Here is a 113,484-nt window from a genome sequence, read left to right on the forward strand (position 1 = left end):
ACCGAGCAGGGCGGGGTCGAGGTCCGCAACCAGCGCGGGCAGATCGAGAAGGCGGCCACCGAACGCGCACAGCGCCTCCAGCAGACGAACCGTCCCGCCGGCGATGCGGCTCCCGCGACGAAGGCGGCCCCGGCCGCGAAGGCGTCGCGCGGGGCCTTCGGTCAGCAGTCAGAAGCCCCTGCGGCTGCTCCGAGCAACCGTTCGGACCGTCGCAAGCAGGGCAAGAAGAAGTAGGCCCACGCCGGCACGAAACGGGAGCCCTCCGGACCATGGTGACATCGGTCCGGAGGGCTCTCGTCTGTCGGGTGCTGCGCGGATGCAGCGGCGGTCAGAGCACGCTCACCGAGGTCGCCCTCCAGCGGCCGTCCAAGCCCTCCAGTCGGATGGCCACGGCTCGGGACCGGGCTCGTCCGTGGACGATGACCACGGACTCCACGACGCCGTCGCGTGGCTCGGAGACGGTCACGGTGCCGATCGAGACGACCGGGACGGTGCCCGGGACGCCGCGGACGCGTCGTGCCCGTTCGGCGAGGATCACGCGCTTCAGGAGGACGGTGTGCACGTCGGCGGTGATCCAGCGCGCGAGCTGCGTGAGATCGCGGGCTCCGGCGATCACCTCGATCACGCTCCGAGTCAGGTTCTCGAGCAGTGGTCGCGGATCGGGGAGCTCGGCTCGGGGCGCCGGTTGGGGCGCGAAGTAGTCGTCCGCACCGGGGCGGGCGGCCGCCCGTACCTCTCGCGTGCGTCGCTCGGGGAGCGGAGGCGCGGGCCGGAGGCGAGCCGTGCGTGCTTCGGGCTCGTCGTCGTCGTGCCGGGCAGCGGTGCTCATGGGGCCTCCGAGGGGTGCGCGGGCGCCACGAGTCGGGCGACCGGAATCTGAAATGTCACACTCATCATGTCAGGTACCCCGCGTCCAGGACCAGGGGTCTGTGGAGAACGCCGGACGAGGCCGCTCTCGGCGCACTACCGTCGGCGTATGCGTTGGGACAGCCTGTTCGACGATCTCGCCGGTCAGCTCGACGACGAGCTCGCTGTCGACGACGACGCCGTCCGCATCGAGGCCGAGCGGCTCCGGCGTGGGCGTCTCACCCTCCGTGAGCGGCTGGTCGCCCTCTGCGGCGATGCCGGCGCACCGGGACCGCTCGTCGTCGAACTCGTCGACGGGACGACCTGGCGGCTGCGGGTCCGGAGCATCGGGAAGGACTGGTTGCAGGCCGATTCCGGCACCCCGGGCGGCCGGGAGGTCGTCGTCCCGTTCGATGCGATCGCGGCAGTCGCCATGACGCAGACCCAGGTCGATTGGAGTCTCGACGACGTCGCGGTCCGCGAACCGCGGCTGCTCGACCGCCTGACCGTCTCCTTCCTGCTCCGTGATCTGTGCCGGCGCCGTGCTGCGGTGGTCGTGCGGACCCGGACGGGCAGCTGGACGGGCACGATCGACCGGGTGGGCCGCGATCATCTCGATCTGGCCGTCCACGAGCCGGGGTCGCCGCGCCGGAGCCGGAGCGTCGAACAGATCCGCGTCGTCGTGCTCTCGGAGGTCGTCATCGTCGAGCGAGCTGCCTGAGGCGTTTCGGCGGACGCCCGCCGGGGCCGGGGCTCAGCCGAGGGGAGGCACGGGCCGGAGCATCGGTGCGCCGGAGAACTCGGCGAGTTCGGTGAGTTGCGCCTGATGCCAGAGGCCTGCACGACGTGCCTCCTCGTACTGACCGCTGATGAAGGCTTCGAGCGCCGGGAACTCGATGCGCCACGGTCCGCTGCGCCCGATCCGGATGGCGGGCAGCTCACCGCTCGAGATGAGCTCGGCCACGTGCTGGGCCGAGACGTTCAAGACCTCGGCCGTGTCGGCGACGGTGAGGAAGCGACCGAGCGGGGCCGCATCGCGCTGCGATTCCATTCCTCGATTATCCTCTCGCGCGAGCATCGTCCGCCGGGCTGTGGATAACTTCGGCGCGATGTCCGGAGCCCGGGCAGCATGGGACCGGAAGCGGCGCGCGGGGTGCCCATGAAGGAGGAGACGGTGCGGGGAAGCGAGCGGGGACACGGATCGGAATCCGGAGGGGCGCGAAGCGACGGCGACGAGCGGATGAGCGACCGTCTCGCCGGACTGCGTCATGGTGTCGGCGGACGGCCGGTGTCCCGGTCGCGCATCTGGGTGGACCCACGCTTCCTCGTGGGCCTCATGCTGGTGGTCGCGTCGATCCTGGGGGTGTGGTGGCTCGTCACGACCTCGAGTCGGACGACCCCGGTGTATGCGGCCTCCGAGACGCTGACGCCCGGAACGCGGCTCGACCGCTCCTCACTACAAGTGATCGACGCACGTCTGGGATCGGTCGAAAGCGGGTATCTCGGAGCCGGAGCGGCGCCGCCGGCGGGAATCGTCGTCACGCGGACGATCGCGGCGGGGGAGCTCGTACCGCTCGACGCGCTCGGCGAGGCGAGCGCCGTCGGCGTGACCACGCTCGTCGTCGAACCGGCCGGCCGGCTCGGCGCCGACGTCGTGCCGGGGACCGTCGTCGACCTCTGGGCGGCCGCACCGGACGGCGACGGGTACGGAGTGCCGGAGGTGCTGGTCTCGGCTGCGACGGTCGTCCGGGTCGGGGAGGACGAAGGGCTCCTGTCCGGCCGCGGCTCGGTCGCGCTCGAGCTCGCGGTCCCACGCTCGGCCGTCGCGACGGTCCTCTCGGCGACGGCTGCAGCGCACCTGCTGTCCGTGGTCCCCACCGAGCCCGGCGAACGCTGATGCTGCGTGTCGGACTCGCCCTCGATCCGCGGGTCGAGGGCGAGATCCTCGCGACGATGCTCGACCTCGGACACCGCGTCGCCTGGCGCTGTCACGACGGCGCCGAACTCGACGAGCGCATCGGTGCCGGGACGCCCGTCGACGTACTGCTCGTGTCACCCGGGGTCGACCGCCTGAGCGCCGAACTCATCGACCTCGCGGACCGCGTGGGTACGAGGGTCGTGGCGCTCGCGTCCGGTGAGTCCGAGCGTCGCCATGCGGCGGGGCTGGGCCTGGTCGACATCGTCCTCCTGCCGGTCGATCCCGAGGAGCTGGATCGGACCATCGCGCCGCTCGACCTCGGCGGTGACGGCCCTCGTCCGGTCGCCCAGGCCGCCGGGCGGGTCATCGCGGTGTGGGGCGCGGCCGGGTCGCCCGGCACGACCACCGTCGCCGCGGGCATCGCCAGTGAACTCGCCGCCCGCGGACGACGGGTCGTCCTCATCGACGCGGACACCTACGGGTCATCCGTCGCGGCCATGCTCGGCCTCCTCGACGAGGCACCCGGGTTCGCCGCGGCCTGCCGGCTGGCCGGAAGTGGAGCGCTCGACATCGAGCAGCTCGAGCGGATCGCGGTCGTCCATCCGTCGCCGTCCGGGGCGTTCCGTGTCCTGACCGGCATCTCCCGTGCGGCGCGCTGGACGGAACTGTCGACGGAGCGCGTCACGACGACCATCGAACGGTGCCGGGCGTGGATGGACGACATCGTCATCGACACGGCATTCTGCCTGGAGGCGGACGAGGAGATCTCGAGCGACCTGTTCGCGCCCAGACGGAACGGGGCGGCGTTCGCCGTCCTCGGGTCCGCAGACCGGGTGGTCGAGGTCGGCGCGGCCGACCCGGTCGGGGTCACGAGGCTGCTCCGCGGGCACGCGGAACTCGTCGAACTCGTCGATCCGTCGCGCATCTCGGTGGTCGTGAACCGGCTGCGTGGCGTCGCGCTCGGTACCGGTCCGGCCGGCCAGCTGGCGTCCACGCTCTCCCGCTTCGGCGGGATCGAAGCGGCCGCGCTCCTGCCGGAGGACCAACGGGTGGTGGACGCCGCGGTGATCGCGGGGAGGAGCCTGCGTGACCAGGCCCCGCGCGGAGCGCTTCCCGTCGCGCTGCGGCGGTTCGTGTCCACCGTCCTCGACCAACCGTCGACGCCGGTGCGGGACCGCTCGCGGCGCTCGGCGGGTGGAGCACGCGGGCGTCGTGTGCGGAGTGGATCGCGCCGAGCGGAATAGTCCCGACGAAGTCACTCAATACAATTGGGTGATCAACCGAATATGCATTTGCGCGCCGATATATGCATCTGCATTCTCCTCCGATGCATCGCTATCCGTTGGGTGATGAATTACTCCGATATCGTGTCGGTATTCAGATTCGCTTGGTGGTGTTCGATATGATCGGATAACCGTCGGACTCACCACGGATATCTTCAGGAGGACCCCCATGGCTCAGAAAGTCATCACCACATACATCGACGATCTCGACGGCAGCGAACTCGCTTCCGGATCAGGAGAGACCGTCCGGTTCGCGATCGACGGAACCGAATACGAGATCGATCTCGGTGCGGACAACGCGAAGAACCTCCGCGAGTCGCTGAAGCCGTACATCGGAGCCGGACGCCCGGTCAAGCGTGGGCGCCGCACCTCGAGCACCAGCACCCGCAACAGCGCCGAGAACCTCGCCGCGATCCGCGAGTGGGCCGCGAAGAACGGGCACGCCGTGTCGTCGCGCGGACGCATCCCCCAGGCGGTCCAGGACGCCTACCGCGCGGCCAACTGACGCGTCACGTCCGATCGACGGCGCTCAGCGGCCCCAGGCGGGCCGCTGAGCGCCGTCGTCGTTCCGTGCCTGCCCGATCAGCGGTCGTCAGGGGACGCCCGGCGCACTCGGTGCCGGTCGGCCGAGCCTAGACTGGCATCGTGTCGACGCTCAGTGATCTCGTTCTCGCCCAGGGCCGCTCCAGTGCGGCCGACGTGGAGTGGCTGCACATGCTGCTCGCTGACAGCCAACTCCTCGCGGATCTGGCGTTCGCCGATATCGTCATCTGGGTACCGACCGATTCCGGCAGTTTCATCGCGGTCGCGCATTCGCGTCCGTCGAGTGCCGCGACACTCTTCTATCGCGACTTCGTCGGACAATCCATCAAGCAGGAATGGCGCAAGCAGGTCACCGACTGTTTCGAGAGTGGACGGATCATCGAGTCCTCCGCACCGGACTGGTACGAGGAGACCCCGACCAGGGTTCGTGCCGTACCCGTCGCCCGGCGGATATCTCCGACCGAGACGACCAATGCCGACGGACCGATCGCGGTCATCACCCGCCACACCAATCTCGGTGAGGCTCGCACGCCCAGCCGCCAGGAACTCACCTTCAACGACTGCGCGAGCGACCTGTTCGAGATGATCGCGGTCGGCGACTTCCCGGATCTCGGTGCGCCGACCGGACCACGCCGTGGCGCACCGCGCGCGAGCGACGGCCTGATCCGGCTCGATGTCGACGGCACCGTCACCTTCGCCAGCCCCAACGCGCTCTCGGCCTTCAACCGGATCGGCTTCGCCGAGGAACTCGAGGGCGAGTCGCTCGCGGACGTCACGACCCATCTGCTCTCCGGGACGGGGACCGTCACCGTCGACGAGTCGCTGCCACTCGTCGTCACCGGTCGGGCGCCGTGGCGGACCGACATCGAGGACAAGGGTGTGACGGTCTCCCTCCGGGCGATCCCGTTGCGGAGCCGCGGCGAGCGGGTCGGCGCGATCGTGCTCTGCCGCGACGTCAGCGAACTGCGTCACCAGGAGCAGGAACTCATCACCAAGGACGCGACGATCCGCGAGATCCACCACCGGGTGAAGAACAACCTCCAGACGGTCGCGTCGCTCCTGCGGATCCAGGCCAGGCGGACGCATTCGGAGGACGCCCACGACGCCCTCACGCAGGCCATGCGGCGCGTGGCCGCCATCGCGGTCGTGCACGACACGCTGTCCGAGGGGCTCAACCAGAACGTCGACTTCGACGAGGTCTTCGAGCGCGTGCTCCTGCTCATCGCCGAGGTGGCGAGCTCCCACAACACCACGGTCCGCCCGAAGTCCTCCGGCTCGTTCGGCGTGCTCCCGAGCGAGTACGCGACGCCACTCGCTCTCGCGCTCACCGAACTCGTCACCAACGCGGTGGAGCACGGCTTGAACGGCCGCGACGGCGACGTGGAGATCACGGCCGACCGCACGGACGAGCTGCTGAGCGTGCAGGTCCGCGACAACGGCGTAGGGCTCCCGGAGGGGAAGGTCGGGTCCGGTCTCGGCACGCAGATCGTGCGGACGCTCATCCAGGGGGAACTGGGCGGGACGATCGACTGGCACACGCTCATGGGGAGCGGCACCGAGGTCACGATCGCGATCCCGATGCGCTGGGTCGCCAAGAGCTGAGGTCCTGGTGCCTCGTGAACGGCCGCGGGCATGCGAGAACCCCGGGGCCGTTCGGCACCCGGGGTTCTCGTCTGGGGTTAGGAGGCGCGGCGGGCGCGGGCCGCGCGACGCTTGAGAGCGCGACGCTCGTCCTCGCTGAGGCCGCCCCACACACCGGAGTCCTGGCCGGTCTCGAGCGCGTACTGGAGGCACAGCTCCGTGACACTGCAGGTGGCGCACACGGCCTTCGCCTTGTCGATCTGATCGACCGCCGGACCGGTGTTCCCGACCGGGAAGAACAATTCCGGGTCGACGGTCAGGCAGGCAGCTTTATCGCGCCAATCCATAGGGGAGCTCCTTTTATTGCATGGTGAGATTTCTTCAACCGAGTGAGGGGTATCGGGAAGCGAAAGCCGAAATGCGAGGGGGATGATCGTCCGGGATTCGGGATCTGTCCACACCCTCGTGGACCTCATGTCGGCCTCAAACATGGTTTCATATCGGTAAGAGCAAATCAATAGCCAAGTTTGGGTGAACCCTGTGAGTACCGATCGAAACGCCACCTCCGCTCCGAACCCGGAGGACCGTCGTCATCCGGCGGTGCTGGCCTTCATCGTCCTGCTCGTCGCCGAGGCGTTGCTCATGATCGGGCTCTCAGCCTGGTTCCTCTTCGAGCTGGTCGCGGCGACGCCGGCCTCGTTCACGAGCGCACTGGCGATCTTCGTGATCCTGCTCATCGCCACGGCGTTCGTCACGGCGCTCGCCCTCGGCGCGATCCGCGGACGGAGCTGGATCCGCGGGGGAGCGGTCACCTGGCAGCTCGTGCAGATCGCGGTCGCCGTCGGCGCGTTCCAGGGGGTCTTCGCGCAACCCGCGATCGGGTGGTTCCTGCTGTTGCCGTCGCTGGCCGTCCTCGGGCTCCTGTTCACGCCGGCGGTCGCCGCCGTGACCCGACGCGAGATCTGAGCGCGACTCGTCGGTCGTGATGGTCCAGCAGCGACGCGTCAGGCGTCGAGGCCGAGGGCCTTGCGGAGGCTCTTCACGTGGCCGGTGGCCTTGACGTTGTACCGGGCGAGGGTGAGGGTGCCCGTCTCGTCGATGACGAACGTCGAGCGGAGGACTCCCGTGACGATGCGTCCGTAGGAGTTCTTCTCGCCGTAGGCTCCGTACGCCTGGTGGACCGTCAACTCCGGGTCGCTGAGGAGCGGGAACGTGAGCCCGTCCTCCTCCTGGAAGGCCTTGAGCTTCTCGACGGAGTCCTTCGAGACGCCGAGCACCACGTACCCGGCACCGCTGAGCGATGCGAGGTTGTCGCGGAAGTCGCACGCCTGGGTGGTGCAGCCGGGTGTCATCGCGGCGGGGTAGAAGTAGAGGATCACCCGTCGTCCGGCGAAGTCCGACAGGGACACGCTGGTGCCGTCCTGGTCGGTGAGGGTGAACGCGGGGGCCGGGTCGCCGGCGGAGAGACGGAGGGGTTCAGGCATACCCCAAGCCTAGTCAGGAGTACTGGTCGGCTTTGATCGTGGCGAAGGTCCCCAGCAGCCGCTGGAGCGAGTCGAGGCGTGCCGGGCCGTTCTCCCCGAGCCGCCCCTCTGCGACGGCCTCGATGATCGCGCAGTCGGGGGCGTCGGGCAGATGGGTGCAGCCGCGTGGGCACTCGAGCGCGATCTCCGCGAGGTCGGTGAACGACTTCAGGATGTTGGCGGTGTCGACGTGTCCGAGACCGAACGAGCGGACGCCCGGGGTGTCGATGACCCACCCGGATCCTCCGGGCGCCTCGATGCGCAACGAGACGGTCGACGAGGAGGTGTGGCGGCCACGACCGGTGACGACGTTTACATGCCCCGTGGCGCGCTCAGCGGTCGGGACGAGGGCGTTGACGAGTGTGGACTTGCCGACGCCCGAGTGGCCGACGAAGACCGTGTCGTGACCGATGAGGGCTTGGGTGATCTCTGCGAGAGGGACGTCGTCCTCCCGGCTGCGGAACACCCGCAGGCCGAGCCCGGCGAAGTTCGCGAGGAACTCGTCGGGGTCCTGGAGGTCCGTCTTCGTGATGCAGAGGATCGGGGTGATCCCCGCGTCGTAGGCGGCGACGAGGTAGCGGTCGACGAGGCGGGCCCGTGGTTCGGGGTTCGCGGCGGCGACGACGATGAGCATCTGGTCGGCGTTGGCGACGACGACGCGCTCCATGGCGTCGGTGTCGTCGCCGCTGCGGCGGAGCAGCGTCGTGCGCGGCACGATCCGTACGATGCGCGACAGCGTGCCCTCGGCGCCCGAGGTGTCGCCGACGACGTCAACCCGGTCGCCGGTCACGATGGCCTGCTTGCGGAGTTCACGAGCGCGAGTCGACGTCAGGACGCGCTCCTCGGGCGTGCCTTCGTCGAGGAGCACGGTGTAGCGACCGCGGTCGACCGCGAGGACGCGGGCGGTCAGTGCATCGAGGTGCTCGGGCCGCGTCTTCGTCCGTGGGCGGTTCGCCTTCGGGTTCGGCCGCATCCTGATGCTCGACTCATCGAGTTCCGGTTCGTCGTCGTCGACGCCGTCGTCCCACCAGCTCATCGGCTCAGCCCCCGACCATCGCATGCCACAGTTCGGTGAACTGCGGCAGCGTCTTCGCGGTCGTGGCGACGTTCTCGATGGTGACCCCGGGCACGACGAGACCGAGGATCGCTCCCGTGGTCGCCATGCGGTGGTCGTGGTAGCTCGACCACTCGCCGCCGTGGAGGGGGCGCGGCTCGATGCGGAGACCGTCCGGGAGCTCCGTGACGGCGCCACCCAGCTTGTTGATCTCCGTCGCGAGGGCCGCGAGCCGGTCGGTCTCGTGGTGACGGATGTGCCCGATGCCCGTGATGGTCGACGGTCCGTCGGCGAGTGCCGCGAGTGCGGTGAGGGCGGGCGCGAGCTCACCGCCGGTGGTCAGGTCGAGGTCGACCGCGGTGATCCGCTCGCCGCCGGTGACGGTGAGGCGGTCGCCGTCCAGGGTGACCGTCGCGCCGAAGCGGGGCAGGAGGTCCGCCAGGTCGGCACCGACCTGGGTGGTGGAGGTGGGCCAGCCGCGGAGCGTGACGCTTCCGCCGGTGACGAGCGCCGCGGCGAGGAACGGTGCGGCGTTGGAGAGGTCGGGCTCGAGGTCGACGTCGAGCGCGGCGATCGTGCCGGGGGCGACGACCCACTCACCGACGGAGGGCTGTTCCACGGTGACCCCGCGGGCCGCGAGGGCCGCGATGGTCATCTCGATGTGCGGCAGGCTCGGCAGACGATCGCCCTCGTGGACGAGGTGGAGGCCGTGCTCGAAGCGGGCTGCGGCCAGCAGGAGGCCGGACACGAACTGGCTCGACGACGACGCGTCGATCGTGAGCTTGCCACCCTTCACCGTGCCCGTGCCGTGCACCGTGAAGGGGAGCGCCTTCCGGCCGTCGTCGCTGATGTCGACGCCGAGCGCCTGGAGCGAGCCGATCATGGTGGACATCGGCCGGTTCCTGGCCGAGGGGTCGGCGTCGAACACGGTCGGCCCGAGGGCGAGGGCGGCCAGCGGTGGGACGAACCGCATGACGGTGCCGGCGAGCCCGCACTCGACGGTCGTGCTGCCGAACAGCTCGCCCGGCGTGACGAGCCAGTCCTTGCCGAAGGCGCCCGACGCCGGTCGCTCGACGATGGTGGTCCCGAGTGCGCGCAGCGCCTCGACCATGTTGGTGCTGTCCATCGAGTGGAGCGGGGCGCGCAGGAGGGAGGGCCCGTCGGCCAGAGCGGCCAGGACGAGCTCGCGGTTCGTGAGCGACTTCGAGCCCGGGAGCGAGACGGTCGCATCGACCGGACCGGCCGCGACGGGCGCCGGCCAGGCTGCGTCGTCGTGCTCGGGTTCGGCATCGCCGTACACGTCGAAATCTGGTGCGGAATACGGATTGGTCAACATTGGTTCCAACAGTAGTCGGGGTCGAGAGCAGAAGGAGGAGCGGATGTCCACAGCGGTACTGGAACGACCGGTGACGGAGGCCGAGCACGGCCGTCTGGCGCTGGCCGTAGACTGGCCGGTGATGACCTCCGTCGACCCAGAAGCCCTTCCGGCCGAGCCGGACCCCCGATCACTGTTCGAAGCACAGGCACTGCCGTTCATCGATCAGTTGTACGGCGCTGCCATGCGCATGACGAAGAACCCGTCGGACGCTCAGGACCTCGTCCAGGAGACGTTCGTGAAGGCCTTCGCCGCGTTCGCGCAGTTCGAACAGGGCACCAACCTCAAGGCGTGGCTCTACCGCATCCTCACGAACACGTACATCAACACGTATCGGAAGAAGCAGCGCGAGCCGTACCAGGGCACCATCGACGACCTCGAGGACTGGCAGTTGGGCGGTGCCGAATCGATCAGCGCCACCTCCAGCCGCTCCGCCGAGGCCGAAGCGATCGATCACCTGCCGGACAGCGACGTGAAGAACGCGTTGCAGGCCATCCCGGAGGACTTCCGCCTCGCGGTGTACCTCGCCGACGTGGAGGGCTTCGCCTACCAGGAGATCGCCGACATCATGAAAACGCCCATCGGGACCGTGATGAGTCGTCTGCACCGTGGCCGACGACTCCTCCGCGACCTGTTGGCCGACTACGCCTCGTCCCGGGGGTTCACCGTGACGAAGCAGGGGAGCAAGAAATGAGCGACTGCGGCTGCGACAAGGCCAAGCGAGACCTGGAGGAGTACCTCCGTCACGAGGTGTGCAAGACGGAGGCCGCCGACATCCGCGAGCACCTCGCGAACTGCCCGGAGTGTCAGAACGAGGCGCTCGTCGCCCAGACCCTCACCGAGGCCGTGCAGCGGGCGTGCAAGGAGACGGCACCCGAAGACCTGAAGAACCAGGTCCTCGCGTCGCTCCGGGCCACCCAGGCCACCCACGAGAGCGCCTGACGGCCGACCGACGGCATCAGCCGGCACCGTCGAGGCGTGACTCCTCGACGTCCAGCATCCGCTGCGCCTTCGCCAGCACCTCGGAGGAGTAGCTGCCGGTCGCCCGCGCATCGAGGAGCGCGTCGCGTTCGGCGTCGAGCACCCGGCGTCGCAGCTGACGGAACTGCTCGTGCGGACCCACGCCGGCATCGGTGCGTTCCGCCGCCGACTCGACGCGGATGAGGCTGCTCGTACGCACCCGGTCGACGACCGCGGTGTCGAACGGCTCGCCACCGTCCGTGCGCAGCTGCGGGTCGTCGAGGGCGGCCACACCGACGGTCGAGATCTCCTCGACGAGACCGGCCAGTTCCGCCATCGCGGCCTGCTCGTCCGTCCCGCCGACCCGGGACAGGCGGATGACGAGCGGGAGGGAACCGCCCTGGAGCAGCAGGGTGACGATCGCGACCGTGAACGCGATGAGGACCAGCTCCGCCCGATACGGGGTGTCGAGCGGCAACGACTGCGCGGCGGCGATCGTGACGACCCCACGCATACCCGCCCAGGCGAGCACCGCGCCGCCGCGCCACCCGAGTCCCTCGCGTTGCAGGAAGTCCAGGTCGGCGCTCCGCCGGGCGATCGACCTCGAGAAGGCGGCCTTGCGCTTGGCTGAGCGCGCGTTCTCCGTCGGATGCTCCTCGAGACGTGCTGAGACCTCCGCCAGCCTCGGGCGCCGGGCGAGAGCCTCCCGTTCGTCGCGTCGCAACGACCAGACGAGGACGCCGACGAACACGATGCGGACGACGATGAGGGTGCTGGCGGTCAGCAACCCCAGGCCGATCGACGACCAGATGCCGAGGTCGTCCTGCTCCACCTGCGAGACGATGGCCTCGAGCTCGAGGCCCATGAGCAGGAACACCCCGTTCTCGAGGAGGAACTGCGTCGTCCGCCAGTTGATGCGCTCGCTGATGCGGTCCTGGGCGGTGAAGTACTTCGCGCTCTGATGCCCGGTGTAGAGTCCGGCGACGACGACCGACAGGACGCCCGAAGCGTGGAAGTGCTCGGCGGGCAGATACGCGATGAACGGCACGGCGAAGGAGATGACCGTCGTGAGGACCGGGTCGCCGAGGCGGGACCGGATCCGGACCGTGATGAACCCGACGACGATCCCGATCGCGATCGCGAGCGCCACGGCATAGGCGAAGTCGCCCAGGACACCCCACAGCGAGACCGTGCCGGCGGTCGCGGCGATGGCGGAGCGCAGGAGGACCAGGGCCGAGGCGTCGTTCACGAGGCTCTCGCCCTCGAGGACGCTCACGAGTCGTGACGGCATGCCCAGCCGCTTACCGATGGAGGTCGCGGCGACCGCGTCGGTCGGACTGACGACGGCACCGAGGGCGATGCCGGCGGCCAGGCTCAGGTCGGGGAGGATCGTCGACAGGATCCAGCCGATGAGGACCGACGACACCACGACGAGGACGACCGAGAGTCCGGAGATCGCTTTGAGATTGCGGCGGAAGTCGACCAGGGGCACGTTGACCGCGGCGGAGTAGAGGAGCGGTGGCAGCACGCCGGCGAGGATCCACTCCGGCTTGACCTCGACGTCCGGCACGAACGGCAGATAGCTGAGGGCGAGCCCGACCAGGACGAGGATGAGCGGGGCCGCCACGCGCAGCTTGTTCGCGAAGCGGGCCACCGCGACGATGGTCACCACCGCGACGACGGCGAGGAATGCGAAGTCCATGGCGTCAGCCTATTGGCGGTGGCTCACCACCCACTCACGGATCGCTGTCGCCGTGCTGACCACCCCCGCTCAGAGGACGGGGCAGACGACGACGACCGCCCGTCGGAACGGGCGGTCGTCGGTCGTGCGGCTGGGGTCAGAGCGCCAACGCGGTGCGGAGGAGCTCCGCCTGCTCGGCGGCGTGACGCTTGGCCGAACCCGTTGCGGGGGATGCGGACGCGCTGCGGGACACGTTCCGGATCGTCCGACCCTCGAGGTGCTTGGCGGCCTCCAGGCAGATGAACGGCCACGCGCCCTGGTTCTCCGGCTCGTCCTGCACCCACACCAGTTCGGCGTTCGGGTACTGCGCGACCACGGCGTTCAGCTCGGCCACCGGGACCGGGTAGAACTGCTCGACGCGGACGAGGGCGATCTCGTCGTTCGGCTGCTTCTGCAGCTCGCTCAGGAGGTCGTAGTGGATCTTCCCGGAGTGCAGGAGCACCCGCTTGACCGCGGCCTTGTCGGTGATCCGTGCGTCGTCGATCACCGGCTCGAAGCGGCCCGAGGTGAAGTCCGCCACCGGGCTGGTCGCGCCACGCAGACGCAGCATCGCCTTCGGGGTGAAGACGACGAGCGGCCGACGCGGGCGGGCGTACGCCTGGCGACGCAGCAGGTGGAAGTACGACGCGGGGGTCGACGGCCGTGCGACGGTCATGTTGTCCTCGGCGCAGAGCTGCAGGAACCGCTCGATCCGCGCGGACGAGTGGTCGGGCCCCTGGCCCTCGTAGCCGTGGGGGAGGAGGAGCGTGACACTCGACCGCTGCGACCACTTCTGCTCGGCGGAGGAGATGAACTCGTCGATGATCGTCTGCGCGCCGTTGGTGAAGTCGCCGAACTGCGCCTCCCACAGCACGAGCGCGTCGGCGCGTTCGACCGAGTAGCCGTACTCGAAGCCCATGACCGCGTACTCGCTGAGGAGCGAGTCGTAGATCCAGAAGCGGGCCTGGTTGTCGCTGAGGTTCGCGAGCGGCAGCCACTCCTGGCCGTTGACCCGGTCGTGGAGGACGGCGTGGCGCTGCACGAAGGTGCCGCGGCGGGAGTCCTGTCCGGACATCCGTACCGGGGTGCCCTCGATGAGCACCGATCCGAGCGCGAGCAGTTCTCCGAAGCCCCAGTCGATGTTGCCGTTGCGGCTCATGTCGAGTCGCTTCTCGAGGAGCTGCTGCACCTTCGGGTGCACGGTGAACCCGGCGGGCTTGTTGTTGAACGCGTCGCCGATGAGCTGCACGACGCCCTCGGAGACGCCGGTCGTCTCCAGTTCGCCGGAGTAGCCGTCCTCGTCGAGGACCTCGGTCGGGATCGGCGTCGGCGAGGTCTGCTCGGCGTGCGTCTCCATGAAGGCGCGTTCGAGGCGGTCCTGGAAGTCGCGGTGCGCGGCCTCGTACTCCTCCTCGGTGATGTCGCCACGGCCGACGAGCGCCTCGGTGTACAGCTTGCGCACGGAGCGCTTCGCCTCGATGAGGCTGTACATGAGCGGCTGCGTCATCGACGGGTCGTCGCCCTCGTTGTGGCCGCGTCGGCGGTAGCACACGAGGTCGATGACGACGTCGCGCTTGAACTCCTGGCGGTACTCGAAGGCGAGCTCCGCGACCCGCACGACGGCCTCGGGGTCGTCGCCGTTCACGTGGAAGATCGGCGCCTGGATGGTCTTCGCGACGTCGGTGTTGTAGATGGAGGAGCGGCCCTCGCCAGGAGGCGTCGTGAACCCGACCTGGTTGTTGATGACGACGTGGACCGTGCCGCCCGTGCGGTAGCCACGGAGCTGGGACAGCTGCATCGTCTCGAGGACGACGCCCTGACCGGCCATCGCCGCGTCGCCGTGGATGAGGATCGGGAGGGTGCCGAACGCGCCGATCGGTCCGCGGTCCTGCTTCGCGCGGACGATGCCCTCGAGCACGCCGTTGACGGCCTCGAGGTGCGAGGGGTTCGCGGCCAGGTAGACCGGGATCTCGCGGCCGTCCTCGGCCTTGAACGTGCCCTCGGTGCCGAGGTGGTACTTCACGTCGCCGGAACCGTGGCTCGCCGGGTCCTGCGTGCCCTCGAACTCGCGGAAGATCTGACCGTACGTCTTACCGGCGATGTTCGTGAGGACGTTGAGGCGGCCGCGGTGGGCCATACCGATCGCGACCTCGTCGAGCTGGGCCTGCGACGCACCCTGGAGGATGGTGTCGAGGAGGGCGATGGTGGACTCGCCGCCCTCGAGGCTGAAGCGCTTCTGGCCGACGTACTTCGTCTGCAGGAAGGTCTCGAACGCCTCGGCCTCGTTGAGCTTGCCGAGGATGCGCATCTGCTCGTCGTGCGTCGGCTTCTCGTACTTGCGCTCGACCTTGCTCTGGATCCACTTGCGCTGCGCGGGGTCCTGGATGTGCATGTACTCGATGCCCGTGGTGCGGCAGTACGAGTCGCGGAGGACGCCGAGGATGTCGCGCAGCTTGGCCGTGCGGGCCGAGCCGAAGGCGCCCGTGACGAACTCGCGGTCGAGGTCCCAGAAGGTCAGGCCGTGGGTCTCGATCTCGAGGTCGGGGTGCGAGCGCTGCACGTACTCCAGCGGGTCGATGTCGGCCATGAGGTGGCCGCGGACGCGGAACGCGTTGATGAGCTCCTGGACGCGGGCGGTCTTGTCGACGGCGTCGGCGAGGTCGACGCTGATGTCGGGCGACCAGTGGATCGGGTCGTACGGGATGCGGAGCGCGGCGAAGATGTCCTGGTAGAAGCTGCGGCTGCCGATGAGCAGCTCGTGGACGACCTTGAGGAACTCGCCCGAGCCGGCACCCTGGATGACGCGGTGGTCGTAGGTGCTCGTGAGCGTGATCGTCTTGCCGATCGCCAGCTCGTTGAGCGTGCGCTCGGAGGCGCCCTGGAACTCGGCCGGGTACTCGAGGGCACCGGCGCCGATGATGCAGCCCTGGCCTTTCATGAGGCGGGGGACCGAGTGCACGGTCCCGATGCCACCGGGGTTCGTGAGCGAGATCGTGACGCCCTGGAAGTCGGCTCCGGTGAGCTTGCCCTTGCGGGCGCGGGTCACGAGGTCCTCGTACGCCGAGAGGTACTCGTTGAACGTGAGGGTGTCGGCGCGCTTGATGCCCGGCACCATGAGGGCGCGGGAGCCGTCGGGCTTCGGGAGGTCGATGGCGATGCCGAGGTTGATGTGCGCCGGGGCGACGACCGTGGGCTTGCCGTCGGTCTCCTCGTAGTAGACGTTCTGGCTCGGGAAGTCCTTCAACGCCTGGATGAGGGCCCAGCCGATGAGGTGGGTGAAGCTGACCTTGCCGCCTCTGGCGCGCTTCAGGTGGTTGTTGATGACGATGCGGTTGTCGATCATCAGCTTCGCCGGGATGGTGCGCACGCTCGTCGCGGTCGGGACCGTCAGGCTCGCGTCCATGTTGGTGGCGAGCGACTTGGCCATGCCCTTCAGCACGGTGACCTTGTCGACGTCCTCCGGAGCGGGTTCGGTCTGGTCGCTCTTCGGCTGCTGGACCTGGTTCGGGCTCGTCATCGGGGCGTCGGCCGGGATCGGGGCCGGCTTCGCCTGCACCGAGGTGGTGCGGGCGACCGGCTGCGCGCCGATGACCTGGATCGGGGCCGTCGGCGGGTTGACCCGGGCCGCGTCCTCGGCCGCCGCGGGGGCGGGGGCCGGCGCCGTGGTGCCGACGGACGCCGCACCGTCGTCCGACTGGCCGCCCGTCGTCCCCTGGGCTGCGCCGTTCACCGGCCGGTAGTGCTCGAGGATCGGCCACCAGGAGCGGTCCACGGAATCCTTGTCGACGAGGTACTGCTCGTACATCTCGTCGACGAGCCATTCATTGGCTCCGAATTCGTTCGTTGCGCCGTCATCGGCGCCCACTCCGGTCATCTGGCTCGACACCGTCGATCGCCCACTCTCTCCGTTGAATTCTCACTGTTTGCAGGCAGGGAACATGCCCGCACGATCCAGTCATCAAGCCTAAACCCATTCCGTCGTCGGTGCGGCTCGGACGCCGCTCGGGATACGGTGTTCTCATGCGGTTCATCGGTGAGATCCCCAGCCACGACCTGACGTACTCGGACGTGTTCCTCGTCCCGAGCCGCTCCGGGATCACGAGTCGACTCGACGTCGACCTGGCTCCGGACGACGGCACCGGCGCCACGATCCCGATCGTCTCCGCCAACATGAACTCCGTCACCGGGCCACGCCTCGCGGCGGCCCTGGCGCGGCGCGGCGGACTCGGTGTCCTGCCGCAGGACATGCCGCTCCAGGAGCTCGACGCGGCGATCCGCTGGGTCAAGGAGCAGCCGGTCGCCTTCGACACCCCGCTGATCATGCGCGCCGATCAGACCGCGGCCGACGCCCTGCGCCTGATCCCCGCGGTCGCCGGTCACGGCATCGTGCTCCACGACGAGCGCGACGCCTTCGCCGGCTGCATCCCGGCCGCACGTCTCGCCACGGCGCTGCCAGACGCACGGCTCGGCGACCTCGCTCGCGGATCGCTCGCCTCGATCGACGCCGACGACGTGACCGGTGGCCGGGCCGCGTTCGACCTCATGGTGGCCGCCGACCTCGAGTTCGCGCCCGTGCTGCACCACGGCGCCGTCGTCGGCACCCTCAGCCGGACGAGCGCGCTCCGGTCGACCATCTACACGCCGGCGCTCGACGCGTCGGGCCGACTGCGGGTCGCCGCGGCGATCGGGATCAACGGTGACGTCGCCGTCAAGGCGCAGGCGCTCGCCGCCGCCGGGGTGGACGTCCTCGTGATCGATACCGCCCACGGGCACCAGGAGGGCATGCTCCGGGCGATCGCGGCCGTCCGCGCGCTCGGTCTGGGCCTCCCGATCGTCGCCGGCAACGTCGTGTCCGCCGTCGCGGTGCAGGACCTCGTCGACGCCGGCGCGGACATCCTCAAGGTCGGTGTCGGACCCGGTGCGATGTGCACCACGCGGATGATGACGGCGGTCGGACGTCCGCAGTTCTCGGCCGTGCTCGAGACGGCCGCGACCGCCCGCGCACTCGGCGCGAAGGTCTGGGCGGACGGTGGCGTCCGCTACCCCCGCGACGTCGCCCTCGCCCTCGCGGCCGGTGCGTCCTCGGTCATGATCGGTTCCTGGTTCGCCGGCACGATCGAAGCCCCCGGTGAGCTGCAGCGCGCCGCCGACGGGTCGCTCTACAAGGAGAGCTGGGGCATGGCGTCGACGAAGGCCGTGCACGAGCGCTTCGGTCGACTCGATCCCTTCGAACTCGCGCGGAAGACGCTCTTCGCCGAGGGCATCTCGTCCTCTCGCATCATGATCGACCCGCTCCGGCCCTCGGTCGAGGACCTCCTGGACATGATCACCGCCGGTGTGCGCTCGTCGTTCACCTACGCGGGTGCCGACTCGGTTCCCGGCTTCCACGAGCGCGCCATCGTCGGCGTCCAGTCGGCCGCCGGCTACGAGGAGGGCAAGGCGCTGCCCGTCTCCTGGTGAGCCGGGGCACTGGTGCGGCTCGCACGACCGCGGTGGGATGATGGGCCCATGGTGGTGAACGGTGGAACGCACGGGTTCGGTGTCGGCATGCAGGTCCTCGTGCTCGTGGACCCGGCATCCGATCCCTCGACGGGGGAGCGTGCCTCCGGGGTCATCGTCGCACCAGGCCGCCAGCGCGCCGCGGCGTTCGTCTCGGTGTGGACCGAACAGCTGACGACGTGGATCGTCGAGTTCGACGAACCCTTCATCGCGCCCGACGGCAGCGGCCCGCACGAATCGGCCGAGGTCCGCGAGACCTACCTCATCCCGGCGCCGTTCGCCGAGGCGTCGGAGTCCGTCGACGCCTGACCGCCGTGGGCTCGCTCAGGCGAGCGACCGGTCCATGATGGCCGAGGAGAGCGCCTCCACCGGGCCGGCGGCCGCCAACGGGTTCGCGAGCAGGGTGAAGTCGACGCCGCCAAGGGTCGGGAGTTCCAGCCGGTTGCTCAGCATGACGAGGTCGCTCGGGATCAGGCTGCGCGGGAAGACCGCGACGCCGAGCCCGGCCCGCACGGCTGCGAGGACGCCGTTCACCTCCCGTGTACTGCAGGTGATCCGCCAGGTGCGCCCGGCGGCCTCCAGGGCGTCGATCGCCAACTGCCGGGAGAGACTCGGATCCTGGTAGGCGATGAGGGGGACGGGCTGGCCCGGCTCGATCGTGGTCTTCTCGAGACCGACCCAGACCATCGAGTCGGTCCGCACGAGCTTGCCCTCGTTCTGGCCGGGGTGCATCTTGATGAAGATGAGGTCGAGGGCGCCCGCCTTCAGCCGGCGGTACAGCGGCCCGCTCTGGTTCACCGTGAGTTCGAGGTTCAGCTGCGGGTGACCCTGCCGGAAGTGTCGCAGGATCCGGGGGAGCTGGGTCATCGCGAGGTCGTCGGCGGCCCCGAAACGGAGGCGACCGCTCATCGCCGAGCCGGTGAAGTAGCTCTCCGCCGAGGCGTGTGCAGCGAGGATGGTCCGCGCGAACCCGGCCATCGCATCACCGTTGTCGGTCAGGCGGACCGCCCTCGTGTCCCGGACGACGAGCCATCGGCCGGCGGCCTCCTCGAGCCGTCGGATCTGCTGACTGACCGTCGGCTGGCTCAACCCGAGCTGCGCGGCGGCACGCGTGAAGTTCTTCGTCTCGGCGACGGCCAGGAAGGTGCGCAGCAGGGCCGGGTCGAACATGCGTGAGCCGATCATTCAGGAATCGAATAGGACTGATAGGGATCATCCTGCTCGGAAATGGCCGCGTCGGCAATAGCGTGGACGGGAGCCGACGGTCTCCGCGGCTCCTCCCATACGACACGCACTCGACATACGAAACGCTGGCTCTCTCCGTGACCCCTCCATCCGACACCGCCGTCGCTCCGCCGCCGCCCACCGCCCCCATGCCGATCGTGGGGGAGCGTCCCGCCTGGCGGGACACCTTCTCCTCGCTCCGCGTCCCGAACTTCCGGCTCTTCACGATCGGACACATCGTCGCGACGACCGCGATCGGAATGCAGCGCATCGCGCAGGACTGGCTCGTCCTCGAACTCTCCGGCAGCGTCGCCGCCGTCGGGATCACGGTCGCGATGCAGTTCGCGCCCATGCTGCTGTTCGGACTGCTCGGCGGCGTGATCGCGGACCGCTACTCGAAGCGCGTGCTGCTCATGATCACGCAGTCGCTCGCCGCCGTCCTCGCGGTCGCGCTGTCGATCCTGACGCTCAGCGGCGCGGTCGAGGTGTGGCACATCTACGTCATCGCCTTCATGCTCGGGCTCGTCACGGTCGTCGACAACCCGGCGCGACAGGTGTTCGTGAACGAGCTCGTGGGCCCGGCGAGACTGCGGAACGCCATCAGCCTCAACTCCGCCGTCTTCCAGCTCGGGCAGCTCGTCGGTCCGGCCGTCGGCGGTGTCCTCATCACCGCCGTCGGTTCCGGGTGGTCCTTCGCGATCAACGCCCTCGCCTGTTCCGGCGTCGTGCTCACCCTGGCGCTCATGCGCGTCTCGGAACTCGTTCCGACCCCGGTCGTCGCGAAGGCGAAGGGCCAGCTCAAGGAGGGGCTCGGCTACGCCATGCGGAAACCGGCCATCCGGTGGACGGTCATCATGGTCGCGTTCATGTCGGTGTTCGCCTTCAACCTGCCGGTCCTGCTCGCCGCCTACGCCTCGGACGTCTTCGACATCGGCGCGAGCGGCTACGGGTTCCTCAACGCCCTCGTCGCCGTCGGAGCGCTGACCGGGGCGCTCGCGTCGACGAGGCGTGGGGGTGTGGACCTGCGCATCGTGATCGTCGCGGCGGCGGCGGTCGGCGTCCTGCAGGCGGCCGCCGGCGCGATGCCCGTGCTCCTGCCCTTCGCCCTCCTGCTCGTCGCGGGCGGGGTCGCGAACCTCCTCTTCATCACGGCGGCGAACTCGCTCGTCCAGCTCTCGTCCAACGTGGCGATCCGCGGACGGGTGATGTCGCTGTACATCCTCGTGCTGCTCGGCGGGCAGTCGATCGGCGGTCCGCTCATGGGCTGGCTCGTCGAGGTCGCCGGGCCACACGTGGGCATGATCGTCTCGGGTGGGGTCCCGGCGCTCGCCGCGGCGTGCATCGGAGCACGGTTCCTCCTCCTGCGGCGTCGGAAGCGTCGCGCGGCCGAGGATCGCCAGCGGCAGACGGAGGCTGAGAAGAACCCCGGAAATCCGGGGTCCACAGACGCGGATGTCCGATAGACTCGTCCGCACAATGGACGACCCTCCTTCAGACAGATCCCCCGGCCACCATCCCAGCCCCGTGCTGACCCGATCACGGGAGACGACCGCCCATCAGGGCGACGGATCCCCCACTCCGGCATCGACCGCTCAGCACGGACGGGATCGTCATGTCTGAGTGGATCATGCTCGGCGTCGGCCTCGTACTGACCATCGGCACGGGCTTCTTCGTCGCCTCCGAGTTCGCGCTCGTGAACCTCGACCGCGCCGATCTCGAGGCCCGCCGCGACCGTGGTGAGATTCGCCTGACGATGACGATCGCAGCGCTCAAGATCACGTCGACGCACCTGTCGAGCGCGCAGCTCGGGATCACCCTGACCACCCTCCTCACCGGTTACACCATGGAGCCGGCGCTGTCGTCGATGCTCGCCGGTCCGCTCGGCGCCATCGGGATCCCCGAGGGCGTCGTCGCCGTCGTGGCGACGATCGTCGCGATCACCCTCGCCACGCTGCTCAGCATGATCATCGGCGAGCTCGTCCCGAAGAACTTCGCGCTCGCGTTGCCCCGACAGACGGCCAAGTTCGTCGTCCCGTTCCAGACGGCCTTCACCTGGGTGTTCAAGCCCGCCATCGTGGTCCTCAACGGCAGCGCCAACGGCCTGCTTCGGTCGATGGGCATCGAGCCCAAGGAGGAGCTGTCGGGAGCACGGACGGCCGAGGAGCTGTCCTCCCTCGTGCGTCGATCGGCGCTCGAGGGCACACTCGAGGCCGACACCGCTACCCTGCTCAACCGCACCCTTCGCTTCTCGAGCCACGACGCGTCGGACGTCATGACGCCCAGGCCGCGCATCGCGTCGATCCAGCGCGGCGAACCCGCCCAGGCGGTGCTCGCCCTCGCGAGGTCGACCGGCCACTCGCGCTTCCCCGTCACCGATGCCGACGTCGACGACATCACCGGTGTGGTGCACGTGAAGCAGGCCATCGCGGTCCCGCGCGACCGCCGCGGCGAGGTGCCCGTCTCGGCCCTGCAGTCACCGGCGCTGCGCGTCCCGGAGACGATGAAGCTGGACGTGCTGCTCTCGCAGCTGCGCGGACGAGGCTACCAGATGGCCGTCGTGGTCGACGAGTACGGCGGCACCGCCGGCGTGACCACCCTCGAGGACCTCGTCGAGGAACTCGTGGGCGAGGTCGCCGACGAGCACGACCGTTCGCGTGCCGGGGTGGTCCGCGGACGCGACTCCACGACCTTCCCAGGCAGCCTTCGTCCCGACGAACTCCTCGAACGCGCCGGCGTGCGCGTCCCCGAGGACGGCCCGTACGAGACGGTCGCGGGCTACGTCATGAGCGAACTCGGGCGACTCGCGGTCTCGGGCGACGAGCTCGAGCTCGAGGACGGCACGCTCCGCGTCGAGCGACTCGACGGCCGACGGATCGATCGGATCCGATTCACCCCGAGGCCGGTCGTGTCGGAGGACGGTGGTGACGTATGAGCGACTGGGCAGGAATCGCCTGGCTCGTGGTGCTGTTGCTCGCGAACGCCTTCTTCGTCGGTGCCGAGTTCGCGGTCATCTCCGCGCGTCGGTCGCAGATCGAACCCCTCGCCGAGCAGGGGAGCCGGAGCGCCAAGACCGCGCTGTGGGCCATGGAACACGCCACGCTCATGTTGGCGACGAGTCAGTTGGGCATCACCGTCTGCTCGCTGCTCATCCTGAACGTCTCCGAACCGGCGATCCACCACCTGCTGGAGGTGCCGTTGGCGCTCACCGGCTGGCCCGAGGAGACCATCGGCACGGTGGCGTTCATCATCGCGCTGCTGCTCGTCTCCTACCTGCACGTGGTCTTCGGTGAGATGGTCCCGAAGAACCTCTCCTTCTCGATCCCGGATCGCGCGGTCCTGCTGCTCGCGCCGCCGCTCGTCTTCGTGGCGCGCGTCTTCCGCCCGATCATCGTGTCCCTCAACGCGACCGCGAACGCCGTCCTCCGCCTGTTCCGGGTGGAGCCGAAGAACGAGGCCGCGAGTGCGTTCACGCTGGACGAGGTGGCGACCATCGTGGACCAGTCCACCCGCGAGGGTGTGCTCACCGACTCGACGGGTGCGCTCGTGGCGGCGTTCGAGTTCACCGAGAAGAAGGTCCACGACGTGGCCCTGCCGCTCGGGAGCCTCATCACGCTGACGGAGGAGGCCACCCCCTCGGACGTCGAGCGCGCCGTCGCCAAGTACGGCTACTCGCGGTACGTGATCGTCGACGACGAGTCGGTGCCGATCGGCTACCTGCACCTGAAGGACGTGCTGCGGTACGACGACCTCGACGGCAGTGGCGACGAGGAGCGGCCGGTGCCCGCGAAGCACATCAGGCAGCTCGTGTCGGTGTTCGAGGATTCGGACGTCGAAGACGCACTGACCACGATGCGCCGCTCGGGAGCACACGTCGCCCGGGTGTTCGACGAAGCGGGCGCCACCACCGGGGTCCTCTTCCTCGAGGACATCATCGAGGAGCTCGTCGGCGAGGTCCAGGACGCCACCCGGCGTCGCTGATCGGACGCCGGAGCCCCGACACGACGACGGCCCGTACGCGTTCGCGTGCGGGCCGTCGTCGTGTCGGGGTAGCGCTCAGGCGCGCGGCTTGGCCCGCTCGTACTGGCCCGGCCAGGCGACCTCCACGCCGAGCTCGGTCGCGGCGCGCAACGCGAAGTGCGGATCACGGAGCGCCTCGCGGGCGACCATGACCGCCTCCGCCTGCCCGTCGGCGACGATGGCCGCGGCCTGCTGGGCGTCGGTGATGAGCCCGACGGCGCTCGTGTCGACACCCGTCGATCCGATGTGCGCCGCGAACGGGACCTGGTATCCGGGGGAGAGCGGGATGCGGACGCCGCCGACGGCTCCACCGGTGGAGATGTCGAAGAAGTCGGCGCCTCGCTCGGCGCACCAGGCGGCGACGGTCGCGGTCTGGTGCTCGTCCCATCCGTCGTCCACCCAGTCCGTGGCCGAGAACCGGACGAACAACGGCAGACCGGCCGGGAGGACCCCGCGCACGGCCTCGACGACGCGCAGGAGGAGCTTGGCCCGGTTCTCGAGCGAGCCGCCGTAGCCGTCCTCGCGGTGGTTGACGAGCGGGGAGAGGAACTGGTGCAGCAGATAGCCGTGCGCGGCGTGGAGCTCGATGACCTGGAAGCCGGCGTCGACCGACCGGACGGCCGCCGTCCGGAAGTCGTCGACGACGCGGTCGATCCCCTCCTCGTCGAGGGCCTCCGGGACGGCGTAGCCCGGGAAGGCCTCGGGCGACGGGGCGACGGTCGACCAGCCGCCCTCCTCGAGCGGCACGCTGCCGTGCCCGTCGGTGCCCCAGGGGGCGAACGTGGAGGCCTTCCGGCCGGCGTGCGCGAGCTGGATGCCGGGGACGGCGCCCTGCTCGGTGATGAACGCGGTGATCCGTCGCCAGGCGTCGCGCTGTTCGTCGTTCCAGATGCCTGCGTCCTGGGGGGTGATCCGACCCTCGGGGCCGATCGCCGCCGCCTCGGAGATGACGAGGCCGAAGCCGCCCGCCGCGAACTGGCCGAGGTGCATGAGGTGCCAGTCGGTCGGGACCCCGTCCCGGGCGGTGACGCTGTACTGGCACATCGGGGCGATCCACAGGCGGTTGGGGACGGTGAGGTCGCGGATGGTGATCGGATCGAACAGCTGGGGCACGGAACTCCTCGGGTCTCGGGGCGACGGGCGTCGCCATCCGGCTCAACGTCCCCGGGCGCGCTCGGATTCCCGACACCGGGATGACCGACGATCGACGGCTCAGAGCCGGGTCGCCGCGGCGACTGGCCTAGGGTGATGGCATGGCCGAACCGCGACTCTGGACCCCTGCCGACGCACGCGACTGGATCGCCGTGCCCGATGCCGAATCGGACAAGTACTCCCGGGGGGTCCTCGGTGTCGTGACCGGGTCCGACCGCTACCCGGGTGCCGCCGTGATCGGTGTCGAGGCGGCGATCCGCACCGGCGTCGGCATGGTCCGCTACCTCGGAGCGGACCGACCGGCGAACCTCGTCCTGCAGCGCCGCCCCGAGATCGTGACGGCGGAGGGGCGCGTGCAGGCGTGGCTCATCGGCTCCGGTATGGACCCCGGCAAGCTGACCCGCGAGGAGAGCTCCCTGCTCGACACAGCCCTGCACGGGGGCGAGCCGGTCGTCGCCGATGCCGGGTCGCTCCGTCGCGTCGCCGCGGGTGCCCACCAGCGGGCGTTCGGTGTCGACGAGTCGTGGCGCATCGTGGCCACCCCCCACGTCGGTGAACTGGCGACCATGTTGAGCGGCCTGGGGAGCCCGGCCGAGGTCGGGGACATCCGTGCCGACCCCGTGTCGTACGCGGCCGACGTCGCCGCCCGCCTCGGCATCATCGTGGTGCTGAAGGGCGGCACGACCCACGTGGTCGCGCCGGACGGCGACGCCATCACGGTCTCCGGTGGATCGCCCTGGCTCGCGACCGCCGGCACCGGCGACGCCCTGGCCGGGATCATCGGGGCGCTCGTCGCCACGAACGCCGAGCGGGTGCTCGCCGACCCCGGCTGCCTGGCGAGCGTCGCCGCGAGCGGGGTGCTCCTGCACGCGGCCGCAGGGGACGCCGCCGCAGCCGACGGCCCGCTGGCCGCGCTCGACGTGGCCGAAGCGGTGCGCGGTGTCGTCGATGGTCTCCTCCGCTGAACGAGCGTTCATCGGTGGACGAAGGACAACTCCCAGAACGCTCATAGCTCGCCCATAGGGAAGCTCAGGACACTGGTGCCACCGCGGCGGAGACCTCGCCGTGGTGGCCGCCGCACCGCGGCCCACACATCGCCCGAGGAGATTGAACGATGCGCAACCCCACCACCACCCAGCCTCCCGTCCGCACGCCACGGCTGTCCGTGGCGGCGAAGAAGACGACGTTCGCGGCCCTGACCGGCCTCACCCTCGTCGGCAGCCTGGCCGGTTGCTCGGCGGCCGACGCCGGCAGTTCGACCACGACCACGTCGCCCGAGACGAAGAGCACGGCGGCGCCGGAGGCGACCACCTCCACCGACGCCGCGGCGGGCTCGAGCGCCACCGACTACCAGGACGGCTCCTACACCGCGGACGGCAGCTACCAGTCGCCGAACGGCACCGAGTCGATCACGGTGACCGTCACCCTCGCCGCGGACACGGTCACGGCGGTCGACGTCGTCTCGCACGCCGAGAGCGCGAACAGCAAGCGCTACCAGGCGGAGTTCATCTCCGGGATCGCCGCCGAGGTGGTCGGCAAGGACATCGACAGCCTCAAGGTCTCCAAGGTCGCCGGTTCCTCGCTCACGAGCGGCGGCTTCAACGCGGCCATCGACACGATCAAGACCGAAGCGAAGGGCTGAGCCGCAGGGCCGGACCGACGATGAGCGAGACGACACTGCGCTTCGAGGCGATCGGCACCGGATGGGAGCTCGACACGGCTCTCCCGCTCGAGCCCGAGACCGCCGAGGCCGTCGCCGCGTGCATCGACCGGTTCGACCGGACCTGGTCGAGGTTCCGGGACGACGCGTTCATCGCGCGGTTCGCCGCCGGCGCGGTCTCGACCGCCTTCCCCGACGACGCGCGCGAGGACGCGGTCGCACTGCTCGACACGTACCGGCGTCTGCACGATGCCACCGCCGGAGCCGTGACGCCGTTCATCGGCACCTCGCTCGAACGGCTCGGCTACGACGCCTCCTACTCGCTCGTCCCCCAGGGCCCGGCGGTGGCCGCCCCGCACTGGGACGACGTGGCCCGGTGGGACGGCGAGGTGCTCGAGACGAGCCGTCCGCTCGTGATCGACATCGGTGCGGCCGGCAAGGGGCGGCTCGTCGACCTCGTCGCGGACCTCCTCCGCAGCCACGGCCACGAGTCCTTCACGGTCGACGCCTCGGGCGACCTGCGTCACGAGCACGGGTCCCGCACGTCGGACCCACTCCGCATCGCGCTCGAGCATCCATACGATCCCAGCAAGGCCATCGGGGTCGCGACGATCGACGACGGAGCCCTGTGCGCCTCCGCGACCAATCGTCGTGCCTGGGGCGACGGGCTCCACCACGTCATCGACGGCCGGACCGGCGAACCGACGAGGACCGTCGCGGCGACCTGGGTCACCGCCCGGGAGGCGATGGTGGCCGACGGACTGGCCACCGCGCTGTTCTTCACCGATCACGAGACCCTGGCGGAGGCGTTCATCTTCGAAAGCGTCCGTATGTTCACGACCGGTCTCGCCGACCGGTCCGTCGGGTTCCCCGGCGAACTCTTCACCTGAGTCACGCGCCACAGGGCCTGAGCCCGGACGGCACCTTCTCCCAGAAAGCAGACCGCACATGAACGGCCGCACCGGCTCCTTCTTCGGCACCGTCCTCGGGCGGGTCACCATGTACCGCCTCGTGACGCTGTCACTCGGCACCCTCGCGATCTACGCCTTCGTGCTGTCGCTGTTCGGGCAGGTGTTCTACAAGCCGCTCGAGCTCCTCGCCACCCTGGTGACGCTGCTCCTCGTCGGCTACCTGACGAACCGCCTGTTCGGTGCGCTGTTCCAGGTGCAGCCGCACAGCGAGTCGTCCGTCATCACCTCCCTCCTGCTGTTCTTCATCCTGTGGCCGACGAGCGAGCCCACCGCGCTGGCCTGGATCGCCCTCGCCGCCACGGCCGCCTCGGCGTCGAAGTACCTGCTCGCGATCCGGGGTCGACACGTCCTCAATCCGTCGGCCATCGCCGCACTGGTGATGAGCGTATTGGCGAGCTACGTCACCCTCCCGGGCGTGTCACCGTCGGTCTGGTGGGTCGCCAACCCGTGGCTGCTGCCCGGTGTCGTGATCCTCGGCGGCCTCGTCCTCATCCGGACGAAGCGACTCACCATGGCACTCGTCTTCATCGTGCTCTCCTGGGCGCTCGTCACCGTCCGGCTCGTCACCGGTGGTCAAGAGCTGGGACCGGCACTGCTGGCTCCGCTCACGTCGTACCCGATCCTCTTCCTCGCAGCGTTCATGCTCACCGAGCCGCTCACGCTTCCACCGCGGCGCTGGCAGCAGCTCGCCGAGGCGGCGATCGTCGCGGTGTTGTTCTCCATCCCGTTCATGCTCGGCCAGGTGGCGTCGACCCCCGAGCTCGCGCTCATCGTGGGCAACGTGCTCGCGTTCGCCGTCGCCCGACGTCGGGGGATGCGTCTGACGCTCGAAGGCACCCGAGCCCTCACCCCGACGGCGGTCGAGTACCGGTTCAGCTCGAAGCGGTCGATCCCGTTCGCGGCCGGCCAGTACCTCGAGCTGTCGTTGCCGCACCGCGGAGCCGACGTCCGCGGCTCGAGGCGTGTCTTCAGCATCTCCTCGCCACCCGAGGACGACCGCACGATCCGCGTGGCGATGCGTGTGCCCGAGCGGGCCAGTAGCTTCAAACGGGCGCTGAGTGCGCTGCCGGTCGGCGCGAGCCTCTCGGCGACCGGCGTGTGGGGCGACTTCGTTCTGCCGAAGGACGCGAGCAAGCCGATCCTGCTCATCGCCGCCGGCATCGGGATCACCCCGTTCGCCAGTCAGCTGTCCCGCCTGCACCTCCGCGCCGACGAGCGTGACGTCGTCCTCGTCTACGTCGTGTCCGACGCGCAGGAGCTCGCCTACGCGGCCGAGCTCGAGACCTGGGGGACACCGGTGCTCGTCGTGGGACCGACGGACGACGTCCGGCTGCCGGACGGCTGGCGCGGCCTCGGACCCGGGCGCCTCGACCACGAACGCCTCGCCGAGGCCGTCCCGGATCTGGCCGAGCGTGAGGTCTTCATCTCCGGGCCACCCGCGATGATCGAGGCCCTGAAGCCCGCCCTGCGCGGGATCGGCGTCGGACACGTCCGCACCGACGCCTTCAGCGGGTACTGATCAGCGGGCTCGCGGACCCGACCCGCTCGGGCGTCGAGCGAGTGGCGGACGGGTTCCACGGGCGGCGCGAGCCTAGGATGGTCCACGTGATGCGGCGTTGGCTCCTCTGGTGCGGGTTCGGCCTCGTGCACCTCCTCGTCGGGTGGCTGTGCCTCGTGGCGGAGGGTCTCCCGCTCGGCGACGTCGTCCTCGTGTACCGGCCGTGGGTCGAACAGGCGACATCCGGCGGCCCGATCCCCGCCATCGACGAGCCCTGGGTCTATCCGATCCTCGCGATCGTGCCGATGCTGATCCCCCTGCTGCTCGGCAGTGCCTGGTACGGCGTCGGCTGGCTCCTGCTGGTGACCGGGATGAACGCCGGGGCGTTCGCGGTCCTCCTCGGCAACGGCCACTCACGCCCACGGTTGATCGCGGCGTGGTGGTGGCTCGCGTTCCTCCTCCTGCTCGGACCGATCGCGCTCGCCCGGATCGACTCCGTGACCGTCCCCATCGCGATCGTCGGGCTCCTCTGGGTCGCCGGCCGCCCGCGGGTCGCCGCCGTCCTCCTGACGCTCGCCGCCTGGATGAAGATCTGGCCGGCGGCCCTGATCGGCGCGATCGTCCTGGCGCACCGCCACCGCGGCCAGGTGCTGATCGCGGCGGCGGCGACGTCGGTCGTGGTCCTCGGGGTCGGCCTCGTGCTCGGCGGCGCGAACGCGGTCAGCTTCGTGACGGAGCAGACCGGACGCGGTCTCCAGATCGAGTCGCCCATCGGCAACGCCTACCTGTGGCTCGCCGTCCTGGGTGTCCCGCAGAGCTTCGTCTACTACGACCGCGACATCCTGACCTTCCAGGTGACGGGCCCGGGTGTCGACACGGCGATCGCCGTCATGACGCCGCTCCTCGGCCTCGCCGTCGCCGGCGCCGTGCTCCTCGGGGTGCTCGCGGTGCGATCCGGACGCCCGCTCGTGCAGGTGCTCGCGCCGTTGTCGCTCCTCTTCGTCCTCACGCTCATCATTTTCAACAAGGTCGGGTCGCCGCAGTTCGCGATGTGGTTGGCGGCACCGGTGATCCTCGGGATCGTCCTGCAGCGTCGGCGCTTCCTCGCGCCGGCCGTGCTCGCGCTGATGATCGCCGCGCTCACGCAGCTCGTCTACCCCTATCTGTACCTGTGGTTGCTCAACGTCGACCCGGTCCTCGTGACGGTGCTGACGGTCCGCAACCTCGCCTACCTGGTCCTCGCCGGTTGGGCCGTCCACGCGTTGTTCTCGCCGCACCACCACGACGAGGACGTCTCCTCGGTCTCCATCCCCGTCCCCGCTCGAACCCACAAGGAGTGACCATGCTCGTCGCCTTCTCCGTCGCCCCCAGCGGCACCGGCAACTCGGACGGTTCCGTCCACGACGCGGTCGCCGCGGCCGTGCGGATCGTCCGCGAGTCCGGCTTGCCGAATCGGACCGACTCCATGTTCACGACCATCGAGGGGGAGTGGGACGAGGTGTTCGCGGTCATCAAGGACGCCACCGAGGCGGTCGGCGCCTACGGCAGCCGGGTCTCGCTCGTGCTGAAGGCCGACATCCGCCCCGGCTACACGGGTGAGCTGACCGCCAAGCTCGACCGGCTCGACGCCGCGCTCGAGAACGACGGCTGAGCCCATCGGGCAGCGGTCGTCCGGTTTCGTCCGTCGGGACTCGAATCGATTCGAGGATTCCCGTACACTCGATCCATGCCCACCATCCTGGACGGGTCGACGCAGCTGTCGCCGACCCGTGTTCGTCTTGCCATCCTCGCGCTCGCCGTCGGGGCCTTCGGCATCGGTACGACCGAGTTCGTGGCGATGGGTCTGCTGCCGAACATCGCGACCGACCTCCTGCCCGAGCTGGCCGCTCGCAGCCAGGAACAGGCGAACGCGCAGGCCGCCTGGTTGATTACGGCGTACGCGCTCGGCGTCGTCGTCGGTGCGCCGACGATCGCCGCGCTCGTCGCGCGGTACCGGCGCAAGACCGTCCTGCTCTGGTTGGGCGTCGCGTTCACCGTCGGCACGCTCGCGTCGGCGGTCCTGCCGAGCTTCGGCCTCGTCCTCCTCGCCCGGTTCGTCGCGGCGCTGCCGCACGGCGCCTACTTCGGCATGGCCGCCCTCGTCGCCGCGAGTCTCATGGGGCCGGGGAAGCGCGGCAAGGGCGTCGCGCTCGTCATGACCGGGCTGACGATCGCCAACGTCGTGGGCGTGCCGTTCGCGACCTGGGTGGGCCAGGAGTTCGGATGGCGCTCCGCCTACCTCATCGTCACCGGCATCTTCGCGCTCGCGACCGTGACCATCTGGTTCGCCGTGCCGGTGCAGGCAGGCAACCCGCAGCAGACGATGCGTCGCGAACTCCGCGTCTTCCGGCGCGGCCAGGTGTGGTTCGTGCTCGGGTTCGGGTCGATCGGGTTCGGCGGGCTCTTCGCCGTGTACAGCTATCTCGCGCCCCTCGTGACCGAGGTCGCGGGGGAGTCGGCGACCCTCGTCCCATGGGCGCTCGCGACCATGGGGGTCGGCATGACGATCGGCAACCTGGTCGGCGGGCACCTCGCGGACCGCGGGGTGAGGCGGGCCCTCATCGTGTTCTTCGCGCTCATGATCGTGGTCCTGACGGCCCTGGCGCTCACCGCGACGTGGACTCCGACGATGTTCCTGTTCGTCTTCGCCGTCGGCTTCGCGTCTCAGGGCCTCGGCCCGGCCATCCAGACGAGGCTCATGGACGTCGCCGGCGACAGCCAGTCCCTTGCTGCAGCGCTCAACCACTCGGCGCTCAACATCGGCAACGCGCTCGGGGCCTTCCTCGGCGGTGTGGTCATCGCCGGTGGCCTCGGTTACCTCGCCCCGGTCTGGACCGGTGTGGTGCTGACCGTGATCGGCCTCGGGATCGTCATCACGAGCTTCACGGTCGAACGTCGGCAGCTCCGGCGCGAACTCCTGCGGGCGAACGACGCCGAGGAACGCCGGATCGCGGACCGCAACCCGCCGACGGCTCCGATCCCCGTCTGACCGATACCCGTCGCCCATCCCGGCCTGTGGGGTGCGGTAGGGCATGGTGCCAGCGCGGTGCGCTGACGCGAGCGCGACCCATACGCGTGAGCGCGGGTCTCCGGAGACCCGCGCTCACGTATCCGAGTAGCGCTCACGCCGCACCGTGCGGTCTCGCGTCAGCGCACCGCGCTGACGCCGACACCCGCGCGCTCGCGTCAGCGCACCGCGCTGCTAGTCGACGATGATGCCGTCGAGGATCGCCCGCTTGCGCAGGGCGACCTTGGTACCGACGTCGATGCCGGCGTTGCGGTACTTCTCGCGGATGCGCTTGAGGTAGCTCTTCGCAGTCTCGTCGGAGATGCCGAGGCTCTCGGCGACCATCTTCACGGGCTCACCGGCGGCGTACAGCGCCATGACACGACGCTCCTGCGCGCTGAGGCGGGGGCCGGTCCCGGAGGCTCCGCTCGCGAGGGCGAGGTCGAGCTCGGGGGAGATGTAGGACTCGCCGCGTGACGCCGCACGCAGGGCGTGCACGATGGTCTCGGCGTCCTCGCTCTTCGCGAGGTAGCCCAGAGCGCCCGCGGCCAGGGCTTCACGGACCACTGCCGGGTCGCTGTAGGTGCTCATGAGGACGGTCGTGACGCCCGTGGTCTTCAGCGTCGCGAGCTTCACGGCGACCGGGACGTTGTCCTTGAGGTCGACGTCGAGCAGCAGGACGTCGACGGGGAAGGCGGGGTGCGTCAGCAGCTCCGGCCAGGACGGGGTCACGACGACGAGTTCGATGTCGTCGGCGACGCTCCTGATCCACTCGGTGAGCGCACCGAGCAGCATCCGGTGGTCATCGACGATGCCGACCCTGATGCGAGACTCCTGTGACGTCATTGACGTTCCCCTTTCCGCTGGCCCGCAGCAGGATTGTCGACGGTGCTGTCGATCTCGATCCTGATCCGGGATTTCTGGTACGTGTCCGTAGAGCTGCCCACTCGTCCGAGCGCTTCCCACACCGCGGGATCCACCTTGGCGCGTTGCACTCCGACCGCTTCGAGGACGATCGGGATGACGAGCGCACCTGATCGGCCCGGTCGTTCGGAGCGGTCGACCGGTCCGAGCGTCAGCACAGCTCTGGCACTCTGCGCATCTGCTTCCCCGAGGAGCAACCATACTGCAGAGAGCAGTCCATCCCGCTGATCCGTTGCGAGATACGTCGCAAGTCGCTCGGGGTCGCGCAGGGTCGCGCTGTCCGACAACACGGATGACTCCTGGAACGCGTGCTCGAGCCAGGACTCCTTGCCCTCGGACATGAGGTGGCGCCGGAGCTCGGTCGCAAGGCGGGAGGCGCGCGCCGCGAGCTCGGGGCTGAGCGGGAGGTCGACCGAGCCGTCGGCGACACCGACGAACAGCTCCTCCGCTTCGAGGTCGAGGGTCACGAGTTCCTCCGAGTCGAAGAACCCGAGTGCGTCCCGGACGCTCGCGACGGTGGAGGCGACCATGACCCGGTCGAGTTCGAGGCGGACGATCCGGCGGTACTGGGAGACGATCGCGCAGGCGATGAGCGGTGGGACGACGGCGACCGCGGCGAAGAGCAGCTCCGCACCGAGGGTCGCGGTCTGGGTCCGCGTGACGGTGAGGATCGAGCCCACGAGCATCAGCCCGAGCATCACGGTCGCGGCGGCGACGTCGCGCACCGGGCGGAGGGTCACGACCGCGAGCAGGACGCCGCCGACCGCCGCGGCCGCCGTCGGATAGACGCCCACGGCGTCGCGACTCCAGACGCTCGCCAGGTCGAGCGCGGCGACCACCACCAGCTGGATCAGCAGCGCGACGAACAGCCGATCCGAGAGGTGGAACGCGGAGCGGCGGAGGAGGAGGAAGGTCGACACGATCGCCGCGGTGAGCAGCAGCCAGGCGACGACGCTGAGCAGTGGTCGCGGGTAGTGGTGGACCGAGCTGACGAAGCGGATCGCGGCGTAGACGACGAGGATGACGCCGGACACCGAGAGACCGATCCCCAGCTGTGTCGTTCCGAGTGACGAACGCTGCCGGTCGATGGCGCGACGATGACGGTAGCGCCGGGTCGGTCCGGTGGCCTCCTCAAGGGCGTCGACACTCATGCTTGCGGGACCTCCAGGATGACCGTCGTCCCGGCCCCGGGGGCGGAGAAGACGCGCGCCTGTCCGCCGACCTCCTGGATGCGCGCGACGACCGATTCCGCGACGCCGAGATGGCCGTCCGGCACTGCCGACGGGTCGAACCCGGTGCCGGTGTCGGTGATGAGGAGTCGGGCCGTCAGCTCGTCGATCGAGACCGTGACGTCTGCCGAATCCACGCCGGAGTGACGCCGGACGTTCTCCAGGCACTCCCCGAGAGCGAGGAGGAACGCCTCGCGCACGCGTGGGTCGAGGTTCGCCTGTCCACCGCCGTAGACGTTGACCGTGAGGCCGAGCCCGGCGACCCGGTCCGTCACGGCCTCGATCCCTTCGTCGAGGGTGAAGTCGACACCGCGCTGCAGGATGTACGAGCCGGAGGAGACGGGGGTCAGCTCCTCGCCGAGGCGGAGGCTGCGGAGCAGATGCGCATCGTTCCCGGCCTGCGAGCGGAGGGCGGCGCCATCGACGCCCCGACCGGAGTGGGCGAGCATGGTGAGGGTCGCGAGTGCGGTGTCGTGCAGGAGGCGTGCGTCCTGTCGCCGTTGCGACTCGGCCTGACTCGCGAGCCGCTCAGCGTTGTAGGCGTTGCCGATGGTGTCGACCCGACGGATGAGTCGGGGGATGCTCGTGTCGAGCCACCCGCCGAAAGCGCCGATCGCGATCCACACGACCGCGGTCAGGCCGATGGTCGGGATCGTGAGCGCGGTGGGCCCGGTGACGACGACGATGGTGACCGCCGTCACGACGAACGCGGTCAGGAGCAGCGGCCAGGTGCGACGGATCGGCACCAGTCGGGCCGCGACAGCACCCATCCCGAGGGAGGTGATCGCGGCGATCGCGCTCGCGGAGCCGACCTGGCCGGTGTTCCCGTCGGACAGACCGATGACGACGACGACGCCGACACCGACGAGGAACACCAGCAGGACCCACCGCTGACCGTCGTACTGCTCGGCGGCCACGTGGGTGAGGGCGAGGACGGCGACGAGGACGAGGAGGACGGCGTACCGACCGCCCGAGACGACGCCCGGGACGCTGAGGATCATCGCGGCCGTGACGCAGCCCGCGAGCCCGAAGAGGCGCGTCGTACGCAGCAGCAGCCGTCGCTGGGTCCTCGCCACCCGATCCATGCTCACGCTCCTCTGAGGAGTCACCTTATCGGGTGACACGGGCGCCGCGGAACGGTTGTCGGACAGACGGAGCGCGGCTGTCAGACGGCGAGGAGCCGGCTGAGATGCGGCGCGACCAGCGCGTTCTCGATGAGGAAGCCGTCGTGTCCGAAATCGGACCGGAGGACCGACGGTCGGGTGCCGTCGAGGTTGCCGGCGAGGTGGAGGGCGATCTCCTCCTGTCCACTGACCGGGAAGAGCCGGTCGCTGTCGATCCCGAGCACGAGCGACGGACCGGCGTAGGCCCGCAGCGCCGCGCCGACGCCGCCGCGATCGCGTCCGACGTCGTGGGAGTTCATCGCCTCGACGAGGGTCACATAGCTCCCGGCGTCGAAGCGTCGGGTGAACTTGTTGCCGTGGAAGTCGAGGTACGACTCGACGGCGAAGCGTCCACCATGCCCGAGCGGGCTCACGCTCGACTGCCAGCTGCGTTCGAAGCGGGCGTTCAACTCACCCGGGCTGCGGTAGTTGAGCAGGGCCATCCGTCGGGCGAGGGCGAGGCCGCGGTGCGGGCCCTCACCGTCCGGGGCGTCGTAGTAGTCGCCTCCCTGGAAGTGCGGGTCCGTGCGGACCGCTTCGAGCTGCACGAAGTTCAGCGAGATCTGGTCCGCCGTCGTGACCGGGGGTGCGGCGATCACGGCCAGTCGGTCGACGAGCTCGGGGTGGGTGGCGGCCCATTCGAGGGCGTGCATGCCGCCCATCGATCCGCCGATCACCGCGGCCCAGCGGTCGAGTCCGAGGTGTCCGAGCAGCCGGTGCTGGGCCTCGACCTGGTCGCGGATCGAGGTGTACGGGAATCGTGAACCCCACTCGACGCCGTCGGGCGCGAAGGAGGAGGGACCGGTGCTGCCCTGGCAGCCGCCGATCATGTTCGGCGCGACGACGAACCAGCGGTCCGTGTCGACGGCGAGTCCCGGACCGACGATGCCGGCCCACCACCCGGCGGTCGCATGCCCGTTGCCGGCGCCACCGAGGACGTGGCTGTCTCCGGTGAGCGCGTGGAGGACGAGGACCGCGTTGCCGCCGTCGTCGTCGAGGGTGCCCCAGGTCTCGTAGGCGAGTCTGGCGTGCGGGATGCTCCCGCCGTGCTCGAAGTCGAGGCGGCCGAGTGGGGCGAAGAGTCGGTCGCCCGGCCGATCGCCGTCGCGCCAGGCGCCGCTCGAGGGCGGGTTCGCGAGCAGAGCGCCGACCTCGGCTTCGGTCACGAAGCGGGAGGGCACGCTGTCTTCCGGGGTCTGCCAGTCCATAGGTCTCCATTGTGGCGTGCCCGGAGGCGTCGACCGGCCGTGTTACGTCACCCGATCCGCCGAAGTCGGCGCGGTGCGCTGACGCGAGTGCGCTTTCGCCGACTCCGGCGCACCGGAACGGGCTCGAGTGGCGGGGAACCGGCCCGACTGCGCAACGAACGACGCGAGCGCGGGTCTCTGGAGACCCGCGCTCGCGGCTGTGGGGTGCGCTCGCGTCAGCGCACCGCGCTGGCGCAACCGGGGAGGGGACGCGGTGGGACGGGCTCAGACCCGGGCGGCCTCGACGACCTGCTTCGCGGCGGTCAGACCGGCCTGGAGGTCGGCCGTGATGTCGTCGATGTTCTCGAGTCCCACCGAGAGCCGCACGAGCCCGGGGGTGACGCCGGCCGTGAGCTGCTGCTCCGGAGTGAGCTGTGAGTGCGTCGTCGACGCCGGGTGGATGACGAGCGAACGGACGTCGCCGATGTTCGCGAGGTGTGAGAACAACTGCAGGGAGTTCACGAAGGCGCGGCCCGCGTCGACCCCGCCCTTCAGCTCGAACGACAGGACCGCTCCGACGCCCTTCGGCGCGTACTGGTTGGCAGCCGCGTACCAGGGGCTCGACGGCAGACCCGAGTAGTTGACGCTGGCGATGTCGGGGTGGGCGTCGAGCCACTCGGCGACCTGCTGGGCGTTCTGCACGTGGCGCTCGATGCGGAGGCTGAGCGTCTCGATGCCCTGGATGAGCTGCCAGGCGCTCGCCGGGGCGATGGCCGCACCCAGGTCGCGCAGGAGCTGCACGCGCGCCTTGATGATGTAGGCGAGCGAGTCGCCCACGGCGTCGGTGTAGACCGCCCCGTGGTACGAGGGGTCCGGCGTCGTGAGGCCTGGGAACTTGTCCGCGTGCCCGGTCCAGGAGAAGGTGCCGCCGTCGACGATGACCCCGCCGATGACCGTGCCGTGACCGCCGAGGAACTTCGTCGCCGAGTGGACGATGATGTCCGCTCCGTGCTCGAAGGGTCGGATGAGGTATGGCGTGGCGATCGTGTTGTCGACGATCAGCGGGACGCCGGCCTCGTGCGCGACGTCGGCGACGAGGCGGATGTCGAGGATGTTGATCTTGGGGTTGCCGATGGTCTCCGCGAAGAACAGCTTCGTGTTCGGGCGCACCGCACGCCGCCACTCCTCGGCGTCGTCCTGGTTCTCCACGAAGGTGGTCTCGATGCCGAGCTTCGCGAGCGTGTACTTGAAGAGGTTGTACGTGCCGCCGTAGATCGACGACGACGACACGATGTGGTCGCCCGCCTGCGCGATGTTGAGGACCGCCGAGGCCTCCGCCGCCTGTCCGGAGGCGAGGAGGAGGGCGCCGCTGCCGCCCTCGAGCGCGCTGAGGCGCTCCTCGACGACGGCCTGCGTCGGGTTCTGGATGCGAGTGTAGATGTTGCCGAACTCCGCGAGGGCGAAGAGGTTCTTGGCGTGGTCGGCGTTGTCGAACACGTAGCTCGTGGTCTGGTAGATCGGCGTGGCCCGAGCCTTCGTGACCGGGTCGGGCGCTGCTCCGGAGTGGATCTGCTTCGTCTCGAACTTCCAGTCGTTCGTGGCATCGCTCATGGTGGATGGTCCCCTCTGCTCGGGTGGTCGGTGCTGCTCGGGTGATGGGTGCCGCCGGTGAGGCCGCTCGGTCCGACAGCGATGTCGCCGGGCGTGGCTCCGGGTGGTGCTCCGTCGTGACCCCGAGGCTACCGGCCCCGCCTGCACGCGCCAACCGCGCGGACACACGGCGTAACGGCTCGGCCCGGTGGCTACCCTGGAGGCATGACGACGAGACGTGTGGTGGTGACCGGTGCGAGTTCAGGGATCGGGGAGGCGACGGCGAGGCGTTTCGCGGCCGACGGTTGGGAGGTCGTGGCGGTGGCCCGCCGTGCGGAGCGGCTGGAGGCGCTCGTCGCGGACATCGGCGGCACCGCGGTCGTCGCCGACCTGACCGTGCAGGCGGACGTCGACGCGCTCGCCGCCCGGGTGGAGGAGCTCGGCGGCGCCCAGGCGCTCGTCAACAACGCGGGCGGTGCCTTCGGCCTCGCGTCCGTCGAGGACGGCGACGCGGAGGACTGGCGGCGCATGTTCGACATCAACGTCCTCGGCACGAAGCGCGTGGTCCAGGCGCTCCTGCCGATCCTCCGTCGGAGCATCCCGGAGGGTGGTGCCGCCACCATCGTCGGTGTCACCTCGATCGCGGGCCACGTCGCCTACGTGGGTGGCGGCGGGTACAACGCGGCGAAGTTCGCGGAGCGCGCGCTCTTCGAGGTGCTGCGGCTCGAGCTCAACGGCGAACCGATCCGGGTGATCGAGGTGGCGCCGGGCATGGTGCACACGGAGGAGTTCTCGCTCGTGCGCTTCGGTGGCGACCAGGACCGCGCCGACGCCGTCTACGAGGACGTGCCGGATCCGCTCTCGGCCGACGACGTCGCCGAGGCCATCGTCCACGCGACCTCGCTGCCGCCGCACGTCAACCTCGACCTCATCACGATCAAGCCGGTCGCCCAGGCCGCCCCGTACCGCCTGGCGAAGGGGCCGTTGCGCGTCGCGGAGTAACCCTTCGACAGGCTCAGGGACCGGTCGGGGGCTCGGGGGCTCGGGGACCGGTCGGGAGGTCAGTGACCGGTCGGGTGCTCAGCAGCGGGATCGATGCGTGGCTCGGGTCCCGTGTCGACCGGGGCCGCGTCCGCGAAGGCGAGTTTCGGGACGAAGCAGAGCAGGACGGCGGCGACGAGCGCGCCCGCCCCGCAGATCGCCCAGACCGTGAGATAGCCGGACAGGCTCGACGCTCCGGCCGTGACGGCCTGCGCGGCGCCGGCGAACAGGACCACGCCGAAGACGGCCGAGGCGAAGGAGCCACCGATCGTCTTCGTCGTGTTGGTCAGCGCCGACGCGACACCCGTCTGCCCGCGAGGTGCGGCGGCCGCGGCCGCGGCCGGCATGGCGCCGACGAGGGCACCGGAGCCGAGACCAGCGATCGCCATGTTCAGGAAGACCTGCCACGTCTCGAGGTGGAAGGGGAGGAACAGCAGGTACCCGACCGCGACGAGTGATGCGGCGACGATGAGCGCGATCCGAGGCGTCGCCCAGCGCGACACGAGTGGGAACAGGAGTGCACCGACGATCATCGAGACCAGGTAGGCGCCGATGAGCGTGGAGATGTCACCGGCGTCGAGCCCGAGGCCGTATCCGTTCTCCCGCGGTGTCCCCGCATAGGTGCTGAGCGGCGCCTGGGCGCCGAGCAGGCTGATCCCGATGAGCCCCGCGGTCAGTTGCACCGGCCACATGTTGGGTTGCCGCAGCACCCGCAGGTCGATCGCCGGGTCGGGCTGCCGCAGTTCATGTCGCCCGAACGGCAGGAACGCGAGCACGCCGATCGCGATGAGCCCCCACACCCACCACGTCTGCGGACCGTTGAGACGCAGGAAGGTGAGCCCCGAGGTGATCAGGAGGAGCGCGAGGCTGAGGAGCACGAAGCCCGCGAGGTCCAGGGTCCTGCCCGGCAGGGGTTCGGACTCGGGGACGCCGAACAGGATGGCGAAGAAGACGAGGGTCACCGCGACGGCCGGCAGCATCATCGTGAGTGGGATGTCGCCGCCGAGGGCGGTGAGGATGCGTCCACTCGACAGCGCACCGATGATGGCCCCGGCCTCGAGCGCCACGACGAGGAGGCCGGCGGCCCGCCGGGTCTGCGAGGCCCCGGTGCCGGAGCGGCGGCCCCGCTCGAAGATGAGTGCGATCTCGAGCGGCAGCCAGACGACGTAGAAGCCCTGCAGCGCCCAGGCCGCGAGGAACGACCCGAAGTCCCCGGCGACGACGAGCCACCAGCTGGCACCGGCCGTCAACACGGTGGAGACGAGGAGGACCCGCTTGTGTCCGAACATGTCGCCGAGCTTCGCGAGGATGGGGACGACGAGTGCCGACACCAGCAGCTGCGCGGCCTCGAACCAGTTGAAGTCCGCGTCGTGGATGCCCAGGTGCTCGACGAGGTCGGGGATGAGCGGGACGTAGTAGCCCTGCAGGACACCGCTCGTGATCTCGACGAGGAACAACCAGCCGATGAGTCCTGCGGTGATACCAGCTGCCGACCCACGGATCGACGTCCGCCATCCGGTCGCCGAGGCTCCGCCGGTCGTCGTGCTGTCTCGCGCCATGTGGGGATGGTACAGGCGGCCCGGCCGGCAGGATAGCGTTGGGGGATGTCGACCGAGAACCCCAGCGCAGCGTCCCCGGAGCGAGAGGTCCTCGACTGGCCCACGTTCGGTGACGCGGCCCGCGAACTGTCCAGTGCGATCGTCGCGAGCGGGTTCCGGCCCGACTCCGTCGTCGCGATCGCGCGCGGGGGGCTCCTGCTCGCCGGTGCCATCGCCTACGCCCTCGACGTGAAGGCGTGCGGCGCGCTGAACGTCGAGTTCTACACCGGGGTTGACGCGCGTCTCCCCGAGCCCGTCGTGCTCCCGCCGCTGCTCGACGTGGCCGGGTTGCCGGGGAGCCGGGTGCTGCTCGTCGACGACGTGTCCGACTCGGGTCGCACGCTCGCGATGGTGCTGGAACTCATGCAGGCGAGCGGCGCGGAGGTCCGCACGGTGACGCTGTACGAGAAGCCGCAGACGGTGCTCCGTCCCGACTACGTGTGGAAGCGCGTCGACCGCTGGATCTCCTTCCCCTGGTCGACGCTGCCGACGATCACGGCCTGATCGTCCCCGCCTGATCCGGGGTGCCGGGTAGGGTCTCAGGGTGAGTGTTTTCCTCCTCGGCGGTCCGGCCGCCCCAGAGACCGAGTCGACCGTCTACGCAGCGTTCATCGCCGAGGCGGCCGCGCTCGCGGTCGTCGCCGGTCGGTTGGCCCCGCGCATCGCGATCGTCGTCGTGCACGACGGCGATGGACTCGAGCAGTCCGCCGCCCTGGAACGTGCCGTCGCACGCTCCGGTGAGATCGAGGCGATCCGCGTGGTCGTCCGCGAGGGCGGTGTGGTCGCGCAGGCTCAGCTGGCCGAGGTCGACGGGATCGTCGTCGGCGGCGGGCTGCCCTCGGCCTACGCGGAGGCGGTCGCGCCGGTCGCCACCGACATCCGACGCCTCGTCGCGTCCGGTCTGCCCTACCTCGGCATCTCGGCCGGCGCGATGATCGCCGCCGAGCACGCGATCATCGGCGGATGGCGTGTCGGCGAGGTCCCCGTGAGCCCCGAGGCGGCGTCCGAGGAACTCGACGAGGTCACGATCGGCGACGGTCTCGGGCTCGTCGATATCGCCGTCGAGGCGCACGCCGCTCAGTGGGGCACCCTCGGGCGGCTCGTCGCCGCGACTGAGGCCGGGGTCGTCGACGGCGGGGTCGCGATCGACGAGAACACGGCGCTCGTGGTCGGGCAGGGGGCGCTCTCCGTCCTCGGCGGCGGCAGCGTCTGGCAGGTCTTCACCGCCGAGCACGGGGTCGTCGTCAGAACGATCGGTGCCGAGCAGCCGCAGCAGCAGTAGGCCATGACGAACGGGATCCTCGGCGGTACCCCGGCACAGCTCGCCGCGGCGGGGTCGATGGACGAGGGCTGGGCCGACGCGCTCGCGCCTGTGGCCGATCGTCTTGCGACGATCGACCACTGGCTCGCGGCGCAAGCGGCGGACGGTGCCCGATGGTTGCCGGCCCCCGAGCTCGTCCTGCGTGCCTTCCGCACGCCGTTCAGCGCGGTCCGGGTCCTCATCGTCGGGCAGGACCCGTACCCGACACCGGGTCATCCGATCGGCCTGTCGTTCGCCGCGGACCGGGATGTGCGCCCGCTGCCACGCAGCCTCGCGAACATCCACCGGGAACTCCGCGACGACCTCGGTGTCCCGACGCCGGAACACGGCGATCTCAGTCCGTGGACCCGACAGGGCGTGCTGCTCCTCAACCGCGTCCTCACAGTCGAGGCGGGTTCCGCCGGTTCCCACCGCCGACACGGCTGGGAGGCGGTCACGGAACAGGCGATCCGGGCGCTCGCCGCACGCCCCGCACCGCTCGTGTCGATCCTCTGGGGTAAGGACGCCGAACGACTGGCCCCGCTGCTCGAATCATCGAACGACCCCGACCGTCACGTCATCGTCTCGGCGCACCCGAGTCCGCTCTCCGCCTCACGCGGGTTCTTCGGCTCGAAGCCGTTCAGCCGCACGAACGATTTCCTCGTCTCCCGCGGCGTGGACCCGATCGACTGGTCGCTCGACTGACGACCGGGTCGGGGTCGGCCGCAAGGGCTGTCCGCCGACCCACCCGCTCGTTAAGCTTGGGGGATGTTGGAAGAGGAGTACGAGCCGAGGCGACGGCTGCCGCCGCACCTGCGCAAGCCGCCGACCCCCGAGACCCCCTTCGCATTCACGATGCGCGACGCCACTGCGGCCGACCTGCCCGACGTCCGGGCGATCTACAACCACTACGTCGCCAACAGCATGGTCACCTTCGACGAGGACGCGATGACCCTCGCCGAATGGCGCTCCAAGTTCGCCTACCTGCAGCGGCTGCAGCTCCCGTTCATCGTCGCCGTCAACCCGACCGGACAGATCCTCGGGTACGCGCTGTGTGCGCCGTGGAAGCAGAAGCGCGCCTACCGCTTCACGGTGGAGAGCTCGATCTACCTCGGAGCCGCGGCGACCGGCAAGGGCCTCGGCACCGATCTGCTCGGTGAGCTCATCGAGCGCTCCAAGGCCGCCGGGCTCAAGGAGATGCTGGCCGTCATCGCCGACAAGGGCGCCGAGTCGTCGATCGCCCTGCACGAGAAGTTCGGGTTCACCGAGGTGGGCCGCATGGGCCGTGTCGGGTTCAAGTTCGACCGCTGGATCGGCACGGTCCTCCTCCAGAAGTCCCTGAAGCGCTGAACCCGTCGACGCCTTTCGACAGGCCCAGGGACCGGAACCGCCCGGGAACGGGGACCGGAACGGGCAGGGAACGGACGGGCTGTGGCCACCGCCGCGCCTAGGCTGGTCGCATGGCGGAACTCCACGAGCTGACGGCGCTCGAGCAGTGGCAGGCGTTACAGCGGGACGAGGTCTCACCGACGGAGCTCGCCCGGCACTACCTCGACCGCATCGAGCGCCTCGACGACGCGATCGGCGCCTTCACCTCGGTCGCCGCCGGATCGCTCGCCGAACGCGTGGAGGCGGTCGAGGCACTTCCTCGGACAGCACCGCTCTGGGGACTCCCGATCGGCGATAAGGACCTCGTGTCCCGTGCCGGTCAGCCCGTCCGCTTCGGGTCGCGGCTCACAGCGGATCTCGTGGCGACGTCCGACGACGAGCTCGTCGGCGTCCTCGACCGGGCCGGTGCGGTGAGCCTCGGGAAGACCGCGACCCCGGAGTTCGGGCTCTACGGCTACACGGAGCCGCTCGACGGGACACCGACCCGGAACCCGTGGGCCCTCGACCGTGGGGCGGCCGGGTCGAGTGGCGGGGCCGCAGCAGCCGTCGCCGCGCGGCTCCTCCCGTTCGCCCCCGGCTCCGATGGCGGCGGCTCCGTCCGCATTCCTGCGGCCGCCTGCGGGCTCGTCGGCCTGAAGCCCACGCGGGGGCTCGTCCCCGCGGGCTCCGGTGTCGACCGACTCGCCGGCCTCGTCGTCCCCGGGCCGATCGCCCGGACCGTCGCCGACGCGGCCCTCCTGCTCGACGCGATGATCGAGCGCGTACACGGACGCATCGACCACCACTTCACGCTGCGCGCACCCGACGCCGACGACGGACCGCTGCTCGGGCACGCCGTGCGCGGCGAGGGCCGGTTCCAGCTGGCGGTCCTCGCCGGCTCACCCTGGGACAGCGCCTTCGAGCTGGCGGTCGACCCTGAGGCCCTCGCGGCCGTCGACGTCGCCACCCGGGCGTTCGCCGCGATGGGGCACGGCCTGGAGGAGCTCACCCTCCGCGACGCCGAACGGTACCCGGCCGACTTCACGACGATCTGGCAGGCCTCGGCGGCCGGTGTGCCGGCGACCTCGGAGGCGGAGCTGACGCTCCTCGAACCCATCACGAGGTCCCTCGTCGAGCGCGGTCGGGCCCTGCCGGCGACCCGGCTGATGGAGACGCTCGCCAGTCTCCACCGGTTCGAACGCAGCGTCCTCGCGCAGTTCGCACCCTTCGACGCGATCATCACGCCGGCCCTCGCCCAGACGCCACGTCCCATCGGATGGTACGACCAGGACTCGCCCGAGCTGAACTTCGAGCAGCAGGTGCGCTATGCGCCGCACACCTCCTTCGTGAACGCGACCGGCCTGCCGGCCATCACGCTCCCGGTGCACGAGACGTCCGAGGGACTGCCGATGGGCGTTCAGCTGATCGGGCGTCCCGGCGGCGAGGCGACCCTGCTCGCCCTCGGTGCGCAACTGGAGCGGCGCCTGCGCTGGCAGGACCGCGTCCCGTCCGTCGCCCGCTGACCCGTCGCCCGCTGACCGATCGACGTGGACCCCGCGTCGCAGCGCTCCGTATGACGTGATGTGACACCGCGGCCGGACCTCGCCCCTCCCGCTGCGCCTAGGGTGCTCAGACGGCCCGGTCCGGACGGACCGATCGCCGCCGCACCGGAGGAGTCGATCATCAACGCACCGTCCAGCCCGACGCAGTCCCACCCCAAGCAGCTCATCCTCAACCTGTTCGAGATGAACTGCGTGAGCCACATCACCCACGGCCTCTGGCGCCTGCCGGACAACCGACGCGACCAGTACACCGACATCCGGTACTGGACGACGCTCGCTCGGACGGCTGAGGCGGGCGGGTTCGACGCGATCTTCATCGCCGACGTGGTCGGCGCCTACGACGTGTTCCGTGGCGGCCCGGCCGACGCCCTGCGCGAGGGCCTGCAGATCCCGAACAACGACCCCCTGCTCGTCGTCCCCGCGATGGCCGCCGTGACCGAGCACCTCGGCTTCGGCATCACCTTCTCGACGAGCTATGAGCCACCGTTCGCCTTCGCCCGTCGCATGAGCACCCTCGACCACCTGACGAACGGCCGCGTCGCGTGGAATATCGTCACCTCGTACCTGCCCAACGCCGCACGCAACTTCGGCCTCGCCGAGGAGATCCCGCACGACGAGCGGTTCGCGATCGCCGAGGAGTACCTGGACGTCCTCTACAAGCTCTGGGAGGGGTCCTGGGACGACGACGCCGTCATCCGTGACCGGGAGGCCGGCGTCTACTCGGACCCCGACAAGGTGCGGTACATCGACCACGTCGGGCGCTACTTCCAGGTCGCCGGACCGCACCTGTCCGAGCCCAGCGCGCAGCGGACACCGCTGCTCTACACCGCGACCGCCTCGCCGGCCGGCATCGCGTTCGCCGGACGGCACGCCGAGGCGGTGTTCACGGGCGTACGGGGTCCCGGCGGTGCAGGACCGCTCTTGGAACGGTTCCGTGCGGCGGCGGCCGACAACGGACGCGACGGGGCCGCGCTCAAGATCGTCGTCCAGGCCGCCGTCATCGTCGCGCCGACGCAGGAGGAGGCCGAGGCGAAGGCCGCGCAGTACCGGGAGCACGCGAGCATCGTCGGCCGGTTCGTCCACGCCGGGCTGCCGTTCGACCCGGAGGCGCACCCGGAGGACCGGACGGTCGCCGAGGCGCTCGCCGCAGAGGGGGTCCCGGCCGACGCGCTCCCGCCCCAGGTGACGGCCGGCACCGTCGGCGAGTTCATCAGCCGGGTCGGCAGCGACCTCGAGCGGGACTTCTTCGCCGTCGGCACCCCCGAGGTCGTGGCCGACGAGATCGAGCGATGGTTGGACGAGGTCGGCATCGACGGCATCAACCTGCGGCAGTACCACAGCCTCGACACGCTCACCGACTTCGTCGAACTCGTCGTGCCGGAGCTGCGTCGCCGTGGGCGGCTGCGCGACGCGTATCGACCGGGGGAGACGCTCCGTGAGCGCCTGACGGGCGGGGCGGCCCGGCTCCCGGACGACCACCCGGCCGCACGATACCGCGGAGGACGGAACCTCGGCGACCGGCACGACGGGACGGTCGACGGTCACACGGCGTCATCGAGGGAACCCGTGGGAAACCTGTCGTAACAGAGCAGCGGGGTGGCCCGGTGCGCCGTCCAGGATGGGCAACCACACCGGCACCGCACCGGACCACCCCGACCCACAGGAGTACCCGTCATGACCCGAACCACCAGACGGCGAGCACGACTCGCCGCCGCAGCCCTCGTCGCCGTGAGCATCGCGCTGACCGGCTGCTCGGCGGCGTCGGCCTCGTCCGACGCGGACGGTGGCAGCCTCACCTACCTCGATGCGGAGATCCCCACCTCGGCGCAGGTGCAGGAGGCGGGCACGTGGCAGACCCGTGCGCTGCAGCAGAACATCACCGACCGCCTGCTCTACCGGAACGCGGAGACGGGCGAACTCGAACCGTGGATCGCCGACTCCTGGACCGTCAGCCCCGACGGTCTCACGTACACCTTCGTGATCCGTGACGGCGTCACCTACAGCGACGGCACCGCCGTCGACGCCGCGAGCGTCGCGAAGAACCTGAACTGGCAGTCGACCGGCGACGAGGCGAAGGGGACGACCCCGAACGCACAGTTCCCGTCCGGTCTCGTGGCGACGCCGGACGACGCGACCAGCACCGTCACCGTCGTCCTCGCCGCACCCTACGCGCCCTTCCTCAACGTGCTCACCGGGTGGGGATCCGGGCTCGTCGCCGACGCCACGATCGACGCGAGCAAGGAGGAGCAGTCGAAGTTCGTGAACCTCATCGGCTCCGGTCCCTTCGTCGTCGCCTCCGAGACCTACGGCAAGGAGATCGTGCTCGACCGTCGTGAGGGGTACGCCTGGGCCCCGCCGTCCTCCCCGAACCAGGGCGAGGCGCACCTCGCCTCGGTCACGGTCATCCCCGTGCAGGAGGACAGCGTCCGGCTCGGCACCCTGAAGTCGGGCGAGGCGGACGTCATCCGCTACGTCCAACCGAGCGAGGAGCAGGGGCTCGTCGACTCCGGCTACGACATCGTGTCCAAGACGGGTGTCGGTCTCAGCAACCAGTGGTTCCTCCGCAGCCAGGCGCCGTTCCTCGACGACGTCGACGTCCGCAAGGCGCTGCTGCACGCGATCGACCGTGAGCAGATCATCGAGACGCAGTACACCGACAGCTGGACGCCCGCGACGTCGGTCCTGTCGCCGGGAACCTTCGGCTACGTCGACGAATCGGCGAAGTTCGCCTACGACCCGGATGCGGCGAACCGCCTCCTCGACGGCGCCGGCTGGACCGAGCGCGACGCGGACGGCTACCGCACGAAGGGCGGCGAGCGGCTCACGGTGAAGACCTACATCGACGTCTACGACAACACGGCGAAGAGCCTCTTCCAGCAGATCCAGAACCAGTTCAAGGACGTCGGGATCGAGCTGTCACTCAACGAGCTCGACTACTCCACCTACTGGGCGACCGCGTTCGCGGACCCGGAGGTCGGAGCGCTCCGAGTCGGTTGGCCGCACCCTGACCCCTCGAAGGGCCTCAGCGAGTATTACAGCAAGGACGGCTCCGACCTCCTCGGTCTCGCCGGCTCCGACACGACCCTGCAGTCGCTGCTCGACGCGCAGAACGCGGCGACCGACGACGACACCCGTGCGGCGATCCTCGGACAGATCCAGGACCACCTGATCGACCAGGCCTACGTCGTCCCGATCCTCAACGACAGCCAGGTGTTCGTCACCCAGCAGCGGGTGAAGGGCTTCTCCCTCACCGACGGCGCCCTGCCGGAGTTCTACAACACCTCGATCGAGGACTGAGCGAGCGTGAGGGCCGTCGACCGGACGGCCCTCACGTCTCCGGTCCCGTCCCTTTCCGAGAGGAGGCCCCACATGTCCAACCAGCATCCGAACGCCAGCGCGGCGGACACGCGACGCCGGCAGTACCGCGAGTACGTGATCAGGCGCGTCGCCCAGGCGCTCCTCGTGATCGCCCTCGTCTACACGCTCGTCTTCTTCACCCTCTTCGTCCTGCCCGGCGACCCCATCGAGAACAAGCTGACGAGCCCGCTCAACCCACTGCCCCCGTCCGCCGGCGAAGCACTGCGGGCCTACTACCACTTCGACCTGTCGCCGATCGAACAGTTCGTGCTCACCGTGAGCCGACTCTTCCAGGGCGACCTGGGGTACTCGCTGGTCAGCGGTCGTGCCGTCTCGGACCTCGTCGCGCAGGGCTTCTCGGACACCATCGTGCTCGCAGGCGTGGCGTTCGTCATGACGATCGTGCTGTCGCTCGCCATCGCACTCACCGCCGTGTACGCCCCCGTCAGGGCGATCAGGAGCATCGCGGCCTCAGCGCCCATCGCCTCCATCTCCGCGCCGAGCTTCCTCATCGGCTTCGTGCTCCTCGCGATCTTCTCCTTCCAGCTCGGCTGGGTGTCGTCGGTGCGCGATCAGGGCTTCGTGTCCTACGTGCTCCCGGCACTGACCCTGGCGCTCGCCGTCAACGGTCCGTTGACGCAGGTGTTGATCCAGGGACTCCGGAAGGCTGCAGACGAACCCTTCGTCACCGTGCTCCGCGCGAAGGGGACGAGCGAGGTCCGGATCGCCCTCGGCCACGTCCTGAAGAACGGTGCGATCCCGTCGATCACGATGCTCGCCCTCGTCGTCGGAGAGCTGTTGGCCGGTGCCGTCGTCGTCGAGGCCGTGTTCACCCGCACCGGCCTCGGATTCATCACCTTCGAGAGCGTGCGCGATCAGGACACCCCGGTGATCCTGGCCGTCGTCATCCTCATCTCCTCCATCTACGTCGGCATCAATCTCGTGACCGACCTCGTCTACCCCGTCCTCGACCCGCGCATCGTCCGCCCGGGGCATGGGCGGTCCCGACGCTCCCGCCTCGCCGGGCCGACGGTCGCGACAGCGGCGGTGACGGGGACGGCAGTACCCGGCGGTATCCCGACGAAAGCGAGCGTGGACGCATGAGCCTCCGACTCCGACCGGACCGCGACGTCACCGCGGCCGACGACGGGCCGGACGCGTTCCGTCGACTCCTCGGCCGCCTCGGGGTCGCTGACGTCCTGGCGATCATCGTGGTCGGTCTCGTCCTCGTGTCCGTGGTCGCACCCGGCCTCCTCACGCCGTACGACCCGCTCGAGCCCGACGACGCCAACGCGCTCGCCGCTCCATCGGTCGCGCACTGGTTCGGAACCGACTCCCTCGGTCGCGACCTGCTGTCACGGGTGATCCACGGCACCGGTCGGACCCTGCTCGGCTCGGCGGTCGCCGTCCTCATCGGTCTCGGCGCCGGCACGGTCCTCGGTCTCGTCGCCGCGTCGTTCGGCGGTCTCGTCGACGCCGTCATCAGCCGGATCGTCGACGTACTGCTCTCGATCCCCGGGCTGCTCCTCGCGATGGTCGTCGTCGTGGCGCTCGGCTTCGGCACCCTGAACGCGGCCGTCGCCGTGGGGATCTCCTCGATCGCGGCGTTCACCAGGATCATGCGCTCCGAGGTGTTGACGGTGAAGGACCTGCCGTTCGTCGAGGCGAGTCACCATCTCGGCGGTTCGCGGGCGTACGTCCTCGCCAAGCACGTCTTCCCGAACTCGTACTCCGCGGTGCTGTCGCTCACGGCCCTCCAGTTCGGACTCGCGATCATCTGGATCTCCTCGCTCAGCTTCCTCGGGTACGGAGCTCCGCCGCCCGACCCGGAGTGGGGTCTGCTCGTCTCCGAGGGTCGTCAGTACGTCGTGTCCTCGCCGTGGCTCGTCGTCGTCCCGGGCCTCGTGATCGCCGTCACCGTGCTCGCCATCAGCCGTCTCAGCCAACTCACCCGCGAGAGGACCACCGCATGAACCAGGCAGCCCTGCAGCACAGCGCACTCCACGTCGTCGACGCGGCTCCGGTGCCGTTGCTCGTCGACGGACTCGCCGTCGGGTACCGGACGCGCGGCTCGAGGGGGCCGACCGACACGGTGCGCGACGTGTCGTTCCAGGTGGGACGCGGCGAGACGGTGTCGCTCGTGGGCCAGTCCGGTTCGGGGAAGAGCACGATCGCCCGTGCGGTCGCGGGGCTCCTCCCCGGCAACGGCTCGGTCACCGCCGGTCGGGTCACGGTCGCCGGACACGAGGTCGCCGACTTCTCCCGGAAGCAGTGGCGCCCCCTGCGCGGCTCGACGCTCGGTTTCATCCCGCAGGATCCGCTGAGTTCACTCGACCCGCTGCAGCGGATCGGCGTGCAGATCGCCCAGGCGGTCCAGGTGGCGGGCGACACCCCACGCTCGGAGGTCCCCGCGCGCGTGATCGAGTTGCTCGAGCACGTGGGCATCCGTCAGGCCTCGGCCCGCGTGCGGTCCTACCCGCACGAGCTCTCGGGCGGGCAGTTGCAGCGGGTGCTCATCGCGATCGCCATCGCGGCGAGGCCCAAGCTGCTCATCGCCGACGAGCCGACGTCCGCGCTCGACGTGACCGTCCAACGGCGCATCCTCGACCTCCTCGACGGCCTCCGGCAGGAGCTCGGGCTCGGGATCCTCTTCATCACCCACGACCTGGCGCTGGCGCAGGAGCGCAGCGACGCGATCGTGGTCCTGCAGGACGGGAACGTCCGCGAGTCGGGCCCGGCCGAGGAGGTGTTGCTCGCACCGCGGCACCCCTACACGGTGGGGCTGCTCTCCGACTCGCCCGCGTCCTCGCCCTTGCGCTACCGGGAACGCATCCGCGCTGCGGCCGAGCAGGTGCACGCGGAGCAGCGCGGCGAGACGAACGCGGCGCCCGCGGTGGTCGAGGTGTCGCACGTGTCCAAACGGTTCGGACGCGATCCGCAGGCGCCGCCCGCACTCGACGGCGCGTCGCTTGTCCTCCGTCCGCGTTCGATCCACGCGCTCGTCGGCGAGTCCGGGTCGGGCAAATCGACGCTCGCGCGCATCGTCGCCGGGCTCACCTCCTTCGACGACGGCTCGGTGCGGGTCGTCGGCCGGGAACTCCCGCGTGACAACGCCGTCGCCAACCCCTTCGCGCGCGACCTCCAGCTGGTCTACCAGAACCCGCTCTCGGCGGTCGATCCGCGGTACACCGTCGGACAGATCATCGAGGAGCCCCTGCGGATCCACGGGGTGCGGAGCGCCGCCGAACGCCGGCGCCGCGTCGCGACCATCCTCGACCAGGTCGCCCTCCCCGCGAGTGCGCAGGGGCGTCGTGCACGGGAGGTGTCGGGCGGTCAGCGCCAGCGGGTCGCACTCGCGAGGACGCTCGTCCTCGCACCGTCGGTGCTCGTCCTCGACGAGCCCACCTCGGCGCTCGACGTCTCGGTGCAGGCGCAGATCGTCGAACTGCTCCTCGACCTCCGGGACGAGCACGCGCTCAGCTACCTGTTCATCTCGCACGACCTCGGTCTCGTCCGGCAGATCGCCGACGAGGTGACGGTGCTGTCGACCGGGCGCGTCGTCGAGTCGGGCCCGGCCTCGGCCGTCCTCGGACATCCGCAGCACGCGTACACTCGGGAGCTGCTCGACGCGGTGCCGCGGTTCGACGTCGAGCGGCTCGATCCGAGCCGGTTCGAGGCCGTCGGATGAGCGCACCGACCACGGAGCCGCGCACGGAGGAGACCATGTCACGATCGTTCGACGACCTCGTCGCCGAGGCCGACGCCGCCTCGGTCGACGGGTGGGACTTCTCCTGGCTCGACGGCCGGGCCAGTGAGGAGCGCCCCTCCTGGCGGTTCTCGGAGTCGCTCGGGAGACGTCTGGCCGACGTCCCGTCATCGCTCGACCTCGAGACCGGCGGGGGAGAGGTGTTGGACACGGCGCCGGTGCTTCCGCCGCTGGCCGCCGCCACCGAGTCCTGGCCACCGAACCTCGCCCGAGCCGCCGCCCGCCTGCACCCGCGCGGCGTCGTCGTCGTTCGCACGGAGGAGGGGGCTCCATTGCCGTTCGCGGACGACTCGTTCGCGCTCGTGTCGAGTCGGCATCCCGTCGCCGTGGACTGGACCGACGTGGCTCGGGTGATCGCCCCGGGCGGCAGCTACCTCGCCCAGCACGTCGGACCGGCGAGCGTGTTCGAACTCGTCGAGGCCTTCCTCGGCCCACAGCCCGAAGCGGTCCGTCGCGCGCGTCATCCCGACGACGAGGCCGCCGGCGCCCGTGCCGCCGGGCTCGAGATCGTGTGCTTGCGGACCGAACGGCTGCGCATCGAGTTCCACGACGTCGGTGCGATCGTCTGGTTCCTGCGCAAGGTGATCTGGATGGTGCCCGGATTCACCTCCGCGCGGTACCTCGACCGCCTGCGGGAGCTGCACCGTTCCCTGCAGGAGGACGGCCCGTTCGTCGCGCACTCCTCCCGAACCCTCATCGAAGCACGCAAGCCCATCCGGTGACCGGGGCCCTGCCGAGGCGCCCTTCGACAGGCTCAGGGACCGCGATGGAGGAGATGATCCCCCTACGGGTGGGGCCGCTGGCATCCCGACGTAGGCTCGTCGTGACGGCGAGTGGAGGACGATCGAGTGGTGGATGTCGGCACCGGGCGGCGACCGGTCTCCCGCCTGCGCACCCGCCTGCTCGCCGGGCTCCGCTCACGCATCCTCGCGGTCTTCGCGGTGGAGCAGGACCGCCCGCCGCAGTGGACGCTCGATCTCGAGGACGGCACCGACGCGGGGTTCTTCACGCCCGACTCCGCGGCCTGGACGGTGCACGGCGGTGTCGAGACCATGGTCGCCGGCATCCGGGCGCTCCTCCTGCAGGCGGCCCACCCCGGGGCGCTCGCCGGCGTGCACGACTGGTCCCGGTACCGGGAGGACCCGCTCGGACGGCTCGACGGCACCATCCGCTGGATCTTCACCGTCACCTACGGCGACCGCGACACGGCCCGTCGGACGAGCGACTACGTGCTCAAGCTCCACGAACGCGTCGTCGGGGAATACCTCGACGCCCATGGCGTGGTGCGCCCGTACGCGGCCAACGACCCGGACCTCCTGCGCTGGGTGCACCTGGCGTTCACCGACGCCTTCCTGAGCGTGCGACAGACCTGGGGTGGCCGGATCCCCGGTGGTGCGGACGCCTATGTGGCCGACTGGGCACTCGCGGGTGAGCTCATGGGCGTCGTCGACCCGCCCCGCTCCGAGGCCGAGCTGGCCCGACAGCTGCGCGGTTACCTCGACGCGGGCGAGCTGACCGGCGGCCCGAGGGTGGACGAGACCCTGGCGTTCCTCCGGCGTCCGCCGCTCGACCGCTCGCTGCTCCCCGCCTACGGGATCCTCTTCGCGGGAGCCGTCGCGACGATCCCAGCCGAGTACCGCCGCATCCTCGGGCTCCGCACCGCGCACCTCGGTCCGATACCGCTGCCGGTCGTGACGGCGACGCGGGTCGTCCTGTGGATCGTGGGGCTCGTCCTGCACGGTGAGTCGCCGAGCCAGCGCGCGGCGCTGCGCCGGCACCGGCGCCTGGCGGACCCGGCCGCCTGAGGCCCGTCGACAGGCTCAGGGACCGGGGATGGTGGCTCAGGGGCCGGATGGTGTCTGAGGGACCGGATGGTGTCTGAGGGACCGGATGGTGTCTGAGGGACCGGAGATGGTGGCTCAGGGACCGGAGATGGTGGCTCAGGGACCGGGGGATGGTGGCTCAGGGACCGAGACGGTGGCTCGGGAGCTGGGCGGCGTCAGAGGCGGGGGACCGAGGCGAGCAGCTGGGTCGTGTACGGGTGCGAGGGCCGACTGAGGACCTTGGCGACCGGACCCTCCTCGACGATCGATCCGTCGCGCATGACAACGACCCGGTCGCAGAGATGCTGCACCACGCCGATGTCGTGCGAGACGAGCACGATCGCGAGCCCGAGCTCCTGCCGCAGCCCGCCGAGCAACTCGAGGATCTGCGCGCGGACGGTGACGTCGAGCGCGCTGAGGGGTTCGTCGCCGACGAGGAGGCGAGGGCGGTGCACGATCGCTCGCGAGAGGGCGATGCGCTGGCGTTGACCACCGGAGAACTCGTGCGGGAAGCGGTCGGCCGCGTCGGCGTCGAGACCGACGAGCCGGAGTACCGCGCGCACCTTGGAACGGTGGTCGCCGTCGATCCCGAGCGCGAAGAGCGGCTCGGCGACGATCCGCCCGATACTCATCCGCGGGTCGAGCGACGCGTACGGGTCCTGGAACACCACGCCCGTCTGGCGACGGAACCAGTGCAGACTCCTGGCGCTCGCCGCGGCGCTGACCGGACGGCCGTCGAACTCGACCGTGCCGGAGCTCGGGGCGTCGAGCGCGAGCAGGAGGCGGACGAGCGTCGACTTGCCCGACCCCGATTCACCGATGATGCCGACGGCCTCACCGGGAGCCACGACGAGGTCGCTCGGGTGGAGCGCGACAGTGCGGCTCGGGCGCTGGAAGAGCGACTCCCGCGGGTTGGTGTAGACCCGTCCGAGCCCCTGGGCGTGGAGCAGCGGCTCAGTCATCGTCCTGGCCCTTCCAGCTCATGGTCTTCGCGGCGGCCAACAGCCGCTGCGTCACGGGCGACACCGGTGTCGAGAGCAGCTGTGCGACGGGCCCGGCCTCGACGACCTTCCCCTGCGCGAGCACCACGGCGTCACTGGCGATCCGCGAGAGGACCGCGAGGTCGTGGGTGATGAAGACGAGCGACGCCCCGGTCTCGCTCACGAGACGTTCGAAGAGGCCCAGGATCTCCGACTGGATGGTGACGTCGAGCGCCGTGGTCGGTTCGTCCGCGATGAGCAGGGAGGGTCGGCAGGCGAGGGCGATGGCGGCCGCGACCCGCTGGCGTTGCCCGCCGGACAGCTGGTGCGGGTACCGCCGGACGATGCGCTCGGGGTCGGGCAGACGGACCCGCGCGGCGAGTTCGACGGCCCGGTCGAGCGCTTCCCGTTTCGACAGCCCCTCGTGGATGCGCAGTGGCTCGCCGATCTGACGTCCGATGGTGCGGATCGGGTTGAGCGCCGTCCGAGGCTCCTGGAACACGATCCCGATCTCACGCCCGCGGATCCGCGCGAGTTCGCGGTCGTCACGGCCGAGGAGTTCCTCGCCCTGCCAGCGGATGCTGCCGCTCACCGAAGCGCCGTCGGGGAGGAGTCCGAGGATCGCCAGCGCCGTCAGCGACTTCCCGGATCCGGACTCGCCGATGAGGCCGAACCGTGCGCCCGCCTGCACGCTGAAGCTCACGCCGTCGACGACCCGGCGGCCGCCGAGCGTGACCACGAGGTCCTGGACGTCGAGACTCATGCGGTCACCCCCTGGGGCGAGGTGGGGGTCGAGGCGGGTCCTCGGCGACCGAGGGTCGGATCGGTCGCATCCCGCAGGGCGTCACCCAGCAGGTTGAGGGCGAGGACGGTGATGGTAATGGCGAGCCCCGGCCACAGCACCGACAGCGGGTGCACGGCGAGGTAGGTCTGCAGCTCACTGAGCATGCGACCCCACGAGGGGACGCTGGAGGGGGCGCCGTAGCCGAGGTACGACAGGCCCGCCTCGGCGAGGACCGCGACCGCCATCGACCACGACAGCTGGACGATGAACACCGGTGCGACGTTCGGCAGGAGATGTCGTGTCAGGTTCCTCACCGGCCCGAGACCGGCGGCCTTGCCGGCGAGCACGTACTCGCTGTGCGAGACCCGGCGGATCTCGGGGCGGGTCACCCGGGCGATGTTCACGCCGAAGCTGATGCCCACCGCCCAGATGACGACCCACAGCGAGCCACCGAAGACCGAGGCGATCATCATGGCGATCAGGAGGGTCGGGAACGCGATGAGGATGTCGATCAGCACCGCGACGGTCTCCCGGACCCAGCGCCGCGTGAGTGAACCGAGGGCGGCGAGGGCGACTCCGATGACCGTCGAGACCACTGCGGAACCGATCGCGACGGCCACGGTCACTCGCGCACCGACGAGCAGCAGGCTGAAGATGTCGCGTCCGACCTCGTCCGTGCCGAGCAGATGGGCCGGCGACGGAGCCAGCCACTTCGCGAACGGGTCGGTGAGCTGGGGGTCGTACGGCGTCCAGAGGAAGGAGACGCCGGCGCTCAGGAGGAGCAGGGTGACCACGACGAGCCCGAACACGCCGGCCGGGCCGGACACGAGGGTGCGGAGTCCGCCTGATCCCGCGCGCCGAAGCGGGTGATCCTGACGAGCGGTCATGCGCTGCGCTCCCGTTCTCGGAGTCGCGGGTCCGCGAGACGGTGGACGACGTCCACGACGGCACCGATCACGAGGACCACCCCGGTGAGGACGAGGAGCTCGCCCTGCACTTTCACGAGGTCGCGGTTGCCGACGTCGGCGACGAGCATGCGCCCGATGCCGGGCAAGGTGAAGAGCTGTTCGATGATGACGCTGCCGACGATGAGCCCGGCGATCTGGAGCCCGAGCACGGTGACGACCGAGAGGGCCACGTTCGGCAGCCCATGGCGGATGAGTGCCTGCGAACGGGTCAGCCCCTTGGCCGCCGCCGTCCGGACGTAGTCCTGGCCGATCGCGTCGAGGGCGGCGGAACGGACGAAGCGCAGCAGGACCGCGCCCTCGACGACGCCGATCGTGAGTGCCGGGAGGAGGAGGGCGCGGATCGCCGCCAGCGGATCGTTCCAGCCCGCGCGCGGGAAGCCCTGCGCCGGGAGCCAACCGAGCACGACGGCGAAGAGGAGCACGAGCATCATGCCGGCCCAGACGACCGGGACGGCGGCGAGCCCCTGCGACGCGAAGGAGATGACGACGCCCGTCGCGCGGGTACGCCGGACGGCGGCCAACACCCCGAGCGGCACGCTGAACGCGAGCGCGATCACGAGCGCCATGATGCCGAGCGGGACGGTGACCTGCGCCTTCTGGGCGAGTTCGCTGGCGACGGGGGTGCCCGTGATGAGCGAGTTCCCGAGATCGCCGCGGAGCAACCCGCCGATCCAGTCGAGGTACTGCAGGAGGACGGGCTGGCCGAGTCCCAACTGTTCGCGGATAGCGGCGACCGCTTCGGGCGTCGCGTCCGTTCCGGCGATGACCTGGGCGACGTCGCCCGGCAGCACCCTGATGGTGAAGAAGATCAGGGCGCTCGCGGCGAGCAGCCCGACGAGGAGGAGCACCAGCCTCGTCAGGATGAAGCGGGTCACCCGGTCACGGCGACCTTCGCCAGGTTGATGCGCGAGTTGACCGAGTCCACGGGGAAGCCGGTCACGCCGTCGCGCACCACCGTGAGGGTGATCGCGGTGTAGAGCCAGTCGGCGGCGTTGTCCTTCGACACGAGGTACGCCGCCTCCTTGAGCTTCTGGGCTGCGACGGCCGGGTCGGTCGCCGCTACGGATTCAGCATAGAGCGACTGGACCTGCGCGTTGTCGTAGCCGAAGTAGTAGTTCGGGTTCGCCCAGTTCTGGAAGTCGCGCGCCTCGACGTGGTTCACGTAGCTGAGGTCGTAGTCCTTGTTCGTGTAGACGTCGTTGAGCCAGGTCGGGAACTCGACGCTCTTCACGGTGAGGGTGACGCCGATGGCCTTGAACTCGGACACGAGGACGTTGGCCACCGAGGTGCCGTAGAAGCTCGGGATCGTGAGCGTCAGCGACAGGTTCTCCTGGCCGGCCTGGGCGAGCAGCGCCTTCGCCTGGTCCGGGTCGTACTTCACCAGCTCGCTGAGGTTCTCGTAGCCCGGGTCGAGCTCGGGGATCGGCCCGTACTGCTCGACCGCGGCGCCGCCGACGGCCTCGACGATCGCGGCGTGGTCGATGGCGGAGCGGAGCGCCTGCCGGACGAGGGGGTCGTTCAGGGGAGCGCGCTGGTTGTTGAAGGCGAGGGTGTACTTGTCGGTCGTCTTGCCTTCGGTGATGCTGAACCCGTCGGCGCGGGTGATCTGGTCCTTGAGGTTCGCGTCGAGCGCCGTCTGCACGTCCAGTTCGCCGGCGAGGGTGGCGTTGACGGCGGAGGAGGCGTCGGGGATGTAGCTGAAGACGACCTCCTTGACCTTCGGAGCGTCGCCCCAGTACTTCGCGTTCCGGTCGAAGGTGATGCTGTCGCCCTGCTTCCAGGTCTTCAGGGTGAACGGCCCGGTGCCGTTGGCGGTCGTCGACAGGTCGTTGGTGGCGCCCGACTCCAGCACGAGTCCTGCGCGACCGGTCAGGGTCCACAACAGGTTGGAGTCGGGCGAGGTGAGCTGCAACTGCACGGTCGAGTCGTCGACGGCCGTGATCGAGGCGACCTTCTGGAGCGCCACGTTGTCGACGAAGGTCGGGTCCTGCTGCACCTGGGTGATGGAGTCGACGACGTCGGCCGCGGTCAGGGCGGCGCCGTCGTGGAAGGTCACGCCGTCGCGGAGGACGAAGGTGTAGGTGAGACCGTCGGCGCTGATGTCATGGCTCTTGGCGAGCGTGTCGACGATCTGGTTGTCCTCGGTGCGGGACACGAGGCCCTGGTAGACGTTGTCGATGAGGATCTGATCGAGCGCGGCGCCCGAGGTGGTGCGGATGTTGAGGTCGGAGGGCTCCAGGACGAGCCCGACCCGCAGGGTCGCGTCGGCGTCGGGCGTCGGCGTCGCGGCCGGGCCTGCGCAGCCGGTGAGGACGAGGGCGGCGCCGGTGACCGCGATCGCGGCGGTGAGGAGCTGACGACGCAGCTGACGATGACGCATGGAGGTCCTTTCGGGGATGCTGGAGTGGCCGGCATCTGGAGACGCACAACCGGTTCCGGGCAGCGGGCATTCCCGCCTGGGCCGCGTGAATACTGGACCGCGTCCGGAAAGCCGCATCGCTGGGGCTCCAGCGAGCGTACCCAGTCGACGTGTGTGGTGCCAGCCACGGTGTCAGGGGGCGTCACAGAGTGATCGGATCGTGATGTGCTGCGTCGCCTTGGAAGACCCTGCGCAGGGGATCGAAGTGAGCTTAGGCTCGCCTATACTGATCGCGTGAGCTATTTCGAGGATCCGGCGGAGTTCGCCGTCGCGGACGCACGCCACGTGCTGCTCGCGGGCGACGAGTCGTCGGTCGGCGAGCTGGCCGACGTCCTCGCGCTGCTCCCCATCTGCGCCCGCGGTCAGGTGTTCGTCGAGGTCGACGACGCCGCGTCGATCACCACCCTCGACTCGCCGGGACGCGTCGTCGTGACGTGGCTCGTCCGCGCAGCGCGTTCGGGGGAACCCGGAACGGGCAGCCGGTGCGCACGCGGTCAGGCCGTCGCGCGAGCGACGCGGGCCTGGGCGAGCGAGATGCTCGACGTCGACGGACACGACGCGGCCGACTACCACGTGTGGATCGGCGGCGAGACGGAGCACCTGACGGGTCTCCGGAACGACCTCAGGATGACCCTAGCGAGCATCGGTGCGCGTCAGCGCTCGAGCTCGGTCGAGCGCGCATCGCACTGACACGCCCCCGCTCCGGCACGGCACCGCACAGACGCCGCGACGCTCGTCAGCGGCGCTTCGGCAGGTAGCCTCCCGCTTCGAGACCGGCTTCGATCTCGAAGCGGTTCCGGAGCGGATCTCGACCGGCGATCGCGTACATCAGCGGGAAGAGCATGCCGTACCGCTGCCACTGCCGCTTGTGCACCGCCTCGTGTTCGAGCACCCGGGTCGACACGTTCCGGTCGGTGAGGTACACCCCGCCGACGCATGAGCCACCTCGGCCGAACGTCCACGACGGCATCCCGCGGAAGACGATCATGCCGCCCCGCCGTTCGATGGGGCCGGTGCTCCAGAGTGCGCCCCAGACGAGCCCGGTGAGCGTGGCGTACCAGTACCCGATCCGGCTCATGGGCGAGTCGAGCCACGGGCCGCCGGAACGACGGCTCCGCGGCTCGTCGACGTCGCCGGGACGGGTCACGCACCGCTCCGGTCGGTCTCGAGGAGTCGCAGCCAGATCTCGCTCATCGTCGGGTAGGACGGCACCGCGTGCCAGAGGCGGTGCAGCGGCACCTCGCCGACGACGGCGATCGTCGCGGCGTGGACGAGTTCGGCGACGTCCTGACCCACGAAGGTCATCCCGATGATCACGCTGCGCTCCTCGTCGACGACCATCCTCGCCTGTCCGGTGTAGCCGTCGGCGTGGAGGCTCGAGCCCGCGATGCCACCGAGGTCGTAGTCGACCACCCGGTGGGCGATCCCCGCCGCCTCGGCCTGCGCGGCCGTGAGTCCGACGGCTGCGACCTCGGGCTCGGAGAAGACGACCTGCGGCACGGCACGGTGGTCGGCGGTCGCCGCGTGGTCGCTCCACGGGCTGGTGTCGACGTCCTCGCCGTTCGCCCGTGCTGCGATGACCGCTCCAGCGGCGCGTGCCTGGTACTTGCCCTGGTGCGTCAGGAGCGCCCGGTGGTTGACGTCGCCGACGGCGTAGAGCCAGTCGCTGCCGTGAGCGAGGAGCTGATCGTCGACCTCGATCCAGGCACCCGGTTCCAGGCCGACGGTCTCGAGCCCGAGGTCGTCCGTCCGGGGCGTCCGGCCGGTGGCCACGACGAGTTCCGCCGTCGTCACCGCGTCCCGGTCGTCGAACTCGAGCGTGACGGCGCCGTCGGCGGCCCGGGAGACGGCGGTGGGGGAGGCGTGCACGATCGTCACGCCGAGTTCACGCAGGGAGGACTCGACGAGCTCGCCGGCGAACGGCTCGGTGTTGCCGAGCAGGCCGCTGCGGGCGACGAGCGTGACGTCGACCCCGAGCGAGCGGTAGGCGGTCGCGAGCTCGACGGCGACGACGCCGCCACCGAGGAAGGCGACGGACTCCGGCAGGGTCTGGACGCTCGTGGCCTCGCGGCTCGTCCACGGCTCCACCGCCGACAGTCCGGGGATGTCGGGAAGGAGCGCCGCGGAGCCGGTGCAGACCGCGACGGCGTGCGTCGCCGTGAGCACCGTCGTCGAGCCGTCGGCGGCCGTCACGGTGACCTCGCGCTCGCCGGTCAGGCGACCGTGCCCACGCACCAGCTCGATGCCGGCGCCCTCGAGCCACTCGACCTGGCCGTCGTCCGACCAGTCGCTCGTGAACGAGTCCCGTCGCGCGAGGACCTTGAGCGGATCGAGCGCGGTGTCCTCGGGGATTGCTCCCCCCGTGCGCTTGGCGGCCCGCAGGGCGGCTCCCGAGCGGATGAGGGCCTTGGACGGCATGCAGGCCCAGTAGGAGCACTCACCGCCGACCAGTTCGCTCTCGACGATGACGACGCTCAGACCGCCCTTGTGGGCGTAGTCGGCGACGTTCTCGCCGACGGGTCCGGCTCCGATGACGACGAGATCGACGGTACGGCTCATGGGGTGACTCCTGTCGGGTTGATGCTGTCGGGTTTCGGTTCGCGACTGATCGCGCCGATGATGCGGAGGATGGTGCCGAGGTCGTCGGCTGCGGCGTCGGGGGAGCCGGGCGAGAAGCCCGTGACCCCGGCCCCGGCGAAGCCGAACCGTGCCCGGAGGGCGGTGATGCAGTCGAGCAGGGTGCCGAGTTCGAGACCGAAGGGGACGGCCGAGCTGACGCCGGCGATGACCGCGGGGTCGAGGACGTCGACGTCCACGTGCAGGTAGACGCGGTCGGCGCCCGTCGCCTCGACGGCCGCGACCACCTCGGCGGCGCTCGTCATCACCGAGGAGACCATGGGGATGCCACGCTCCTCGATGTGGGCGAGTTCACCGTCGTCGAGGTCGCGCACCCCCACGAGGACGAGCCGGGCGGGATCGAGCGGGGCCTCGGGCAGGAGCATCGCGGCGCCTTCGCCGGTCAGTGCCCGGGCGACCATGCCGCTGAACGACCCGGACGGCGAGCTGAGCGGGGTGTTGAGGTCGCCATGGGCGTCGAACCAGACGACGGCGATGCCGGGGTCGCGTCGGAGGGCCTCGCCGACCGAAGCGAGTTCGACGCCGCAGTCCCCACCGATGGTGATGACGGGCTCGTCGATCCCGACGAGTGCCTGCCGTTGGAGTTCCGCGGTCGTCACGAGGGAACTGGCGCGCCGGATGTCGGTGTCGAGGGCCTCGCCGGCCTCGGTCGGCACGTGGACGAGTGTCGTGGCCGCCGTGGGCAGGTCGCCACGGATCGCCTCGGCTCCATCGATCAACTGCATGGCCCTGGACGAGCCGGAGCCCTGCCACTGGGGGACGACGACGAACTTCGTCATGCGGTGCCTTCCTGGAGATGGTGCGAGGGGGCGAGGGCGACGGGCCCTCGGGCTGTCCCGAGGGCCCGTCGGATCGGCACTACTGGCCGGCGTTGGGGGTGTATTCGGGGCCGGAGGACTCGATCGCGGGCGACGCGGAACCGCCGCCCTTCAGCGCGGCGAGGCGGGCCTCGACCTCGGTCAGCTCGCCGAGGTCCTCGAGGTCGTTGAACTGCGCGTCGAGACTCGAGGCGACGAGCTCCTGCTGGCCGAGCACCTTCGCCTCCTCGCGACGGATCTTGTCCTCGTAGCGGCTGAGGTCGCTCGTCGGATCCATGATGTCGATGCTGCCGACCGCGTCCGCGACCTTGCGCTGCGCCTCGGCGCTCTTGGCCCGGGCGACCAGCTCGCTGCGCTTCGTCTTCAGCTGCTCGAGCTTCGTCTTCATGCCGTTGAGGCCGTTCTTCAGCTGCTCGACGACCTTCGTCTGGGACGCCAGCTGCGGCTCGGCCTGCTTGGCCTCGTTCTCGGCGCCGATCTGGCGCTGGAGCGCGATCTTCGCGAGGTTGTCGAACTTGTCGGCGTCCGCAGCGTTGCCCGCCTGACGGTATTCGTCGGCCTTGCGACTCGCGGCCAGCGCCTTGGTGCCCCACTCGGAGGCCGCCTCGACGTCCTGCTGGTGGTCCTGCTCGAGGAGCCGGAGGTTGCCGATCGTCTCGGCGATCGCGCTCTCGGCGTCGGCGATCGAGTTCGTGTAGTCCCGGACCATCTGGTCGAGCATCTTCTGCGGGTCCTCGGCGGAGTCGAGCAGCGCGTTGATGTTGGCCTTGGTCAGCTGGGCGATGCGTCCGAAGATGGACTGCTTCTCTGCCATGGTGTGGTTCCTCTCTCGTGTCCTGCTGGGTCGTGTCGGTCGGTGTCTGGTGATGAGATGGGTGGTGCAGCGGATCAGAAGCGACCGCCGCCGCGTCGGGATCGGGTGCCGCCGCCACCGAAGCTGCCGGCGCTGCGTGAGCGACCGGAGCCGCCGCCGAACATGCCGCCGCTCGATCCGCCGCCGCCGAACATGCCGCCGCCGGAACGGGACCCGCCGCCGAGGACGGAGTTGATCAGGATGCCGCCGAGGACCGCACCGAGCATCCCGTTGCCGCCCTGCTGACCCTGGCCGCCGCCGAACATGCCGCCGAGTCCGCCCGCCGACTGGCTCTGGAACTGCCCGAGGTCGGCCTGGGCGAGCTGCACCGCTTGGCTCGCGAGCGAGTTGGCGCGCTGGGCGAGGGGGAGCGCCTGCGTCGGGTCGGTGGCGGCGAGGCCCTGGGCCTGCACGAGGGTTCGGCCGGCCTCGGCGAGGCGCGTCCGGGCCTCCGGGCCGACGGCTCCGCGCCGCGAGACGATGAAGTCCTCTGCAGCCGACACCTGCGCGCCCGCCGTCTGCAGGGTCTGTCCGAGGGCGGCCGCGGCGCGTTGTCGCTGCTCCGCCGCGGTGCGCACCCCCTGGAGAGCACCGTCGATCTGCGTGTTCGCCGCATCCAAGCGGGCGAGGAGGGCGATCGGGTTGTTCGGTGCGCCGAGCGCGCCGCGCACCTGGGAGACCGTCGCGGTGGTGCTCGCGACCGCTGCGGCGAGGGTGCCGGTCGGGTCGGATTGGCCGCCCGCCGCGGCGACGTCCCCGTCCAATTCGGCCAGTCTGGCGGCGAGGTGCTGCTCGGCGGTCGTCAGATCCGCCTGCAGCCGCTTCACGGCCCCGGTGAGCTGGGTGGCCTGGTCGAGCGCTTCCTCCGCGGCGCGGATGCCGACGGCGGCCTCGCCCGAGTCTCCGGCGGCGAGCCGCGCAGCTGCGTCCGAGATCGCCGCAGTGGCGAAGGCGAGTCGCTCGGTCGCCTCCGCCGGGTTGTCGATCACGGTGATGAGGGCGTCGGGGCTGTAGCGCGTCTGCAGGGCGTGCACCGCGTCTTGCGCGGCCGTCACCGTCGGTCCGGCTGCGGCCGCCCTGGCTCGCAGCTCCTCGACCGCCGCGGGCGCGTTCTTCTCGAGCGCGCGGAGCTCGTCGAACGAGGCGGCCTGTTCGTCGAGTACGTGGTTCGCGTGCTCGCAGAGCCGGATGATCTGGAGGTTCCATTCGCGTTGTTGCTGCTCCGTGTCCGGCTCGGCGTCGTCGAGCCGCTGCTTGAGTGCGAAGGCCTGCGAGAGGTCGTCCTTCGCTCCGGCGAGGGCAGCGGTGAACGCGGCCGTGGCCGGTTCGCCGTAGGAGGCGGTCGCGAAGCCGAGCTCCTCCTCGCTCGTCCGGACCGCGTCGTCGGTCTGGACGAGCGCACTGCCGGCGAGTCGTTCGAGCTCGGGGATCGGGGCGATGGTCAGCGGGTCGACCGGCGCCCCCTGCCGGCCCGCGGTCACCGCGCCGTCGCCGTTCGCAGCGCGGCGCCGGCGGAGGAAGACGACCAGGATGACGACGGCCACGACAGCGACGACCACGATCAGCAGGATGGTCAGCCACCCGGTCGAGCCACCTGATCCGCTACCGGTGCCCCCGATCGACCCGCCGCCGACGGCGGCACCCAGGCCTTCGGCGGCAGCGACGCCGGCGCCGGTCCAGTCGTCATCACGCAGCTGCGGCAGGATCCGCTGCTGCTCGATCTCGGTCAGCTGGTCACCGCTCACCGGTCCGCTGGAGTCGCCGGAGAGGTAGTAGGCGCGGTCCTCGGTCGCCACGGCCAGCAGGTACTGGTTCGGTCCGAGGTTGTTGTCCTTCGCGGTCTGGTTCGCCCAGGACTCGGCGTCACTCGGGTCGGTGAAGGTCGGCACGTAGACCACCCAGAGGTCGACGCCGTGATCCGCGGCCAGCTCGTCGACGGCCGTCGTGATCTCGGTGACCTCGCCGCTGCTGAGGACATCTGCGCTGTCGGACACGCGCCCGGCCCCGAGCTGCACCGGGCTCTCCGCCCAGGCGGTGGTGGCTCCCACTCCGAGGAGCACGGCCACGCAGCAGGCCCAGATCGATACCGCCCAGCGAACCCGCATCGGCCACCTCGTCACTCGTTCGGACCATGGAGCCCCACCCCGCGGCTCGGTTCCGAGTCTAGGTCCGGGCCCTCGACATCTCTACAGCGGGCTCCCAGCGAGCGTGCCGAACCACAGCTGTGCTATACGGCGGTGACCGGGCTCCACTGACGCCCACCGGGACTCTGTTACCGACCGTGACGCGGTAGCTCGCGCGAGGGCATCCGCCCGGTGAGACTGGTGGAGTCACCTCACGGAACGCCTGGAAGGAGCATCATGCAAGGACACGTCTCACCCATGCTGGCGCTCGTCGAGGTCACCAGGTTCCGTGAGGACGACCAGGCGTACCACGAGTACGTGCAGATCCTCGTCGGACGGACCATCGCCGCCGCCGAACGGGCAGGCTGGCGCGTGACCCGGTTGGCCGCGCACGACCTCGGCACCGATGCGCTCCTCGCCTCGACCGACGGGGCCTCCGCCGTCGTCATCATGGGCGGAGCCGACATCGATCCCGCCCAGTACGGCGGCACCACCGGCTACCGCGCCGAGGGCCAGCACTTCCCCGAGGCCGACCGCGCCCAGCTGGCGGTCGCCCGTCGCGCCGCCGAGCGTGGCACGCCGCTGCTCGGGATCTGCCGCGGTCACCAGATCATCAACGTCGCCCTCGGCGGGACGCTCGTGCAGGACCTCGGTGAGCACAGCGCCCACCGCAACGAGGGCGTCCCGGTCGATGAGAGCATGACCCCGCACGAGGTCGAGCTCGACCCCTCGAGCGCCCTCGCGTTCCGACTCGGCGCCCGTCACCTCCAGGTGCAGAGCGCCCACCACCAGTCGGTCGGCGAGCTCGGCGAGGGTCTGCGTGCCGTCGCCTGGGCCTCCGACGGCACCGTCGAGGCGATCGAGCACCGCACCCTGCCGATCACGGGCGTGCAGTGGCACCCGGAGGACCCGGGCACCGTGGACGACCAGCTCGGGCTCCTGCTCGGCGGTCTCGCCCGCGAGGCCGAGCGCGCCGCAGCCTGAGTACCGGCGCGGTTCGCAATTCAGGACGATCTCGGAGTGTCGTCGGCCCGAGGCGGCAGGTGCCGCCGCCACGCCGCGGTGATCCTGAGTTGTGAACGGTGCTGTCGTAGCGTTGACGGGTGTTCGAAGACAGGTACGGTCAGGACGTCCTCGCGGGGGACTGGCGGAAGAAGAACCGCGTGGTGGCCCGTGAAGTCGAGGCGGTGACCGACCTCGTGGTCGAGGAACTCGGCGGCTTCTGCGGCGCGATCACGCGCGTCGAGGCGAAGACGGTCGAGCTCGAGGACTACCGCGGCAAGCGGCGCGTGTTCCCGATGGGGGCGGGGTTCCTCCTCGAGGGTGAGCCCGTCGTCCTCGTCGTGCCGAAGCGTGCACCGACCGGGCGGGCGCGCACCGCTTCCGGCTCCTTCGCGGTGGAGACGACCGCTCGGGTGGCTCGCGCGAGCCGGATCTTCGTCGAGGGTCGCCACGACGCGGAACTCGTCGAGCGGGTCTGGGGCGACGACCTCCGCGTGGAGGGCGTCGTCGTCGAATACCTCGCGGGCGTCGACCACCTCGACGCCGCGCTCGCCGAATTCCGGCCGGGCCCCGACCGTCGTGTCGGCGTCCTCGTCGACCATCTGGTCCCCGGCTCGAAGGAGCAGCGGATCGCCGACGCCGTCATGGCCGGACCGAACGGCCGGAACGTCCTCATCGTCGGGCACCCGTACGTCGACGTCTGGCAGGCCGTGAAGCCCGCCAGGGTCGGCCTGCGCGAGTGGCCGACCATACCTCGCTCCGTCGAGTGGAAGAAGGGCATCTGCCAGGCCTTCGGCTGGCCGCACGACTCGCAGGCCGACATCGCCCGTGCCTGGAAGCGCATCCTCGGTCAGGTCCGGACCTTCAACGACCTCGAGCCGGAGCTCCTCGGTCGCGTCGAGCAGCTCATCGACTTCGTCACCGTCGACTGACCCGTTCGTCGGTTGCGCCAGCGCGGTGCGCTGACGTCACCGCGGGGCACAGCCGCGAGCGCGCCCCTCTGGAGACCCGCGCTCACGCGCGCGGGCCGCGCCCGCGCCGATTCGGGCGGGTTCGCGTGAGCGCACCGCGTTGGCGGAAGGCCCCAGCGCGCAGAGACCCGCGCTCGCGTCAGCGCACCGCGCTGGCCGGTGAGTTCCGTGCGCAGAGACCCGCGCTCGCGTCAGCGCACCGCGCTGGCGACCTGACCCAGGGCGTCCTCGAGGACGGACACCGCGTCGCGGAGGAGCTCGTCGGACATGACCGCGCTCGGAAGGAGTCGCAGCACCGAGTCCCAGGAGCCGGCGTCGAGCACGAGCACACCCTGGGCGATCGCCGCGTCGATGACGGTCTGCAGTGCCGTGGGGTGCGGTTGCTTCGTGCCGGGGACGACGAACTCGACGCCGGCCATCGCACCGATGATCCGGATCTCGCCGACGATGTCGAAGCGCTCGGCCCAGTCACCCATGAGCGATCGCAGGGTCGCCTCCACCCGACGGGCCTCGCCCAACAGGTCCTCGCGCTCGATGACCTCGAACGTCGCGAGCGCGGCCGCCGTGGACACCGGGTTGCCGCCGAAGGTGCCGCCGATGCCACCGGGCTGGACGGCGTCCATGATCTCGGCGCGCCCGGTCACGGCCGACAGCGGGAAGCCGCCGGCGATGCCCTTGGCGCTCGTGATGAGATCGGGCACGACACCGTGGTGCTCGATCGAGTACCAGGCGCCGGTGCGTCCGATGCCGGCCTGGATCTCGTCGGCGACGAACACGATCCCGTTCTCGGTGCACCATTCGCTGATGCGCGCGAAGTAGCCGGGCGCGGGGATGACGATGCCGCCGTCGCCGAGGACCGGTTCGGCGAAGAACGCGGCGACCTCACTCGCACCGATGTGCCGTTCGATGTAGTCGATCGTCACTTCGGCAGCCGCCGGTCCGTCGAGCCCGTCGCGGAAGGGGTAGGAGAGCGGGACACTGTAGATCTCACCCGGGAACGGGCCGAACCCGAGGCGCTCGGGCGCCGGCCGGTAGGTCATCGCCATCGTCAGGTTCGTGCGTCCGTGGAAGGCGTGGTCGAGGGCCACGATCGCGCGGCGACCGGTGTACTTCTTCGCGATCTTCACCGCGTTCTCGACGGCCTCGGCACCGGAGTTCAGGAGGATCGAGCGCTTCTCGAAGTCGCCCGGCGTGATCTCGGACAGTTTCTCAGCGACGCGCAGATAGTTCTCGTACGGCGTCACGGTGAAGAGCGTGTGCGTGAGCTTCGTGGCCTGCTCGGCTGCTGCCGCGGCGACGTCGGGGTTGGCGTGTCCGATGGTCGTGACGCCGATGCCCGTTCCGAGGTCGATGATGTGGTTGCCGTCGACGTCCACGAGGATGCCGCCGGAGCCGTGGTCCATCCAGACCGGCGCGAGGTTGCCGGCACCGCGCGACACCGCCCGGCGGCGCCGTTCCGTGAGGGCGAGCGATCGGGGGCCGGGGATGGCGGTCACGAGCTGGCGTTCCTGGGGCACGGAGTAGTCGATGGTCATGCAAGCCATGGTAGGCGCGCGTCCTCCGAGGATGCCGGGGGTCGGCGGAGCGTCGCCGACGATTCCACGACATCTGGCGGTTGACTGGTGTTCACCAACCGTCCATGCGCGCTGCCTACCGTTGGCGGCGCTGAACAGCCGGACGACAGGGGATCGCGTATGGACGCCGACACCAGCACCGCCCTCCTCATCGAGCGGCAGCCCGCGCTGCTCGGTGGCGTGCGCGCACCGGCCGAACGCACCCTCCTCGACATCTTCCGTGACGTCGCCGAGTCGCATCCCGAGGCCTCGGCGATCGAGGACGCGGAGGGCGCGCTCAGCTACCGCGAGCTCGTCCTCAGTGCCGAGCGGGTCGCGGCCGGGCTGTTCGCCGCCGGGGTCCGCCGCGGTGACCGGGTCGGTGTCCGGATCGCCTCGGGCACCCGCGACCTCTACCTCGGGATCCTCGGGATCCTGTTCACCGGAGCGGCCTACGTCCCCGTCGACGCCGACGACCCGGAGGAGCGGGCACGACTCGTGTTCGGTGAGGCGGCCGTCGTCGGCGTGCTGGTCGACGGCGGTGTCTTCGAGCGCTCGCGCCGCGGAACGGAGGACCCGGCCGATGACGACGCCGACCCCGACCGGGTGCAACTCGCGACGGGCGCGGCACCCCACCCGGGCACCCGGGCGATCCCGGTCCTCGAACCAGCGCGACCGGGCGACGACTCCTGGATCATCTTCACCTCCGGCTCGACGGGCACGCCGAAGGGCGTCGCCGTCTCGCACCGCTCTGCAGCCGCGTTCGTCGACGCCGAGGCGCGGCTCTTCCTCCAGGCGGAACCGCTCGGCCCCGGTGATCGTGTGTTGGCCGGCCTGTCCGTCGCCTTCGACGCGTCGTGCGAGGAGATGTGGCTCGCCTGGGGACACGGCGCATGCCTGGTCCCGGCGCCGCGCTCGCTCGTCCGCAGCGGCATGGACCTCGGACCCTGGCTCACCGCGAAGGGCATCACCGTGGTGTCGACGGTGCCCACGCTGGCGGCGATGTGGCCCGCCGAATCCCTCGAGAACATCCGCATGCTCATCTTCGGCGGCGAGGCCTGCCCGCCGGAGCTCGCCGCGCGGCTGGCCGTGGACGGCCGAGAGGTCTGGAACACCTACGGACCGACCGAGGCCACCGTCGTCGCTTGCGCCGCGCTGCTGACCGGCGAGCAGCCCGTGCGGATCGGGCTGCCACTCGACGGGTGGGACCTCGCCGTGGTCGACGCCGAGGGCGTCCCGGTCGAGGAGGGCGGCGTCGGCGAACTCATCATCGGCGGCGTCGGACTCGCCCGGTACCTCGACCCAGCCAAGGACGCCGAACGGTATGCGCCCATGCCGAGCATCGGGTGGTCGCGGGCGTACCGGAGCGGCGACCTCGTCCGCTACGAGGCCGCAGGACTCGTGTTCCAGGGGCGCGCGGACGATCAGGTGAAGATCGGCGGTCGGCGCGTGGAACTCGGGGAGATCGAGGCCGCCCTGCAGGCGCTGCCGGGCGTCTCGGGTGCGGCAGCAGCCGTCCAGCGCACCGCCGCCGGGAACGCCGTCCTCGTCGGGTACCTCGCGGTGCCCGACCGCGACGGGTTCTCCCTCGAGCGGGCGCTCGACACCCTCCGTGAGCAGCTCCCGGCACCGCTCGTCCCGCTCCTCGCGGTCGTCGGCGAGCTGCCCACCCGCACCTCCGGCAAGGTCGACCGAGCCGCGCTGCCGTGGCCGCTCGACGCCGCCGACGGGGAGGACGCCTCGACCCTGTCGGGCACCGCCGCGTGGCTCGCCGAGCAGTGGACGGCCGTCCTCGGGGTCCGAGTCACGGCCGAGAGCGACAACTTCTTCAGCCTGGGCGGCGGGAGCCTGGCGGCAGCGCAGCTCGTCTCGCTCATCCGCACCCGCGATGCCGAGTTCACCGTCGCCGACATCTACGGCCACCCCCGACTCGGCGCGATGGCCGCCGAACTCGACGGTCGACGCCCCGAGCGTCGCAGTCGGGCTGCCGTCGCGGACCCCGTGCTCCCGACGCCGCTCGCGACCCAGTGGGCACAGACCCTCCTGGGTGTCCCGCTCCTCATCCTCGTCGGACTCCGTTGGCTCGTGTACCTGCTCGCCGGCAGTCGGGTCCTCGGCCTCGTCGCGGACGTCCCGTACCTCCCCATGGTCTCCTGGTGGTGGATCGCCCTCGGGTTCCTCGTGGTCATCACCCCGATCGGACGCATGGCGATCTCCGTCGTCGCGGCGAAGCTCCTCCTCGTCGGCGTCCGCCCGGGCGACTACCCGCGCGGTGGCTCGGTCCATGTGCGGCTCTGGCTCGCCGAACGCGTCGCCGACACGGTCGGCGCGGTGAGTCTCGCCGGTGCCCCGTGGATTTCGAGCTACGCCAGGGCGCTCGGCGCGAAGATCGGTGCCGACGTGGACCTCCACAGCGTGCCGCCCGTCACCGGGTTCCTCACCGTCGGGGCGCGCGCATCGATCGAGCCCGAGGTCGACCTCCGCGGCTATTGGGTCGACGGCGACACGCTCCGACTCGGCCACGTCCACATCGGCGCGGAGAGCACGGTCGGCGCTCGCAGCACCCTGCTCGCCGGCACCCGGATCGGCAAGCGTGCCGAGATCGCTCCGGGATCCTCCGTCTTCGGCCGGGTCCCCTCCGGACACCTGTGGTCGGGGTCGCCCGCCGTCCGCGTCGGCAAGGCGAAACCGGTCTGGCCGACCGAGCGACCCCCGCGTCGCCGACGCTGGCTGTTCGCGTACGGCGCGGGATCGGCGCTGCTGTCGGTGCTGCCGTTCCTCGCCTTCGTGCTGGCGGCGGCGGTCGTGGCGGCGGGCGCGTCCGGCGCGACCAGCCTGCTCGACTTCTCTTGGCGCGCGCTCCTCTGGGTGCCCGTCGCCACCCTCGTGTGGTTCGTGGTCCTGGCGATCAGCACGATCGGCCTGGTCCGGCTGCTCGGCCTCGGTCTCAGCGAGGGCTACTTCCCGGTGCGCAGTCGGGTCGGTTGGCAGGTGTGGGCCACGGAGCGGCTCCTGGACGCCGCGCGCACCCTCCTCTTCCCGCTCTACGCCAGCCTCTTCACGCCCGTCTGGCTCCGCCTGCTCGGGGCGAAGGTCGGGCGCAACGTGGAGGCCTCGACGGTGCTCCTCCTCCCGCGGATGACGACCGTCGGCGACGGCGCGTTCCTCGCGGACGACACGATGGTGGCCTCCTACGAGCTCGGCGGCGGGTGGATGCGGATCGCCGGTGCGTCCGTCGGCAAGCGCGCCTTCCTCGGCAACTCCGGCATGGCGGGCCCCGGCATGCACGTGCCGAAGAACGGCCTCGTCGCCGTGCTGTCGGCCGCACCGCGGAAAGCCAAGTCCGGCTCGTCCTGGCTCGGGAGCCCGCCGATGCGACTCCGGCGGCAGGTGTCCGACGCCGATCTCGACCGGACCTACGACCCGCCGCTCCGGCTCCGGATCGCCCGCGCGCTGTGGGAGCTCTGCCGCATCGTCCCCGTCATGGTGACGACCGGCATCGCGCTCCTGGTGCTCCTCGCGCTCGCCTGGTTCGCCGACACCTGGGGTCTCGGTGTCGCGATCGCCGTCAGCGGAGCCGTGCTCCTGGCGGCCGGCGCGGTCGCGGCGGGGATCACGACCGTCGCCAAGTGGGTGATCGTCGGACCGATCCGCACGGGGGAGCACCCGCTCTGGTCCTCGTTCATCTGGCGCAACGAGGTGTCCGACACCTTCGTCGAGATGGTCGCGGCGCCCTGGTTCGCGGCACCCGCCACCGGCACCCCCGCCCTCACCTGGTGGTTGCGCTCGCTCGGCGCCCGCATCGGTCGTGGGGTCTGGTGCGAGAGCTACTGGCTGCCGGAGGCCGACCTCGTCCGACTCGGCGACGGCGCGACGGTCAACCGGGGCTGCGTTGTGCAAACGCACCTGTTCCATGATCGAATCATGAGTATGGATCAGGTCGAACTCGCATCGGGCGCCACGCTCGGGCCGCACAGCGTCATCCTTCCCGGGGCGCGGATCGACGACGATGCGACGGTCGGACCGGCCTCGCTCGTCATGCGCGGCGAACGCGTCCCGGCCGGCACCCGGTGGAGCGGCAACCCGATCGGCCCGTGGCGCGAGGTGACGACGGCGGAGTACCGGGAGCCCCAGGTCGCGTCCTGATGGGGGAGGCTCTCGCCCGTCTGCGGAGCGCAGGCGACCCCTACACGCCCTCCAGCGGGAATCGTGGCTACCGCGTCGTCCGGTACGAGCTGGATCTCGACTACGACGTCGACCGCAACGCCCTGTCCGCCACGGCTCGGCTCACCGCCGTCGCGACGGAGGAGCTCACACGGTTCTCGCTCGACCTCGCCGCGCTGCGCGTCACCCGTGTCCAGGTCGACGGGGCCGAGGCGAAGCGGACGCACGGCTCGGGCAAGCTCACGCTGACGCCCCGGAACACCATCGCGGCCGGCGCCGAGTTCTCCGTGCTCGTCCGGTACTCGGGTGCGCCCCGTCCCGTGCGCAGCCCCTGGGGCGAGATCGGCTGGGAGGAACTCGAGGACGGCGTCATCGTGGCGTCCCAGCCGTGCGGTGCGTCCAGTTGGTTCCCCTGCAACGACCACCCCTCGGACAAGTCGTCCTATCGGATCAGTGTCACGGCGTCGTCGGCGTACACGGTCGTCGCCCCCGGGGAGCTGGTGTCGCGGGTCGCCCGCGCGAGCCGGACCACGTGGGTCTACGAGCAGCCCGAACCGATGGCCGCCTACCTCGCGACGGTGCAGATCGGCCGGTACCAGCGGCTCGCCGTCAGCGCTCGGGTCGCGACGAGCACGGTGCCCGTCGTCGCACACCTGCCACGCGACCTCACCGCGCGGTTCCGGCACGACTTCGCCGAGCAGGTCGACATGCTGGCATGCTTCGAGCGCGCCTTCGGGCCCTACCCCTTCGGCAGCTACGGCGTCGTCGTCACGGACGACGTGCTGGAGATCCCGCTCGAGGCGCAGGGGATGAGCGTGTTCGGCCGCAACCACGTCGACGGCGTCAGCGGTTCGGAGCGGTTGATCGCGCACGAGCTCGCCCACCAGTGGTTCGGGAACAGCCTGACGATCGCCACCTGGCGCGACATCTGGTTGCACGAGGGCTTCGCCTGCTACGCCGAGTGGCTGTGGTCGGAGGAGTCCGGGGCCGAGAGCGCCGACGCCTGTGCCCGGGCGCACTACGCGGCGCTCCGACGTGCACCGCAGGACCTCGTCGTCGGCGATCCGGGACCCGAGGACATGTTCGACGACCGGGTCTACAAGCGGGGCGCGATCGCCCTGCACGCCGTACGCCGGCTGCTCGGCGACGAGGCCTTCTTCGACCTCCTGCGTGACTGGGTGGCGTCCTTCCGGCACTCGAGCGTGTCGACGGACGACTTCGTCCGGACGGCCGATCGACATGCGCCGGCTCCGGTCGAGCCGCTCCTCGACGCGTGGCTGTTCCAGGAGGCGCTCCCGCCGTTCCCCGTCGGCTGAACCGGGTCAGGGGAGCATGAGGGCCGTCGCGACGACGAATCCCGGCGCACGCTCCGGGTGGTCGATGACGAAGTGGTGGCCGGCGGTCTCGGTGACGCGCGGTCCGGCATCCGGCCCGAGGTCGATCGTCGCGGGATCGGTCGTGAGGCCCGTACCGAGAGCCTTCGTCACGGCCTCCTTCGCCGTCCAGCGCTCGGCGAGCGCCCGCAGGCGTCGTCGGTCCGGCAGCCGCTGCCACTGCTCCCGTTCCGCGGGGGTGAGGGCGACGTCCTCGACCCCGGTGAACCGGGCCGCGTCGATCCGTTCGACGTCGACACCGACGGGGTGCTCGGTCGACACCGCCACCGCTGAGGCGTCGGTGGTGTGGGAGACGCTCACGTGGACGGTCCGGCCTTCCGCGCGCACCCGTGGTCGTCCGTGCGCGAGACCGCAGTCCGGGCAGACCGCCGTGACCTCGATCCGCTCGGAGTCGGTACCGATCGTCTCCGCGACGGTGCGCAGGAGCAGTGCACGACCGAACAGGAACCGCCGGGCCGAGGTCGCGGAGGAGGTGTCCAGGCGGTCTCGGGCGGGCGCGTCCAGCAGGGCGGCCGTGCCGGCGAGGTCGAGCTCGACGGCGCTGGCCCAGCGCAGGAGGCGGACCGTCGGCAGCGGCAGGGGATCGGCTCGGTGCATGGCCCCCGCGTCCCGGAGTCGGAGCGATGCGAAGCAGGACCTCGCGAGATGGTGATGGTGCCCTCGACTGGATTCGAACCAGCGACTTCTTCCTCCGGAGGGAAGCGCTCTTCCGCTGAGCTACGAAGGCGGAACACCTCCAAGCTACCAGAGTCGGGACCCACGCCGGTACCGGAGGCGTGCGGGCTCGGTGTCGCCCATCGCGTGGAACAATGAGGACATGCAGCGCACCCTGACCGCGTCGCTCGATCTGCGGGTGCATGATCGAGCCGACCTCATCTTCTCCATCGCTGCAGCCGGCGGCACCCCGCTGGCGAGCGAGCGACTGCAGGTGCACTCCTCGGACGGCCCGTGCGCCGTGACCGAGATCGCGGGTCCGGACGACACACGACTCCACCGGGTCATCGCCGAGCCCGGCCGATTGCAGGTCGACTACGAGGCGGTGGTCGTCGGGCAGGCCGTGCCGCGTCCCGTGGACGCCTTGGAGACGGTGACGTACCTCCGTCCCAGCCGGTACTGCGAGTCGGACGCGCTGTTCTCGCTCGCGCGTTCCGAGCTCGGTTACCTGCTCGAGCACCGTCGTCTGCACGAGGACGGCACGGTCTCCGGCGGTCTGCAGGTGCTGCCATGGGTGGCGGCCTGGGTCGGACGACACCTCTCCTACGTCTCCGGCTCCACGACCGTGTCGGACAGTGCGGTGTCGACCCTGGCCGCGGGGCGTGGCGTGTGCCGGGACTTCGCACACCTGACCATTGCGATGCTGCGGGCGCTCGACATCCCGGCCCGGTACGCCGCGGTCTACGCCCCGGGTCTCGTGCCCATGGACTTCCACGCGGTCGCCGAGGGCTTCGTCGACGGCGCCTGGCATGTGGTCGACGCGACGGGTCTGGCACCGCGCCAGTCCCTCGTCCGCATCGCCACCGGACGCGACGCGGCGGACGTGGCCTGGTTGAGCAACCACCACGGCAACGTGACCGTCGAAGACATGCGGATCGACGCCCTGATCGACGTCCTGCCCGCCGACGACCCGGCGCAGGCGGTCGTGCTCGCCTGACGGTCACCCCGAGGACCACCGTGTCGCTGCTGCGACGCGCCCGGGTAGAATCGCTCCTCGTGACTCCTGAAGACCTCGCCTCCGCCCTGCACGCCATCGTCGTTCCGATCGTCGAACGACGACGCGAGGCGGCGGGTATCACCGACGAGGTCGCGGTGTCGGTCGACGACGTGGTGCTGGAGCGGCCGAAGAACCGCGATCACGGCGACTGGGCCTGCAACATCGCGATGAAGCTCGCGAAGCGGGTGGGCGCGAACCCGCGCGAACTCGCGCAGGAGTTCGCCGACGCGCTCGTGCAGGTCGACGGTGTCGCCTCGGTCGAGGTCGCGGGTCCTGGGTTCATCAACGTGCGCCTCGACGCCGCTGCCGCGGGTGCGCTCGCGAAGGTGATCGTCGACGCCGGCGACGCGTTCGGCCGCAACGACAGCCTCGCCGGTCAGACCATCAACATCGAGTTCGTCTCGGCCAACCCGACCGGCCCGCTCCACATCGGCCACACGCGCTGGGCCGCGCTCGGCGACTCCCTGGCCCGCGTCCTGAGCGCGTCCGGCGCGACGCTCGTCAGCGAGTACTACATCAACGACGCCGGCAACCAGATGGACACGTTCGCGGACTCGATCCTCGCCGCGGCCAAGGGGGAGCCGACGCCGGAGGGCGGCTATCCCGGGGCGTACATCGGCGACCTCGCGAAGACCGTGCTGACCGAGATCCCCGACCTCCTCGAGCGTCCGGACGCCCGCGAGGTCGCGCGGGAACGCGCCTACGCCCTGCAGCTCGGTGAGATCCGCGCGTCCCTCGAGCGCTTCAACGTCCACTTCGACGTCTGGTTCAGCGAGCGCACGCTGCACGCGACGGGCGATGACGGCACGAGCCTCATCGACCAGGCCGTGGACCGGTTGCGCGAGCAGGGGCACGTGTTCGACGAGGAGGGCGCCGTCTGGGTGCGCACGACGGACTTCGGCGACGACAAGAACCGAGTCATCCGTCGCTCCAACGGCGTCTACACCTACTTCGCCGCCGACGCCGCGTACTACCTGAACAAGGGCGACCGCGGCTTCCAGCACAAGATCTACCTGCTCGGTGCCGACCACCACGGCTACGTCCACCGGCTGAAGGCGCTCGCGGGCGCGGCCGGAGACGACCCGGACCGCGACATCGAGGTGCTCATCGGGCAGCTCGTGAGCGTGAACGGCGCCCGGCTCTCCAAGCGGGCCGGCAACATCATCGAGCTGGACGACCTGCAGGCCTGGATCGGGACGGACGCCCTGCGGTACTCGCTCGGTCGCTACCCGGCCGATTCGCCGTTGGCCCTCGACCCGGAGCAGCTCCGCAGCCGGACGAACGACAACCCCGTGTTCTACGTCCAGTACGCGCACGCCCGCACGAACTCGGTGGCGCGCAACGCCGCTTCGGCCGGGGTCGATCGCAGCGCCTTCGCACCGGAGCTGCTCGTCCACGAGACGGAGTCGGCGCTCCTCGGCGTCCTCCAGGAGTTCCCGCGGATCGTCGCGCAGGCCGCACAGCTGCGCGAGCCGCACCGCGTCGCCCGGCACCTGGAGGAGACCGCGAGTCTGTACCACAAGTGGTACGACAGCTGCCGGGTCGTCCCGATGGGGGAGGAGCCGGTCACCGACCTGCACCGCACGCGCCTCTGGCTGAACGACGCGACCGGCACCGTCATCCGGAACGGGCTGGCGCTCCTCGGCGTCTCCGCCCCGGAGCGCATGTAGCGTCCCCGCAGCACGAGATCCGCGCGAGCGCAGGACGGTTCCTCGGGAACGGTCCTGCGCTCGCTCCGATCTCCGGTGTGCGCCGTCCGAGCGGCGAGTCCTTCGGTAGCGTGACAGGATGCGCAGCCTCACGTCCCGCCCGTCCCTCGTCGTCGTCGTGATCGCGGCGGCCGTGTCGCTCTCGGGCTGTGTCGGCCAGGGCTCGGGCGTTCCCGGCACCGCGGCGCCGAGCGCGACCTCCGCGTCGGCCGTGGACCTCCGCGCGTTCGCACCGTTCGGAACGGAAGGGTCCGGCGTCTCGATCCGCCTGCAGTTCCCCGACGGCCTGCGCGCCGGCAGTGTGGGCACCATGGACTACCTCCAGAACATCGTCTCGCCTCCGGTGCAGTGCGCGCCGTTCGAGATCGAGCTCGAGGAGGTGGGCACGAGCACGCTGCAGATCGACGGGGCACTCTCCGTCGTCGTCCGGGGCGAGGGCGGGAAGACGGTCGCGCCGGCGTTCGTCATCCCCGGTGACCCGGTTCGTGCGGCGTTCATCTCACCGGACGTCCTGACGAGGAGTTCCCTGGAGGACTCCAACCTCACCGAGCTGGAAGGGTTCACACTGGCGACCTTGTATCCCACCTCGGCTGCCGACTGGGAGCGATTCAGTGGCAGGGTGCTCGACATGCCGGAGGTCGAGCTCGACCAGGTCTGCTGACGCCGCCCGGAGACGACGGTTCGCTACCCTCGGAACATGAGTGAGCAGCAACCGTCGGGCAAGCGCAGGCGTCCCTGGCTTCCGATCGTCATCGTCGTCGGGGTGCTCGTCGTCCTCGTCGGCGCGTTCCTGATCGCCGACACGATCGTGCGCGGCGTCGCCGAGGAGCGCGTCGCGACGCAGATCGAGCAGAGCCTGCCCGACAACGTCGACGCGGACGTCTCCGTGTCGATCGGCGGTGCCTCGGTCATCGCCCAGTACCTCACCGGAACGTTCGAGCACGTCGACCTGCGTGCTCCGGACGCGAGCGTCGACGGCATCCCGCTGGATCTCCGGGTCAGCGCGGACCGGGTCCCCCTCGACCCGGAGCAGACCATCGGTCGGGTGGTGGCGACCATCAGGATCGATGCCGCCGGAGCGGCGGACCTCGCCAAGACGGCCGGGCTCCCTGGCACGCTCACGCTCGGCGCCGACGAGATCGGGTACGCGGGTGAGGCGACCGTCCTGGGGTTCACCATCCCGTACGACTTCTCCGTGGCGCCGACCACCACGGCCGACCGGGTGAACCTCATGCCGACGTCCGTGAACGTCGACACCGGGCTCCTCGGCGTCATCGACCTGCGGGCGCTCGTGACCGGCTTCCTGCAGGGCGACCCGCCGAGCATCTGCGTCGCCCAGTACCTGCCCGAGGGGGTCGACCTCGATGGACTCGCGGTGACGCCGGAGGCGGCGACCGCCACCCTGACGTCGACGACGCTCCGGCTCGACGAGGCGTCGCTGCAGACGCTCGGCAGCTGCGACTGAGCCTCACCCCGCCACCCGGCGGGGGAGGGGAGCGAGCCGCTCGACGTCACGATGCTGCACGGTCACGCGCGTCTCGCTAGACTTTCCACACACCCACTGCTCCGACCGGGCGGTGAGGTGTGCCGTCGGGCCCTCGGGCCCGTGTTCCACCACAGTCGTTCCAACCGAGCGGCGATGGGTGCGGACGACCGGGATCACCAACCACCGGGTCGTGCGCATCCACCTTCATCGGTGCTCTGCAAATCGGTGCTTCAGGGGCCAAACCGGGTCCGCTCGCCCAACGAGAACCTCCTTTTCCGCTCAACAGGACTCAGGACACCCCCGTGGCCAGAAACCCCCTCGCCCCCGACTGGCTCGCCGAGCCCGTCGATCCGAACGCGCTCGATCCGGCCGTGTGGCCGGCCTCGGCCGCCCGCGACACCGACGGCCTCCTGCAGCTCGGCGGCGTCGACGTCCGCACGCTCCAGGAGCGCTTCGGCACGCCCCTCTACGTCGTCGACGAGGACGACGCCCGGGCCCGCGCCCGCACGCTGAGAGAGGCGTTCGAGCGTGAAGCGGCGGCCCGCGGCACGAGTGTCGCCGTCTACTACGCGGGGAAGGCGTTCCTCTCGGCCGAGGTCGCGCGCTGGATGACGGCGGAGGGCCTCCGCATCGACATCTGCAGCGGTGGAGAACTCGCCGTCGCACTCGCCGCCGGAACCGACCCGGCCCAGCTGGGCTTCCACGGCAACAACAAGTCGGTCGCGGAGATCGAGCGAGCCGTGGGTGTCGGGATCGGCGCGATCGTGCTCGACAGCCTCACCGAGATCGACCGCGTCGCCGCGGCGGCCGAGCGCGCCGGCCGGGTCCAGTCGGTGCGCCTGCGCGTGAACAGCGGCGTCCACGCCCACACGCACGAGTACCTCGCGACCGCCCACGAGGACCAGAAGTTCGGCCTGCCGCTCGAGGACGCCGCCGACGCCGTCGCGCGCATCCGGTCCCACGCCTCGCTCGACTTCCTCGGACTCCACTGCCACATCGGCTCGCAGATCTTCGGGTCCGACGGGTTCGCCGAATCCGCCGCCCGCCTGCTCGCCGTGCACGCGCGCCTGCTCGAGGGCGGCCCCGTGCCCGAGCTCAACCTCGGTGGTGGCTTCGGCATCGCCTATACCAGCGCCGACGACCCGACGTCGATCGAGCAGCTCGCGGCGGACATCCTCGCCGGTGTCCAGGCTGCGGCAGACCTCCACGGCGTCCGGATCCCGAAGCTCGCCTTCGAACCGGGACGCGCGATCATCGGCGGCGCCGGCATCACGCTCTACGAGGTCGGCACGATCAAGGACGTCGTGGTCGCCTGGAACGACGAGGGCGAGACCGCCGTCCGCCGCTACGTCAGCGTCGACGGCGGGATGAGCGACAACGCCCGGCCGTCGCTGTACGGCGCGGACTACACGGTCCGGATCGCCGATCGCGTGAGTGAGGCGCCTGCTGCGCTCGTCCGGGTCGCCGGCAAGCACTGCGAGTCGGGCGACATCGTCGTGAACGCCGACTACCTGCCCGCCGACGTCCGCGACGGCGACCTCCTGGCCGTCCCCGCGACCGGGGCCTACTGCTGGTCCCTCGCGAGCAACTACAACTACCTCGGTCGCCCGGCCGTCGTCGCCGTGTCGGGTGGCGCGGCCCGCGTCATCGTGCGGGGCGAGACCGAGCACGACCTCCTCAGCCGCGATGCGGGATTGGACACGGAATGATCGAATACCGCGGACTGAAGGTCGCCCTGCTGGGCGCCGGATCGGTGGGCTCGCAGGTGGCGCGTCTGCTGCTCGAGCACGCCGACGAACTGGCGTCCCGCGCCGGAGCGAGCCTCGAGCTCATCGGCATCGCCGTGCGCGACGTCGACGCACCTCGCGACGTCGACCTGCCGAAGGAGCTGTACACGACCGATGCCGAGCAGCTCATCCTGAGCGCCGACATCGTGATCGAGCTCATCGGCGGCATCGAGCCGGCGCGCAGCCACATCCTGCAGGCCATCAACGCCGGTGCCGACATCGTCACCGCCAACAAGGCACTGCTCGCGACGCACGGCCCGGAACTGTTCGACGCCGCTGAGCAGGTCGGTGCCCAGCTGTACTACGAGGCGGCCGTCGCCGCGGCGATCCCGATCATCCGACCCCTGCGGGAGAGCCTCGCGGGCGACCGCATCAACCGGGTGCTCGGCATCGTCAACGGCAGCACGAACTACATGCTCGACCGGATGGACCGCTTCGGCGACACGATGGAGGACGCGGCAGCCGTCGCGAGCGAGCTCGGGTACCTCGAGGCCGACCCGACCCTCGACGTCGAGGGCTACGACGCCGCGCAGAAGGCGACCATCCTGGCGAGTCTCGCCTTCCACACCACCGTCCCCGTCGAGGCCGTCCACCGTGAGGGCATCACCGGCATCACGAAGGCGCAGGTCGACCTCGCCCGCAGCGAGGGATACGTCATCAAGCTGCTCGCGATCGCGGAGCGGATCGTCGATGAGACGACCGGCGAGGAAGGCCTGTCCGCCCGTGTCTACCCGGCCCTGATCGGTCGCGAGCACCCACTGGCCGCCGTGCACGGCGGCAACAACGCCGTCTTCGTGGAGGCCGAGAACGCCGGGAGCCTGATGTTCTACGGCGCCGGCGCCGGGGGTAAGGAGACCGCCTCCGCGGTGCTCGGCGACCTCGTCTCCGCGGCCCGTCGTCACGTCGCCGGCGGCCCCGGTGTCGGCGAGTCCACGCACGCCGACCTGCCGGTCCTCGAGATCGGCCGCGTCACGACGCGATACCAGGTCACCCTCGAGGTGGCCGACGAACCCGGCGTGCTCGCCGCGGTCGCGGGGATCCTCAGCGACGGCGGCGTCTCGGTCGAGACCTTCCAGCAGTCCGTGGCCTCCTCGGACGGGACGCTGTCGACCGCTACCCTGGTCATCGGCACCCACCGGGCGCTCGAATCGGCCCTCGCGGCCACGGTCGAGCAGCTCGCCTCGAACGCCCACGTCGAGCGGGTCGTGTCCGTGCTCCGGGTCGAAGGAGCCGAGTAGGTGCCGAACCGCACGACCACCGACCGCGTCGCTCGCCGACCTCTCACCAGATTGCAGGCATCCCTATGAGTCACACCGAACCGCTTGCGATCGGACGCACCGTCACCGTGAAGGTGCCGGCGACCACCGCGAACCTCGGCCCCGGCTTCGACACGCTCGGTCTGGCGCTCGCCCTGTACGACGAGCTGACCGTCACGGTCCGCGAGGAGCCTGGCGTGTTCGTGGAGGTCATCGGCGTCGGCGCCGGCGAGGTGCCGACCGACGCCTCGAACCTCGTGATCACCGCGATCGCGCACGCTCTGCGCGCCTACGGCCACGACCTCCCCGGTCTCGACGTCGTCGCGCGGAACGTCATCCCGCACGGCCGCGGCCTCGGCTCCTCGGGCGCCGCGATCGTCTCCGGCATCATGGCGGCGAAGGGGCTCCTCGAGGGTCGGGTCGAGCTCGGTCCGGACGACCTCCTCCGGCTCGCGACGGAGATGGAGGGTCACCCCGACAACGTCGCTCCGGCGCTGTTCGGTGGCCTGACGATCGCGTGGACGACGGACGACGGCCCACAGCACAAGAAGCTCATCGTGCACCGCGGGGTCTCGCCGCTCGTGCTCGTCCCCGAGCACACGATGTCCACGGAACTCGCCCGCAGTCTGCAGCCCGCCAACGTGCCACACGCCGACGCGGCGTTCAACGTCTCGCGTTCGGCCCTCCTCGTCGCCGCGCTCACGCAGAGCCCCGAGCTCCTGCTCGCGGCCACCGAGGACCGGCTCCACCAGAGCTACCGCGCCGCAGCGATGCCCGAGACGAACACCCTCATCACGCTGCTGCGCGAGCACGGCTTCGCCGCCGTCGTGTCCGGCGCCGGTCCGTCGATCCTCGTCCTCGCGGACGATCCCGGACGACGCCTCGAAGCCACCGCGCTGGTCGCCGAGCACGCCACCACCCCGTGGCAGTCGCTCATGCTCGCGGTCGACTTCAAGGGTGCTACAGTGGGAGGGCACCCGGCCCACCCCGCCTCTTCGGCGTAACCGGCTTCCGGGGCAATTCCGCACAATCATCGCTTTCGCACCAATTGATCGCGTCTGTTCGGGTCCCACCGTGTTTCCATCCTGCTGAGCAGCGCTCCGCCGGGTCGTCGCACCGGGCTATCCGCACAGGCTCTGCGTCGTGTGAACATCACCCACCCGCCGCACAGGATTCCGGTGCGATCGCCGCCTGCGCGAGACAGCTCTGTCTCGACGCAAGGGAAGGAAGACACACGTGACAGACGTCAACGAAGGCGCCTCGGGCGTCTCGCTGGATGCCGACCCGAAGACGCTCAAGGTCGCCGACCTGCAGCGTCTCGCCGCCGCTCTCGGAGTGGCCGGAGCCTCGAAGCTCCGCAAGGGCGAGCTGGTCGAAGCCATCCAGACCATCCAGAACAGCACCGACACCGACGCCGCGGCCACCGAGACCGCCGACGTCATCGAGTCGGTCTCCGCGCTCGAAGTCGCGCCTGAGGCACCGGTGCAGTCCAAGCTGCCCGAGCTCGACCTCGCGCTCGACCAGGCCTTCGGTGCCGAGAAGGCGGCCCCGCCGGCGCGACGCAAGTCCCGCCGGGCCACGACGGCCACCGTCGCCCCGAACGCGACCCCGATCGTCGGCGCCCCCGTCGTCGAGGCACCGGCTGCGCCGGCTGCCGCACCCGCCCCGGTCGAGGCCGAGGCACCGTCCGCTCCGGCCGACGCGGCTCCCGCCGAGCAGTCCGACGACGCCGCCGCGACCGCTGCGGCGCAGAGCGACGACGAGACGACCCCCGAGCAGACGCCCAGGCGTTCGCGCGGCAACCGCCGTGGTCGCGGACGCGATCGCGACCGCAACGCCGACGACGCCGAGCAGAACACGGCTGAGCAGGGCACCGGCGAGCAGGCCGGCGGCGAGCAGCGCCGCGCCGCACAGAACACCTCCGAGCAGGACTCGAACGACGACGCCGCGAACACGGACGCCGACGACACCCAGGACGGCGAGCAGCAGGACGGCCAGTCGTCCGGCGGACGTCGCGGTCGCGGCCGTGGGCGCAACCAGAACAACGGTGGCCAGAACAACGGCAACCAGAACGCCGATGCCGGCCAGAAGGCCGACGCCAAGCAGGAGCAGCAGGGGCAGAACCGTGGCAACCAGGGCGGTCAGGGCAACCAGGGCGCACCGGGCGACGAGTCCGAGGGTCGTGGCGGCCGCAGCCGCTACCGCGACCGCAAGCGTCGCGGATCCGTGCAGAACGACGACGTCGAGCCCGAGATCGCCGAGGACGACGTCCTCATCCCGGTCGCCGGCATCCTCGACGTCCTCGACAACTACGCCTTCGTGCGCACCTCCGGCTACCTCCCGGGCACCAACGACGTCTACGTCTCCCTCGGCCAGGTGAAGAAGTACCACCTGCGCAAGGGCGACGCCGTCGTCGGGGCCATCCGTCAGCCGCGCGACAACGACAGCAGCAGCCGCCAGAAGTACAACGCGATCGTCAAGGTCGACTCCGTCAACGGCCTGTCCGTCGACGAGGCCGGCGCCCGCGTCGAGTTCGGCAAGCTGACCCCGCTGTACCCGCAGGAGCGCCTCCGTCTCGAGACGGAGCAGACCAAGCTCACGCAGCGCATCATCGACCTCGTCGCACCGATCGGCAAGGGCCAGCGCGGCCTGATCGTCGCCCCGCCGAAGGCCGGGAAGACCATCGTCCTGCAGCAGATCGCCAACGCGATCTCGATCAACAACCCTGAGGTCCACCTCATGGTCGTGCTCGTCGACGAGCGTCCCGAAGAGGTCACCGACATGCAGCGCACGGTGAAGGGTGAGGTCATCGCCTCCACCTTCGACCGGCCGGCCGAGGACCACACGACGGTCGCCGAACTCGCGATCGAGCGCGCCAAGCGTCTCGTCGAGCTCGGCCACGACGTCGTCGTGCTGCTCGACTCGATCACGCGTCTCGGTCGTGCCTACAACCTGGCCGCACCCGCCTCGGGTCGGATCCTCTCCGGTGGTGTCGACGCCGCGGCGCTGTACCCGCCGAAGCGCTTCTTCGGTGCCGCTCGCAACATCGAGAACGGTGGATCCCTCACGATCCTCGCGACCGCGCTCGTCGAGACCGGTTCCAAGATGGACGAGGTCATCTTCGAGGAGTTCAAGGGCACCGGCAACTCGGAGCTCCGGCTCTCGCGCCAGCTCGCCGACAAGCGGATCTTCCCGGCCGTGGACGTCAACGCGTCCTCGACCCGCCGCGAGGAGATGCTGCTCGCCCCCGACGAGGTCAAGGTCACCTGGAAGCTGCGTCGTGCCCTCGCCGGCCTCGACCAGCAGCAGGCCCTCGAGGTCGTCCTCGGCAAGCTGAAGGAAACCACGTCCAACGTGGAGTTCCTCGTCCAGATGCAGAAGTCGATGCCCGCACCGACCTCGCACAGCCACGGACACGAGAACAACCACCGCTAGCGGTCCCGACCGACCCCATCCGTACCCGCGCCACACCGGCACCGGGAACGGGTGGGGTCGGTCCCGTTTCGCCCCCGGTGCCGCATGATGGTGATGAAGGAAGAGAACGATGTTCGAATCAGTTGAGACGCTCGTCGCCGAGCACAAGGATCTCCAGGACCAGCTCGCCGACCCGGCGGTCCACGCCGACCCCGCACGGTCGAAGAAGATCAACCGCCGCTACGCCGAGCTGTCGAAGATCATCGCGGCCTACCACACCTGGCAGGCGACGCAGGAGGACCTCGACGCCGCTCGCGAACTCGCCAAGGAGGACGAGGCGTTCGCCGAGGAGGTGCCGGTGCTCGAAGAACTGCTGGTGACCAACCAGGAGAAGCTCCGCCGTCTGCTCATCCCGCGCGACCCCGACGACGGCCGCGACGTCATCATGGAGATCAAGGGTGGCGAGGGCGGCGCGGAGAGCGCCCTCTTCGCCGCCGACCTGCTCCGGATGTACCTGCACTACGCGGAGTCCAAGGGGTGGAAGACCGAGCTCCTCGAACGCACCGAGAGCGACCTCGGCGGTTACAAGGACGTCCAGGTGGCGATCAAGTCGAATGCGACCGACCCGTCGCAGGGGGTCTGGGCGCACCTCAAGTACGAGGGCGGCGTGCACCGCGTGCAGCGTGTGCCTGCCACCGAGTCCCAGGGCCGCATCCACACCTCCACCACGGGTGTCCTCGTCTTCCCCGAGGTCGATGAGCCGGAGGAGGTCGAGATCAGCCAGAACGACCTGAAGATCGACGTCTACCGGTCGAGCGGCCCCGGCGGTCAGTCGGTCAACACCACGGACTCCGCGGTGCGCATCACCCACCTGCCGACCGGCATCGTGGTGTCGATGCAGAACGAGAAGAGCCAGCTGCAGAACCGTGAGGCCGGTATGCGCGTCCTCCGCGCACGGATCCTCGCGCGTCAGCAGGAGGAGCAGGCGGCGCTCGACAGCGCGGCGCGCAAGACGCAGATCCGCACGATGGACCGCTCCGAGCGCATCCGCACCTACAACTTCCCCGAGAACCGCATCGCCGACCACCGGACCGGGTACAAGGCCTACAACCTCGACGGCGTCATGAACGGCGCGCTCGGTCCGATCATCGAATCGGCGATCACCGCCGACGAGGAAGCGCGCCTGGCCGACATCGGCGACCAGCACTAGGACTCGAGAGCGCAGTCGGGGTCGTCATCCCTCTCGGATGACGACCACGACTGCGCTTTCGTCGTTCAGCCGATGCGCAGTCGCTTCGTCGCGACCTTGTCGGCGAAGAACCGATCGTGGCTGACCACGACGATGGCGCCGGGGAAGTGCACGAGTGCGCGCTCCATCACCTGCGTGCTCGCGAGGTCCAGGTGGTTCGTCGGCTCGTCGAGGAGGAGCACCGAAGCTCCGGAGAGCAGGCACTGGGCCATGGCGACGCGGGCGCGCTGCCCACCCGAGAGCATGCCGATCTTCTGCTTGAGGTCGGCGTCCGAGAACTGGAACATGCCGAGGAAGCGGTTCACCGACTTCTTCGTCGCCGCGAAGGCGAGGCTGTCGGGCATGGCGCCGACGGCGTGCGCGACCGTGTCGGTGAGGTCCAGCTCGTCGACCATCTGGTTGTAGGACGCGTATCGGACCCCGCCGGTCCACGTGACGTGACCGGCGTCGGGGCGTTCGTCGCCCTCGAGGATCCGGAGGAATGTGGACTTGCCCGCACCGTTCGGTCCGTGGACGACGATGCGTTCGCGGCGGCCGATCTCGAGGTCGAGCCCGTCGAACAGCGTGTGGTCTCCGTAGGCCTTCGTGAGCCCCTGGATCCGGCAGAGCGTGTCCTTGATGTGCAGGCCGCCGTAGATGTCGGTGATGATGTCGTCCACCGGACGCGGCGGCCTGGCCTTCTTGATCTTCGCCAGCTGCGAGGAGAGGTCCTTCTTCCCGGCGGCCTTGGCCGCCTCGCGACGGTCCGAGATGCCCTCGGCCTCGAAGGCGAGCAGTTCGGACTCGTGGACGAACTGCGCCTCGAGGCTCTTGAGCCGGAACTGCTTCTGGACGACGTACTCGTCGAAGCTGCCGGGGTACTCGTGGAGGTGGAAGTTCTCGACCTCGACGATGCGGGTGACCACGGCGTCGAGGAAGGTCCGGTCGTGCGAGACGACGATGGCCGAGCCGCGGAACGAGCCGAACCAGGATTCGAGCCACTCGACCCCCGCGACGTCGAGGAAGTTCGTCGGCTCGTCGAGGAGCAGGACGTCCGGGCGCTCGAGGAGGATCTTCGCGAGCGCCGCGCGGTTGCGCCAACCCCCGGAGAGCGAGTCGATGGGGAGCACGCGGCGCGCGGCGTCGAAGCCGAGCGTGGTGAGGGCGGCGTCGATGTGGCGCTGGTAGTCCCAGCCGTCCTGGCGCTCCATCTCCTCGAAGAGCTCGGCCTGCCGTTCGATGAGCTTCGTCATCCCGTCGAGGTCGTTCGGGTCGGCGGCGATCGCGGCGTCGATGGATGCGAGTTCCGCCTCGATGGCGTGGATGTGACCGAAGAGTCCTTCGAGGACCTCGGTGATGGTGGCGCTACCGTCGAGCTCCGAGAACTGCGAGAAGTACCCGATCCGCGTCCCGTCCTCGATGGTCACCGTGCCCGAGCCCGGCTGGAGCTGGTCGAGCGCGAGCTTCAGGAGGGTGGACTTGCCTGAACCGTTCCTGCCGATGAGCCCGACCCGATCGCCTGGCTCGAGCCGGAAGAAGACGTCGCGGAGCACCGGGCGTTCCTCGAACCGGACGGTGACGTCGTGCAGGCGGATGAGACTCATGGGGACCTCTCGAGGAGCGGGATGCGGGTGGGATGCGGGAGTTCGTCGTCCGGGGGGAGGCGCGGGCGACGGATCGCCTCACCGCTCGCGGATCAGATGTGGTACTCGGGATCGAGCAACGCGAGGCCGTGGGCGCCGCTCCCGCGCGGGCGCTCGACCGCGGGGACGCCGAGCAGCAGACTGCGGGGTGGGCAGGCCTTGGTGACGACGGCGTTCGCGCCGACGATGGTGCCCGCACCGATCCGGATGGGCCCGAGGATCTTCGCCCCGGCACCGACGGCGACGCCGTCACCGATGGTCGGGTGGCGCTTGCCGACGCCGCGGCTCTTCCCGCCGAGGGTCACGCCGTGGAAGATCATGACGTCGTCGCCCACCTCGGCCGTCTCACCGATGACGACGCCCATACCGTGGTCGATGAAGAACCGCCTGCCGATCCGGGCGCCCGGGTGGATCTCGATCCCGGTGAGGAACCGGGTGAACTGCGAGCCGAACCGGGCGAGGGTGCGGAAGCCGCGCCGCCACAGGCGATGGTGCAGCCGGTACGCCCAGACGGCGTGCAGGCCGGAGTAGCTGAGCGCGATCTCGATGGTGCCGCGGGCCGCCGGATCGTGTGCGCGTGCGGCACCGATGTCCTCGCGGACCCGCGACAGCATTCCCATGCGTCGAGCCTAGTCGCGCAGGTCGTCGTACATCGTCGTCGACAGGTAGCGCTCGCCCGCGTCGGGGATGATGACGACGATCGTCTTGCCGGCCATCTCCGGACGGCGTCCGACCTCGAGGGCGGCCCAGACGGCGGCGCCGGAGGACATGCCGCCGATGATGCCGTCGTCGGTCGCGAGGCGTCGTGCGGTCGCGTAGGCCGTGTCGGTCTCGACCGGGATGATCTCGCTGAACAAGGAGGTGTCGAGGATGTCGGGCACGAAGTTCGGGCCGATGCCCTGGATCTTGTGTCCACCGGCACGACCCTCGCTGAGCAGCGGGGAGTCCGCGGGCTCGACCGCGATGATCTGCACGTCGGGGTTGTGCTCACGGAGCCAGCCGCCGACGCCGGTGATGGTCCCGCCCGTCCCGATGCCCGCGACGAACGCGTCGACCGTGCCGGCGGTGTCCTCCCAGATCTCGGGCGCGGTCGTCCGTCGGTGGATGGCGGGGTTCGCCTCGTTCTCGAACTGCCTGACCCAGACGGCGCCGGGGTTCTCGGCGACGATGCGCTGCGCCTCCTGCACGGCGTTCGCCATCCCCTTCGTCGGATCGGTGAGGACGAGCTCGGCACCGTAGGCACGGAGGAGGGTCCGGCGTTCCTTGCTCATCGAGGCGGGCATCGTGAGGATGACCCGGTAGCCCCGCGCGGCTCCCACGAGGGCGAGCGCGATGCCGGTGTTCCCGCTCGTCGACTCGACGATGGTCCCTCCGGGCTGCAGCTGGCCCGAGGCCTCCGCCGCATCGACGAGCGCGATGCCCAGGCGGTCCTTGACACTCGATCCGGGGTTGTAGAACTCCAGCTTCGCCAGGACGGTCGCGCCGACGCCTTCGGCGATGCGGTTCAGGCGGACGAGCGGGGTGCGGCCGTAGGCCTGGGTGATGTCGGTGTAGACGGTGCCGGTCACGGTGTTCCTCTTCCTCGAACGGGGCTCGGTTCAGCCTACGACCTGGTCGATCGGCGGTCTCCCGTGTGACGAGCAGGGTCGACGGCCCGCGGCCGCATCGAGGCGGTGGGGTAGGCTCGGTGCGGCCCACCCGACCAGGCCGCCCCAGATGATGACCTCGCTCATGCCCAGCACCCCTTCCGCCGCCGCCGCAGACACCCCGTCAGCCGGCCACCCTGCGACCGTCGAACTCGCGCGCCAACACGCCGTCGAGATCCTCACCCGCGCGGCCGTGCCGTCACCCGACGTCGACGCGGAGCTCCTCCTCGGACACGTGCTCGGCCTCGGTCGCGGTGCCGTGCAGGCCGCGGCGATCACCGGTCGCGTGCTCGACGCCGAAGAGCGCACCGTGTTCGCCGAGCTGGTCGAACGTCGGGCCGCGCGTGAACCGCTGCAGCACATCACGGGTCGTGCCGCGTTCCGTTCGATGGAACTCGCGGTCGGACCAGGCGTCTTCGTGCCGCGCCCCGAGACCGAGTCGGTCGTGCAGTTCGCCATCGACGCGCTCCGGGCGGTACCGATCCCTCGGCCCATCGGCGTCGACCTCGGCACCGGCAGTGGAGCGATCGCGCTGGCGATGGCGACCGAGGTCCCGAACGCGGCGATCTACGCGACCGAGAACTCGGTCGAGGCCTTCATCTGGGCGAGACGGAACTTCGCCGAGTCCGGTGCCGACAACGCCACCGTCGTCTTCGAGCACCTCGCCGACGCCTTCCACGAGCTCGACGGCTCGGTGGACGTCGTGATCTCGAACCCCCCGTACGTCCCGGACGACGCGATCCCACGCGATCCCGAAGTGCGTCTCCACGACCCCTCGGCCGCGCTGTACGGCGGACCGGACGGTCTCGACGTGGTGCGCCAGGTGTCCGCGACCGCGCAGCGACTGCTCCACCGGGGCGGCACGCTCATCATCGAGCACGGCGAACTCCAGGGGCAGGCCATCCGCGAGCTGCTCACGGCCGACGGCTGGCACGCCGCGGCGACGCACCGCGACCTCACCACCCGCGACCGCACCACCATCGCGATCCGCTGACCCGTCGCGGACGGAGGTCGGGTCAGGGGGTGGCAGCCACGAACGCGTCGACGGCGGCGTCGAGTCCCGCGACGTCGAAGGCGCCAGAGGCGTCCTTCGTCAATCGAAAGGCGTGCATCCCCACGGCCTCGGCACCCGCGCAGTTCGCCGCGGAGTCGTCGATGAGCATGGTGCGACCGGGTGCGACGCCGTACCGGCTGAGCGCTCGGGTGTAGACACGGGGCTCGGGCTTCTCCGCTCCGAGGACGGCCGACACGAGGTCGTTCTCGCCGAGGAGGGCTGCGGCCTCGGGAGCCAGCTGCGCGAAGGAGTCCCGGAACGGGATCGGATTGTTCGACAGCAGGGAGACCGTGCCGAGGGTCGAGGCGCGGGCGAGGGTGGCCAGGACGCCGGGAACCGGAGTCATCGCCGCCGCACGGGCCTCGCGCCACTCCGCGAGGGTCAGCGGGTATCCGGTGACCTCGGCGAACACCGCCAGGTAGTCGTCACTGGTCGGGTACTCGCCGATGTTGGCCGCGGCCTCGTGCCCGCCGACCCACCACTGCTTCGCGAGCCGGTACTGGCTCACGCCCGTCAACCGCGAGAGCGCCGGAAGGCGTTTCCGGAAGTCGTAGTCGTACAGGGTCTTGTCGCAGTCGAAGAAGAACACACGCTCTGGCACCACTCCAGTATGCGGCCCCGGGCTCCCAGGACCGGACGCGGGCAGCACGTAGACTGACCAGGCGCGTCGGGCCCACGTCCGACGTGCCTCGGCGGTGCCGTCCCCGCCGCCGGAGAGGGTGAACCGTGGACCGTCCTGTGACCGCCTGCATCGTCATGTACCGGAACGATCGCGACAAGCTGCGTGCGGCCATCGACTCGACCCTCGGAAGCCCGCTCGTCGAGACGCTCTACCTCGTCGACAACTCGCCGACGGACGAGCTCCGCGACCTCGTGGACGACCCGCGCATCGAGTACCTGCACAACCCCTCGAACCCCGGCTTCGGCGCCGCCCACAACCTCGCGATCGCGAAGGTCCTCGGGCGCTCGAAGTTCCACATGGTGGTCAACCCGGACGTGTACTTCGAGCCGGAGGCGGTCGAGGAGCTCCACGAGTTCATGCTCGAGCACCCCGAGGTCGGGCACGTCATGCCGAAGGTGCTGTACCCCGACGGCTCCCTCCAGTACCTGGTGAAGCGGAACCCCTCCGTCTTCGACCTCTTCGCCCGCCGGTTCCTGCCCGGTCCGCTGAAGCCGCTCGTCGCGAAGCGCATGGCCCGCTACGAGTACCGCGACATCGACGAGAACCCGGCGCACGACTACAACAAGACGATGTTCGACGTGCCCTACCTCTCGGGGTGCTTCATGTTCCTCCGGACCTCGACCCTGCACCGCGTCGGCTTCTTCGACGAGCGGATCTTCATGTACATCGAGGACGCCGACCTCACCCGGCGCTTCCTCCAGGTGTCCCGGACCGCGTATTACCCCGGCGCGACGATTTACCACCACTTCGCGAAGGGCTCGCATCACAACCGGAAGCTGATGTGGTACTCGATCCAGGGGGCCTTCGTGTACTTCCGCACGTGGGGATGGTTCGGACGATGAGCCGGGTGCTCGTGACCGGTGCGACCGGCTTCATCGGGACGAACCTCGTCCCCGTCCTCGAGGCGGCCGGCCACGAGGTCGTGCCGTTCTCGTTACGCGGGTGGACGGGGGAGCCCTTCCCTGCGGACGTCGACGTCGTGGTGAACCTCGCCGGGAAGGCGCACGACCTCGACGGCACCGCCTCTCCCGAGGTGTACCGCAGGATCAACACCGACCTCGCCGAACGTGCGTACGTCGCCTTCCTCGCGTCGGACGCCACCACCTTCATCCAGCTGAGCAGCGTCGCCGCGGTGAACGAGGCGACGGTCGACGGCGTGCTCGACGAGTCCGCCGAGCCCCACCCTGTGACGCCGTACGGGAAGTCGAAGCTCGCAGCCGAGCGGCTCCTGCTCGCCGTCGAACCGCCCGCCGGTCGCCGGACGATCGTCCTCCGTCCGACGATGGTGCACGGGCCGGGGGACAAGGGCAATCTGCGCCTCCTGTTCGGTCTGCTCTCCCGCGGCATCCCGTACCCGCTCGACGCCTTCCGCAACGAGCGCAGCTTCGTGTCGATCCAGAACCTCACGTGGGCGATCACGAGCATCATCGACACGCCCACCGTCACGACGGGTGTGTACCTCGTCGCCGACGACAAGCCCGTGTCGACGGGGCACCTCGTCACCCTCATCGCCGAGGTCACCGGTCGCCGGGTCCGTCGCCTGGCGCTCCCACCGGCCCTCGTGCGGTTGGCGGCCGCCGTCGGCGATCGCGTCCCCGCCGTGCCGCTCAACTCCGGGCGTCTCGCCAAGCTCACCGAGGACTACCGCGTCTCCGGTGCCCGACTGCTCGGTGCACTCGGGCACGAGCGCATGCCGACGGCGACGGACGACGGTCTCCGGTCCTCGATCGCAGCCCTCGCCGCGGAGCGCGGTGCGCCCGGCCCCGACGCGCAGTCCGTGCGCAGCCAACGCGGAGCCGGCGATCGGTAGGATCGACACGTTATGACCTCCACGCTCCCCGACGCCCCCCGTAGATGGACGCAGGCGCCCGGTCCTCGTTTCGCCGCGAAGACCGCCCTCGACGCACTGTGCTGGGTGCTCGCCATCGTGGTCGCCCAGCTCGTCCGGTTCGAGCTCGAGTACGAGCGCGTGGCCCTCGTGGGGACGGTCCTCCTGTGCGTCATCGCCGTGGTCGCCCAGCTCGTCGTGGCCTACCTGTGGAGCTACTACCACGGCCTGCACAGCTTCGGCAGCTTCTATGAGGCGAAACAGCTCATCGTCGTCGCGCTGATCGTCACCGCGATCCTCATCGCGGTCAACGCGGTGTTCGGCGTCGCGTGGGGGGTTCCACGGTCCACCACGGTCATCGCGTTCCCGTTCGCGATCGTCTTCATGGGCATCACGCGCTACGTCAAGCGACTCTTCGTCGACAGCCGCAGCCGGCCGATCGAGGCGCAGCGCGTCCTCGTCTACGGAGCCGGTGCGCTCGGGATGTCGATCATCCCTCGGCTCATGCGCGACCCGCAGTCGCCCTACCTCCCGGTGGGTGTCATCGACGACGACCCCTCGAAGCGCAACTTCCGCATCGCCTCCGTCGCCGTGGTCGGCACGGGAGCCGACCTGGTGGCGGCCGTCAAGCGCACCGGGGCGCAGGCGCTCATCATCAGCATCGCGGACGTCGACAACGACTTCATCCGCCAGGTCAGTGAGCGAGCCGACGAGGCGAAGCTCCGGGTGCTCGTCGTGCCGCCCATCGACACGATGCTGGCTCCCGGGACGGGCGAGAGCGCGCCGAGCCTGCGCGACCTCAACGTCGAGGACTTCATCGGCCGCAACACCGTCGACCTGCAGGTCGAGAGCATCGCGGGGTACCTGACCGGCAAGCGCGTGCTCGTCACCGGTGCCGGCGGATCCATCGGCTCCGAGATCGCCCGGCAGGTCAACCAGTTCGGTCCGGCGGAGCTCGTCCTGCTCGACCGCGACGAGACGGGGCTCCACACCACGCAGCTCTCGATCTCCGGACACGGTCTGCTCGACACCAAGGAGGTCGTGCTCGCCGACATCCGCGATCTCCCCTCGCTCATGGAGATCTTCGAGGACCGCCGTCCCGACGTCGTGTTCCACGCGGCAGCGCTGAAGCACGCTCCGATGCTCGAGCAGTACCCCGACGAGGCCTGGAAGAACAACGTCCTCGGCACCCTGAACGTGCTGAACGCGGCACGAGCCGTGGGCGTCGGCACCTTCGTCAACATCTCGACCGACAAGGCCGCGAACCCGACGACCGTCCTCGGCTACAGCAAACGCATCGCCGAGAAGCTCACCGCCTGGATGAGCGCCCAGGAGACCGACGCACGGTACCTCTCGGTCCGGTTCGGCAACGTCATCGGCAGCCGCGGCTCCGCCATCCCGGCGTTCACCGCCCAGATCGAGGCCGGTGGCCCGGTCACGGTCACGCACCCCGACGTCACCCGCTTCTTCATGACGATCCCCGAGGCGTCGAAGCTCGTCATCCAGGCCGGCGCGATCGGCGACCCGGGCGAGGTCCTCATCCTCGACATGGGCCGTCCGGTCCGCATCCTCGACGTCGCCAAGCGCATGATCGCCGCGTCCGGCAAGGACGTCGAGATCGTGTACACCGGTCTCCGGCACGGCGAGAAGCTGCACGAGGTCCTCATCGACACCGACGAGATCGCCGACCGCTCGAAGCACCCGAAGGTCTCGCACACGCGGATCCAGCCGCTCGACCCGGCACTCCTCGACATCGCCGTCTGGCGGGAGACCATCGCCGACGAGGGCGCCGGCACCCACCACCTGGTGCAATGACGGTTGCCATCCTGGCGGGGGTGCTCGCGCTCGTCGTGAGCCTGCTGTCCCAGCTCGCCATCCGCCCGATGCTCATCCGTCGGGCGGTCGTCGACACCCCGAACCACCGATCCATGCACGTCACTCCGACGATCCGCGGGGGAGGGATCGGCGTCGCGCTCGCGGTCGCCGTCGGTCTCGGTACGGCCGCGGTCCTGCTCCACAGTCTGCCGCTCTGGATCGTCGCCGCCGTGTCGATCGTCAACGCGGCCATCGGAGCCGTGGAGGACGTCCGCGGACTCCCCGTCCGGGTGCGCTTCGGCTTGCAGGTCGTGCTCGGACTCGTGGCGACCTGGGTGCTCGTCGTCTCGATGGCCGCGAGTTCCTGGTGGATCCCGCTCGGGATCGTGGCGCTCGTCGCCTACACGAACATCGCGAACTTCATGGACGGCGTCAACGGCATCTCCTCGATGCACGGCACGGTCGTCGGCGGGTTCTACGCCGGTCTCGGCGCCGTGGCCGGTCTCCCGGGCGTCACGGCAGCCGGCCTCGTCGTGGCGGCAGCGTTCCTCGGGTTCCTGCCGTGGAACCTCGCTCGGCGCCGGATGTTCCTGGGCGACGTCGGCAGCTACCTCCTCGGCGGCTCCCTCGTCGCGGTCGCCATCTACGCGGCCTTCAGCGGCATCTCCTTCGTCGCGCTGATCGGCCCGGTCCTCGTGTACGTCGCCGACACCGGCACGACGATCATCGCGCGCTGGCGGCGGGGGGAGCCGCTGCACGAGGCGCATCGCAGCCACGCGTACCAGCGGCTCGCCGCCGGCGGACTCGGTCACCTCGGGTCCACCGCCGTCGTCAGCGTCGCGACCCTCGCCACCGGGCTCCTCGGGGTGGTCGTCGCGACGGGCGCGTGGCCCCTCCAGGTCCTCGCCGTCCTCGGTGTCCTGCTCGTCCTCGCGGTCTACCTGTGCCTGCCCAGACTGCTCGGAAGACGCCCGAGGCTATGATTGAGCGTCGTCACCCCGATCATCCGGCCGACTGATCACCGATCGGCGGCCCCGTTCAGCCAGGACCCACCACATGCCGCAGACCTTCGATTGCCAGGATCACGCGCAGCTGCTCGCCGGGATGCGCCTGGCGCGGACGGCCCTGGCGAGGGGTGAGCTGGTCGTGCTCCCGACCGACACGGTCTACGGGGTGGCCGCCGACGCGTTCTCCCCGGCCGCGGTGCAGCGACTGCTCGACGCGAAGGGTCGGACCCGGCAGTCACCGCCGCCCGTCCTCGTCTCCGGTGTGAACACGCTCGAGGCCTTGGCGGCGTCCGTGCCCGATGCCGTGCACCGGCTCGTCGAGGCGTTCTGGCCCGGAGGCCTGACCATCGTGCTCGAGGCCCAGCCGTCGCTCGCCTGGGACCTCGGCGAGACCGCGGGCACGGTCGCGCTCCGGATGCCGTCGAACCCGGTGACCCTCGAACTCCTGCAGGACACCGGCCCGCTCGCGGTCTCCTCGGCGAACCTCACCGGCCGACCGGCCGCGACGTCCGCCGCTGCCGCGCTCGAGATGCTCGGCGATTCGGTCTCGGTCTACCTCGACGGCGGCGAGAGCGGCGAGCAGTCGTCGACGATCATCGACGCGACCCGACTCGGCACGGCCGACGAACGGATCGTCGTCCTGCGCGACGGAGCCGTCTCCCGCGAGGCGATCCGCGACGTGGTGGGCGATCTGCTCCCCGAGTCGCGCGAACCATGAACCAGTTCTCCGGGTACCTCATCGTGCTCGTCGTGAGCACGGGCATCACCTTCGGCTTCGCCCACCTCGCGCGGCGCGTCGGTGTGAAGTACGGTCTCCACCCACCGATCCGCGAGCGGGACGTCCACCAGACGCCGACGCCGCGCCTCGGCGGGGTCGCGATGTTCATCGGCATCCTCGTCGCGTTCGGTGTGGCCTGGCAGCTGCCCTTCTTCGACCTCGTGTTCGCCGATCCGGAGCCGGTGCTCGCGATCCTCGGTGCCGCCCTGTTCATCGTCGGGATCGGCGTCGCAGACGACCTGTGGGACCTCGACTGGATGATCAAGCTCGCCGCACAGTTCATGGCGGCAGGGCTCGTCGCCTGGCTCGGTGTGCAGATCTACTCCTTGCCCATCGGTGGCCTGACGGTCGGCTCGTCGTGGGTGTCCTTCTCGATGACGGTCTTCGCCATCGTGCTCGTGATGAACGCGATCAACTTCGTCGACGGTCTCGACGGGCTCGTCGCCGGTGTCGCCGTCATCGCGAACACCGTGTTCTTCGTCTACACGCAGCTGCTCGTGACCTCCACCGGGGCGAGCGACTACTTCAACCTCGCTTCGCTGATCGCCGCGATCCTCGTCGGCGCCTGTCTCGGCTTCCTCCCGCTCAACTGGCACCCCGCCCGACTGTTCATGGGCGACGCCGGTGCGCTGCTCGTCGGGCTGCTCATGGCGACCTCCGCAGCCGCCGTGACCGGCCAGGTCGACCCGGCCGCCCTGGGCCGCACGCAACTGTTGCCCGCGTTCATCCCCATCCTGCTGCCGTTCGCCATCCTGGTCGTGCCGCTCGCCGACTTCGTCCTGGCCGTCCTCCGTCGTCTCCGGGCCGGCAAGTCGCCGTTCAGCGCGGACCGGATGCACCTGCACCACCGGCTGCTCGACCTCGGTCACAGCCAGGTGCACGCCGTCCTGATCTTCTACGGCTGGACGGTGGTCATCTCCGTCGGATGCCTGGCGTTCTTCGCCGCCCCGACGTGGCTGGCCGTGCTCTTCGTCTCCGTGGGCGTCGTCACCTGCACGGCGTTCACGCTCCTGCCGATCGGTCGCCGCAGGCGGGCCGACCGGCTCGCGCAGCGCGTGGCCGCCGGCGCTGAGGGGGCTCCCGGGTCGGCGCTGTACGATCGGCTCGACGAGGCCTCCGGGCAGCGCGACCCCGAGGCGCCCGTGAGCGGCGACACCCTCGACACCCTCGACTCTCTCGCCAAGAAGGACCAGCACCCATGACTCCTCCCGCCCAGGCCGGCTCGCACGTGAGCGCCAACCGGGTCTTCCGCACGGCACTCCGGTACAGCGCGCTCCTCGCGCTCGTGATCGCCGTCGTCGGGGGAGTGGTCGGCTGGAGTGTCGACGGTTCCCGCGGGCTGACGAGTGCGCTCATCGGCACCGCGATGGCGCTCGTGTTCCTCGGCATCACCTCGGTGAGCATCCTCTTCGCCAACCGCTGGTCCGGCCAGGAGTTCTTCGTCGGCATCCTGTTCGGGGTGGTGATGGGCAGCTGGCTCGTGAAGTTCGTCATCTTCCTCGTGCTCGGCTTCATCCTGAAGGACCAGCCGTGGGTCAACGCACCGATCTTGTTCGGGAGCGTCATCGTCGGTGTCGTCGGATCGCTCGTGATCGACGCCGTCGTGGCGGCGAAGGTGCGGGTGCCCTACGTCTCGGACGACATCCTCCCGAAGGCGTCGCCGCAGGACTCCGACCAGGGCTGACGCTGCGGACACATCCAGGTCGCGCGGGAGCATGCCGGAACCGGTATCCGGGGCACAGCGGAAGGTCGCACCTCGGAATATAGCCGTGGAATACCACCCCTGGGTTCGTCGGGGCCGGGTTTCCTTGCTAGACTCGTCAACGAATCCTCCCACTAGCACCGCTTCGGCGTGCGGCGAGGAGACATCCCCCCTGTTCGTCGCCGCGAGAGCTCTGCTCCACGCCCCCGAAACTGGAGATACGTGCTGTTCGCTAACGCCGTGCACCTGATCGCACCGATGGCCGCCGAAGATGGCGAGTTCCACGGTCCGTCGATCGACGAGTTCTTCCCCGACATCATCCTCTTCGAGGGCACGCCCTTCGCGATCAACCGGGTCATCCTGATCCGGTTCATCGCGGTGATCGCCCTCCTCCTGTTCTTCTGGCTGTCGACGCGCAAGATGCGCCTCGTCCCCGGCCGTGCGCAGAGCCTCGCCGAGATGGGGCTCGGCTTCGTCCGCGTCAACATCGCGGAAGACCTGCTCGGCAAGAAGGACGGCCTCCGGTTCCTGCCGATCCTGACGACCATCTTCTTCATGGTCCTCGCGATGAACCTGACGGGCATCATCCCCGGGCTGAACCTGGCCGGTACCTCGGTCATCGGTGTCCCGCTGGTGCTCGCGCTGGTGTCCTACGTCACCTTCATCTACGCCGGTATCAAGAAGAGCCCGGGCAAGTTCTTCAAGAACTCCCTCTTCCCCTCCGGGGTGCCGTGGCCGGTGTACATCATCGTCACGCCGATCGAGCTCATCTCGACCTTCGTCATCCGCCCGCTCACGCTGACGCTCCGACTCCTCATGAACATGATCGTCGGGCACCTGCTCCTCGTCCTGTTCTTCGCGGCGACGCAGTTCTTCATCGTGAACCTCGGCGGATGGTTCGCCCTGATGGGTGTCGGGACGCTGGCCTTCGGCCTCGTCTTCACCCTCTTCGAACTCCTGGTCGCAGTCCTCCAGGCCTACGTCTTCACCCTCCTCACCGCGGTCTACATCCAGCTCGCGGTCGCAGAAGAGCACTAATCGAGCCCGGCACCCGCCAGGTCTCACCCAACGGAAGGAAACAAACGTGGACGCAACTACCGTTCTCGCCGCCCTTGAAGGAAACATCGCGACGGTCGGTTACGGTCTCGCAGCCATCGGCCCCGCCATCGGTGTGGGTATCGTCGTCGGCAAGACGATCGAAGGCACCGCGCGTCAGCCCGAGCTGGGTGGTCGTCTCCAGGTCCTCATGTGGATCGGTATCGCCTTCACCGAGGCGCTCGCCTTCATCGGCATCGCGACCTACTTCATCTTCGTCTAAGCCCCCTTTCACATCTCCGAAGGAGGCAAGATGTTTGATGCAGTGATCATCGCTGCTGAAGAGGGCGCATCGACGAACCCTCTTATCCCAGCGGCCTACGACATCTTCTGGTCTGCCGTCGTCTTCATCATCATCCTCGGCTTCTTCTGGAAGCTGGTCCTGCCGAAGGTGCAGAAGCTCCTCGACGACCGCGCAGCGGCCATCGAGGGCAACATCGCCAAGGCCGACGAAGCGCAGAAGCAGGCCGAAGCGGCGCTCGAGCAGTACAACGCTCAGCTCGCCGAGGCCCGTCAGGAAGCCGGCCGCATCCGCGAGCAGGCTCGTGTCGAGGGTCAGACGATCCTCGCAGAGCTCAAGGAGCAGGCCACGGTCGAAGCCGCTCGCGTCACCGCGAGCGCTCAGGCACAGATCGAAGCCGAGCGTCAGGCGGCTGTCGTGTCGCTGCGTGCCGAGGTCGGCACGCTCGCGCTCGACCTCGCCAGTGGTGTCATCGGCGAGACGCTGAACGACGACGCGAAGGCCACGGCGGTCGTCGACCGGTTCCTGGCGGACCTCGAAGCGTCGGAGAAGGCAGCCAAGTAATGGGAAGCGCGACCAGAGAAGCACTCGCCTCGTCGAAGGAGGCCCTCGCCGCCCTCGGCGCCGGGGCCGATCTGGCCACCGCGGACGGACTGTTCGCAGCGGGCCGGGCCATCGGCGGCTCGAGCCACCTGAGCGCGGCGCTCAGCGACCCCGCAGCCGACGCCGGTGCCAAGCGCACCGTCGTCGAGCGGATCTTCGGCACGCAGCTGAGCGCTCAGGCGCTCGGCCTGCTGCAGACCGTCGTCTCCGGCCGCTGGTCCAGCGAGGCGGACCTGCTCGCGGGCATCGAGGAGCTCGGCCTCCGGGCCGCCTCGATCTCCGCCGGTGCGCAGGGCGACATCGAGGCCGAGCTGTTCGAGTTCGGGAAGCTCGTGTCGAGCAACCACGAGCTCGAACTGGCCCTCAGCAGCAAGCTCGGCTCGTCCGCTGCGAAGGGTGCCCTCGCGGCGTCCCTCCTCGCGGGCAAGGCGAGCCCGCAGACCGTCAGCATCGTCGGTCAGCTCGTGCAGCAGCCGCGAGACCGTCGGATCGGAGAACTGCTCCGGTACGCATCAGGCATCGTCGCCGACCAGCAGGGCCTCGCGGTCGCCACGGTCACGGCAGCCGCACCGATCGAGGCGTCGCAGCTCCAGCGCCTCGAGCGCCACCTCGCCACGGCCTACGGCCGTCAGGTGAAGATCAACCAGGTGATCGACCCCGCCGTCGTCGGTGGACTGCGCGTGCAGCTCGGGGACGACGTCATCGACGGCAGCCTCGCTGCCCGACTGAACGACCTCCGTCTGCAACTGGCCGGATAACGGCCCGTGCAGCGCGGAGACCGGCCCGACGGTCTCCACAACTCAAGACGTTGATCCTGACGGATCGCACCTCTCGGAACCCCCGGGTTCCACAACCAAAAGGAACATGATGGCAGAACTCACGATCAGCCCAGACGAGATCCGGGATGCTCTCAAGGACTTCGTCAAGGCCTACGAGCCCGGCACCGCCGCGGCCACCGAGGTCGGACGCGTGATCGATGCCGCTGACGGCATCGCCCACGTCGAGGGCCTCCCGGGCGCCATGGCGAACGAGCTCCTCCGCTTCGCGAACGGCACCCTCGGCCTCGCGCTCAACCTCGACGAGCACGAGATCGGCGTCGTCGTCCTCGGTGAGTTCGACGAGATCGTCGAAGGCATGGACGTCACCCGCACGGGCGAAGTCCTGTCGGTCCCCGTCGGCGACGGCTACCTCGGACGTGTCGTCGACACGCTCGGCAACCCGATCGACGGCCTCGGCGAGATCGCCAGCACCGGCCGCCGCGCGCTGGAGCTCCAGGCTCCCGGCGTCATGCAGCGCAAGTCGGTGCACGAGCCGCTCCAGACCGGCATCAAGGCGATCGACGCCATGATCCCCGTCGGCCGTGGCCAGCGCCAGCTGATCATCGGCGACCGCCAGACCGGCAAGACCGCGATCGCGATCGACACCATCATCAACCAGAAGGCCAACTGGGAGTCGGGCGACGTCAACAAGCAGGTCCGCTGCATCTACGTCGCCATCGGCCAGAAGGGCTCGACCATCGCCTCCGTCAAGGGTGCGCTGGAAGAGGCCGGCGCGCTCGAGTACACGACGATCGTCGCCTCGCCTGCGTCCGACCCGGCCGGCTTCAAGTACCTCGCTCCGTACACCGGTTCGGCCATCGGTCAGCACTGGATGTACGAGGGCAAGCACGTCCTGATCATCTTCGACGACCTGTCGAAGCAGGCCGAGGCCTACCGTGCCGTCTCCCTCCTCCTCCGTCGTCCGCCGGGACGCGAGGCGTACCCGGGTGACGTCTTCTACCTCCACTCCCGTCTGCTGGAGCGTTGCGCGAAGCTGTCCGACGAGCTCGGCGCCGGTTCGATGACGGGTCTGCCCATCATCGAGACCAAGGCCAACGACGTCTCGGCGTACATCCCGACCAACGTGATCTCGATCACCGACGGCCAGATCTTCCTGCAGTCCGACCTCTTCAACTCGAACCAGCGCCCCGCGGTCGACGTCGGTATCTCCGTCTCGCGCGTCGGTGGCGATGCTCAGGTGAAGAGCATCAAGAAGGTCTCCGGAACGCTGAAGCTCGAGCTGGCGCAGTACCGCTCGCTCGAGGCCTTCGCGATGTTCGCATCCGACCTCGACGCTGCCAGCCGCCGTCAGCTCGCCCGTGGCGCTCGCCTGACCGAGCTGCTCAAGCAGCCGCAGTACTCGCCGTACCCCGTCGAGGAGCAGGTCGTCTCGATCTGGGCCGGAACCAAGGGCAAGCTGGACGACGTCCCGGTCGAGGACGTCCTCCGCTTCGAGCGCGAACTGCTCGACTACCTGGGTCGGAACACCGAGGTCCTCACCACGCTGCGCGACACGAACGTGCTCGACGACGACACCGTCTCGAAGCTCGATGCCGCTGTCGACCAGTTCAAGCTCGAGTTCCAGACGGGCGAGGGCGCTGCCCTCGGTTCGGAGCAGGTCGAGGAGCTCCCGGTTGAAGACGTCAACCAGGAGAAGATCGTGAAGGGTCGCCGCTAGTCCATGGGCGCTCAACTCCGGGTCTACACGCAGAAGATCAAGTCTGCGCAGACGACCAAGAAGATCACGAAGGCGATGGAGCTCATCGCCGCGTCGCGCATCCAGAAGGCGCAGGCGCGGGTGGCGGCATCCGGACCCTATTCTCGTGCGATCACTCGTGCCGTGTCCGCCGTCGCGACGTACTCCAACGTCGACCACGTGCTCACGACCGAGCCGGAGAAGGTTGAGCGGGCTGCGGTCGTCGTGTTCGCATCCGACCGAGGCCTCGCCGGCGCCTTCAACTCGCAGGTCCTCCGTGAGGCCGCCGAGCTGACCGAGCTCCTGCGCAGCCAGGGCAAGGACGTCACGCACTACCTCGTGGGCCGGAAGGCCGTCGCCTACTTCACGTTCCGACGGATGCAGGCTGCAGGGGAGTGGGTCGGCAACACGGAGAACCCCGACTTCGCCACGGCGCAGGAGATCAGCGAGTCCATCCTCAAGGCGTTCCTCACGGACGCCTCCGAGGGTGGCGTCGACGAGATCCACATCGTCTACAATCGCCTCGTGAGCATGATGACGCAGACCCCCGAGGTCGTCCGTCTCCTGCCGCTCGAGGTCGTCGAAGGCGTCGAGGAGCCCACCGACACCGCTGTGCTGCCGCTGTACGAGTTCGAGCCGGATGCCGAGAGCGTGCTCGATGCACTGCTCCCGAACTACATCGAGAGCCGGATCTTCAACGCGCTGTTGCAGTCCTCCGCCGCGAAGCACGCCGCGACGCAGAAGGCGATGAAGTCGGCCAGCGACAACGCCGACAAGCTCATCACCGACTACACCCGCCTCCGCAACAACGCGAGGCAGGCCGAGATCACCCAGCAGATTTCCGAAATCGTTGGCGGCGCAGACGCGCTCTCGTCCTAGTCATCGCAACACGCACACGTATCTGTAGAGACAGAGAAGAGAAGAACATGACTCCCACCGCAACTGCCGAGCAGGGCGCTGCAGAGGTGAAGGCCGGCGCCGTCGGCCGCATCTCCCGCGTCACCGGCCCGGTCGTCGACATCGAGTTCCCGCACGACGCGATCCCGGGCATCTACAACGCCCTGAAGACCAGCGTCGTGATCGGTGAGCAGACGATGGTCCTCACGCTCGAGGTCGCACAGCACCTCGGCGACGACCTCGTGCGCGCCATCGCCCTGAACCCGACGGACGGCCTCGTCCGCGGCCAGGAGGTCACCGACACGGGTTCGCCCATCTCGGTGCCCGTCGGCGACGTCACCAAGGGCAAGGTCTTCAACGTCATCGGCGAGGTGCTCAACGCCGAGCCCGGCGAGCAGATCGAGATCACCGAGCGCTGGCCGATCCACCGCCAGCCGCCGTCGTTCGACCAGCTCGAATCGAAGACGCAGCTGTTCGAGACCGGCATCAAGGTCATCGACCTCCTGACGCCGTACGTCCTCGGTGGCAAGATCGGCCTCTTCGGTGGTGCCGGTGTCGGCAAGACCGTCCTCATCCAGGAGATGATCCAGCGCGTCGCGCAGGACCACGGTGGTGTGTCGGTGTTCGCCGGTGTCGGCGAGCGCACCCGTGAGGGCAACGACCTCATCCACGAGATGGAGGAGGCGGGTGTCTTCGAGAAGACGGCCCTCGTGTTCGGTCAGATGGACGAGCCGCCGGGAACGCGTCTCCGGGTCGCCCTCTCCGCGCTGACGATGGCGGAGTACTTCCGCGACGTCCAGAAGCAGGACGTGCTGCTCTTCATCGACAACATCTTCCGCTTCACCCAGGCCGGTTCCGAGGTGTCGACCCTGCTCGGTCGCATGCCGTCCGCCGTGGGCTACCAGCCGAACCTCGCCGACGAGATGGGTCTCCTCCAGGAGCGCATCACCTCCACGCGTGGCCACTCGATCACCTCGCTGCAGGCGATCTACGTCCCCGCCGACGACTACACCGACCCGGCACCGGCGACCACCTTCGCGCACCTCGATGCGACGACCGAGCTCTCCCGTGAGATCGCGTCGAAGGGTCTGTACCCGGCCGTCGACCCGCTGACCTCGACGAGCCGGATCCTCGACCCCCGCTACCTGGGTGCCGACCACTACCGCGTCGCCACCACGGTCAAGCAGATCCTCCAGAAGAACAAGGAACTGCAGGAGATCATCGCCATCCTCGGTGTCGACGAGCTCTCCGAGGAAGACAAGATCACGGTGTCGCGTGCGCGCCGGATCCAGCAGTTCCTCTCGCAGAACACCTACATGGCGAAGAAGTTCACCGGTGTCGAGGGTTCGACCGTTCCGCTCAAGGAGACGATCGAGTCGTTCGACGCCATCGCCAAGGGTGAGTTCGACCACGTGGCCGAGCAGGCCTTCTTCAACGTCGGTGCCATCTCCGACGTCGAAGAGAAGTGGGCTCAGATCCAGAAGGAGAACGGCTAGTCATGGCCTCCGCTCCTCTGACCGTGAGCGTCGTCGCGGCCGACCACGAAGTGTGGTCGGGCCCGGCACGCCAGCTGATCGCGAAGACCGTCGACGGCGAGATCGGAATCCTGCCCGGCCACGAGCCGATGCTGGCCATCCTCGCCGCCGGTGAGGTCCGTGTCACGCTCGAAGACGGCTCGAAGATCGTCGCGAACGCTGAAGACGGCTTCCTGTCGGTCGAGAACAACACCGTCACCGTCGTGGCCGGCAACGCCACGCTCGTGACCAGCTCCTGATTCGGTGCTGATCCTCCTTCCCCCTTCGGAGACGAAGCGGGACGGCGGCGACGGACGAGCCCTGGACACCGCCCTGCTGCGGTTTCCAGGGCTCTCCTCGTCCCGGAACGATTGCCTCGACGCCCTGGTGTCGCTCGCCGCCGATGACGCTGCGACGGTGAAGGCTCTGAAGCTCGGCCCCAAGCAGCTCGGCGAGGTCCAGCGCAACCGTGTGGCGGCGACGTCAGCGACGATGCCGGCGATCGACCGGTACACGGGGGTGCTGTACGACGCGCTCGAAGCCGCCACACTCCCAGCAGACGCGCGACGCTTCGCCGCTCAGCACCTGGTCGTGCACTCGGCGTTGCTCGGCCCGGTCGGCGCGCTCGATCCCATTCCGGCCTATCGGCTCTCCCACGACTCCAGGCTCCCGGGGTTTGTGCTCAAGCGGCACTGGGCGGGGCCCGTCGCCCGCGAGTTGAACGCCGTCCCGGGTGTCCTGTTGGACCTGCGCTCGGAAGGCTACGCAGCGCTCGGGCCGTTGCCGGACCGCGTCGGTGCCGTCTACCTGCGCGTGCTCACGGTCGGCGACGATGGCCGCCGTCGCGCGCTCAACCACTTCAACAAGCAGGGCAAGGGCCGTTTCACCCGCGCGCTGTTGGAGGCCGGCGTCGACCACCCTGATGTCGACTCGTTGCTCGACTGGGCGCGAGCGACCGGGTGGGTGCTCGACGTCCACGCCCGTGCCGACGACGGTCGGGTGACCGAGCTCGCCCTCGTCGTCTGACCCCTTCGGATCAGGGAGCGCTCTCCGAGCGCCAGCAGCCGACGAGGTGGTCGTCGACGAGCCCTCCGGACTGCATGAGGGCGTACATCGTCGTCGGGCCGACGAACCGGTAGCCGCGCTTCCGCAGGTGGGCGCTGAGCGCGGTGGACTCGGGGGTCACCGCAGGCACCTCGGTCCACTGGGCGAACCGGGCCGGCCGTGACGGGGGAGCGAAGCTCCAGAGGAGCTCGTCCAGGTCGTCGCCCAGCTCGAGGGCGGTGCGGGCATTGCCGATGACCGCGTTGATCTTCCCGCGGTGCCGGATGATCCGGGCGTCATCGAGCAGGCTCTCGACATCAGCCTCCGTCATGGCTGCGACGGCGTCGAGGTCGAAGCCGTGGAACCGTTCCCGGAAAGCCGGTCGCTTCCGGAGGATCGTGATCCAGGAGAGCCCGGCCTGGAACCCTTCGAGACTGATCTTCTCGAAGACCTGCCGCTGTCCGTGGAGCGGCACGCCCCACTCCTCGTCGTGATAGCGCTGGTACTCCGTGTCCGTCCCGGCCCATGCGCAGCGGGTCAGGCCGTCGGTGCCGACGATGGTCGGGGAGGCTGGACTCATCGGCGGTACGGGATCCCTTCGTGGTCGAGGAGCCAGCGTTTGGTGGCCGGTCCGTCTCCGCCAGAATAGCCCGTCACGATCCGCCCGGTTCCGAGGACGCGATGACAGGGGATGAGGAGCGCGATGGTGTTCGCCCGAACCGCCTGGCCGGCCGCCCGGCCGCCCTGCGGGGCACCGGCCGCGGCCGCAAGGGCGCCGTACCCGATGGTGTCGCCGAACGGCACTTCGCCGAGCGCCGACCAGACCGCCTGCTGGAACGGCGTGCCGGTCGTGACGAGTGGGAGGTCGAACACGGTGCGTCGTCCGCGGAAGTACTCGTCGATCTGCTCCGCGGCGTCGAGGAGGACCGCGGTGGGGCGTTCGTCCACCCCGTCGAGTGGGAGTCGCCCGTGGTGCTCGAAGCGCACGGCTGAGACCGCGTCGTCGACGGAGCGAAGCTCGATCCGCCCCATCGGTGTCGGCATCCTGACGAAGCCCTCGGTGGTCGGGTCGGCGATGACGGAGCAGGGGAGTTCGGGATCGGTGATGGTGAGGTGTGTGGTCATGCACCGAGCGTAGGAAGCCCGTGATCGGCGCGATGCGTCACGTGGGCCTCACCGCGGCGTCGGGGGCCGACGGGTGCCTGTGGAGGACGCTCGGGCTAGCCTGGATGCATGTCTGATCTCAGCTATCGCCCGCTCGGTCGCAGCGGCCTCCTCGTCTCAGCGGTCGGCATCGGCTGCAACAACTTCGGGCGCGAGGGCACGGTCACCGAGAGCCTGGACGGCACGCGAGCCGTCGTCGACGCGGCGATCGATGCCGGGGTCACCCTCTTCGACACCGCCGACATCTACGGCCGGGAGTACGGGCTAAGCGAACGACTCCTCGGGCAGGCGATCGCCGGACGGCGGGATGAGATCGTCCTCGCGACCAAGTTCGGCCATGTGGACTACGAGAGCCCGATCCCGAACTGGGGTGCCAAGGGCTCCCGTCGCTACATCCGGCTCGCGGTCGAGGGTTCGCTCCGCCGCCTGGGCACCGACTGGATCGACCTCTACCAGCTGCACACCCCAGACCCGTTCACGCCCATCGAGGAGACGATCGCCGCCCTGGACGAACTCGTCCACGAGGGGAAGATCCGCTACGCCGGCCACTCGAACTTCGCCGGTTGGCAGCTGACCGAGGCGGACTGGGCGGCTCGCACCGCCGGCCACCCGGCCTTCATCTCGGCCCAGAACGAGTACAGCCTGCTCGTCCGGGGCGCCGAGCGCGAGCTGTTCCCGGCCATGCGCGCCGCCGGCGTCGGCTTCCTCCCGTACTTCCCGCTCTACAACGGCCTGTTCACGGGGAAGTTCTCCCGCGACGGCGGGCCGGCGGACAGCCGCATCATGCGCCAGCGCAAGCACCTGCTCGACTCGGCGCCCTGGGACGCGATCGAGGCCTACCAGGCCTTCTGCGAGGAACGCGGCATCTCCATGCTGGAGGCGACGTTCGGCTGGTTGCTCGCCCAGGACGGGCTCTCGAGTGTCATCGCCGGCGCGACCACTCCGGAGCAGATCCGCGCGAACGCCGCAGCCGGTTCGGCGTGGTCGCCGACCGCCGAGGAAGCGGTGTGGATCTCGGACCGCTTCCCCGTCGGTTGAGCCGCCCGGTCAGTCCTTCGAGCGGCGCTGCTTCGGGTCTTGCTGCTGCGGGTCCGGGGACGCGGCCGATGTTCCCGGGGCGTCCGGGGAGGCGAGCTGCCGGAGGTCGAGTTGGGCGGTCATCGTCCCGAAGTGCTCCGTGACCTGTTCGGAGACCTGATCGGACAGCTGTCCGCTCACGTCCGCTGACACGCTCTCGGTGAGCTCTGCGGCGAACAGGCGACGTTTCGCTCGCTGCTCTCGTCGCACCTCGATGCCGAAGGCCTTGAACGAGGAGACGCACATGAGGATGATCACGACGCTGAACGGCAGCGCCGTGATGATGGCCGCCGTCTGCATCGACGCGAGCCCGCCCGCGATGAGCAGCGAGATGGCCAGGAGGCTCGTCACGAGCGCCCAGGCGATCCGGACCCGGTTCCGCGGCTCCGTGCCGCCGGTGGTGAGCATGCCCATCACGAGCGATCCCGAGTCGGCCGAGGTCACGAAGAACAGGAGGATCAGCAGCAGGGCGCCGACGGTCGCGATCGATCCGCCGGGGAGGCCTGCGAGCATGTTGAACAGGGCGGTGTTGAGATCCACCGGGCCGTCGGCGCCGCTGAAGTCACGACCCTCGAGCGACTGCATGATGGCGGTGCCACCGAGCACGGCGAACCAGAGGAAGGTGACGAGGGTCGGGACGAGCAGGACGCCGAGCACGAACTGCCGCACGGTGCGCCCCTTCGAGATGCGGGCGATGAAGACGCCGACGAAGGGCGCCCACGACATCCACCATCCCCAGTAGAAGGTCGTCCACGAGGACTGCCAGGCCTCGCCCGCAGCACCCTGGTACGCGGAGACGTTGAAGGTGAGTCCGACCACGTTCTGGAGGTAGGCGCCCATCGACTGCACCCATTCGCGCAGGAGGAACAGCGTCGGGCCGGCGAACAGGACGAAGAACAGGAGGAGCCCGGCGAGGATGAGGTTGGTGTTCGAGAGCCACTTCATGCCCTTGTGCACACCGGACACGAGGGAGAAGATCGTGACCCCGGTGATCACGAGGATGAGGATGACCTGGGTGAGGATGTTCGGCTCGGCGATGCCCGTGTAGCCGAGTCCTGCGGAGATCTGCAGCACACCGAGCCCGAGTGAGGTCGCGACGCCGAAGACGGTGCCGATGACGGCGATGGTGTCGATCGCGTTGCCCCAGCCGCCCTGCACGCGCTTGCCGAGGAGCGGTTCGATCGCCCAGCGGATCGACATCGGTCGTCCCTTCCGGTGCACGGCGTAGGCCAGGGCCACGCCGACGACCGCATAGATCGACCAAGCGTGCAGGCCCCAGTGCAGGTAGGTCTGACTCATCGCCTGCTGGGCGAGGGACTGCTCGGACCCCGTGACGCCGGGACGCGGCTCGAGGAAGTGTGTCAACGGTTCACCGACACCGTAGAAGACGAGGCCGATGCCCATGCCGGCGGCGAAGAGCATGGAGAACCAGGACAGGAGTGAGAACTCCGGTTCGTCGTCGTCCTTGCCGAGCTTGATGTCGCCGAACTTCGACACGGCGAAGACGATCGCCACGATGACGAAGGCCGCGACGAGGAGGACGTAGTACCACCCGAGGCCACCGATGATGCCGGACTGGATCGCGTTGAAGACGGACTCCGCCTGTTCCGGGAGCAGGATCGAGAACAGCGCGACACCGAGGATGATCACGAGGGAGGGCCCGAGCACCCAGGGGATGACCTTCGCGGGGGCGTCACCGGCCGCCGCGTCGGAGGTGGGGATGGTCTTCGTGCTCACGTGTGCGCTCCTCGGGCCGGGCGGGCGACCCGGCGTCGCCCCGATCACCAAGGGTAGGGAGCAGCGGCGATCCGGACAACGTTGCGGTGGGAGCCCTGGTGTGCAGTCCCAGTGGGAGGGTCGCTCGCGGAGCTCGGCGCGTCGTGGGGCCGTCCATGCGGCCACTGAGCGAATCCGTCCCCCACTCGGGGCACGGATTCGCGGGAATCGACACCGCACCGCAGGAATGTCGGGCACAATTGCGGATGACCATGCAGGAGGATCCGTGCCGAGAACACCCCGCGACCGACGACGTGCCCGCACGGCCGTCGCCCTCGGCGTCGTCGCCGTCCTCCTCGCCGGCGGCGCGCTCGCGGTGTCGCTCGTGAGCCGTGTTCCGAACGCCGCCGCCGGCCCGTTCGACGGCGCGCAGTTGTACGTCGATCCGTCCTCGCTGGCCGCTCGCGCCGCCGCGGCCGATCCGGCGGCCGCGACCGAGGAACCGACGACGTCCGCCACGGCCGGGACGAGCGGTGGTTCGAACGGCGACCCGACCGATGTCGCCCAACAGCTCGCAGCGGCGGAGCGGCTCGCGGCGGAGCCGACCGCGATCTGGCTCGTGCCGGAGCGCTACCCGATGGGAACCGTCCGGGACACCGTCTCCGAGATCGTCCGGTCCGCCGAGCGCTCCGGTTCCATGCCGGTCTTCACGGTCTACGGCATCCCGGAGCGGGATTGCGGCAACCAGTCCGCAGGTGGGCTGTCGAGTGACGAGTACCAGGACTGGGTCGCCGAGATCGTCGCCGCCGTCGCGGATCATCGCGTCGCCGTCATCCTCGAACCGGATGCCGTCGCGCTCGCACCGGACTGCGGTGACCGCACCGCGCGGATGCGGCAACTGGCAGCCGCGACCGAGCAGTTCGCGGACGCATCCGTCCCCGTCTACCTCGACGGTGGGCATTCCGACTGGCGTCCGCCCGCCGAGATGGCCGAGCTCCTCCGGGAAGCCGGTGTCGCCGACGCCACCGGCTTCGCCACCAACGTCTCCAACTACAACACGACCGAGGACGAGATCGCCTATGCGGAGGAGCTGAGCGGCCTCCTCGACGGCGCCCATTACGTGATCGACACCTCTCGGAACGGCAGCGGCTCGAACGGCGAGTGGTGCAATCCGTCCGGCCGGACGGTGGGACAACAGCCCCTCACCGCGCAGGCCGAACACCTCGACGCGAACCTCTGGGTGAAAGCCCCCGGAGAGAGCGACGGAGCGTGCAACGGTGGCCCCCTTGCTGGGGTATGGTGGCCGGAGCAGGCCGTGCAACTGGCCAAGGGATTCAGCGCGTGGTGAGTCGGGACCGGCCACATCCGGCACGTCGCTGACGGGTGGAACGGGTAGGGGCATCGTGACCGAAGAGCTGAGCGAACGTCGTACCGCGGTCGTCATCGAAGACGACGCGGACATCCGCCAACTGCTCGAGACCGTCCTGGAGCAGGCCGGCTTCGAGACGGTGTCCGCAGCGAACGGTCTCGACGGAGTGGAGGCGGTCCGGACGCACAACCCCCTCGTCACGACCCTCGACGTCAGCATGCCGGGTATCGACGGGTTCGAGGCTGCCAAGCGCATCCGCGCCATCAGCTCCACCTACATCGTCATGCTCACCGCGCGCGGCGACGAGATCGACACCCTGCAGGGCCTCGACTCCGGCGCCGACGACTACATGACGAAGCCGTTCCGTCCGCGCGAGCTCCGTGCCCGCATCGAGGCGATGCTCCGTCGGCCTCGCGCGAACGGGGATGCTCCGGCCGTCGCCGCTGTGGCACCGGCACAACCGGCTCCGACCGCGGTGGCGCCGGCTGCAGCCGCTCCGGCCGCGCCGGCCCAGGTCGCCACGCCGCCGCTGCAGCAGCAGATGTCGTCGCCCGACCCCACGATCGTGCACGAGAACGTCGCGCGTCATGTCGCGCCCGTCGGTCAGTCGGTCGTCCCGATCATCATGCAACCGGCCGCCGCGGCGCCTGACGACGGCGAGGGGTGGCTCGTCCACCGCGGTCTGAAGCTCAGCTCGGCGACCCGCATCGTCGAGGTCGACGGCACCGAAGTGGACCTCACCCGGAGCGAGTTCGACCTGTTGCAGGCACTCATGGAGTCCCGTCGTCGGGTGCGCAGCAAGGCTGATCTCGCGCTCATGCTCCGTGGCGAGAGTTACATCACGGCCTACTACGTCAGCGAAGCCGACAAGCGTGCGATCGAGGTGCATCTCGCCAACCTGCGACGGAAGCTCGCGGACAGCACGGTCGCGCCGCGGTTCATCGAGACGGTGCGCGGCGTCGGCTACCGCATGACCTCCGACGACTGAGAACGCCGCGGTCCCGACCGCGACGCAGGCTCACCGGCGACGAACGACGCCGGGTGGCCGGAGCTCAGGATT

Annotated in this window: 104 protein-coding genes and 1 tRNA gene (2 of these 105 cut by a window edge); 68 read left to right on the plus strand and 37 right to left on the minus strand. The window is 69.9% G+C overall.

Annotated features, from left to right (window positions below; all coding sequences use genetic code 11):
• Nucleotides 1–234, plus strand: partial view of a preprotein translocase subunit SecA gene (gene secA, locus HOW07_RS15220; protein ID WP_064295237.1) — the end only. Its footprint begins 2,595 nt before the window's first position; the window shows 234 of its 2,829 coding nt (coding positions 2,596–2,829); the start codon falls outside the window, past its left edge; its stop codon occupies nt 232–234.
• A gap of 94 nt (nt 235–328) precedes the next feature.
• Here secA and HOW07_RS15225 read toward each other — a convergent pair whose 3' ends face one another.
• On the minus strand, nt 329–829 hold the full coding sequence (locus tag HOW07_RS15225; RefSeq protein WP_175117743.1) for an Rv3235 family protein: 501 nt from the start codon (nt 827–829) through the stop codon (nt 329–331).
• 147 nt (nt 830–976) lie between these two features.
• Between HOW07_RS15225 and HOW07_RS15230 the strand changes: the two genes are divergently transcribed.
• On the plus strand, nt 977–1,567 hold the full coding sequence (locus HOW07_RS15230) for a hypothetical protein (RefSeq protein WP_175117744.1): 591 nt from the start codon (nt 977–979) through the stop codon (nt 1,565–1,567).
• Nucleotides 1,568–1,600: 33 nt separating this feature from the next.
• Here the strand turns inward: HOW07_RS15230 and HOW07_RS15235 are convergent, their stop codons facing one another.
• Nucleotides 1,601–1,897, minus strand: a complete 297-nt coding sequence (locus tag HOW07_RS15235) for a helix-turn-helix domain-containing protein (RefSeq protein ID WP_064295239.1) — start codon at nt 1,895–1,897, stop codon at nt 1,601–1,603.
• Between the two features lie 189 nt (nt 1,898–2,086).
• On the opposite strand from HOW07_RS15235, the gene HOW07_RS15240 reads away from it, so the two are divergent.
• From HOW07_RS15240 to HOW07_RS15255, 4 genes are all read left to right on the plus strand, one after another.
• Nucleotides 2,087–2,743, plus strand: a complete 657-nt coding sequence (locus tag HOW07_RS15240) for a hypothetical protein (RefSeq protein ID WP_121291854.1) — start codon at nt 2,087–2,089, stop codon at nt 2,741–2,743.
• Nucleotides 2,743–4,008, plus strand: coding sequence for a P-loop NTPase (locus tag HOW07_RS15245; RefSeq protein WP_121291853.1), 1,266 nt, complete (start codon nt 2,743–2,745; stop codon nt 4,006–4,008). The genes HOW07_RS15240 and HOW07_RS15245 overlap by 1 nt, the downstream gene beginning before the upstream one ends.
• A 208-nt stretch (nt 4,009–4,216) precedes the next feature.
• Complete coding sequence (locus tag HOW07_RS15250) at nt 4,217–4,552, plus strand: Lsr2 family protein (protein ID WP_064295242.1); 336 nt, start codon at nt 4,217–4,219, stop codon at nt 4,550–4,552.
• Between the two features lie 140 nt (nt 4,553–4,692).
• A complete protein-coding gene (locus HOW07_RS15255) occupies nt 4,693–6,192 on the plus strand; it encodes a sensor histidine kinase (protein WP_079002802.1) in 1,500 nt (499 codons plus the stop codon).
• A 77-nt stretch (nt 6,193–6,269) separates the two neighbouring features.
• Here HOW07_RS15255 and HOW07_RS15260 read toward each other — a convergent pair whose 3' ends face one another.
• Nucleotides 6,270–6,518 (minus strand): WhiB family transcriptional regulator, encoded by a 249-nt coding sequence (locus tag HOW07_RS15260; RefSeq protein WP_056012627.1) that lies wholly within the window; start codon nt 6,516–6,518, stop codon nt 6,270–6,272.
• A 193-nt stretch (nt 6,519–6,711) separates the two neighbouring features.
• Here HOW07_RS15260 and HOW07_RS15265 point away from each other — a divergent pair, with 193 nt between their 5' ends.
• The gene (locus HOW07_RS15265; RefSeq protein WP_175117745.1) at nt 6,712–7,137 is read left to right on the plus strand and encodes a hypothetical protein; all 426 of its coding nucleotides are present in this window, start codon (nt 6,712–6,714) and stop codon (nt 7,135–7,137) included.
• Nucleotides 7,138–7,175: 38 nt separating this feature from the next.
• Here HOW07_RS15265 and bcp read toward each other — a convergent pair whose 3' ends face one another.
• Genes bcp through aroA form a run of 3 tightly spaced genes read right to left on the minus strand, consistent with a single transcriptional unit; the run spans nt 7,176 to nt 10,084 of the window.
• Nucleotides 7,176–7,655, minus strand: a complete 480-nt coding sequence (bcp, locus tag HOW07_RS15270; RefSeq protein WP_079002800.1) for a thioredoxin-dependent thiol peroxidase — start codon at nt 7,653–7,655, stop codon at nt 7,176–7,178.
• A 13-nt stretch (nt 7,656–7,668) separates the two neighbouring features.
• Nucleotides 7,669–8,730, minus strand: a complete 1,062-nt coding sequence (gene rsgA, locus HOW07_RS15275; RefSeq protein WP_175117746.1) for a ribosome small subunit-dependent GTPase A — start codon at nt 8,728–8,730, stop codon at nt 7,669–7,671.
• Nucleotides 8,731–8,734: 4 nt separating this feature from the next.
• Complete coding sequence (gene aroA, locus HOW07_RS15280) at nt 8,735–10,084, minus strand: 3-phosphoshikimate 1-carboxyvinyltransferase (protein WP_175117747.1); 1,350 nt, start codon at nt 10,082–10,084, stop codon at nt 8,735–8,737.
• 43 nt (nt 10,085–10,127) lie between these two features.
• Here aroA and HOW07_RS15285 point away from each other — a divergent pair, with 43 nt between their 5' ends.
• Both HOW07_RS15285 and HOW07_RS15290 read left to right on the plus strand, forming a co-directional pair.
• Nucleotides 10,128–10,817 carry a sigma-70 family RNA polymerase sigma factor gene (locus HOW07_RS15285; protein ID WP_371743695.1) on the plus strand — a complete coding sequence of 230 codons (690 nt, stop codon included), beginning with the start codon at nt 10,128–10,130 and terminating at the stop codon, nt 10,815–10,817.
• A complete protein-coding gene (locus HOW07_RS15290; protein WP_064295247.1) occupies nt 10,814–11,065 on the plus strand; it encodes a zf-HC2 domain-containing protein in 252 nt (83 codons plus the stop codon). Before HOW07_RS15285 ends, HOW07_RS15290 begins: the two co-directional genes overlap by 4 nt.
• A 16-nt stretch (nt 11,066–11,081) precedes the next feature.
• On the opposite strand, the gene HOW07_RS15295 is transcribed toward HOW07_RS15290, so the two are convergent.
• On the minus strand, nt 11,082–12,785 hold the full coding sequence (locus tag HOW07_RS15295; RefSeq protein ID WP_121291850.1) for a sodium:proton antiporter: 1,704 nt from the start codon (nt 12,783–12,785) through the stop codon (nt 11,082–11,084).
• Between the two features lie 136 nt (nt 12,786–12,921).
• Nucleotides 12,922–16,677 (minus strand): multifunctional oxoglutarate decarboxylase/oxoglutarate dehydrogenase thiamine pyrophosphate-binding subunit/dihydrolipoyllysine-residue succinyltransferase subunit, encoded by a 3,756-nt coding sequence (locus HOW07_RS15300; protein WP_217485356.1) that lies wholly within the window; start codon nt 16,675–16,677, stop codon nt 12,922–12,924.
• A gap of 146 nt (nt 16,678–16,823) precedes the next feature.
• Here HOW07_RS15300 and HOW07_RS15305 point away from each other — a divergent pair, with 146 nt between their 5' ends.
• A complete protein-coding gene (locus HOW07_RS15305; RefSeq protein ID WP_121291848.1) occupies nt 16,824–18,263 on the plus strand; it encodes a GuaB1 family IMP dehydrogenase-related protein in 1,440 nt (479 codons plus the stop codon).
• Nucleotides 18,264–18,311: 48 nt separating this feature from the next.
• Complete coding sequence (locus tag HOW07_RS15310; RefSeq protein ID WP_175117749.1) at nt 18,312–18,611, plus strand: hypothetical protein; 300 nt, start codon at nt 18,312–18,314, stop codon at nt 18,609–18,611.
• 15 nt (nt 18,612–18,626) lie between these two features.
• Here HOW07_RS15310 and HOW07_RS15315 read toward each other — a convergent pair whose 3' ends face one another.
• A complete protein-coding gene (locus HOW07_RS15315; protein ID WP_079003972.1) occupies nt 18,627–19,472 on the minus strand; it encodes a LysR substrate-binding domain-containing protein in 846 nt (281 codons plus the stop codon).
• A gap of 203 nt (nt 19,473–19,675) precedes the next feature.
• Here HOW07_RS15315 and HOW07_RS15320 point away from each other — a divergent pair, with 203 nt between their 5' ends.
• From HOW07_RS15320 to HOW07_RS15330, 3 genes are all read left to right on the plus strand, one after another.
• Entirely contained in the window at nt 19,676–20,989 is a 1,314-nt protein-coding gene (locus HOW07_RS15320) for an MFS transporter (RefSeq protein WP_121291846.1), read from the plus strand.
• 149 nt (nt 20,990–21,138) lie between these two features.
• On the plus strand, nt 21,139–22,458 hold the full coding sequence (locus HOW07_RS15325; RefSeq protein WP_175117750.1) for a hemolysin family protein: 1,320 nt from the start codon (nt 21,139–21,141) through the stop codon (nt 22,456–22,458).
• Nucleotides 22,455–23,504: a hemolysin family protein gene (locus tag HOW07_RS15330; RefSeq protein WP_064295254.1), complete on the plus strand. Its 1,050-nt coding sequence runs from the start codon at nt 22,455–22,457 to the stop codon at nt 23,502–23,504. Before HOW07_RS15325 ends, HOW07_RS15330 begins: the two co-directional genes overlap by 4 nt.
• 75 nt (nt 23,505–23,579) lie before the next feature.
• Here the strand turns inward: HOW07_RS15330 and HOW07_RS15335 are convergent, their stop codons facing one another.
• Nucleotides 23,580–24,656, minus strand: a complete 1,077-nt coding sequence (locus tag HOW07_RS15335; protein WP_121291845.1) for an NADH:flavin oxidoreductase/NADH oxidase — start codon at nt 24,654–24,656, stop codon at nt 23,580–23,582.
• Between the two features lie 140 nt (nt 24,657–24,796).
• Between HOW07_RS15335 and HOW07_RS15340 the strand changes: the two genes are divergently transcribed.
• The 7 genes from HOW07_RS15340 to HOW07_RS15370 all read left to right on the plus strand — a co-directional run bounded on the left by HOW07_RS15340 (nt 24,797) and on the right by HOW07_RS15370 (nt 31,852).
• Nucleotides 24,797–25,660, plus strand: coding sequence for an ADP/ATP-dependent (S)-NAD(P)H-hydrate dehydratase (locus HOW07_RS15340; protein ID WP_175117751.1), 864 nt, complete (start codon nt 24,797–24,799; stop codon nt 25,658–25,660).
• Nucleotides 25,661–25,809: 149 nt separating this feature from the next.
• A complete protein-coding gene (locus tag HOW07_RS15345) occupies nt 25,810–26,337 on the plus strand; it encodes an FMN-binding protein (RefSeq protein ID WP_175117752.1) in 528 nt (175 codons plus the stop codon).
• Between the two features lie 20 nt (nt 26,338–26,357).
• Nucleotides 26,358–27,245: an FAD:protein FMN transferase gene (locus tag HOW07_RS15350; RefSeq protein WP_175117753.1), complete on the plus strand. Its 888-nt coding sequence runs from the start codon at nt 26,358–26,360 to the stop codon at nt 27,243–27,245.
• A gap of 58 nt (nt 27,246–27,303) precedes the next feature.
• Entirely contained in the window at nt 27,304–28,845 is a 1,542-nt protein-coding gene (locus HOW07_RS15355) for an FAD-dependent oxidoreductase (RefSeq protein ID WP_175117754.1), read from the plus strand.
• An 89-nt stretch (nt 28,846–28,934) separates the two neighbouring features.
• Nucleotides 28,935–30,164 carry a glycosyltransferase 87 family protein gene (locus HOW07_RS15360; protein WP_254628420.1) on the plus strand — a complete coding sequence of 410 codons (1,230 nt, stop codon included), beginning with the start codon at nt 28,935–28,937 and terminating at the stop codon, nt 30,162–30,164.
• A gap of 2 nt (nt 30,165–30,166) precedes the next feature.
• The gene (locus HOW07_RS15365) at nt 30,167–30,475 is read left to right on the plus strand and encodes a thiamine-binding protein (protein ID WP_064295260.1); all 309 of its coding nucleotides are present in this window, start codon (nt 30,167–30,169) and stop codon (nt 30,473–30,475) included.
• Between the two features lie 75 nt (nt 30,476–30,550).
• Nucleotides 30,551–31,852 carry an MFS transporter gene (locus HOW07_RS15370; RefSeq protein ID WP_175117756.1) on the plus strand — a complete coding sequence of 434 codons (1,302 nt, stop codon included), beginning with the start codon at nt 30,551–30,553 and terminating at the stop codon, nt 31,850–31,852.
• A 213-nt stretch (nt 31,853–32,065) separates the two neighbouring features.
• Here HOW07_RS15370 and HOW07_RS15375 read toward each other — a convergent pair whose 3' ends face one another.
• The 5 genes from HOW07_RS15375 to HOW07_RS15395 all read right to left on the minus strand — a co-directional run bounded on the left by HOW07_RS15375 (nt 32,066) and on the right by HOW07_RS15395 (nt 37,984).
• Nucleotides 32,066–32,716, minus strand: a complete 651-nt coding sequence (locus tag HOW07_RS15375) for a response regulator transcription factor (protein WP_056012577.1) — start codon at nt 32,714–32,716, stop codon at nt 32,066–32,068.
• The gene (locus tag HOW07_RS15380) at nt 32,713–33,945 is read right to left on the minus strand and encodes a hypothetical protein (RefSeq protein ID WP_175117757.1); all 1,233 of its coding nucleotides are present in this window, start codon (nt 33,943–33,945) and stop codon (nt 32,713–32,715) included. Before HOW07_RS15380 ends, HOW07_RS15375 begins: the two co-directional genes overlap by 4 nt.
• The gene (locus HOW07_RS15385; RefSeq protein ID WP_175117758.1) at nt 33,942–35,099 is read right to left on the minus strand and encodes a sensor histidine kinase; all 1,158 of its coding nucleotides are present in this window, start codon (nt 35,097–35,099) and stop codon (nt 33,942–33,944) included. Before HOW07_RS15385 ends, HOW07_RS15380 begins: the two co-directional genes overlap by 4 nt.
• Before the next feature lie 89 nt (nt 35,100–35,188).
• Complete coding sequence (locus tag HOW07_RS15390) at nt 35,189–36,394, minus strand: homoserine O-acetyltransferase (RefSeq protein ID WP_064295264.1); 1,206 nt, start codon at nt 36,392–36,394, stop codon at nt 35,189–35,191.
• Between the two features lie 264 nt (nt 36,395–36,658).
• The gene (locus HOW07_RS15395) at nt 36,659–37,984 is read right to left on the minus strand and encodes a bifunctional o-acetylhomoserine/o-acetylserine sulfhydrylase (protein WP_064295265.1); all 1,326 of its coding nucleotides are present in this window, start codon (nt 37,982–37,984) and stop codon (nt 36,659–36,661) included.
• 204 nt (nt 37,985–38,188) lie between these two features.
• On the opposite strand from HOW07_RS15395, the gene HOW07_RS15400 reads away from it, so the two are divergent.
• Nucleotides 38,189–38,965 carry an SDR family oxidoreductase gene (locus tag HOW07_RS15400; protein WP_175117759.1) on the plus strand — a complete coding sequence of 259 codons (777 nt, stop codon included), beginning with the start codon at nt 38,189–38,191 and terminating at the stop codon, nt 38,963–38,965.
• A 59-nt stretch (nt 38,966–39,024) separates the two neighbouring features.
• Here the strand turns inward: HOW07_RS15400 and HOW07_RS15405 are convergent, their stop codons facing one another.
• Complete coding sequence (locus HOW07_RS15405; protein WP_175117760.1) at nt 39,025–40,563, minus strand: MFS transporter; 1,539 nt, start codon at nt 40,561–40,563, stop codon at nt 39,025–39,027.
• Nucleotides 40,564–40,608: 45 nt separating this feature from the next.
• On the opposite strand from HOW07_RS15405, the gene HOW07_RS15410 reads away from it, so the two are divergent.
• From HOW07_RS15410 to HOW07_RS15465, 12 genes are all read left to right on the plus strand, one after another.
• Nucleotides 40,609–41,106 carry a phosphoribosyltransferase gene (locus HOW07_RS15410; RefSeq protein ID WP_071262460.1) on the plus strand — a complete coding sequence of 166 codons (498 nt, stop codon included), beginning with the start codon at nt 40,609–40,611 and terminating at the stop codon, nt 41,104–41,106.
• A 40-nt stretch (nt 41,107–41,146) separates the two neighbouring features.
• Nucleotides 41,147–41,884, plus strand: a complete 738-nt coding sequence (locus HOW07_RS15415; RefSeq protein WP_064295268.1) for a Type 1 glutamine amidotransferase-like domain-containing protein — start codon at nt 41,147–41,149, stop codon at nt 41,882–41,884.
• A 3-nt stretch (nt 41,885–41,887) separates the two neighbouring features.
• Complete coding sequence (locus tag HOW07_RS15420) at nt 41,888–42,607, plus strand: uracil-DNA glycosylase (protein WP_175117761.1); 720 nt, start codon at nt 41,888–41,890, stop codon at nt 42,605–42,607.
• 63 nt (nt 42,608–42,670) lie between these two features.
• A complete protein-coding gene (locus HOW07_RS15425; protein WP_064295270.1) occupies nt 42,671–43,252 on the plus strand; it encodes a GNAT family N-acetyltransferase in 582 nt (193 codons plus the stop codon).
• Between the two features lie 110 nt (nt 43,253–43,362).
• Nucleotides 43,363–44,793 (plus strand): amidase, encoded by a 1,431-nt coding sequence (locus tag HOW07_RS15430; RefSeq protein ID WP_175117762.1) that lies wholly within the window; start codon nt 43,363–43,365, stop codon nt 44,791–44,793.
• A 102-nt stretch (nt 44,794–44,895) separates the two neighbouring features.
• The gene (locus HOW07_RS15435; RefSeq protein ID WP_371743696.1) at nt 44,896–46,416 is read left to right on the plus strand and encodes an NtaA/DmoA family FMN-dependent monooxygenase; all 1,521 of its coding nucleotides are present in this window, start codon (nt 44,896–44,898) and stop codon (nt 46,414–46,416) included.
• Nucleotides 46,417–46,506: 90 nt separating this feature from the next.
• Nucleotides 46,507–48,129, plus strand: coding sequence for an ABC transporter substrate-binding protein (locus HOW07_RS15440; RefSeq protein ID WP_175117763.1), 1,623 nt, complete (start codon nt 46,507–46,509; stop codon nt 48,127–48,129).
• A 72-nt stretch (nt 48,130–48,201) separates the two neighbouring features.
• Complete coding sequence (locus HOW07_RS15445) at nt 48,202–49,293, plus strand: ABC transporter permease (protein ID WP_217485358.1); 1,092 nt, start codon at nt 48,202–48,204, stop codon at nt 49,291–49,293.
• Nucleotides 49,290–50,162, plus strand: a complete 873-nt coding sequence (locus tag HOW07_RS15450; RefSeq protein ID WP_079002782.1) for an ABC transporter permease — start codon at nt 49,290–49,292, stop codon at nt 50,160–50,162. The genes HOW07_RS15445 and HOW07_RS15450 overlap by 4 nt, the downstream gene beginning before the upstream one ends.
• Nucleotides 50,159–51,877: an ABC transporter ATP-binding protein gene (locus HOW07_RS15455; RefSeq protein ID WP_175117764.1), complete on the plus strand. Its 1,719-nt coding sequence runs from the start codon at nt 50,159–50,161 to the stop codon at nt 51,875–51,877. Before HOW07_RS15450 ends, HOW07_RS15455 begins: the two co-directional genes overlap by 4 nt.
• Nucleotides 51,878–51,912: 35 nt before the next feature.
• Nucleotides 51,913–52,677 carry an SAM-dependent methyltransferase gene (locus HOW07_RS15460; protein ID WP_175117765.1) on the plus strand — a complete coding sequence of 255 codons (765 nt, stop codon included), beginning with the start codon at nt 51,913–51,915 and terminating at the stop codon, nt 52,675–52,677.
• Nucleotides 52,678–52,806: 129 nt separating this feature from the next.
• Nucleotides 52,807–53,760 carry an oxygenase MpaB family protein gene (locus HOW07_RS15465; RefSeq protein WP_314139609.1) on the plus strand — a complete coding sequence of 318 codons (954 nt, stop codon included), beginning with the start codon at nt 52,807–52,809 and terminating at the stop codon, nt 53,758–53,760.
• 194 nt (nt 53,761–53,954) lie between these two features.
• Here HOW07_RS15465 and HOW07_RS15470 read toward each other — a convergent pair whose 3' ends face one another.
• From HOW07_RS15470 to HOW07_RS15490, 5 genes are read right to left on the minus strand one after another with little or no spacing between them, the layout of a single operon-like run.
• The gene (locus HOW07_RS15470; protein WP_175117766.1) at nt 53,955–54,740 is read right to left on the minus strand and encodes an ABC transporter ATP-binding protein; all 786 of its coding nucleotides are present in this window, start codon (nt 54,738–54,740) and stop codon (nt 53,955–53,957) included.
• On the minus strand, nt 54,733–55,521 hold the full coding sequence (locus HOW07_RS15475; protein WP_175117767.1) for an ABC transporter ATP-binding protein: 789 nt from the start codon (nt 55,519–55,521) through the stop codon (nt 54,733–54,735). Before HOW07_RS15475 ends, HOW07_RS15470 begins: the two co-directional genes overlap by 8 nt.
• On the minus strand, nt 55,518–56,429 hold the full coding sequence (locus tag HOW07_RS15480; RefSeq protein ID WP_121291830.1) for an ABC transporter permease: 912 nt from the start codon (nt 56,427–56,429) through the stop codon (nt 55,518–55,520). The genes HOW07_RS15475 and HOW07_RS15480 overlap by 4 nt, the downstream gene beginning before the upstream one ends.
• A complete protein-coding gene (locus tag HOW07_RS15485; RefSeq protein WP_079002777.1) occupies nt 56,426–57,385 on the minus strand; it encodes an ABC transporter permease in 960 nt (319 codons plus the stop codon). Before HOW07_RS15485 ends, HOW07_RS15480 begins: the two co-directional genes overlap by 4 nt.
• Entirely contained in the window at nt 57,382–58,890 is a 1,509-nt protein-coding gene (locus HOW07_RS15490) for an ABC transporter substrate-binding protein (RefSeq protein WP_071262450.1), read from the minus strand. Before HOW07_RS15490 ends, HOW07_RS15485 begins: the two co-directional genes overlap by 4 nt.
• A 273-nt stretch (nt 58,891–59,163) precedes the next feature.
• Here HOW07_RS15490 and HOW07_RS15495 point away from each other — a divergent pair, with 273 nt between their 5' ends.
• Nucleotides 59,164–59,619 carry an SIP domain-containing protein gene (locus HOW07_RS15495; protein ID WP_175117768.1) on the plus strand — a complete coding sequence of 152 codons (456 nt, stop codon included), beginning with the start codon at nt 59,164–59,166 and terminating at the stop codon, nt 59,617–59,619.
• A 46-nt stretch (nt 59,620–59,665) separates the two neighbouring features.
• On the opposite strand, the gene HOW07_RS15500 is transcribed toward HOW07_RS15495, so the two are convergent.
• From HOW07_RS15500 to HOW07_RS15520, 5 genes are all read right to left on the minus strand, one after another.
• Entirely contained in the window at nt 59,666–60,007 is a 342-nt protein-coding gene (locus HOW07_RS15500; RefSeq protein WP_175117867.1) for a Fe-S oxidoreductase, read from the minus strand.
• A gap of 65 nt (nt 60,008–60,072) precedes the next feature.
• On the minus strand, nt 60,073–61,488 hold the full coding sequence (locus HOW07_RS15505; protein ID WP_175117769.1) for an NAD(P)/FAD-dependent oxidoreductase: 1,416 nt from the start codon (nt 61,486–61,488) through the stop codon (nt 60,073–60,075).
• Complete coding sequence (locus tag HOW07_RS15510; protein WP_121291826.1) at nt 61,485–62,345, minus strand: arginase family protein; 861 nt, start codon at nt 62,343–62,345, stop codon at nt 61,485–61,487. Before HOW07_RS15510 ends, HOW07_RS15505 begins: the two co-directional genes overlap by 4 nt.
• A 79-nt stretch (nt 62,346–62,424) precedes the next feature.
• Nucleotides 62,425–63,198 carry a PspA/IM30 family protein gene (locus HOW07_RS15515; protein WP_175117770.1) on the minus strand — a complete coding sequence of 258 codons (774 nt, stop codon included), beginning with the start codon at nt 63,196–63,198 and terminating at the stop codon, nt 62,425–62,427.
• Nucleotides 63,199–63,272: 74 nt separating this feature from the next.
• Nucleotides 63,273–65,342, minus strand: coding sequence for a TPM domain-containing protein (locus HOW07_RS15520; protein WP_175117771.1), 2,070 nt, complete (start codon nt 65,340–65,342; stop codon nt 63,273–63,275).
• A 255-nt stretch (nt 65,343–65,597) separates the two neighbouring features.
• Here HOW07_RS15520 and HOW07_RS15525 point away from each other — a divergent pair, with 255 nt between their 5' ends.
• Nucleotides 65,598–66,344, plus strand: a complete 747-nt coding sequence (locus HOW07_RS15525) for a gamma-glutamyl-gamma-aminobutyrate hydrolase family protein (protein WP_064295286.1) — start codon at nt 65,598–65,600, stop codon at nt 66,342–66,344.
• Between the two features lie 119 nt (nt 66,345–66,463).
• Complete coding sequence (locus tag HOW07_RS15530) at nt 66,464–67,294, plus strand: DUF3097 domain-containing protein (RefSeq protein ID WP_175117772.1); 831 nt, start codon at nt 66,464–66,466, stop codon at nt 67,292–67,294.
• Nucleotides 67,295–67,524: 230 nt separating this feature from the next.
• Here the strand turns inward: HOW07_RS15530 and HOW07_RS15535 are convergent, their stop codons facing one another.
• Nucleotides 67,525–68,868: an aminotransferase class III-fold pyridoxal phosphate-dependent enzyme gene (locus tag HOW07_RS15535; protein WP_371743697.1), complete on the minus strand. Its 1,344-nt coding sequence runs from the start codon at nt 68,866–68,868 to the stop codon at nt 67,525–67,527.
• A 159-nt stretch (nt 68,869–69,027) separates the two neighbouring features.
• On the opposite strand from HOW07_RS15535, the gene HOW07_RS15540 reads away from it, so the two are divergent.
• Together HOW07_RS15540 and HOW07_RS15545 are read left to right on the plus strand one after the other, a co-directional pair.
• Nucleotides 69,028–73,032, plus strand: coding sequence for a Pls/PosA family non-ribosomal peptide synthetase (locus HOW07_RS15540; RefSeq protein WP_175117774.1), 4,005 nt, complete (start codon nt 69,028–69,030; stop codon nt 73,030–73,032).
• Entirely contained in the window at nt 73,032–74,366 is a 1,335-nt protein-coding gene (locus HOW07_RS15545; RefSeq protein ID WP_175117775.1) for a M1 family metallopeptidase, read from the plus strand. Before HOW07_RS15540 ends, HOW07_RS15545 begins: the two co-directional genes overlap by 1 nt.
• Before the next feature lie 6 nt (nt 74,367–74,372).
• Here HOW07_RS15545 and HOW07_RS15550 read toward each other — a convergent pair whose 3' ends face one another.
• Nucleotides 74,373–75,041, minus strand: coding sequence for a 4'-phosphopantetheinyl transferase superfamily protein (locus HOW07_RS15550; protein ID WP_175117776.1), 669 nt, complete (start codon nt 75,039–75,041; stop codon nt 74,373–74,375).
• Between the two features lie 55 nt (nt 75,042–75,096).
• Nucleotides 75,097–75,171 (minus strand) — tRNA-Arg (locus HOW07_RS15555).
• A 90-nt stretch (nt 75,172–75,261) separates the two neighbouring features.
• Here HOW07_RS15555 and HOW07_RS15560 point away from each other — a divergent pair.
• From HOW07_RS15560 to prfA, 9 genes are all read left to right on the plus strand, one after another.
• A complete protein-coding gene (locus HOW07_RS15560) occupies nt 75,262–76,095 on the plus strand; it encodes a transglutaminase family protein (RefSeq protein ID WP_071262441.1) in 834 nt (277 codons plus the stop codon).
• Nucleotides 76,096–76,154: 59 nt separating this feature from the next.
• Entirely contained in the window at nt 76,155–77,825 is a 1,671-nt protein-coding gene (locus tag HOW07_RS15565; protein ID WP_175117777.1) for an arginine--tRNA ligase, read from the plus strand.
• A gap of 118 nt (nt 77,826–77,943) precedes the next feature.
• A complete protein-coding gene (locus HOW07_RS15570) occupies nt 77,944–78,525 on the plus strand; it encodes a hypothetical protein (RefSeq protein WP_175117778.1) in 582 nt (193 codons plus the stop codon).
• A 36-nt stretch (nt 78,526–78,561) separates the two neighbouring features.
• A complete protein-coding gene (locus HOW07_RS15575) occupies nt 78,562–79,329 on the plus strand; it encodes a DUF2993 domain-containing protein (RefSeq protein WP_079002765.1) in 768 nt (255 codons plus the stop codon).
• A gap of 323 nt (nt 79,330–79,652) precedes the next feature.
• Nucleotides 79,653–81,059, plus strand: coding sequence for a diaminopimelate decarboxylase (gene lysA, locus HOW07_RS15580; RefSeq protein WP_121291818.1), 1,407 nt, complete (start codon nt 79,653–79,655; stop codon nt 81,057–81,059).
• Nucleotides 81,056–82,375 (plus strand): homoserine dehydrogenase, encoded by a 1,320-nt coding sequence (locus HOW07_RS15585; RefSeq protein WP_079002763.1) that lies wholly within the window; start codon nt 81,056–81,058, stop codon nt 82,373–82,375. The genes lysA and HOW07_RS15585 overlap by 4 nt, the downstream gene beginning before the upstream one ends.
• Before the next feature lie 65 nt (nt 82,376–82,440).
• The gene (gene thrB / locus HOW07_RS15590) at nt 82,441–83,397 is read left to right on the plus strand and encodes a homoserine kinase (RefSeq protein ID WP_071262436.1); all 957 of its coding nucleotides are present in this window, start codon (nt 82,441–82,443) and stop codon (nt 83,395–83,397) included.
• A 232-nt stretch (nt 83,398–83,629) separates the two neighbouring features.
• Entirely contained in the window at nt 83,630–85,828 is a 2,199-nt protein-coding gene (rho, locus tag HOW07_RS15595; RefSeq protein WP_175117779.1) for a transcription termination factor Rho, read from the plus strand.
• Nucleotides 85,829–85,937: 109 nt separating this feature from the next.
• Nucleotides 85,938–87,017: a peptide chain release factor 1 gene (gene prfA, locus HOW07_RS15600; protein WP_175117780.1), complete on the plus strand. Its 1,080-nt coding sequence runs from the start codon at nt 85,938–85,940 to the stop codon at nt 87,015–87,017.
• 65 nt (nt 87,018–87,082) lie between these two features.
• Here prfA and HOW07_RS15605 read toward each other — a convergent pair whose 3' ends face one another.
• The 3 genes from HOW07_RS15605 to cysK form a co-directional block, all read right to left on the minus strand.
• Complete coding sequence (locus tag HOW07_RS15605) at nt 87,083–88,639, minus strand: ABC-F family ATP-binding cassette domain-containing protein (protein WP_175117781.1); 1,557 nt, start codon at nt 88,637–88,639, stop codon at nt 87,083–87,085.
• A 92-nt stretch (nt 88,640–88,731) separates the two neighbouring features.
• Nucleotides 88,732–89,298: a serine O-acetyltransferase EpsC gene (gene epsC, locus HOW07_RS15610; RefSeq protein WP_079002761.1), complete on the minus strand. Its 567-nt coding sequence runs from the start codon at nt 89,296–89,298 to the stop codon at nt 88,732–88,734.
• A gap of 9 nt (nt 89,299–89,307) precedes the next feature.
• On the minus strand, nt 89,308–90,246 hold the full coding sequence (gene cysK / locus HOW07_RS15615; RefSeq protein ID WP_064295302.1) for a cysteine synthase A: 939 nt from the start codon (nt 90,244–90,246) through the stop codon (nt 89,308–89,310).
• Nucleotides 90,247–90,409: 163 nt separating this feature from the next.
• Between cysK and prmC the strand changes: the two genes are divergently transcribed.
• Nucleotides 90,410–91,318 (plus strand): peptide chain release factor N(5)-glutamine methyltransferase, encoded by a 909-nt coding sequence (gene prmC, locus HOW07_RS15620; protein WP_228501986.1) that lies wholly within the window; start codon nt 90,410–90,412, stop codon nt 91,316–91,318.
• Nucleotides 91,319–91,340: 22 nt separating this feature from the next.
• Here prmC and HOW07_RS15625 read toward each other — a convergent pair whose 3' ends face one another.
• Nucleotides 91,341–91,979 carry an HAD-IA family hydrolase gene (locus HOW07_RS15625; RefSeq protein WP_231884337.1) on the minus strand — a complete coding sequence of 213 codons (639 nt, stop codon included), beginning with the start codon at nt 91,977–91,979 and terminating at the stop codon, nt 91,341–91,343.
• Between the two features lie 125 nt (nt 91,980–92,104).
• Here HOW07_RS15625 and HOW07_RS15630 point away from each other — a divergent pair, with 125 nt between their 5' ends.
• The 16 genes from HOW07_RS15630 (at nt 92,105) to HOW07_RS15705 (ending at nt 107,080) form a co-directional block, all read left to right on the plus strand.
• Nucleotides 92,105–92,902, plus strand: a complete 798-nt coding sequence (locus tag HOW07_RS15630) for a glycosyltransferase family 2 protein (RefSeq protein ID WP_121291815.1) — start codon at nt 92,105–92,107, stop codon at nt 92,900–92,902.
• Nucleotides 92,899–93,870: an NAD-dependent epimerase/dehydratase family protein gene (locus HOW07_RS15635; RefSeq protein ID WP_175117782.1), complete on the plus strand. Its 972-nt coding sequence runs from the start codon at nt 92,899–92,901 to the stop codon at nt 93,868–93,870. The genes HOW07_RS15630 and HOW07_RS15635 overlap by 4 nt, the downstream gene beginning before the upstream one ends.
• A gap of 12 nt (nt 93,871–93,882) precedes the next feature.
• Nucleotides 93,883–95,703: a nucleoside-diphosphate sugar epimerase/dehydratase gene (locus HOW07_RS15640; RefSeq protein WP_079002758.1), complete on the plus strand. Its 1,821-nt coding sequence runs from the start codon at nt 93,883–93,885 to the stop codon at nt 95,701–95,703.
• A complete protein-coding gene (locus tag HOW07_RS15645) occupies nt 95,700–96,686 on the plus strand; it encodes a glycosyltransferase family 4 protein (protein ID WP_175117783.1) in 987 nt (328 codons plus the stop codon). Before HOW07_RS15640 ends, HOW07_RS15645 begins: the two co-directional genes overlap by 4 nt.
• 73 nt (nt 96,687–96,759) lie before the next feature.
• Nucleotides 96,760–97,428, plus strand: coding sequence for an L-threonylcarbamoyladenylate synthase (locus HOW07_RS15650; protein WP_064295307.1), 669 nt, complete (start codon nt 96,760–96,762; stop codon nt 97,426–97,428).
• Nucleotides 97,425–98,690: an MraY family glycosyltransferase gene (locus HOW07_RS15655; RefSeq protein WP_175117784.1), complete on the plus strand. Its 1,266-nt coding sequence runs from the start codon at nt 97,425–97,427 to the stop codon at nt 98,688–98,690. The genes HOW07_RS15650 and HOW07_RS15655 overlap by 4 nt, the downstream gene beginning before the upstream one ends.
• Nucleotides 98,687–99,172 (plus strand): hypothetical protein, encoded by a 486-nt coding sequence (locus HOW07_RS15660; protein ID WP_064295309.1) that lies wholly within the window; start codon nt 98,687–98,689, stop codon nt 99,170–99,172. The genes HOW07_RS15655 and HOW07_RS15660 overlap by 4 nt, the downstream gene beginning before the upstream one ends.
• Before the next feature lie 276 nt (nt 99,173–99,448).
• The gene (gene atpB, locus HOW07_RS15665) at nt 99,449–100,228 is read left to right on the plus strand and encodes a F0F1 ATP synthase subunit A (protein WP_175117868.1); all 780 of its coding nucleotides are present in this window, start codon (nt 99,449–99,451) and stop codon (nt 100,226–100,228) included.
• A gap of 46 nt (nt 100,229–100,274) precedes the next feature.
• On the plus strand, nt 100,275–100,508 hold the full coding sequence (gene atpE / locus HOW07_RS15670; RefSeq protein ID WP_064295310.1) for an ATP synthase F0 subunit C: 234 nt from the start codon (nt 100,275–100,277) through the stop codon (nt 100,506–100,508).
• A 30-nt stretch (nt 100,509–100,538) separates the two neighbouring features.
• Nucleotides 100,539–101,090: a F0F1 ATP synthase subunit B gene (locus HOW07_RS15675; RefSeq protein WP_175117785.1), complete on the plus strand. Its 552-nt coding sequence runs from the start codon at nt 100,539–100,541 to the stop codon at nt 101,088–101,090.
• Nucleotides 101,090–101,887: a F0F1 ATP synthase subunit delta gene (locus HOW07_RS15680; protein WP_071262369.1), complete on the plus strand. Its 798-nt coding sequence runs from the start codon at nt 101,090–101,092 to the stop codon at nt 101,885–101,887. The genes HOW07_RS15675 and HOW07_RS15680 overlap by 1 nt, the downstream gene beginning before the upstream one ends.
• A gap of 109 nt (nt 101,888–101,996) precedes the next feature.
• A complete protein-coding gene (gene atpA, locus HOW07_RS15685; RefSeq protein ID WP_071262368.1) occupies nt 101,997–103,625 on the plus strand; it encodes a F0F1 ATP synthase subunit alpha in 1,629 nt (542 codons plus the stop codon).
• 3 nt (nt 103,626–103,628) lie between these two features.
• Nucleotides 103,629–104,522 (plus strand): F0F1 ATP synthase subunit gamma, encoded by an 894-nt coding sequence (locus tag HOW07_RS15690; RefSeq protein WP_064295314.1) that lies wholly within the window; start codon nt 103,629–103,631, stop codon nt 104,520–104,522.
• 47 nt (nt 104,523–104,569) lie between these two features.
• A complete protein-coding gene (gene atpD / locus HOW07_RS15695; protein WP_064295315.1) occupies nt 104,570–106,036 on the plus strand; it encodes a F0F1 ATP synthase subunit beta in 1,467 nt (488 codons plus the stop codon).
• A 2-nt stretch (nt 106,037–106,038) separates the two neighbouring features.
• Entirely contained in the window at nt 106,039–106,314 is a 276-nt protein-coding gene (locus tag HOW07_RS15700) for a F0F1 ATP synthase subunit epsilon (RefSeq protein WP_064295316.1), read from the plus strand.
• Between the two features lie 4 nt (nt 106,315–106,318).
• Complete coding sequence (locus tag HOW07_RS15705) at nt 106,319–107,080, plus strand: peroxide stress protein YaaA (protein WP_175117786.1); 762 nt, start codon at nt 106,319–106,321, stop codon at nt 107,078–107,080.
• A 10-nt stretch (nt 107,081–107,090) separates the two neighbouring features.
• Here HOW07_RS15705 and HOW07_RS15710 read toward each other — a convergent pair whose 3' ends face one another.
• Nucleotides 107,091–107,678, minus strand: a complete 588-nt coding sequence (locus HOW07_RS15710; RefSeq protein WP_121291808.1) for a DNA-3-methyladenine glycosylase I — start codon at nt 107,676–107,678, stop codon at nt 107,091–107,093.
• Nucleotides 107,675–108,223 (minus strand): methylated-DNA--[protein]-cysteine S-methyltransferase, encoded by a 549-nt coding sequence (locus tag HOW07_RS15715; RefSeq protein WP_254628421.1) that lies wholly within the window; start codon nt 108,221–108,223, stop codon nt 107,675–107,677. Before HOW07_RS15715 ends, HOW07_RS15710 begins: the two co-directional genes overlap by 4 nt.
• A 108-nt stretch (nt 108,224–108,331) precedes the next feature.
• Between HOW07_RS15715 and HOW07_RS15720 the strand changes: the two genes are divergently transcribed.
• Nucleotides 108,332–109,300 carry an aldo/keto reductase gene (locus HOW07_RS15720; RefSeq protein ID WP_175117787.1) on the plus strand — a complete coding sequence of 323 codons (969 nt, stop codon included), beginning with the start codon at nt 108,332–108,334 and terminating at the stop codon, nt 109,298–109,300.
• Between the two features lie 9 nt (nt 109,301–109,309).
• Here the strand turns inward: HOW07_RS15720 and HOW07_RS15725 are convergent, their stop codons facing one another.
• Nucleotides 109,310–111,076: a BCCT family transporter gene (locus tag HOW07_RS15725; protein WP_371743698.1), complete on the minus strand. Its 1,767-nt coding sequence runs from the start codon at nt 111,074–111,076 to the stop codon at nt 109,310–109,312.
• Nucleotides 111,077–111,341: 265 nt separating this feature from the next.
• Here HOW07_RS15725 and HOW07_RS15730 point away from each other — a divergent pair, with 265 nt between their 5' ends.
• Entirely contained in the window at nt 111,342–112,403 is a 1,062-nt protein-coding gene (locus tag HOW07_RS15730) for a glycoside hydrolase family 6 protein (RefSeq protein WP_158596602.1), read from the plus strand.
• Between the two features lie 55 nt (nt 112,404–112,458).
• Nucleotides 112,459–113,412 (plus strand): response regulator transcription factor, encoded by a 954-nt coding sequence (locus HOW07_RS15735; protein ID WP_350310101.1) that lies wholly within the window; start codon nt 112,459–112,461, stop codon nt 113,410–113,412.
• A gap of 64 nt (nt 113,413–113,476) precedes the next feature.
• Here the strand turns inward: HOW07_RS15735 and HOW07_RS15740 are convergent, their stop codons facing one another.
• On the minus strand, nt 113,477–113,484 hold the 3' portion of the coding sequence (locus HOW07_RS15740) for a hypothetical protein (protein WP_079002750.1). It continues 370 nt past the right edge of the window; 8 of the gene's 378 nt are visible here — the last part of the coding sequence; its start codon lies off the right edge, out of view — the gene reads right to left on this strand; the stop codon is at nt 113,477–113,479.

Source organism: Plantibacter sp. MCCC 1A11337 (assembly GCF_013349365.1).
Classification (GTDB): domain Bacteria; phylum Actinomycetota; class Actinomycetes; order Actinomycetales; family Microbacteriaceae; genus Plantibacter; species Plantibacter flavus_A.

Excerpts from the sequence above, each read along its gene's own strand:
- HOW07_RS15225 (WP_175117743.1), bottom strand. The coding sequence starts at position 829 with ATGAGCACCGCTGCCCGGCACGACGACGACGAGCCCGAAGCACGCACG.
- HOW07_RS15230 (WP_175117744.1), top strand. The coding sequence starts at position 977 with ATGCGTTGGGACAGCCTGTTCGACGATCTCGCCGGTCAGCTCGACGAC.
- HOW07_RS15235 (WP_064295239.1), bottom strand. The coding sequence starts at position 1,897 with ATGGAATCGCAGCGCGATGCGGCCCCGCTCGGTCGCTTCCTCACCGTC.
- HOW07_RS15240 (WP_121291854.1), top strand. The coding sequence starts at position 2,087 with ATGAGCGACCGTCTCGCCGGACTGCGTCATGGTGTCGGCGGACGGCCG.
- HOW07_RS15245 (WP_121291853.1), top strand. The coding sequence starts at position 2,743 with ATGCTGCGTGTCGGACTCGCCCTCGATCCGCGGGTCGAGGGCGAGATC.
- HOW07_RS15250 (WP_064295242.1), top strand. The coding sequence starts at position 4,217 with ATGGCTCAGAAAGTCATCACCACATACATCGACGATCTCGACGGCAGC.
- HOW07_RS15260 (WP_056012627.1), bottom strand. The coding sequence starts at position 6,518 with ATGGATTGGCGCGATAAAGCTGCCTGCCTGACCGTCGACCCGGAATTG.
- bcp (WP_079002800.1), bottom strand. The coding sequence starts at position 7,655 with ATGCCTGAACCCCTCCGTCTCTCCGCCGGCGACCCGGCCCCCGCGTTC.
- rsgA (WP_175117746.1), bottom strand. The coding sequence starts at position 8,730 with ATGAGCTGGTGGGACGACGGCGTCGACGACGACGAACCGGAACTCGAT.
- aroA (WP_175117747.1), bottom strand. The coding sequence starts at position 10,084 with ATGTTGACCAATCCGTATTCCGCACCAGATTTCGACGTGTACGGCGAT.
- HOW07_RS15285 (WP_371743695.1), top strand. The coding sequence starts at position 10,128 with ATGTCCACAGCGGTACTGGAACGACCGGTGACGGAGGCCGAGCACGGC.
- HOW07_RS15290 (WP_064295247.1), top strand. The coding sequence starts at position 10,814 with ATGAGCGACTGCGGCTGCGACAAGGCCAAGCGAGACCTGGAGGAGTAC.
- HOW07_RS15295 (WP_121291850.1), bottom strand. The coding sequence starts at position 12,785 with ATGGACTTCGCATTCCTCGCCGTCGTCGCGGTGGTGACCATCGTCGCG.
- HOW07_RS15300 (WP_217485356.1), bottom strand. The coding sequence starts at position 16,677 with ATGACCGGAGTGGGCGCCGATGACGGCGCAACGAACGAATTCGGAGCC.
- HOW07_RS15305 (WP_121291848.1), top strand. The coding sequence starts at position 16,824 with ATGCGGTTCATCGGTGAGATCCCCAGCCACGACCTGACGTACTCGGAC.
- HOW07_RS15310 (WP_175117749.1), top strand. The coding sequence starts at position 18,312 with ATGGTGGTGAACGGTGGAACGCACGGGTTCGGTGTCGGCATGCAGGTC.
- HOW07_RS15315 (WP_079003972.1), bottom strand. The coding sequence starts at position 19,472 with ATGTTCGACCCGGCCCTGCTGCGCACCTTCCTGGCCGTCGCCGAGACG.
- HOW07_RS15320 (WP_121291846.1), top strand. The coding sequence starts at position 19,676 with ATGCCGATCGTGGGGGAGCGTCCCGCCTGGCGGGACACCTTCTCCTCG.
- HOW07_RS15325 (WP_175117750.1), top strand. The coding sequence starts at position 21,139 with ATGTCTGAGTGGATCATGCTCGGCGTCGGCCTCGTACTGACCATCGGC.
- HOW07_RS15330 (WP_064295254.1), top strand. The coding sequence starts at position 22,455 with ATGAGCGACTGGGCAGGAATCGCCTGGCTCGTGGTGCTGTTGCTCGCG.
- HOW07_RS15340 (WP_175117751.1), top strand. The coding sequence starts at position 24,797 with ATGGCCGAACCGCGACTCTGGACCCCTGCCGACGCACGCGACTGGATC.
- HOW07_RS15345 (WP_175117752.1), top strand. The coding sequence starts at position 25,810 with ATGCGCAACCCCACCACCACCCAGCCTCCCGTCCGCACGCCACGGCTG.
- HOW07_RS15350 (WP_175117753.1), top strand. The coding sequence starts at position 26,358 with ATGAGCGAGACGACACTGCGCTTCGAGGCGATCGGCACCGGATGGGAG.
- HOW07_RS15355 (WP_175117754.1), top strand. The coding sequence starts at position 27,304 with ATGAACGGCCGCACCGGCTCCTTCTTCGGCACCGTCCTCGGGCGGGTC.
- HOW07_RS15360 (WP_254628420.1), top strand. The coding sequence starts at position 28,935 with ATGCGGCGTTGGCTCCTCTGGTGCGGGTTCGGCCTCGTGCACCTCCTC.
- HOW07_RS15365 (WP_064295260.1), top strand. The coding sequence starts at position 30,167 with ATGCTCGTCGCCTTCTCCGTCGCCCCCAGCGGCACCGGCAACTCGGAC.
- HOW07_RS15370 (WP_175117756.1), top strand. The coding sequence starts at position 30,551 with ATGCCCACCATCCTGGACGGGTCGACGCAGCTGTCGCCGACCCGTGTT.
- HOW07_RS15375 (WP_056012577.1), bottom strand. The coding sequence starts at position 32,716 with ATGACGTCACAGGAGTCTCGCATCAGGGTCGGCATCGTCGATGACCAC.
- HOW07_RS15380 (WP_175117757.1), bottom strand. The coding sequence starts at position 33,945 with ATGAGTGTCGACGCCCTTGAGGAGGCCACCGGACCGACCCGGCGCTAC.
- HOW07_RS15390 (WP_064295264.1), bottom strand. The coding sequence starts at position 36,394 with ATGGACTGGCAGACCCCGGAAGACAGCGTGCCCTCCCGCTTCGTGACC.
- HOW07_RS15395 (WP_064295265.1), bottom strand. The coding sequence starts at position 37,984 with ATGAGCGATGCCACGAACGACTGGAAGTTCGAGACGAAGCAGATCCAC.
- HOW07_RS15400 (WP_175117759.1), top strand. The coding sequence starts at position 38,189 with ATGACGACGAGACGTGTGGTGGTGACCGGTGCGAGTTCAGGGATCGGG.
- HOW07_RS15405 (WP_175117760.1), bottom strand. The coding sequence starts at position 40,563 with ATGGCGCGAGACAGCACGACGACCGGCGGAGCCTCGGCGACCGGATGG.
- HOW07_RS15410 (WP_071262460.1), top strand. The coding sequence starts at position 40,609 with ATGTCGACCGAGAACCCCAGCGCAGCGTCCCCGGAGCGAGAGGTCCTC.
- HOW07_RS15420 (WP_175117761.1), top strand. The coding sequence starts at position 41,888 with ATGACGAACGGGATCCTCGGCGGTACCCCGGCACAGCTCGCCGCGGCG.
- HOW07_RS15425 (WP_064295270.1), top strand. The coding sequence starts at position 42,671 with ATGTTGGAAGAGGAGTACGAGCCGAGGCGACGGCTGCCGCCGCACCTG.
- HOW07_RS15430 (WP_175117762.1), top strand. The coding sequence starts at position 43,363 with ATGGCGGAACTCCACGAGCTGACGGCGCTCGAGCAGTGGCAGGCGTTA.
- HOW07_RS15440 (WP_175117763.1), top strand. The coding sequence starts at position 46,507 with ATGACCCGAACCACCAGACGGCGAGCACGACTCGCCGCCGCAGCCCTC.
- HOW07_RS15445 (WP_217485358.1), top strand. The coding sequence starts at position 48,202 with ATGTCCAACCAGCATCCGAACGCCAGCGCGGCGGACACGCGACGCCGG.
- HOW07_RS15450 (WP_079002782.1), top strand. The coding sequence starts at position 49,290 with ATGAGCCTCCGACTCCGACCGGACCGCGACGTCACCGCGGCCGACGAC.
- HOW07_RS15455 (WP_175117764.1), top strand. The coding sequence starts at position 50,159 with ATGAACCAGGCAGCCCTGCAGCACAGCGCACTCCACGTCGTCGACGCG.
- HOW07_RS15460 (WP_175117765.1), top strand. The coding sequence starts at position 51,913 with ATGTCACGATCGTTCGACGACCTCGTCGCCGAGGCCGACGCCGCCTCG.
- HOW07_RS15470 (WP_175117766.1), bottom strand. The coding sequence starts at position 54,740 with ATGACTGAGCCGCTGCTCCACGCCCAGGGGCTCGGACGGGTCTACACC.
- HOW07_RS15475 (WP_175117767.1), bottom strand. The coding sequence starts at position 55,521 with ATGAGTCTCGACGTCCAGGACCTCGTGGTCACGCTCGGCGGCCGCCGG.
- HOW07_RS15480 (WP_121291830.1), bottom strand. The coding sequence starts at position 56,429 with ATGACCGCTCGTCAGGATCACCCGCTTCGGCGCGCGGGATCAGGCGGA.
- HOW07_RS15490 (WP_071262450.1), bottom strand. The coding sequence starts at position 58,890 with ATGCGTCATCGTCAGCTGCGTCGTCAGCTCCTCACCGCCGCGATCGCG.
- HOW07_RS15500 (WP_175117867.1), bottom strand. The coding sequence starts at position 60,007 with ATGAGCCGGATCGGGTACTGGTACGCCACGCTCACCGGGCTCGTCTGG.
- HOW07_RS15505 (WP_175117769.1), bottom strand. The coding sequence starts at position 61,488 with ATGAGCCGTACCGTCGATCTCGTCGTCATCGGAGCCGGACCCGTCGGC.
- HOW07_RS15510 (WP_121291826.1), bottom strand. The coding sequence starts at position 62,345 with ATGACGAAGTTCGTCGTCGTCCCCCAGTGGCAGGGCTCCGGCTCGTCC.
- HOW07_RS15515 (WP_175117770.1), bottom strand. The coding sequence starts at position 63,198 with ATGGCAGAGAAGCAGTCCATCTTCGGACGCATCGCCCAGCTGACCAAG.
- HOW07_RS15520 (WP_175117771.1), bottom strand. The coding sequence starts at position 65,342 with ATGCGGGTTCGCTGGGCGGTATCGATCTGGGCCTGCTGCGTGGCCGTG.
- HOW07_RS15525 (WP_064295286.1), top strand. The coding sequence starts at position 65,598 with ATGCAAGGACACGTCTCACCCATGCTGGCGCTCGTCGAGGTCACCAGG.
- HOW07_RS15535 (WP_371743697.1), bottom strand. The coding sequence starts at position 68,868 with ATGACCATCGACTACTCCGTGCCCCAGGAACGCCAGCTCGTGACCGCC.
- HOW07_RS15540 (WP_175117774.1), top strand. The coding sequence starts at position 69,028 with ATGGACGCCGACACCAGCACCGCCCTCCTCATCGAGCGGCAGCCCGCG.
- HOW07_RS15545 (WP_175117775.1), top strand. The coding sequence starts at position 73,032 with ATGGGGGAGGCTCTCGCCCGTCTGCGGAGCGCAGGCGACCCCTACACG.
- HOW07_RS15550 (WP_175117776.1), bottom strand. The coding sequence starts at position 75,041 with ATGCACCGAGCCGATCCCCTGCCGCTGCCGACGGTCCGCCTCCTGCGC.
- HOW07_RS15560 (WP_071262441.1), top strand. The coding sequence starts at position 75,262 with ATGCAGCGCACCCTGACCGCGTCGCTCGATCTGCGGGTGCATGATCGA.
- HOW07_RS15570 (WP_175117778.1), top strand. The coding sequence starts at position 77,944 with ATGCGCAGCCTCACGTCCCGCCCGTCCCTCGTCGTCGTCGTGATCGCG.
- HOW07_RS15575 (WP_079002765.1), top strand. The coding sequence starts at position 78,562 with ATGAGTGAGCAGCAACCGTCGGGCAAGCGCAGGCGTCCCTGGCTTCCG.
- HOW07_RS15585 (WP_079002763.1), top strand. The coding sequence starts at position 81,056 with ATGATCGAATACCGCGGACTGAAGGTCGCCCTGCTGGGCGCCGGATCG.
- thrB (WP_071262436.1), top strand. The coding sequence starts at position 82,441 with ATGAGTCACACCGAACCGCTTGCGATCGGACGCACCGTCACCGTGAAG.
- prfA (WP_175117780.1), top strand. The coding sequence starts at position 85,938 with ATGTTCGAATCAGTTGAGACGCTCGTCGCCGAGCACAAGGATCTCCAG.
- HOW07_RS15605 (WP_175117781.1), bottom strand. The coding sequence starts at position 88,639 with ATGAGTCTCATCCGCCTGCACGACGTCACCGTCCGGTTCGAGGAACGC.
- epsC (WP_079002761.1), bottom strand. The coding sequence starts at position 89,298 with ATGGGAATGCTGTCGCGGGTCCGCGAGGACATCGGTGCCGCACGCGCA.
- prmC (WP_228501986.1), top strand. The coding sequence starts at position 90,410 with ATGCCCAGCACCCCTTCCGCCGCCGCCGCAGACACCCCGTCAGCCGGC.
- HOW07_RS15635 (WP_175117782.1), top strand. The coding sequence starts at position 92,899 with ATGAGCCGGGTGCTCGTGACCGGTGCGACCGGCTTCATCGGGACGAAC.
- HOW07_RS15640 (WP_079002758.1), top strand. The coding sequence starts at position 93,883 with ATGACCTCCACGCTCCCCGACGCCCCCCGTAGATGGACGCAGGCGCCC.
- HOW07_RS15645 (WP_175117783.1), top strand. The coding sequence starts at position 95,700 with ATGACGGTTGCCATCCTGGCGGGGGTGCTCGCGCTCGTCGTGAGCCTG.
- HOW07_RS15650 (WP_064295307.1), top strand. The coding sequence starts at position 96,760 with ATGCCGCAGACCTTCGATTGCCAGGATCACGCGCAGCTGCTCGCCGGG.
- HOW07_RS15655 (WP_175117784.1), top strand. The coding sequence starts at position 97,425 with ATGAACCAGTTCTCCGGGTACCTCATCGTGCTCGTCGTGAGCACGGGC.
- HOW07_RS15660 (WP_064295309.1), top strand. The coding sequence starts at position 98,687 with ATGACTCCTCCCGCCCAGGCCGGCTCGCACGTGAGCGCCAACCGGGTC.
- atpB (WP_175117868.1), top strand. The coding sequence starts at position 99,449 with ATGGCCGCCGAAGATGGCGAGTTCCACGGTCCGTCGATCGACGAGTTC.
- HOW07_RS15675 (WP_175117785.1), top strand. The coding sequence starts at position 100,539 with ATGTTTGATGCAGTGATCATCGCTGCTGAAGAGGGCGCATCGACGAAC.
- HOW07_RS15680 (WP_071262369.1), top strand. The coding sequence starts at position 101,090 with ATGGGAAGCGCGACCAGAGAAGCACTCGCCTCGTCGAAGGAGGCCCTC.
- atpA (WP_071262368.1), top strand. The coding sequence starts at position 101,997 with ATGGCAGAACTCACGATCAGCCCAGACGAGATCCGGGATGCTCTCAAG.
- HOW07_RS15690 (WP_064295314.1), top strand. The coding sequence starts at position 103,629 with ATGGGCGCTCAACTCCGGGTCTACACGCAGAAGATCAAGTCTGCGCAG.
- atpD (WP_064295315.1), top strand. The coding sequence starts at position 104,570 with ATGACTCCCACCGCAACTGCCGAGCAGGGCGCTGCAGAGGTGAAGGCC.
- HOW07_RS15700 (WP_064295316.1), top strand. The coding sequence starts at position 106,039 with ATGGCCTCCGCTCCTCTGACCGTGAGCGTCGTCGCGGCCGACCACGAA.
- HOW07_RS15710 (WP_121291808.1), bottom strand. The coding sequence starts at position 107,678 with ATGAGTCCAGCCTCCCCGACCATCGTCGGCACCGACGGCCTGACCCGC.
- HOW07_RS15715 (WP_254628421.1), bottom strand. The coding sequence starts at position 108,223 with ATGACCACACACCTCACCATCACCGATCCCGAACTCCCCTGCTCCGTC.
- HOW07_RS15720 (WP_175117787.1), top strand. The coding sequence starts at position 108,332 with ATGTCTGATCTCAGCTATCGCCCGCTCGGTCGCAGCGGCCTCCTCGTC.